This window comes from Rhizobium sp. NFR12 (assembly GCF_900108545.1).
GTDB classification, from domain to species: Bacteria; Pseudomonadota; Alphaproteobacteria; order Rhizobiales; family Rhizobiaceae; genus Neorhizobium; species Neorhizobium soli.
On record NZ_FNWM01000004.1, the window covers coordinates 113,523 to 226,112 of the forward strand.

At 60.9% G+C, this 112,590-nt stretch carries 112 protein-coding genes and 2 tRNA genes (2 of these 114 running past the window's edge); 46 read left to right on the top strand and 68 right to left on the bottom strand.

Annotation, left to right across the window (positions count from 1 at the left end):
- Positions 1-574, top strand: partial view of a DMT family transporter gene (locus BLW69_RS16880; protein WP_092664100.1) — the 3' portion only. 341 nt of this gene lie to the left of the window's left edge; only the last 574 of its 915 coding nucleotides appear in the window; its start codon lies off the left edge, out of view; its stop codon occupies positions 572-574.
- Here BLW69_RS16880 and phoB read toward each other — a convergent pair.
- From phoB to phoR, 7 genes are all read right to left on the bottom strand, one after another.
- On the bottom strand, positions 556-1,239 hold the full coding sequence (gene phoB, locus BLW69_RS16885) for a phosphate regulon transcriptional regulator PhoB (protein WP_062453930.1): 684 nt from the start codon (positions 1,237-1,239) through the stop codon (positions 556-558). The two genes, BLW69_RS16880 and phoB, sit on opposite strands and share 19 nt — an antisense overlap.
- 125 nt (positions 1,240-1,364) lie before the next feature.
- A complete protein-coding gene (phoU, locus tag BLW69_RS16890) occupies positions 1,365-2,078 on the bottom strand; it encodes a phosphate signaling complex protein PhoU (RefSeq protein WP_062453931.1) in 714 nt (237 codons plus the stop codon).
- Positions 2,079-2,129: 51 nt separating this feature from the next.
- Positions 2,130-2,945, bottom strand: a complete 816-nt coding sequence (pstB, locus tag BLW69_RS16895) for a phosphate ABC transporter ATP-binding protein PstB (RefSeq protein WP_092663656.1) — start codon at positions 2,943-2,945, stop codon at positions 2,130-2,132.
- A 15-nt stretch (positions 2,946-2,960) separates the two neighbouring features.
- Entirely contained in the window at positions 2,961-4,277 is a 1,317-nt protein-coding gene (gene pstA / locus BLW69_RS16900; RefSeq protein WP_092663658.1) for a phosphate ABC transporter permease PstA, read from the bottom strand.
- On the bottom strand, positions 4,274-5,758 hold the full coding sequence (gene pstC / locus BLW69_RS16905; RefSeq protein ID WP_062453934.1) for a phosphate ABC transporter permease subunit PstC: 1,485 nt from the start codon (positions 5,756-5,758) through the stop codon (positions 4,274-4,276). Before pstC ends, pstA begins: the two co-directional genes overlap by 4 nt.
- A 187-nt stretch (positions 5,759-5,945) precedes the next feature.
- Positions 5,946-6,980 carry a substrate-binding domain-containing protein gene (locus BLW69_RS16910; RefSeq protein WP_062453935.1) on the bottom strand — a complete coding sequence of 345 codons (1,035 nt, stop codon included), beginning with the start codon at positions 6,978-6,980 and terminating at the stop codon, positions 5,946-5,948.
- Between the two features lie 195 nt (positions 6,981-7,175).
- On the bottom strand, positions 7,176-8,441 hold the full coding sequence (phoR, locus tag BLW69_RS16915) for a phosphate regulon sensor histidine kinase PhoR (protein WP_244508874.1): 1,266 nt from the start codon (positions 8,439-8,441) through the stop codon (positions 7,176-7,178).
- 148 nt (positions 8,442-8,589) lie between these two features.
- Between phoR and ppk2 the strand changes: the two genes are divergently transcribed.
- Positions 8,590-9,468 carry a polyphosphate kinase 2 gene (gene ppk2 / locus BLW69_RS16920; protein ID WP_062453936.1) on the top strand — a complete coding sequence of 293 codons (879 nt, stop codon included), beginning with the start codon at positions 8,590-8,592 and terminating at the stop codon, positions 9,466-9,468.
- A 50-nt stretch (positions 9,469-9,518) separates the two neighbouring features.
- Here ppk2 and BLW69_RS16925 read toward each other — a convergent pair whose 3' ends face one another.
- Positions 9,519-10,790 carry a hypothetical protein gene (locus tag BLW69_RS16925; RefSeq protein WP_139283895.1) on the bottom strand — a complete coding sequence of 424 codons (1,272 nt, stop codon included), beginning with the start codon at positions 10,788-10,790 and terminating at the stop codon, positions 9,519-9,521.
- A gap of 295 nt (positions 10,791-11,085) precedes the next feature.
- On the opposite strand from BLW69_RS16925, the gene BLW69_RS16930 reads away from it, so the two are divergent.
- Together BLW69_RS16930 and BLW69_RS16935 are read left to right on the top strand one after the other, a co-directional pair.
- On the top strand, positions 11,086-12,042 hold the full coding sequence (locus tag BLW69_RS16930; RefSeq protein ID WP_092663666.1) for an NAD(P)H-dependent flavin oxidoreductase: 957 nt from the start codon (positions 11,086-11,088) through the stop codon (positions 12,040-12,042).
- Positions 12,043-12,158: 116 nt separating this feature from the next.
- Positions 12,159-12,234: transfer RNA gene (locus tag BLW69_RS16935), tRNA-Thr, on the top strand.
- A 32-nt stretch (positions 12,235-12,266) separates the two neighbouring features.
- On the opposite strand, the gene BLW69_RS16940 is transcribed toward BLW69_RS16935, so the two are convergent.
- Together BLW69_RS16940 and BLW69_RS16945 are read right to left on the bottom strand one after the other, a co-directional pair.
- On the bottom strand, positions 12,267-12,992 hold the full coding sequence (locus tag BLW69_RS16940) for a response regulator transcription factor (RefSeq protein ID WP_062580135.1): 726 nt from the start codon (positions 12,990-12,992) through the stop codon (positions 12,267-12,269).
- A 2-nt stretch (positions 12,993-12,994) separates the two neighbouring features.
- Entirely contained in the window at positions 12,995-14,227 is a 1,233-nt protein-coding gene (locus BLW69_RS16945) for a GAF domain-containing sensor histidine kinase (RefSeq protein WP_092663668.1), read from the bottom strand.
- Between the two features lie 239 nt (positions 14,228-14,466).
- Here BLW69_RS16945 and BLW69_RS16950 point away from each other — a divergent pair, with 239 nt between their 5' ends.
- The 5 genes from BLW69_RS16950 to BLW69_RS16970 all read left to right on the top strand — a co-directional run bounded on the left by BLW69_RS16950 (position 14,467) and on the right by BLW69_RS16970 (position 19,880).
- Positions 14,467-15,474 (top strand): substrate-binding domain-containing protein, encoded by a 1,008-nt coding sequence (locus BLW69_RS16950; RefSeq protein WP_092663670.1) that lies wholly within the window; start codon positions 14,467-14,469, stop codon positions 15,472-15,474.
- Positions 15,475-15,561: 87 nt separating this feature from the next.
- Entirely contained in the window at positions 15,562-17,040 is a 1,479-nt protein-coding gene (locus tag BLW69_RS16955) for an ATP-binding cassette domain-containing protein (RefSeq protein WP_092663672.1), read from the top strand.
- Positions 17,037-17,978, top strand: coding sequence for an ABC transporter permease (locus tag BLW69_RS16960; RefSeq protein ID WP_092663674.1), 942 nt, complete (start codon positions 17,037-17,039; stop codon positions 17,976-17,978). Before BLW69_RS16955 ends, BLW69_RS16960 begins: the two co-directional genes overlap by 4 nt.
- The gene (locus tag BLW69_RS16965; protein ID WP_092663676.1) at positions 17,975-18,922 is read left to right on the top strand and encodes an ABC transporter permease; all 948 of its coding nucleotides are present in this window, start codon (positions 17,975-17,977) and stop codon (positions 18,920-18,922) included. Before BLW69_RS16960 ends, BLW69_RS16965 begins: the two co-directional genes overlap by 4 nt.
- Positions 18,923-18,962: 40 nt before the next feature.
- The gene (locus BLW69_RS16970; RefSeq protein ID WP_092663678.1) at positions 18,963-19,880 is read left to right on the top strand and encodes an SMP-30/gluconolactonase/LRE family protein; all 918 of its coding nucleotides are present in this window, start codon (positions 18,963-18,965) and stop codon (positions 19,878-19,880) included.
- Positions 19,881-20,052: 172 nt separating this feature from the next.
- Here the strand turns inward: BLW69_RS16970 and BLW69_RS16975 are convergent, their stop codons facing one another.
- Entirely contained in the window at positions 20,053-20,307 is a 255-nt protein-coding gene (locus BLW69_RS16975) for a DUF6074 family protein (RefSeq protein WP_062453958.1), read from the bottom strand.
- A 115-nt stretch (positions 20,308-20,422) separates the two neighbouring features.
- The gene (locus BLW69_RS16980; protein ID WP_210184929.1) at positions 20,423-21,535 is read right to left on the bottom strand and encodes an NAD(P)/FAD-dependent oxidoreductase; all 1,113 of its coding nucleotides are present in this window, start codon (positions 21,533-21,535) and stop codon (positions 20,423-20,425) included.
- Between the two features lie 85 nt (positions 21,536-21,620).
- Between BLW69_RS16980 and BLW69_RS16985 the strand changes: the two genes are divergently transcribed.
- Together BLW69_RS16985 and BLW69_RS16990 are read left to right on the top strand one after the other, a co-directional pair.
- On the top strand, positions 21,621-22,571 hold the full coding sequence (locus BLW69_RS16985) for a D-2-hydroxyacid dehydrogenase (RefSeq protein WP_092664104.1): 951 nt from the start codon (positions 21,621-21,623) through the stop codon (positions 22,569-22,571).
- A 31-nt stretch (positions 22,572-22,602) separates the two neighbouring features.
- Positions 22,603-23,448, top strand: a complete 846-nt coding sequence (locus BLW69_RS16990; protein WP_092663680.1) for a GNAT family N-acetyltransferase — start codon at positions 22,603-22,605, stop codon at positions 23,446-23,448.
- Positions 23,449-23,512: 64 nt separating this feature from the next.
- Here BLW69_RS16990 and BLW69_RS16995 read toward each other — a convergent pair whose 3' ends face one another.
- Positions 23,513-23,905 carry a PRC-barrel domain-containing protein gene (locus BLW69_RS16995; protein WP_092663682.1) on the bottom strand — a complete coding sequence of 131 codons (393 nt, stop codon included), beginning with the start codon at positions 23,903-23,905 and terminating at the stop codon, positions 23,513-23,515.
- 256 nt (positions 23,906-24,161) lie between these two features.
- On the opposite strand from BLW69_RS16995, the gene BLW69_RS17000 reads away from it, so the two are divergent.
- From BLW69_RS17000 to BLW69_RS17015, 4 genes are all read left to right on the top strand, one after another.
- The gene (locus BLW69_RS17000; protein ID WP_092663684.1) at positions 24,162-25,859 is read left to right on the top strand and encodes a long-chain fatty acid--CoA ligase; all 1,698 of its coding nucleotides are present in this window, start codon (positions 24,162-24,164) and stop codon (positions 25,857-25,859) included.
- A gap of 135 nt (positions 25,860-25,994) precedes the next feature.
- Positions 25,995-27,248, top strand: a complete 1,254-nt coding sequence (locus BLW69_RS17005; protein WP_062578927.1) for an alpha/beta hydrolase — start codon at positions 25,995-25,997, stop codon at positions 27,246-27,248.
- 101 nt (positions 27,249-27,349) lie between these two features.
- A complete protein-coding gene (pgi, locus tag BLW69_RS17010) occupies positions 27,350-28,966 on the top strand; it encodes a glucose-6-phosphate isomerase (protein WP_092663688.1) in 1,617 nt (538 codons plus the stop codon).
- A gap of 176 nt (positions 28,967-29,142) precedes the next feature.
- On the top strand, positions 29,143-29,307 hold the full coding sequence (locus tag BLW69_RS17015; RefSeq protein ID WP_082471821.1) for a DUF3096 domain-containing protein: 165 nt from the start codon (positions 29,143-29,145) through the stop codon (positions 29,305-29,307).
- 63 nt (positions 29,308-29,370) lie between these two features.
- Here BLW69_RS17015 and BLW69_RS17020 read toward each other — a convergent pair whose 3' ends face one another.
- The 4 genes from BLW69_RS17020 to pyrC all read right to left on the bottom strand — a co-directional run bounded on the left by BLW69_RS17020 (position 29,371) and on the right by pyrC (position 33,577).
- Positions 29,371-30,297: a carbohydrate kinase family protein gene (locus BLW69_RS17020; protein WP_092663690.1), complete on the bottom strand. Its 927-nt coding sequence runs from the start codon at positions 30,295-30,297 to the stop codon at positions 29,371-29,373.
- Between the two features lie 91 nt (positions 30,298-30,388).
- Positions 30,389-31,084 carry an orotate phosphoribosyltransferase gene (locus BLW69_RS17025; protein WP_062453965.1) on the bottom strand — a complete coding sequence of 232 codons (696 nt, stop codon included), beginning with the start codon at positions 31,082-31,084 and terminating at the stop codon, positions 30,389-30,391.
- A 160-nt stretch (positions 31,085-31,244) separates the two neighbouring features.
- Positions 31,245-32,420, bottom strand: coding sequence for a GGDEF domain-containing protein (locus tag BLW69_RS17030; RefSeq protein ID WP_062578921.1), 1,176 nt, complete (start codon positions 32,418-32,420; stop codon positions 31,245-31,247).
- Positions 32,421-32,533: 113 nt separating this feature from the next.
- Positions 32,534-33,577 (bottom strand): dihydroorotase, encoded by a 1,044-nt coding sequence (gene pyrC / locus BLW69_RS17035; RefSeq protein ID WP_092663692.1) that lies wholly within the window; start codon positions 33,575-33,577, stop codon positions 32,534-32,536.
- 253 nt (positions 33,578-33,830) lie between these two features.
- Between pyrC and BLW69_RS17040 the strand changes: the two genes are divergently transcribed.
- Entirely contained in the window at positions 33,831-34,757 is a 927-nt protein-coding gene (locus BLW69_RS17040) for a tetratricopeptide repeat protein (RefSeq protein WP_092663694.1), read from the top strand.
- A gap of 39 nt (positions 34,758-34,796) precedes the next feature.
- On the opposite strand, the gene BLW69_RS17045 is transcribed toward BLW69_RS17040, so the two are convergent.
- The 5 genes from BLW69_RS17045 to BLW69_RS17065 all read right to left on the bottom strand — a co-directional run bounded on the left by BLW69_RS17045 (position 34,797) and on the right by BLW69_RS17065 (position 41,520).
- Complete coding sequence (locus BLW69_RS17045) at positions 34,797-35,834, bottom strand: 4-hydroxyproline epimerase (RefSeq protein ID WP_092663696.1); 1,038 nt, start codon at positions 35,832-35,834, stop codon at positions 34,797-34,799.
- Between the two features lie 66 nt (positions 35,835-35,900).
- Entirely contained in the window at positions 35,901-37,430 is a 1,530-nt protein-coding gene (locus BLW69_RS17050) for a glycosyltransferase family 39 protein (protein WP_244508875.1), read from the bottom strand.
- Positions 37,431-37,543: 113 nt separating this feature from the next.
- Positions 37,544-37,620: transfer RNA gene (locus BLW69_RS17055), tRNA-Arg, on the bottom strand.
- A 136-nt stretch (positions 37,621-37,756) separates the two neighbouring features.
- A complete protein-coding gene (locus tag BLW69_RS17060) occupies positions 37,757-39,187 on the bottom strand; it encodes a sensor histidine kinase (RefSeq protein ID WP_244474024.1) in 1,431 nt (476 codons plus the stop codon).
- Positions 39,188-39,483: 296 nt separating this feature from the next.
- A complete protein-coding gene (locus BLW69_RS17065) occupies positions 39,484-41,520 on the bottom strand; it encodes a methyl-accepting chemotaxis protein (protein WP_062453970.1) in 2,037 nt (678 codons plus the stop codon).
- Between the two features lie 484 nt (positions 41,521-42,004).
- Between BLW69_RS17065 and rpmH the strand changes: the two genes are divergently transcribed.
- The 5 genes from rpmH to yihA all read left to right on the top strand — a co-directional run bounded on the left by rpmH (position 42,005) and on the right by yihA (position 46,227).
- On the top strand, positions 42,005-42,139 hold the full coding sequence (rpmH, locus tag BLW69_RS17070) for a 50S ribosomal protein L34 (protein ID WP_062578914.1): 135 nt from the start codon (positions 42,005-42,007) through the stop codon (positions 42,137-42,139).
- A 25-nt stretch (positions 42,140-42,164) separates the two neighbouring features.
- Entirely contained in the window at positions 42,165-42,557 is a 393-nt protein-coding gene (gene rnpA / locus BLW69_RS17075) for a ribonuclease P protein component (RefSeq protein ID WP_062453971.1), read from the top strand.
- Entirely contained in the window at positions 42,557-44,365 is a 1,809-nt protein-coding gene (gene yidC, locus BLW69_RS17080) for a membrane protein insertase YidC (RefSeq protein ID WP_062453972.1), read from the top strand. The genes rnpA and yidC overlap by 1 nt, the downstream gene beginning before the upstream one ends.
- Before the next feature lie 193 nt (positions 44,366-44,558).
- A complete protein-coding gene (locus BLW69_RS17085) occupies positions 44,559-45,515 on the top strand; it encodes a DMT family transporter (RefSeq protein WP_082476190.1) in 957 nt (318 codons plus the stop codon).
- Between the two features lie 58 nt (positions 45,516-45,573).
- Positions 45,574-46,227, top strand: coding sequence for a ribosome biogenesis GTP-binding protein YihA/YsxC (gene yihA, locus BLW69_RS17090; protein ID WP_062453973.1), 654 nt, complete (start codon positions 45,574-45,576; stop codon positions 46,225-46,227).
- Between the two features lie 82 nt (positions 46,228-46,309).
- Here yihA and BLW69_RS17095 read toward each other — a convergent pair whose 3' ends face one another.
- From BLW69_RS17095 to BLW69_RS17105, 3 genes are all read right to left on the bottom strand, one after another.
- On the bottom strand, positions 46,310-46,867 hold the full coding sequence (locus BLW69_RS17095; RefSeq protein WP_062453974.1) for a fasciclin domain-containing protein: 558 nt from the start codon (positions 46,865-46,867) through the stop codon (positions 46,310-46,312).
- A 170-nt stretch (positions 46,868-47,037) separates the two neighbouring features.
- Complete coding sequence (locus tag BLW69_RS17100) at positions 47,038-47,778, bottom strand: anti-sigma factor (protein WP_092663698.1); 741 nt, start codon at positions 47,776-47,778, stop codon at positions 47,038-47,040.
- Positions 47,775-48,314, bottom strand: coding sequence for a sigma-70 family RNA polymerase sigma factor (locus BLW69_RS17105; RefSeq protein WP_062454914.1), 540 nt, complete (start codon positions 48,312-48,314; stop codon positions 47,775-47,777). The genes BLW69_RS17100 and BLW69_RS17105 overlap by 4 nt, the downstream gene beginning before the upstream one ends.
- A gap of 142 nt (positions 48,315-48,456) precedes the next feature.
- On the opposite strand from BLW69_RS17105, the gene argB reads away from it, so the two are divergent.
- Positions 48,457-49,344, top strand: coding sequence for an acetylglutamate kinase (gene argB / locus BLW69_RS17110; protein ID WP_062578904.1), 888 nt, complete (start codon positions 48,457-48,459; stop codon positions 49,342-49,344).
- A gap of 21 nt (positions 49,345-49,365) precedes the next feature.
- Here the strand turns inward: argB and BLW69_RS17115 are convergent, their stop codons facing one another.
- Positions 49,366-50,268, bottom strand: a complete 903-nt coding sequence (locus BLW69_RS17115) for a DMT family transporter (RefSeq protein WP_092663700.1) — start codon at positions 50,266-50,268, stop codon at positions 49,366-49,368.
- A 106-nt stretch (positions 50,269-50,374) separates the two neighbouring features.
- Here BLW69_RS17115 and BLW69_RS17120 point away from each other — a divergent pair, with 106 nt between their 5' ends.
- Positions 50,375-51,088, top strand: a complete 714-nt coding sequence (locus tag BLW69_RS17120; RefSeq protein WP_092663702.1) for a pyrimidine 5'-nucleotidase — start codon at positions 50,375-50,377, stop codon at positions 51,086-51,088.
- A 105-nt stretch (positions 51,089-51,193) separates the two neighbouring features.
- Positions 51,194-51,922: an EF-hand domain-containing protein gene (locus tag BLW69_RS17125; RefSeq protein ID WP_092663704.1), complete on the top strand. Its 729-nt coding sequence runs from the start codon at positions 51,194-51,196 to the stop codon at positions 51,920-51,922.
- Between the two features lie 94 nt (positions 51,923-52,016).
- Here the strand turns inward: BLW69_RS17125 and BLW69_RS17130 are convergent, their stop codons facing one another.
- Both BLW69_RS17130 and rmuC read right to left on the bottom strand, forming a co-directional pair.
- Positions 52,017-52,919, bottom strand: a complete 903-nt coding sequence (locus BLW69_RS17130) for a ribokinase (RefSeq protein ID WP_092663706.1) — start codon at positions 52,917-52,919, stop codon at positions 52,017-52,019.
- A gap of 48 nt (positions 52,920-52,967) precedes the next feature.
- Positions 52,968-54,134, bottom strand: coding sequence for a DNA recombination protein RmuC (gene rmuC, locus BLW69_RS17135; protein ID WP_092663708.1), 1,167 nt, complete (start codon positions 54,132-54,134; stop codon positions 52,968-52,970).
- Positions 54,135-54,297: 163 nt separating this feature from the next.
- On the opposite strand from rmuC, the gene def reads away from it, so the two are divergent.
- Genes def through truA form a run of 3 tightly spaced genes read left to right on the top strand, consistent with a single transcriptional unit; the run spans position 54,298 to position 56,571 of the window.
- Positions 54,298-54,813 carry a peptide deformylase gene (gene def, locus BLW69_RS17140; protein WP_092663710.1) on the top strand — a complete coding sequence of 172 codons (516 nt, stop codon included), beginning with the start codon at positions 54,298-54,300 and terminating at the stop codon, positions 54,811-54,813.
- A gap of 58 nt (positions 54,814-54,871) precedes the next feature.
- Entirely contained in the window at positions 54,872-55,807 is a 936-nt protein-coding gene (gene fmt, locus BLW69_RS17145; RefSeq protein ID WP_092663712.1) for a methionyl-tRNA formyltransferase, read from the top strand.
- A complete protein-coding gene (truA, locus tag BLW69_RS17150; RefSeq protein ID WP_092663714.1) occupies positions 55,807-56,571 on the top strand; it encodes a tRNA pseudouridine(38-40) synthase TruA in 765 nt (254 codons plus the stop codon). Before fmt ends, truA begins: the two co-directional genes overlap by 1 nt.
- Here the strand turns inward: truA and BLW69_RS17155 are convergent.
- Genes BLW69_RS17155 through dapD form a run of 4 tightly spaced genes read right to left on the bottom strand, consistent with a single transcriptional unit; the run spans position 56,559 to position 59,880 of the window.
- Positions 56,559-57,155 carry a hypothetical protein gene (locus tag BLW69_RS17155; RefSeq protein WP_092664108.1) on the bottom strand — a complete coding sequence of 199 codons (597 nt, stop codon included), beginning with the start codon at positions 57,153-57,155 and terminating at the stop codon, positions 56,559-56,561. The genes truA and BLW69_RS17155 overlap by 13 nt on opposite strands.
- A 48-nt stretch (positions 57,156-57,203) precedes the next feature.
- Positions 57,204-57,824, bottom strand: a complete 621-nt coding sequence (locus BLW69_RS17160) for a hypothetical protein (RefSeq protein ID WP_092663716.1) — start codon at positions 57,822-57,824, stop codon at positions 57,204-57,206.
- Entirely contained in the window at positions 57,808-59,004 is a 1,197-nt protein-coding gene (gene dapE, locus BLW69_RS17165; RefSeq protein WP_092663718.1) for a succinyl-diaminopimelate desuccinylase, read from the bottom strand. The genes BLW69_RS17160 and dapE overlap by 17 nt, the downstream gene beginning before the upstream one ends.
- A gap of 15 nt (positions 59,005-59,019) precedes the next feature.
- Positions 59,020-59,880, bottom strand: a complete 861-nt coding sequence (dapD, locus tag BLW69_RS17170; protein WP_092663720.1) for a 2,3,4,5-tetrahydropyridine-2,6-dicarboxylate N-succinyltransferase — start codon at positions 59,878-59,880, stop codon at positions 59,020-59,022.
- 164 nt (positions 59,881-60,044) lie between these two features.
- Between dapD and BLW69_RS17175 the strand changes: the two genes are divergently transcribed.
- Positions 60,045-60,905, top strand: a complete 861-nt coding sequence (locus tag BLW69_RS17175) for an LOG family protein (RefSeq protein WP_062578882.1) — start codon at positions 60,045-60,047, stop codon at positions 60,903-60,905.
- A gap of 102 nt (positions 60,906-61,007) precedes the next feature.
- On the opposite strand, the gene BLW69_RS17180 is transcribed toward BLW69_RS17175, so the two are convergent.
- Entirely contained in the window at positions 61,008-61,949 is a 942-nt protein-coding gene (locus BLW69_RS17180; RefSeq protein WP_092663722.1) for a nucleoside hydrolase, read from the bottom strand.
- Between the two features lie 160 nt (positions 61,950-62,109).
- On the opposite strand from BLW69_RS17180, the gene BLW69_RS17185 reads away from it, so the two are divergent.
- Both BLW69_RS17185 and BLW69_RS17190 read left to right on the top strand, forming a co-directional pair.
- Positions 62,110-62,553, top strand: a complete 444-nt coding sequence (locus BLW69_RS17185; RefSeq protein WP_062578879.1) for an Hsp20 family protein — start codon at positions 62,110-62,112, stop codon at positions 62,551-62,553.
- Positions 62,554-62,596: 43 nt separating this feature from the next.
- Positions 62,597-62,854 (top strand): BQ00720 family protein, encoded by a 258-nt coding sequence (locus BLW69_RS17190; RefSeq protein ID WP_062453991.1) that lies wholly within the window; start codon positions 62,597-62,599, stop codon positions 62,852-62,854.
- 12 nt (positions 62,855-62,866) lie between these two features.
- On the opposite strand, the gene BLW69_RS17195 is transcribed toward BLW69_RS17190, so the two are convergent.
- The 16 genes from BLW69_RS17195 to BLW69_RS17270 all read right to left on the bottom strand — a co-directional run bounded on the left by BLW69_RS17195 (position 62,867) and on the right by BLW69_RS17270 (position 77,038).
- The gene (locus BLW69_RS17195) at positions 62,867-63,568 is read right to left on the bottom strand and encodes a tRNA (guanine(46)-N(7))-methyltransferase TrmB (protein WP_092663724.1); all 702 of its coding nucleotides are present in this window, start codon (positions 63,566-63,568) and stop codon (positions 62,867-62,869) included.
- Positions 63,569-63,654: 86 nt separating this feature from the next.
- The gene (metK, locus tag BLW69_RS17200) at positions 63,655-64,914 is read right to left on the bottom strand and encodes a methionine adenosyltransferase (protein WP_062453993.1); all 1,260 of its coding nucleotides are present in this window, start codon (positions 64,912-64,914) and stop codon (positions 63,655-63,657) included.
- A 177-nt stretch (positions 64,915-65,091) separates the two neighbouring features.
- Positions 65,092-65,511 carry a helix-turn-helix domain-containing protein gene (locus BLW69_RS17205; RefSeq protein WP_062453994.1) on the bottom strand — a complete coding sequence of 140 codons (420 nt, stop codon included), beginning with the start codon at positions 65,509-65,511 and terminating at the stop codon, positions 65,092-65,094.
- Between the two features lie 149 nt (positions 65,512-65,660).
- The gene (lnt, locus tag BLW69_RS17210) at positions 65,661-67,262 is read right to left on the bottom strand and encodes an apolipoprotein N-acyltransferase (RefSeq protein ID WP_092663726.1); all 1,602 of its coding nucleotides are present in this window, start codon (positions 67,260-67,262) and stop codon (positions 65,661-65,663) included.
- Between the two features lie 90 nt (positions 67,263-67,352).
- Complete coding sequence (locus tag BLW69_RS17215) at positions 67,353-68,549, bottom strand: transporter associated domain-containing protein (protein WP_092663728.1); 1,197 nt, start codon at positions 68,547-68,549, stop codon at positions 67,353-67,355.
- A 9-nt stretch (positions 68,550-68,558) separates the two neighbouring features.
- Positions 68,559-69,068 (bottom strand): rRNA maturation RNase YbeY, encoded by a 510-nt coding sequence (ybeY, locus tag BLW69_RS17220; protein WP_092663730.1) that lies wholly within the window; start codon positions 69,066-69,068, stop codon positions 68,559-68,561.
- 17 nt (positions 69,069-69,085) lie between these two features.
- Positions 69,086-70,141: a PhoH family protein gene (locus BLW69_RS17225; RefSeq protein ID WP_062453998.1), complete on the bottom strand. Its 1,056-nt coding sequence runs from the start codon at positions 70,139-70,141 to the stop codon at positions 69,086-69,088.
- 24 nt (positions 70,142-70,165) lie between these two features.
- Positions 70,166-71,575: a tRNA (N6-isopentenyl adenosine(37)-C2)-methylthiotransferase MiaB gene (gene miaB / locus BLW69_RS17230; protein WP_092663732.1), complete on the bottom strand. Its 1,410-nt coding sequence runs from the start codon at positions 71,573-71,575 to the stop codon at positions 70,166-70,168.
- Positions 71,576-71,617: 42 nt separating this feature from the next.
- The gene (locus BLW69_RS17235) at positions 71,618-72,418 is read right to left on the bottom strand and encodes a lyso-ornithine lipid O-acyltransferase (RefSeq protein WP_162237981.1); all 801 of its coding nucleotides are present in this window, start codon (positions 72,416-72,418) and stop codon (positions 71,618-71,620) included.
- A 42-nt stretch (positions 72,419-72,460) separates the two neighbouring features.
- Complete coding sequence (locus tag BLW69_RS17240) at positions 72,461-72,886, bottom strand: Fur family transcriptional regulator (RefSeq protein WP_062454001.1); 426 nt, start codon at positions 72,884-72,886, stop codon at positions 72,461-72,463.
- A gap of 38 nt (positions 72,887-72,924) precedes the next feature.
- Positions 72,925-73,419 (bottom strand): GNAT family N-acetyltransferase, encoded by a 495-nt coding sequence (locus tag BLW69_RS17245; RefSeq protein ID WP_092663734.1) that lies wholly within the window; start codon positions 73,417-73,419, stop codon positions 72,925-72,927.
- 39 nt (positions 73,420-73,458) lie between these two features.
- Positions 73,459-74,112: a tRNA (adenosine(37)-N6)-threonylcarbamoyltransferase complex dimerization subunit type 1 TsaB gene (gene tsaB, locus BLW69_RS17250; protein WP_092663736.1), complete on the bottom strand. Its 654-nt coding sequence runs from the start codon at positions 74,110-74,112 to the stop codon at positions 73,459-73,461.
- 21 nt (positions 74,113-74,133) lie between these two features.
- Positions 74,134-74,700, bottom strand: coding sequence for a NifU family protein (locus tag BLW69_RS17255; protein WP_092663738.1), 567 nt, complete (start codon positions 74,698-74,700; stop codon positions 74,134-74,136).
- A gap of 121 nt (positions 74,701-74,821) precedes the next feature.
- Positions 74,822-75,313 carry a universal stress protein gene (locus BLW69_RS17260; protein WP_062454005.1) on the bottom strand — a complete coding sequence of 164 codons (492 nt, stop codon included), beginning with the start codon at positions 75,311-75,313 and terminating at the stop codon, positions 74,822-74,824.
- Positions 75,314-75,429: 116 nt separating this feature from the next.
- Complete coding sequence (gene trpS, locus BLW69_RS17265; RefSeq protein ID WP_092663740.1) at positions 75,430-76,494, bottom strand: tryptophan--tRNA ligase; 1,065 nt, start codon at positions 76,492-76,494, stop codon at positions 75,430-75,432.
- Between the two features lie 136 nt (positions 76,495-76,630).
- On the bottom strand, positions 76,631-77,038 hold the full coding sequence (locus tag BLW69_RS17270) for a VOC family protein (protein WP_092663742.1): 408 nt from the start codon (positions 77,036-77,038) through the stop codon (positions 76,631-76,633).
- A 225-nt stretch (positions 77,039-77,263) separates the two neighbouring features.
- On the opposite strand from BLW69_RS17270, the gene BLW69_RS17275 reads away from it, so the two are divergent.
- Positions 77,264-77,755: a YcbK family protein gene (locus BLW69_RS17275; RefSeq protein WP_092663744.1), complete on the top strand. Its 492-nt coding sequence runs from the start codon at positions 77,264-77,266 to the stop codon at positions 77,753-77,755.
- Positions 77,756-77,757: 2 nt separating this feature from the next.
- On the opposite strand, the gene murJ is transcribed toward BLW69_RS17275, so the two are convergent.
- The 3 genes from murJ to BLW69_RS17290 all read right to left on the bottom strand — a co-directional run bounded on the left by murJ (position 77,758) and on the right by BLW69_RS17290 (position 83,632).
- Positions 77,758-79,350 carry a murein biosynthesis integral membrane protein MurJ gene (gene murJ, locus BLW69_RS17280; protein ID WP_092663746.1) on the bottom strand — a complete coding sequence of 531 codons (1,593 nt, stop codon included), beginning with the start codon at positions 79,348-79,350 and terminating at the stop codon, positions 77,758-77,760.
- Positions 79,351-79,521: 171 nt separating this feature from the next.
- Complete coding sequence (locus BLW69_RS17285) at positions 79,522-82,392, bottom strand: [protein-PII] uridylyltransferase (RefSeq protein ID WP_092663748.1); 2,871 nt, start codon at positions 82,390-82,392, stop codon at positions 79,522-79,524.
- Positions 82,393-82,567: 175 nt separating this feature from the next.
- On the bottom strand, positions 82,568-83,632 hold the full coding sequence (locus BLW69_RS17290; RefSeq protein WP_162759430.1) for a helix-turn-helix domain-containing protein: 1,065 nt from the start codon (positions 83,630-83,632) through the stop codon (positions 82,568-82,570).
- Positions 83,633-83,758: 126 nt separating this feature from the next.
- Here BLW69_RS17290 and BLW69_RS17295 point away from each other — a divergent pair, with 126 nt between their 5' ends.
- On the top strand, positions 83,759-84,811 hold the full coding sequence (locus tag BLW69_RS17295) for an alpha/beta hydrolase family protein (protein ID WP_162759429.1): 1,053 nt from the start codon (positions 83,759-83,761) through the stop codon (positions 84,809-84,811).
- 4 nt (positions 84,812-84,815) lie between these two features.
- Here the strand turns inward: BLW69_RS17295 and BLW69_RS17300 are convergent, their stop codons facing one another.
- The 3 genes from BLW69_RS17300 to mutS form a co-directional block, all read right to left on the bottom strand.
- Positions 84,816-85,760 carry an MYG1 family protein gene (locus BLW69_RS17300; protein ID WP_092664109.1) on the bottom strand — a complete coding sequence of 315 codons (945 nt, stop codon included), beginning with the start codon at positions 85,758-85,760 and terminating at the stop codon, positions 84,816-84,818.
- A gap of 92 nt (positions 85,761-85,852) precedes the next feature.
- Positions 85,853-86,335 (bottom strand): transcription elongation factor GreA, encoded by a 483-nt coding sequence (gene greA / locus BLW69_RS17305; protein ID WP_092663754.1) that lies wholly within the window; start codon positions 86,333-86,335, stop codon positions 85,853-85,855.
- Between the two features lie 30 nt (positions 86,336-86,365).
- Entirely contained in the window at positions 86,366-89,014 is a 2,649-nt protein-coding gene (gene mutS / locus BLW69_RS17310) for a DNA mismatch repair protein MutS (protein ID WP_092664111.1), read from the bottom strand.
- A gap of 213 nt (positions 89,015-89,227) precedes the next feature.
- Between mutS and BLW69_RS17315 the strand changes: the two genes are divergently transcribed.
- Positions 89,228-91,525, top strand: coding sequence for an NADP-dependent malic enzyme (locus tag BLW69_RS17315; protein ID WP_062578848.1), 2,298 nt, complete (start codon positions 89,228-89,230; stop codon positions 91,523-91,525).
- 84 nt (positions 91,526-91,609) lie between these two features.
- Positions 91,610-91,873, top strand: coding sequence for a type II toxin-antitoxin system Phd/YefM family antitoxin (locus BLW69_RS17320; protein WP_092663756.1), 264 nt, complete (start codon positions 91,610-91,612; stop codon positions 91,871-91,873).
- Between the two features lie 122 nt (positions 91,874-91,995).
- On the opposite strand, the gene BLW69_RS17325 is transcribed toward BLW69_RS17320, so the two are convergent.
- The 5 genes from BLW69_RS17325 to BLW69_RS17345 all read right to left on the bottom strand — a co-directional run bounded on the left by BLW69_RS17325 (position 91,996) and on the right by BLW69_RS17345 (position 97,390).
- Positions 91,996-92,880 carry a l-ornithine N(alpha)-acyltransferase gene (locus BLW69_RS17325; protein ID WP_062454017.1) on the bottom strand — a complete coding sequence of 295 codons (885 nt, stop codon included), beginning with the start codon at positions 92,878-92,880 and terminating at the stop codon, positions 91,996-91,998.
- A gap of 112 nt (positions 92,881-92,992) precedes the next feature.
- Positions 92,993-94,726, bottom strand: a complete 1,734-nt coding sequence (locus BLW69_RS17330) for a hybrid sensor histidine kinase/response regulator (RefSeq protein WP_062578844.1) — start codon at positions 94,724-94,726, stop codon at positions 92,993-92,995.
- 95 nt (positions 94,727-94,821) lie between these two features.
- Positions 94,822-95,328, bottom strand: coding sequence for a signal peptidase II (gene lspA / locus BLW69_RS17335; RefSeq protein ID WP_092663758.1), 507 nt, complete (start codon positions 95,326-95,328; stop codon positions 94,822-94,824).
- Positions 95,328-96,185: a TrmH family RNA methyltransferase gene (locus tag BLW69_RS17340; RefSeq protein WP_092663760.1), complete on the bottom strand. Its 858-nt coding sequence runs from the start codon at positions 96,183-96,185 to the stop codon at positions 95,328-95,330. The genes lspA and BLW69_RS17340 overlap by 1 nt, the downstream gene beginning before the upstream one ends.
- On the bottom strand, positions 96,182-97,390 hold the full coding sequence (locus tag BLW69_RS17345) for a class I SAM-dependent methyltransferase (protein WP_092664113.1): 1,209 nt from the start codon (positions 97,388-97,390) through the stop codon (positions 96,182-96,184). The genes BLW69_RS17340 and BLW69_RS17345 overlap by 4 nt, the downstream gene beginning before the upstream one ends.
- 124 nt (positions 97,391-97,514) lie before the next feature.
- Between BLW69_RS17345 and BLW69_RS17350 the strand changes: the two genes are divergently transcribed.
- A complete protein-coding gene (locus BLW69_RS17350) occupies positions 97,515-97,985 on the top strand; it encodes an SRPBCC family protein (RefSeq protein WP_092663762.1) in 471 nt (156 codons plus the stop codon).
- A gap of 10 nt (positions 97,986-97,995) precedes the next feature.
- Here the strand turns inward: BLW69_RS17350 and BLW69_RS17355 are convergent, their stop codons facing one another.
- From BLW69_RS17355 to sppA, 3 genes are all read right to left on the bottom strand, one after another.
- On the bottom strand, positions 97,996-98,373 hold the full coding sequence (locus BLW69_RS17355) for a lipopolysaccharide assembly protein LapA domain-containing protein (protein ID WP_092663764.1): 378 nt from the start codon (positions 98,371-98,373) through the stop codon (positions 97,996-97,998).
- A gap of 117 nt (positions 98,374-98,490) precedes the next feature.
- Positions 98,491-98,790, bottom strand: a complete 300-nt coding sequence (locus BLW69_RS17360; RefSeq protein ID WP_062454023.1) for an integration host factor subunit beta — start codon at positions 98,788-98,790, stop codon at positions 98,491-98,493.
- Between the two features lie 47 nt (positions 98,791-98,837).
- Positions 98,838-99,794: a signal peptide peptidase SppA gene (gene sppA, locus BLW69_RS17365; RefSeq protein WP_092663766.1), complete on the bottom strand. Its 957-nt coding sequence runs from the start codon at positions 99,792-99,794 to the stop codon at positions 98,838-98,840.
- A 213-nt stretch (positions 99,795-100,007) separates the two neighbouring features.
- Between sppA and lptC the strand changes: the two genes are divergently transcribed.
- From lptC to BLW69_RS17400, 7 genes are all read left to right on the top strand, one after another.
- Positions 100,008-100,685 (top strand): LPS export ABC transporter periplasmic protein LptC, encoded by a 678-nt coding sequence (lptC, locus tag BLW69_RS17370; protein WP_062578831.1) that lies wholly within the window; start codon positions 100,008-100,010, stop codon positions 100,683-100,685.
- Between the two features lie 12 nt (positions 100,686-100,697).
- Positions 100,698-101,246 (top strand): LptA/OstA family protein, encoded by a 549-nt coding sequence (locus tag BLW69_RS17375; protein ID WP_062454026.1) that lies wholly within the window; start codon positions 100,698-100,700, stop codon positions 101,244-101,246.
- Between the two features lie 57 nt (positions 101,247-101,303).
- Complete coding sequence (lptB, locus tag BLW69_RS17380) at positions 101,304-102,065, top strand: LPS export ABC transporter ATP-binding protein (RefSeq protein ID WP_062454922.1); 762 nt, start codon at positions 101,304-101,306, stop codon at positions 102,063-102,065.
- Positions 102,066-102,232: 167 nt separating this feature from the next.
- Positions 102,233-103,816: an RNA polymerase factor sigma-54 gene (gene rpoN / locus BLW69_RS17385; protein WP_092663770.1), complete on the top strand. Its 1,584-nt coding sequence runs from the start codon at positions 102,233-102,235 to the stop codon at positions 103,814-103,816.
- Between the two features lie 228 nt (positions 103,817-104,044).
- Entirely contained in the window at positions 104,045-104,617 is a 573-nt protein-coding gene (raiA, locus tag BLW69_RS17390; protein ID WP_062454028.1) for a ribosome hibernation-promoting factor, HPF/YfiA family, read from the top strand.
- Positions 104,618-104,678: 61 nt separating this feature from the next.
- On the top strand, positions 104,679-105,143 hold the full coding sequence (gene ptsN / locus BLW69_RS17395) for a PTS IIA-like nitrogen regulatory protein PtsN (protein WP_062454029.1): 465 nt from the start codon (positions 104,679-104,681) through the stop codon (positions 105,141-105,143).
- Between the two features lie 139 nt (positions 105,144-105,282).
- On the top strand, positions 105,283-105,519 hold the full coding sequence (locus BLW69_RS17400) for a hypothetical protein (protein WP_062454030.1): 237 nt from the start codon (positions 105,283-105,285) through the stop codon (positions 105,517-105,519).
- Between the two features lie 72 nt (positions 105,520-105,591).
- Here the strand turns inward: BLW69_RS17400 and grpE are convergent, their stop codons facing one another.
- Together grpE and hrcA are read right to left on the bottom strand one after the other, a co-directional pair.
- Complete coding sequence (gene grpE, locus BLW69_RS17405) at positions 105,592-106,230, bottom strand: nucleotide exchange factor GrpE (protein WP_062454031.1); 639 nt, start codon at positions 106,228-106,230, stop codon at positions 105,592-105,594.
- An 89-nt stretch (positions 106,231-106,319) separates the two neighbouring features.
- Positions 106,320-107,399, bottom strand: coding sequence for a heat-inducible transcriptional repressor HrcA (gene hrcA, locus BLW69_RS17410; protein ID WP_062454032.1), 1,080 nt, complete (start codon positions 107,397-107,399; stop codon positions 106,320-106,322).
- Between the two features lie 133 nt (positions 107,400-107,532).
- Between hrcA and rph the strand changes: the two genes are divergently transcribed.
- From rph to hemW, 4 genes are all read left to right on the top strand, one after another.
- Positions 107,533-108,252, top strand: a complete 720-nt coding sequence (gene rph, locus BLW69_RS17415; RefSeq protein ID WP_092663772.1) for a ribonuclease PH — start codon at positions 107,533-107,535, stop codon at positions 108,250-108,252.
- Between the two features lie 123 nt (positions 108,253-108,375).
- Positions 108,376-108,780, top strand: coding sequence for a VOC family protein (locus BLW69_RS17420; protein WP_092663774.1), 405 nt, complete (start codon positions 108,376-108,378; stop codon positions 108,778-108,780).
- An 8-nt stretch (positions 108,781-108,788) separates the two neighbouring features.
- Complete coding sequence (gene rdgB / locus BLW69_RS17425; RefSeq protein ID WP_062578821.1) at positions 108,789-109,433, top strand: RdgB/HAM1 family non-canonical purine NTP pyrophosphatase; 645 nt, start codon at positions 108,789-108,791, stop codon at positions 109,431-109,433.
- A 36-nt stretch (positions 109,434-109,469) separates the two neighbouring features.
- A complete protein-coding gene (gene hemW / locus BLW69_RS17430; protein ID WP_062454924.1) occupies positions 109,470-110,633 on the top strand; it encodes a radical SAM family heme chaperone HemW in 1,164 nt (387 codons plus the stop codon).
- On the opposite strand, the gene BLW69_RS17435 is transcribed toward hemW, so the two are convergent.
- The 3 genes from BLW69_RS17435 to dnaA all read right to left on the bottom strand — a co-directional run.
- Positions 110,634-111,227, bottom strand: coding sequence for a class I SAM-dependent methyltransferase (locus BLW69_RS17435; protein WP_092663776.1), 594 nt, complete (start codon positions 111,225-111,227; stop codon positions 110,634-110,636).
- Between the two features lie 5 nt (positions 111,228-111,232).
- Positions 111,233-111,850 carry a LysE family translocator gene (locus tag BLW69_RS17440; protein ID WP_092664115.1) on the bottom strand — a complete coding sequence of 206 codons (618 nt, stop codon included), beginning with the start codon at positions 111,848-111,850 and terminating at the stop codon, positions 111,233-111,235.
- Positions 111,851-111,975: 125 nt separating this feature from the next.
- Positions 111,976-112,590: the 3' end of a chromosomal replication initiator protein DnaA gene (gene dnaA, locus BLW69_RS17445; RefSeq protein WP_062454037.1), read on the bottom strand. Its footprint extends 954 nt past the window's final position; 615 of the gene's 1,569 nt are visible here — the last part of the coding sequence; the start codon falls outside the window, past its right edge; its stop codon occupies positions 111,976-111,978.

Below are 112,590 nucleotides of genomic sequence, written 5' to 3' on the forward strand. Positions count from 1 at the left end.
GCTGACGGCGCTGATCACCCGCCATGAAAGCATTTCGGGACCTAAACTGTTTGGGGTTGCCGCAGGCATTGTCGGCATATGCCTGATCGTCGGCATGGAGGCGCTTGCCGGATCGGGTGAGAACCTCTGGGCGCAACTCGCCATCGTGGCGGCGACCATCTGCTATGCGGCGGCGGCCATCTTCGGCAAGAACTTTAGGGGACTGGACCCGATGATGCCCGCCGCGGGATCGCTGATCGCAGGCGCCGCCATCCTTATTCCCGTGAGCCTCGTGGTCGATCGGCCCTGGACGCTGACGCCCAGCGCCGATTCGATGCTCGCCCTGTTGGCGCTGGCGGTATTTTCGACGGCGCTCGCCTTCGTCATCTACTTCCGGCTGGTCCAGACGCTCGGCTCCGTCGGCACGACGGCGCAGGCCTATCTGCGGGTGCCGATCGGCGTTGCCATCGGCGTCGTGTTTCTCGGCGAAACGCTTGCCTCCACAGCCTGGCTCGGTCTCGCCTGCGTCGTCACTGGTGTCATTGCCATGACGCTGCCGGCTAGGAGACGCGGTGCTCAGGCTTCCATCGAGTAACCGGCACCGCGGACCGTGCGGATGACATCCTGCATGTTGGAAAAGTTGAGCGCCTTCCGGAGGCGCCCCACATGCACGTCGACGGTACGCTCATCAACATAGATGTCATGACCCCAGACGCCGTCGAGCAACTGCGAGCGCGAAAAGACGCGGCTGGGCGACGCCATCAGGAATTCCAGAAGTCTAAACTCTGTCGGCCCGAGGCGAACTTCGCGGCTCTTGCGGTGAACGCGGTGGGTTTCGCGGTCGAGTTCGATGTCGCCGCATTTGAGGACGCTCGACAGCACTTCGGGTCGGGCACGACGCAGCATCGCCTTGACGCGGGCCATCAGCTCCGGTGTCGAAAACGGCTTGACCACATAGTCGTCGGCGCCCGTGGCAAGCCCACGAACGCGCTCGCTTTCTTCGCCGCGCGCCGTCAGCATGATGATCGGCAGGCGTTCCGTCTCCGGCCGCATGCGCAGGCGACGGCACAGTTCGATGCCCGAAACGCCTGGCAGCATCCAGTCGAGAATGAGAAGATCCGGAACGCGCTCCTGAAGCCTGATTTCCGCTTCGTCACCGCGAAGCACGGTATCGACCTCGTAACCCTCGGCCTCCAGGTTATACCGAAGGAGGACGCTGAGGGCCTCTTCGTCTTCCACGACTGCGATCTTCGGCTGCATTCCGACTTGCTCCGTCACTCGTCCCGAACCGCACTTAGATCCGCCAGATCCGCTCGCGCTGCTTCAGGTCATTGGTTTTGGCAGTCATCGTCCCGAAACCGGCAGGCGATTTCGGGAGAGCTGCATCATGTCCCGGCGGAGCCGAGCATGTTGGACGTATCGTCCTTCGGACGTTCGCCCTCCGGCTGTGCACCGGTCGCGATGTAGTAGATGGTCTCGGCGATATTGGTCGCGTGGTCGCCGATGCGCTCGATGTTCTTGGCGCAGAACAGGAGATGGGTGCAGGTAGTGATGTTGCGCGGATCCTCCATCATGTAGGTGAGGAGTTCGCGGAACAGCGAGGTGTACATCGCGTCGATTTCTTCGTCGCGCTGGCGGATGATTTCGGCTTTTTCCGCGGAGCGGTTGGCGAAGACATCAAGAACGTCCTTGAGCTGCACCAGCGCCAGTTCGGAAAGATGCTCCAGACCACGGGCGAGCTTGCGCGGGACGCCTGTTCCCTGCACGGCGAGCACGCGCTTGGCGGTGTTCTTACCAAGGTCGCCGACGCGTTCCAGGTCAGCTGCAATGCGCAGCGTGCCGATGATTTCGCGAAGGTCGGCCGCCATCGGCTGGCGCTTGGCGATGGTGACGATCGCCTTGTCCTGGATATCGCGCTCGGCATGGTCGAGAATGACGTCGTCCGAGATGACCTTCTGGGCCAGCGCCGAGTCGGAGTTGACGAGCGCACGCACGGCGTCACCGCACATCTGCTCCGCCAGGCCGCCCATTTCGGAGATCCGGCGGTTCAGGTATTTCAGTTCCTCGTCATAGGCCGAGAGAATATGGGTCGAAACCATGTGTCTGATCCTTGATGTCTGCAGTTGCGGCTGACGGGCTCTGCGCCCGCATCAGCCGAAGCGGCCCATGATGTAATCCTGGGTGCGCTGGTCATCCGGATTGGTGAACATCTTGTCGGTATCGTTTTCCTCGACCAGATTGCCGAGATGGAACATCGCCGTGCGCTGCGAAACGCGGGCTGCCTGCTGCATCGAGTGGGTGACGATCACGATCGTGTAGTTGGCGCGCAGTTCGTGGATCAGTTCCTCGACCTTGGCCGTAGCAATCGGGTCGAGTGCCGAGCACGGCTCGTCCATCAGAATGACTTCAGGCGAAACGGCGATCGCACGGGCGATGCAAAGGCGCTGCTGCTGACCGCCGGAAAGGCCGGTACCGCCTTCATGCAGGCGATCCTTGACTTCTGCCCAGAGGCCGGCGCGCTGCAGGCTTGCCTCGACGATCGCGTCCATTTCCGTTTTGCCACGGGCAAGGCCGTGGATGCGGGGACCGTAGGCAATGTTCTCGTAGATCGACTTCGGGAACGGGTTCGGCTTCTGGAACACCATGCCGACCCGGGCACGCAGCTCCACGACGTCGATTTCCTTGTCGTAGATATCGTCGCCGTCGAGCGTGATCTTGCCGGTGACGCGGCAACCCTCGATCGTATCGTTCATGCGGTTCATCGTGCGCAGGAAGGTGGACTTGCCGCAGCCGGACGGACCGATCAAAGCAGTGACGGTATTTTGGCGGACATTCAGGTTCACGTCATAAAGAGCGCGCTTGTCACCGTAATAAACGGAGACATCCTTGCCGATCATCTTATATGCAACGTCGTTCATTTTCTTGTCCAGCGCCTTCTCAACTGCAGCTTCTGACATCATGTTCATTGCTTCCCCCTTCCTCTACCAACGCCGTTCGAAGCGGCGTCGCAAGAGAATTGCGCCAACATTCATCAAGATTAGGAACAGGAGCAGGATCATGATCGCTCCCGAGGTTCGTTCAACGAAGGCGCGTTCCGCCTCGTTAGCCCACATGTAGATCTGTACCGGCAGCGCTGTCGACGGATCCATCGGCGTGGTCGGATAGTTTGCCACGAAGGCGACCATGCCGATCAAAAGAAGCGGCGCGGTTTCGCCGAGGGCGTGCGCGAGGCCGATGATCGTACCGGTCAGGATACCGGGCATGGCAAGCGGCAGGACATGGTGGAAAATCGTCTGCATCTTCGAGGCACCGAGCCCGAGCGCTGCAGCACGGATCGACGGTGGTACTGCTTTCAGTGCCGCGCGGGTGGCGATGATAATGGTCGGCAGCGTCATCAGCGTCAGCACCAGGCCGCCGACGAGCGAGGCCGAGCGCGGCAGGCCCATGAAGTTGATGAAGACCGCGAGACCCAACAGACCGTAGACGATCGACGGGACCGCTGCGAGATTGTTGATGTTGACCTCGATCAGGTCCGTGAACCGGTTCTTCGGGGCAAACTCTTCAAGATAGATCGAGGCTGCGACGCCGATCGGCAGGGACAGGACGAGCACGATCAGCATCATATAGAAGGAGCCGATCAGAGCGACGCCGACGCCGGCTGCTTCCGGACGGCTGGACGCGCCGTTGAAGAAAATGCCGGTGTTGAATTCCTTGGCGAGCGCCCCGCTGTCGGCCAGCTGCTTCATCCATCCGACCTGCTGGTCGGACACCTTGCGGCTGGTTTCCGCCACGTCGAGATTGATCTGGCCTTTCACGGCGCTGTCGATATCGCCGGCTGCCAGAAGCGAAACCGTCTGGGTCGTGCCGATGATCTCAGGATCGGAAACGACCATATCGCGCAGCTGGCCACGAACGCCGTCCGAAATCATCTGGTTGACGGCACGCAGACCCTGGCGATCGTTTTCGGCGACGCCCAGAACCTTCGCCAGCGCATTGCGGGCGACGATCGGGTAGTTGGCCGTCATCAGCTTGGCCGGATCCGTAGCCCGCACATTATCCTTGTCGATTATCTGCTGCGAGAACTCCACAGGGATGGTGATCATCGTCTGCTGAAAGGCGGTATAGCCCTTCGAGACGACCGACCACAGAAGGAGCATCAGGAACAGGATGCCGAACGAGAGAGCAGCGATGCCATAGGCGCGGAAGCGGCGCTCGGCGGCGTAGCGGCGTTTGATACCGATATCGCGACGGGCAGGCTTGGCCAAGACGCCGGCGGTGGAGGAAACCACGTCGGTCATTCGTACTGCTCCCGGTATTTGCGCACGATGTAGAGCGCGTAGATGTTGAGGCAAAGCGTGATCGCAAACAGCGTGATGCCGAGTGCGAAGGCGACAAGCGTCTGCGGCGAGGTGAATTCAAGGTCGCCCGTCAGCTGGCTGACGATCTTGACGGTCACCGTCGTCATCGGCTCGAACGGGTTGAGCTGCATGCGGGCGGCGACGCCTGCTGCAAGCACCACGATCATGGTTTCGCCGATGGCGCGTGAGGCAGTCATCAGAAGTGCGCCGACGATGCCCGGCAGTGCTGCCGGCAGGACGACCTTCTTGATGGTTTCGGACTGGGTGGCACCGAGACCGAGCGAGCCGTCACGAAGCGTTCCCGGCACGGCGGTGATAATGTCGTCCGACAGCGACGAGACGTAAGGGATCAGCATGATGCCCATGACGAAGCCGGCGGTGAGAACGCTCTGCGCCTGGATAAAATTTGCATAATCGCCGGTTACGAGGCCATTCAGCTGCGAAGACAGGTCGCGCAGGAACGGGCCGACCGTTGTCAGGGCAAAGAAGCCGTAGACGATGGTGGGAATGCCGGCAAGAACTTCGAGCAGAGGCTTTGCCACGGAGCGGACACCGCGGGAGGCGTATTCCGACATGTAGATCGCGGAGAACAGGCCGCTCGGGACGGCGACGAGCATGGCGACGAAGCCGATATAGAGTGTGCCGAGAAGCAGCGGGATAAGGCCGAACTGACCAGCCGAGTCCGTGGCGCCGGCGGCCGCAAAGCGCGGATCCCACACGGTGCCGAAGAAGAACTCCCACGGCGGGATGCTGGTGAAGAAGTGCGTCGCTTCCGTCAGCATCGAGGCGACGATGCCGACCGTCGTCAGGATCGCGATCGAGGATGCGACGACGAGGCTGGCGAGGATCACCTTCTCGACACGGTTGCGGGCCCGAAACCGTGGCGCGATGCGCGTGTAGGAAAAGCCGGCGCCGATCAGGGCTGCCAGAAGGACTACCGCGGTCATAACCCAGTTGCTGATCTTGGTCATGACGTTGAGATCGCCAGCGGACTCGACCATGTATGGTTCGGGGTCGCCGGCAAGCGGGACGCCCTTAGCGCCAAGCGCTGCGCGCAGTTCGACGGGATTTCCGCCGATGCGCTCGATCTCGTCCAGGCTCAGTACGTTCATGCCGCGCGCAAGCGAGCTTACCATGCCGAAGGAGAGACCCTGTTCGGCCGGCGAACGCGCCTTTACGTCTTCAGGAAAGCCATCGAGGACAGTGGAGTTGATATAGAGGGGGCTGACGACCAGCCACGCGGCCAGGATGAGAACCGATGGCAGAACGGCGCAGAGTGCGACGAAGGTGCCGTAGTAGCCCGGACGTGAATGAAGCTTTGAGGAACGGCCGCCGGCGATTGCCAGGGCGTGCCTGGTTCCGACAACGTAACAAGCGATCGCAATTATCGCCAGAATCAATAAAATCAATGGTGTGCTCATTAAAATCCCCCGGCCTACCGCCATCGACGGCACCCATTACCGCACAAATCCCACCATCGGAATCAATATGTTTCGCCATCCAAAACGCAGCGACTGACGCCAGGCTTTGCTTCTGTCGCACGACGGACAAGTCGCCGCCTGGCACGAAAGAAGACCGGCGCCGCAAGAAGCGGCGCCGGAATTTTGATTACATGGTCTTGCCGGCTTCGAAGTCCTTGCGGACCTGTTCGCGCTGATCGTCCGGAGCAGCAACCAGGCCGTATTCGGCGAGCGGGCTGTCAGGGCCGATCATTTCGTCGGAGATGAAGAACTCAACATATTCCTTGAGGCCTGGAATAACGCCGAGGTGAGCCTTCTTGACGTAGAAGAACAGAGGGCGCGACACCGGGTACTTGCCCGAAGCAATGGTTTCGGTGGAAGCAACGACATCCGAAACGGTCGCGACCTTCAGCTTGTCCATGTTGTTTTCATAGAAGGCCAGGCCGAAAACGCCGAGGCCGGTCTTGTTGGCCGAGATGCGGGCCAGCGTTTCGGTGTAATCGCCGTCGATGTCGACAGCTGCGCCGTCCTTGCGAACTGCAACGCACTTGGCAGCAGCCTGCTTGGCATCGGTGATGGCAGCCTTGATGACGTCCGTCGCGCCGGCTTCCTTGCAGCCTTCAGCCATGATCTTCTCTTCGAAGACTTCGCGGGTGCCGTGCTTGGAGCCTGGGATGTAAGCTGCGATCGGGCCCTTAGGCAGGGTCGCATTGACTTCCGACCAGTTCTTGTAAGGGTTGGCAACGAGCTTGCCGTCGACGACGACTTCAGCGGCCAATGCCTTGTAGAGATCCTTCGGGGTTATCTTCATGTCGCCGTTCGACGAGTCGGCGGCGAATACGATACCGTCGTAACCGATGCGGATTTCCTGAACGTCCGTGACACCGGCAGCCTTGCAGGCTTCGGCTTCGCTCTTGTTGATCTTGCGCGAAGCATTGGCAACGTCGATCGTGCCTTCGCCGACGCCGGAGCAGAATGCCTTCAGACCGCCGCCCGTGCCGCCGGACTCAACAACCGGTGCCTTGAAGTTCGGGTTGGTCTCGGCAAAGGTCTCGGCAACGATCTTCGCATAGGGAAGAACGGTGGAGGAGCCGGCAACCTGAACCTGGTCGCGTGCGGATGCAACGCCGGCAAAGGCAACAGAGGCCACGAGGGCTGCTGCGGAAAGTTTGAACATGTTCATCGAAGTTCTCCCGGTATGGGTTTCCAGAAATCTTGTCATGCCGGCCTCTTAGACATTTGCCGGCTCTCGGCCCGCTGGTCATAGCCGCCCTTGGCCTTAGCTTTTATGTCACTTCGGTGAAACATTTGTGACAATTCAAACCGTTGAAAATGTTGACGTTCTGGAAGAGACTGGGAAAACTGGGTTGGTTTTATGTCAGAAACGGACGGTAAACTCCGTCCCCTTGCCGAGTTCCGACTTCACAAGCAGGCGGGCGCGGTGCCTGGTGAGGATATGCTTGACGATGGCAAGCCCCAATCCGGTGCCCTTCTTGGAGCGGCTGTCGGCGACGCTGACGCGATAGAAACGCTCGGTCAGGCGCGGAACGTGCTCCGCCGGTATGCCCGGCCCCTTGTCGATGACATTGACTTCGACCGGCAGCTTGCCGCCGCCTTTCAGGAAGACATCGACGAACTTGCCCTCCTGGCCATACTTGCAGGCATTCTCGATGAGGTTCTCGATCACTTCGATCAGTTCGTCTCGATCGCCCAGCACATCGACCCTGCCTTCGGGAAGATGCAGGCGGATTTCGACGCCCAGTTCCTCAGCCAAAGGCAAGAGCGCGTCGCTGACATGGATGATCAGCGGCTTCAGGTCCACGGTCTGGTCCGGAGCGATATGCGACTTTAGTTCCAGCCGCGACAGGGAGAGAAGGTCGTCCACCAGTCGGCTCATCCTGGTCGCCTGGTCGAGCATGATGCCGAGAAAGCGTTCCTGCGCCTTCGGATCGTCGCGAGCCGGGCCCTGGATTGTCTCGATGAAGCCTCTGAGCGAGGCAAGCGGCGTTCTCAGCTCATGGCTTGCATTGGCGACGAAATCGGATCGCATCCGGTCGATGCTGCGCAGTTCGGAGACATCGCGGAACGACAGGAGGTAATAGTTTCCCATGCCCGGCGCCAGGCCGCCGATATCGATCGGCGCCACGCGCAGGATGAAGACCCGTTCGGACGGAAGGCGCTCAGAATGTTCGATCTGGTTCGGCTGGCCGGTTGCGATAGTTTCGCGCAGCATGTCGAGAATGCCGGGCGACCGCAGCCGCGCTGTCAGATGGGTGCCGATCGGCAGATCGCCGAAGGCCCGCTCCGCTGCCTTGTTGCGGTAGAGAACGGTGATGTCTCCACCCAGCACCACGACCGGCATGTCCAGCGTGCCGAGAGTTGCAGAGATCAGCGGCAGCGGGTCGAAGACGGGTGGCTCCGGAACAGGCATTTCAACCGGTACGACAGGTATCTCCGGCAAGGGCCGGGACAGCACGGCGACGACGAGGGGAAGCCAGAGCGCGAAGACCAGAAGATCGTTCGCGCCGGCAACAAAAGCGATCACCGCGATCGTCGAGAGCAGCAGAAGCAGCAGCCACTCCCGCCGGAAGCGAAGTGCCAGCTCTTGCGCAAACCCGCGCTCTTCCTTCGGCAACGCTTCCACGCGCGAACCCCTTTTTGTTTGGTCGAACTTGCGGTCATATAACGCTTGCATGACAGATATGCATCGGTCCTGAGGGAAACCTCAAGCCCTGCAAACCGTTGAAGCAGTCGCAGCCGTTTCGGCCGCCGAAGGAAAAAGGACAGCAATCATGGCAGAGACAAGCAGCCGGTCAGCGGAACTGGAAATCGATGGCAAGCTGAGGCATTTCGACATTGACGATCCGAAACTGCCCGGCTGGGTGCATGATCACGCGCTGGAATCCGGCGGCTTTCCCTATGACCACAAGTTGGACAAGGAGAAATACGCCAAGCAGCTGGAGAAGCTGCAGATCGAGCTCGTGAAGGTGCAGTACTGGCTGCAGGATACCGGCAAGCGGATGATTGCGCTGTTCGAAGGCCGGGATGCTGCCGGCAAGGGCGGTACGATCATGTCCATCCGCTCCTATATCAATCCGCGATCTGCACGCGTGGTGGCGTTGAGCAAGCCTTCGCCCACCGAAGCGGGCCAGTGGTATTTCCAGCGTTACGTGTCGCACTTCCCGACGTCGGGCGAGATCGTGCTGTTCGACCGCTCCTGGTACAATCGCGCCGTGGTCGAGCCTGTCATGGGCTTCTGCAAGCCGGGCCAATACGAAGCCTTTATGAAGGACGTGCCGCAGTTCGAAGAGATGATCGTCGACGACGATATCCATCTGTTCAAGTTCTGGCTGGATATCGGCCAGGAAATGCAGCTGAAGCGGTTTCACGACCGGCGCCACGATCCGTTGAAGATCTGGAAGCTTTCGCCGATGGACATCGCGGCACTGAACAAATGGCCTGACTACACCGCAAAGCGCGACCAGATGCTGGAGCGAACACACAGCAAGCTTGCGCCATGGACGGTGGTGCTGGCAAACGACAAGCGGCGTGCGCATCTGAACGTCATCCGCCACATCCTTGGATCCCTCGATTACGAAGGGAAAGACAGGGACGCGATCGGCGAGATCGACGACAAGATCCTCGGATTTGGCAGCAAGTTCCTGAAATAGAGACAGACAGGTGAGCGAGCCGGACGACGTTGTCGTCCGGCGTTCAGGGTTCAGCCTGCGGGCAAAATGCGGACGGAGTAGAGCAGGACCGGTCTGTCGGAACCGTCGAGGCCGGTATTGATCAGGATGCGGCCCGGCGCGTTTGGCGCGATCGCCCGGTCGAAGCTGACCTTGAACAGGGCTTCCAGTCGCTCCTGGGTTGCTGTGAACCGATGTCTTGCGCAGCCCCCAAGGCTGCCGAAATCGCAGCGTATCGACATCTGGACACCTTGGTTGCCGCCAGCCTGGACGGTGACTGCGATGGTGGCCGGCCCGCCTGCCAGGCGCTGCAATACATCCGCCGGAACCGTGACGGCGATATCACCGCCGGTTTGCGGGGTTGCCGACAGGAGCCGAACGGCTGGACCTTCCGAACCGGTTGCAGCCTCTGCCTTTGCCTCGCGACCGACCTGCAGCGTATCGATCTGCTTCGGTTCGAAGACCTGCGCCCATTCATCGGAAAAGCCGCCGCGAGGATCAAAGCGCGCATTGGGACCCGCCTGCGATTGCGACGCCCGGTTGGCGGCCTGCAGGGCCTCGTCCATCACCGACTGGACCAGGCCCGAATTATAGAAATACCAGCAAGCGACGCCGACGACTGCAAGCGAGATGACCCATTTCAGCAGCCAGGAGATCAGCCGCTGACGACGGCTCTTGCGCGGCTTGGCTGCAGGGTTCGTCTCGGCGTCGAGAGATCCGCGCCGCTTCCTGCCGCGCTCGGGCTTGGCAACAGGCGGTTGGCCACGTTGCACGCGGTCCGGCTCGACCGAGGTCAGTCCGTCCATCTGCGGCACTTCGGATGAGGCCGGACGGAAATCCGGTCGCGCGGCGCCGAGACTTCCGAGATCCCCGGCCGACTGGACATCGTTGGGCTGCCTCTGGTCATTTGCCGGGGATGGTGCGCGTGTTGCGCCGCCGAGACCGGTATCCGGATCGGGGGCGGCTACCCTTTCATCCGCAACGATCGGGGCTGCGACATCTGGAGCTGCGGCTCTGGCCGTGGCGGCAGGTGCGACAACCGGGTCGATGACAGGGTGAGTGATCTCGTCAGGCTCGATAGCGGGACCGGCCAGCCGGTCCACTTCCTCCGTCTCGATCTCGCGGATCTTTTCTTCCAGCCGCTTTTGCTGCTGCATGACAATCAGCTTGTCGGTCACGCCCTGGCGCTGCAGACCTGCTTCCAGCGCCTGTCGCGCCGACTGATAAATCCGTGCCCGCGTGTCGCCATCGGTCCGATCGGAACGATCAAGGGCATTCCTGATGGCTGTTTCCAAACCGCTCACTGCGGATCCTTCCGGTTGTGCATACCCGACTGCCGGCCTTGCTGAAAAGACGGCGTTAATTTTCGGTAACCTCTCCGTCGCCGAACTGCAAGCCGGTGGTCAATGGCCTTCCTTCGCCAAGATTGGGGAGAAGATATGGTTAGGCGTGAGAATGCCGCGGAAACAGCCGCTTATCGAGCCGCCAGTGCGCATGGCACGCATACCTTCGCCAGACGGAGCCATCTTTCCCGAGCCGAGTGCATCTGCTAAAACCGATATTACGTGTGCGTAAACGTAAACCAAAAGGAGATTGCCGATGCTTCCGGACGTGCTGAGACAAGGACTGCGAATTCCCGTCGTGGCGTCGCCGCTGTTCATCATCTCGCATCCGGCACTGACCTTGGCGCAGTGCAAGGCCGGCGTTATCGGCGCCTTCCCTGCCCTCAATGCTCGACCGGAAAGCCAGCTGGACGAATGGCTTGCCATGATGACCGAGGATCTTGCCACCTATAATGCGGCCAATCCCGACAGGCCCGCCGCACCGTTCGCCGTCAACCAGATCGTTCATACGTCCAACAGGCGGCTGGAACACGATCTGACGATGTGCGTGAAATACAAGGTGCCGATCGTCATCTCCTCGCTCGGCGCGGTGCCGGAAGTGAATGCAGCGGTCCATTCCTATGGCGGCATCGTGCTGCATGACGTCATCAACAACCGGCATGCGAAGTCCGCGATCCGCAAGGGTGCCGATGGGCTGATTGCTGTCGCAACCGGTGCCGGCGGTCATGCGGGGACGCTGTCTCCCTTCGCGCTTATTCAGGAGATCCGCGAGTGGTTCGACGGCCCGCTCCTGCTCGCCGGCTCGATCGCCACCGGCGGCGGCATCTTGGCGGCGCAGGCGATGGGGGCCGACATGGCCTATATCGGCTCACCCTTCATCGCCACGCACGAGGCGCGCGCGGTTGACGGCTACAAGCAGATGATCGTCGAATCCTCCGCTTCCGATATCGTCTATTCCAACTATTTTACCGGCATCCACGGCAACTACCTGAAGGGCTCGGTGACGGCGATGGGGCTTGACCCGGACGCGCTTCCGAGCGCCGATCCGACCAAGATGGATTTCGACGCGGCTGTAAGCGGCCCGAAGGCCTGGAAGGACATCTGGGGTGCCGGCCAGGGCGTCGGCGCCGTCAAATCCGTGACATCAGTCGCAGATCTGGTCGGCCGGCTGGAGCGCGAATATGGCGAGGCCCGCAGCCGTCTTGCTCTCTGACAGCCCACGGACCGCAGTGATAAAATTTCACGCCAATCGAAAACCGGCTTGAAATCACGCCCCATTGCCTGTATCAGCGCCTTCACTCGCAGCAGGCAACACCTTGCGCTGCGTAGGCCGCTTTAGCTCAGGTGGTAGAGCACATCATTCGTAATGATGGGGTCAGAGGTTCGAGTCCTCTAAGCGGCACCATTTTTCCCAATACCTCTCATCTCACCACCCCCTCACATCCGCCCCGATGCCTGCAAATCGCGTTCGGCGCGTTCAAGTGCGCTGGTGTTGAGGACCTTGCGCTGGAGGGCGACCGCGACGGCGCGCATGCGGAGGTTGAACCAGCCTTCGCTGCCCTCGTGGTTGCGGCCGCATGATTCGTAGACATCGAGTTTTTCGTAGAGCTGCTGCAGACGGTTCTGGACGCTGCGGAGCGACAGGTGCTTGCGGTGGGCGATCGCCTTGTCGGTGAGGCCGAGCGCGACGTCGATGAGGATTTCGTATTCGACATCGCTGAGGCCGAGCGAATTGCCGAGGCTTTTCTGCTGGATGCCGCGCACTTCGCGGTCAATCACGCATTGGGATTCCATGAAGACGCTGCGCAGCGCCAGCTTCAACCGGTCTTCGGATGCGGATTTGAGCACATAGCCGTAGGTCGCGCCCTCGGGCACGATGCGCGAGACGCCCCGCACATAGGCCTCGTCGGAATAGTTCGACCAGAACAGGATTTTCGTATCGGGACGTTCGCGCCAGATGGTGCGCGCCGCTTCGATGCCGTTGCGCTCGCTCATCTGCAGGTCCATCACCACGTGCTCGATGCGCGAGGAGCGCGCCTGTGCTTCGCCGATGAGGCCGTTTTCGGCCTCCACAACGCTGCGGCACTCGGGAAGGGCCGCGCGCACCGCCTCGTGGAGATAGGAGCGGTGAAGCGCGTCGTCCTCGATGATCAGGACATCCATCATCATCCTATCTCCACCCCGGTCTTCGGCTGTATCGGAAGGGTCAGCCGCACAAGCGTGCCGCGATCTTTCGCGCTGGTGATCTCGAACCTTGCGGAGATCAGCCGCGCGCGGGTTTTCATGTTGTCGATGCCGTGGCCGGCGCGGTTTTCAGGCGCGCCGATGCCGGAGCCGTCGTCCTTCACCTCGATCGAAAGAGCCCTGCCCGACTGGGTCAGCGCCACGTCGATCCGGTCCGCCTGGCCGTGGCGGATGGCATTGTTGACCGCTTCCTGGACGATCCGGAACAGGGCGATCGCGACTGTCGGATCGAGATCGCGAAGCGTGCCGCCGGTCTCGTCGGTCATCTCCCAGGCGATCGTCTGGCCGCTTTCGCGCACCGACCGCTCCAGATGGTTCTCGATCGCCTCGGCGACGCCAAACAGTTGCAGCACGGTGGGCTTGGCTTCCTCGATGATCTCGCGGAGATCGTGCATGCATTGCTGCAGGGCGCGACAAAGCGGTTCGAGCGCATCGCCCGGCACGCTCGCAACCCCGGTCAGCTTCTCCATGCGGCGCGTCAGCCGGGTAAGGTCGGCGAGCGTCTGGTCGTGCAGATCCATGCCGATCCGCTGGCGTTCTGCCTCCAGAGCCTCGGTGAGTTTCAGGGCGCCGAGCCGCAAGCCCTCCTCGCGGGCACTGGCTTCCGTCTGGATCACGGCGGAGCGCTTGGCCTGTTCGGCAGCCCGCAGCGCGAAGAAATAGGGAGCGAGCAAGTCTGCCACGGCGCGGGCGTTCTCGACATCCTCCATCGTGTAGCAGTCGTATTGCCGGCTTGAACAGCTGAGCGCGCCGATCACGTCGCCCTGGGCTTTCAGCGGAACATGGAGACGGCTTTTGAGCGACAGCTCGATGATGGGGCTCGCAAAGGCGCCCTCGAAATGGAAACGCGGATCGGTCAGGGCATCGCCGGAAAGAAGATAATCCACCTCGCCGGCCAGCAGCGTGCGGATGGGGCTGCCGGTCAGGAGCGCCGGTGGTTCCTTGCTCCAGGCAGTATCGAGACCGCTCTCATAGGCGATATGGTATTTGCCATCCAGCATCTTGATGCAGACATCGAGATGGTCGTGCGGGATGATATGGCTGATCTCCTCGCCCACGGCCTTGATGATCGCATCGAAATCGAGCTGGCCGGCCAGCAATCTCGAGATGCCGAGATAGCGGTCGAACAGCGAGTTGCGCGCCGGATTGAGCATGATCAGGCCTCCTCCCAGGCCCTGGCGACATTAAGCGCCAGCTTTTCGGTTGCGTCCTGCGGGAACCCGCAGACTTTGCGCGAAAGCCCGCAGAAAGCGTGCTTGGATGCGCCTGTACAACATTAGAAAACTCCTCCATTCTCGATTTACTGAGCAAAAGGGGCTCAGGGCAATCATTATCTCCGGACACCCGTTGAGGAGCGGCACGGGGATATAGAGGGAGCTTTTGGGAGGAAATCATGAATATCAGAACGATGCTTGCGGCATCCGTTGCCGTCGCGTGCCTGTGTGGTCCGGCGCTTGCCGATACCGCATCCAAGAAGATCGCGCTTTCCAACAATTATGCCGGCAATTCCTGGCGACAGGCGATGCTGACGAGCTGGGACAAGATCACCAAGGAAGCTGTTTCCAAGGGCGTGGTCGCAGCTGCTGATCCGTTTACAACTGCCGAAAACCAGGCGACCGAACAGGCCGCCCAGATCCAAAACATGATCCTGCAGGGTTATGATGCGATCGTCATCAATGCCGCGTCTCCGACGGCGCTCAACGGCGCCGTCAAGGAAGCCTGCGACGCCGGCATCACCGTCGTGTCCTTCGACGGTATCGTCACCGAACCCTGCGCATGGCGCATCGCAGTCGATTTCAAGAAGATGGGCGAGAGCCAGGTCGACTATCTCGCGAAGAAGCTGCCGAAGGGCGGCAATCTTCTCGAAATCCGCGGCCTTGCCGGCGTTTCCGTCGATGACCAGATCCATGCCGGCATCCAGGCAGGCGTTGCCAAGAACAGCCAGTTCAAGGTGGTCGGCTCTGTTAACGGCGACTGGGCGCAAGACGTGGCCCAGCGTGCGGTTGCCGGCATCCTGCCGAGCCTTCCGGACGTGGTCGGCGTGGTGACGCAGGGCGGTGACGGGTATGGTGCGGCCCAGGCATTTGCCGCCGCCAAGCGCCCGACACCGACAATCGTGATGGGTAACCGCGAAGACGAACTCGTCTGGTGGAAGCAGCAGAAGGACAAGGACGGGTACGAGACCATGTCGGTCTCGATCGCGCCTGGCGTCTCGACGCTCGCCTTCTGGGTTGCTCAGCAGATCCTCGACGGCAAGGAGGTCAAGAAAGACCTCGTCGTGCCGTTCCTCAGCATCGACCAGGCCGGCCTCGAAGAAAGCCTGAAGACCACCCAGAAGGGTGGCGTGGCGAATGTCGAATATTCGCTGGCAGACGCCAAAAAGGTGATCGACGCCAAGTAGCGTCGCCTCCCGCGTGCCGGGCCGCGAGGGCTTCGACCTCTCGCGACCCGGCATGATTTCCCATTCAAAAAACAGACTGCGATCTGCATGAGCGAAACCTTGAACCGACAAGAGGTTGTGGCCGCGCGCGGCGTCCGTGTGACTTTCGGAGCCGTGAAGGCGCTTGATGGCGCCGACCTCGTGATCCACGCGGGCGAATGCGTCGGGCTGGTCGGCCATAACGGTGCCGGCAAATCCACCATCGTCAATGTCATCAATGGCGGCTTATCTCCCCATGAAGGCACGCTCAGCTACAGCGGCAACGATGTGCGCGGCATATCGGCTGCGCGTGCCAACGGCGTGCGCTGTGTGTTTCAGGAACTGTCGCTCTGCCCGAACCTGACGGTCGGCGAAAATGCCCGCATCATGCATGCGGAGCTGAAAGGCTGGAACTGGCGCGGCCGGGCGCTTGCGCTGGTGGAAGCCCAGCTGCAGGACATTTTTCCCGGCCATGCGATCGATTGCGACAGCACGGTCGACGACCTCTCGATCGCCGAACGGCAGATGGTGGAAATTGCCATCAGCTTTGCCGGCATCTCGGCCCCGCCAAAACTGGTCATTCTGGATGAGCCGACGTCATCGCTCGATGCCGGTCTTGCCGCACAACTGATGGCCTACATCCGCAAATTCGTCTCCGCCGGCGGGTCGGTGCTGCTGATTTCGCATATTCTCGGCGAAATTCTCACCACCTCCAACCGCATCGTTGTGATGAAGGATGGACGCGTGGTGGCAGACCGCGCCGCCTCCGAATTCAATAACCGCAGCCTTGTCGAGGCGATGGGCAATGTGGTGCGCGAACAGGAGCTTTCCCTCAAAGCGGTTGCGAAGTCGGGCGCACCGGTGCTTTCGATGCCGGCGCGACGTGGGCGCGGGCATGGACAGGGAAATGCCCTGCCGTTCGAAGCCTATCGCGGCGAGATGATCGGGCTTGCGGGGCTCGGCGGCCATGGCCAGACGCAGGCGCTGCTCGATCTATACCTTGCGCGCAACAGCAACTGGTTTCCGACAAAGAAGCGCGACATTGCCTTCGTTGCCGGCGACCGCAGCCTGAACGGCACGTTCCCGCTGTGGAGCATTCTCAAGAACCTGTCGATCGCTTCGCTCGACCAGCTTTCATCGAAGCGGATGATCGACGGCGAACGCGAAAATGCGCTCGGCGAAGGCTGGAAGAAGCGGATCGAGATCCGTACGCCCGATATGGGCAACCGCATCCTGTCGCTTTCCGGCGGCAACCAGCAGAAGGTTCTGTTTGCGCGGGCGCTCGCGACCACCGCAGACATCGTGCTGATGGACGATCCGATGCGCGGCGTCGATATCGGCACCAAGCAGGAAGTCTACGAGATCCTGCGCTCGGAGGCCGCCAACGGCCGGACATTCATCTGGTACTCGACCGAAATGGACGAAATCCGGCTCTGCGGCCGGGTCTATGTGTTTCGCGAAGGCGCGATCGTTGCCGAACTGGTGGGAGAGGATATCAGCGAGAAGAATGTGCTTTCTGCCTCGTTTGCGCAGGGAGAAGCGGCATGAAGATCTCGTCCGCGACCATTCGCCTGATCATTCCCGCCGCATCGCTGGTGCTGCTGCTGGCGGCCGTCTTCTACATGCAGCCGCGCGCCATGAGCTATAACGGCCTCAACCTTCTGTTCAATCTGGCGGTGCCGATCGCGCTTGCGACCATCGCCCAGATGCTGATCATGTCCGTCAACGACCTCGACCTGTCGATGGGCACGTTTGTGAGCTTCTGCGCCTGTGTCGCCGCAACGCTTTTGCAGACCTCGCCGGCACTCGGCATCCTGATCCTGCTCGGAGCGATCGCGACCTATGCCGTCATCGGCGTCGTCATCCATCTGCGCGAACTGCCGTCGATCGTCGTTACGCTCGGGATGAGTTTTGTCTGGGGCGGGCTTGCGGTGCTGATCCTCCCCTCGCCTGGCGGTACGGCACCGGGTTTTGCGCGATGGATCATGACCGCCAAGCCGCCGCTCGTGCCGATGGCGATCGTTGCCAGCATCCTCATCGCCGCCGTCACCCATTATATCGTGATGCGCTCGTCGTTCGGGGTTCTGATGCGCGGCGTCGGCGGCAACGACCGTTCGGTCGAACGGGCCGGCTGGTCCGTGATCGGCATCCGTGCCGGAACCTACGCGCTGGCCGGGCTGTTTGCCGTGCTTGCCGGTATCGCGCTGGTGGGGCTTACCACCTCTGCCGATGCCAATATCGCGCTGCGCTACACGCTGTTGTCGATCGCGGGCGTCATCCTTGGTGGCGGCGAGTTCGTCGGCGGCAAGGTGTCGCCGATCGGGGCCGTCATCGGGGCGCTGACGCTGACGCTTGCCGGGTCTTTCCTGTCCTTCATGCGGATTTCGCCGGACTGGCAGATCGGCGCGCAAGGGGCGATCCTGATCGTCGTGCTTGCCCTTCGCCTTGCCCTCAACCGTCTCGAAAAGCGGGAGAAGAGCCAATGACCATGCAACGTCTTCTCGTCGCCAAGCCGTGGATCTGGTCGTTTGCAGCGACTGCCGTCGTCTGGATCATCACCGTTCTCTTTACCGGCGGGGCAAGCTCGTTCGGCCTGTCGCAGGCAGCGCTGACCTTTGCCGCCTTTTCCGTCATCGTCGGCATCGGCCAGATGTTCGTGATTACGCTTGGGCCGGGCAATATCGATCTGTCCGTGCCGGCGACGATGACGCTGTCAGGCACGCTTGCCCTGAAGCTGATGGACGTACAGGACGGCATGATCGTCGTTGGACTGCTCGCCTCTGTTGGCATCGGTCTCGTCGTCGGGCTGGGCAATTACATCCTGATCAAGCTCTTGCGCATTCCGCCGATCATCGCGACGCTGTCGATGAGTTTCATCGTCCAGTCGGTGGCGATCTGGAGCAATCGCGGCCTGCGCATCAAGCCGCCGGAAACGCTGGCGGAATTTGCCACATCCGGCGTGTTCGGAATTCCCAACGTGGCGCTGGTGGCATTGATCCTGTCGGCCGTCGCCTGGGTGCTTCTGGAAAAGTCGATCTACGGACGCTGGATCTCGGCGATCGGGCAGAGCACGTTTGCGGCCCGCATGACCGGTATCCCGGTCGATGGCACGCGGCTTGTCACTTATATGCTGTGCGCGGTTCTCGCTTCCGTCTGCGGTTATCTGCTGGCGAGCTTCTCCGGAGGTGCTGCGCTCAACATGGGCTCGGAATACCTGCTGATGTCGATTGCCGTCGTGGTCATCGGCGGCACGGCGGTGGCCGGTGGAAATTCGAACATACCGGGCATCTGGGGCGCCTCGCTGTTCATGTTCCTGGTCGTGTCGATGCTCAACACCTACGGCTTCGGCGCCGGTGTGCGCCTGATCCTCACCGGTACGATCATCATCGCCGTCATTCTTCTCGCCGGCGGTCGGCAATCCGGCCGATAATCTTCAAACACTTCAGACAGTTTCAACCGGACGCAATGCCATGTCGCAGACATCTTCACCTTACGAAATCCACGACGACCGCTTCCGGCACCTGATCGTCCCGAGTTCAGGCCTGGAGGAACTCTATTCGGACTGCCGCTGGGCGGAGGGGCCTGTGTGGTTTTCCGATCTGCAATGCCTGATCTGGAGCGACATTCCCAACCAGCGGATGCTGCGCTGGGTGAAGGACGGCGGCGTTTCGGTGTTTCGCACGCCCTCCAATTTCGCCAACGGCAATACACGCGACCGGCAGGGGCGGCTTGTCTCCTGCGAGCATGGTGGTCGACGCGTCACCCGCACCGAGATCGACGGCTCGATCACCGTGCTTGCCGACAGCTACGAGGGCAAGCGGCTGAATTCGCCCAACGACGTGGTGGTACGCTCGGATGGCAGCGTCTGGTTCACCGACCCGACCTATGGCATCAAATCGGATTACGAGGGTTTTCGCGCCGAGCCTGAACAGGCGACCCGCAACGTCTATCGGCTGGATCCGCAAACCGGCGAGATCGATGCCGTGGTGACCGATTTCGGCCAGCCGAACGGGATTGCCTTCTCGCCGGACGAAACGATCCTCTATGTGGCCGACTCGTCCTCCAGCCATGACCCGTCCGCGCCGCGTCATATCCGTGCCTTCGATGTCGTGGACGGCAGGCAGCTTACAAACAGCCGGGTCTTCTGCGATATCGACAATGGCCTGGCAGACGGTTTCCGCGTCGATGTATCAGGAAATGTCTGGACGAGCGCCGGAGACGGGGTGCATTGCTTCGGTTCGGACGGCAAGCTTCTGGGAAAAATCCTGCTGCCGCAGACGGCGGCGAACCTCACGTTTGGCGGCCCGCGGCGCAACCAGTTGTTCATCACGGCAACGAAATCGCTCTATGCGATCTTCCTTGCAACAACGGGCGCCGGCGTTAGCTGAGCAAGTGTAAAATTAGCAAAACGCAATCCATGGTGAGGCAAGCTTCGGTTATTATTCAACAACCCGTCGCTCACCGCCAAGGAGCGTCATTCGGGAGGATTGGCTACCCGCCGTAGGCGGTCCTCCCGTCATTCACGCGTCACGCGATACCAGTCACGCGCTCCGCGAAAAATCAGCCAGCCGATACGTCCGCGTCCTGTTCTGCAAACATCATCTGCAGTTCCATCTGGACGGCATGCATGAACAGTGCGGCCTGCCTTGAGATTTCCTGGTCGTCAGCGCCGCGCTGGCGCATGGACCGTGCAAATTCCGCCATTTCCGTTCTCCAGAACTGGTTGGCGGCGTGGCCATGAAGATCACTCAGGGTTTCAGCACATCGTCTGACATCACCAGTGCGTCGATCGGCCGGGAACTGTAAGAGCGTCATTTCAACTCCGTAAATACCGGGCGAATCGCCCGTACTGAGCGAAACAATGAGCTTTACTCCTTCACAAAAGCTGAACGAGGCTCGCAGAGGTGCGTTCCCAAACCTCGCGAAATCGTTAATATATTAGTTTTTCTAGATATTCGGCGATTGCCATCGACGATGTCAGCCCGGGCGACTCTATTCCGTAGAGCGCCGCATACCCCGGGTGGCCCGTTTGCGTCGGTCCCTGAATGATGAAATCTCCCCCGCCGCCTCCCTTGGAACCGACGACCTTGGGGCGGATGCCGGAATAGGCGGGAACAAGCGTGCCATCGGCAAGGCCCGGCCAGTAACGGCGGATGGCGGAATAGAACTTCTGCGATCGATCGGGATCGACGTCATAGTCGATCGTCTCCACCCATTCGACGTCAGGGCCGAACCGTGCCTGACCGGCCATATCCAGCGTCAGATGTACGCCGAGCCCGCCGGGTTCTGGCACCGGATAAATCAGCCGTTGCGCGGGCGCGCGGGCCGAAAGCGAGAAATAGGATCCCTTGGCATAGTGGCGTTCGGGGATGGTCGCGGGATCGAGACCTTCGAGACCGGCGGAAATGCCCCACGCGCCAAGGCCTGCCGCGTTGACGACCAGCTTTGCATCGACATCGACAGGATCGGCCCCACCGACCGAGAGGCGTACCGAATCGTCCCGCAAGGTGCCGCCGAGAACCGGAGAGTTGAGGACGATGCTGCCGCCGTGGTTCTCGATATCGGCGATATAAGCTTCCATCAGCCGGTGGCTGTCGATGATGCCGGTCGAGGGTGAAAGCAGACCCTTGAAGCCGCGGATCTGCGGCTCCATGGCGGCCAGTTCCGCGCCGTCGACCAGCCGGCAATCCGCGACGCCATTGGCCCACGCCTGCTTCAGGAGCTTTTCGAGATAGGCGACCTCCGGCTCGCTTGCGGCAACGACGAGCTTGCCGCAGCGACGGTGGGGAATGCCGCGCTCATCGCAGTACTGGTAGAGACTGTGCTTGCCGGAGACCGATAGCGCAGCCTTAAGGCTGCCTGTCGCGTAATAGAGCCCGGCATGAATGACTTCGCTGTTGCGGGCGGAGGTAATGCTGCCAGTCAGCGCTTCGGCCTCGAGCACGATCACCTCGCGGCCAGAGAGTGCCAGGCGCCGCGCGATCGCCAGCCCCACCACGCCGCCGCCGATGACGACGCAATCGAGCTCCAATATTTCCGCCATGCCCACTCTCGCAGTTTCAAGCTTCCACGCAGCATGGCGGATGTTATACGAGAAATCCTGTGAGGCCAGAGGAGGAAAGCCAGTGCTGAAGATCGTATTCCTGGATCGCGACACGATCGGCCCTTCGGTAACGATCACCCGGCCGGGGTTTGCGCATGAGTGGGTGGAATACGGCAAGACGCCGGAAGATGAGGTCGCAGCGCGGATTGCCGATGCCGATATCGTCATCACCAACAAGGCGCCGGTGCGTGCCGCCTCGATCGCACAGGCCTCGCGGCTGAAGATGATCGCGGTCGCAGCCACCGGCTATGATGTGATCGATCTGGCAGCGGCCAAGGACCAAGGCATCGTCGTCTCCAACGTGCGTGGTTATGCGGTGAATACGGTGCCCGAGCATACATTCGCGCTGATCTTTGCGCTGCGCCGCTCGATCATCGGCTTCCGGCAGGACGTGATCGACGGCGAATGGCAGCGGGCGAACCAGTTCTGTTTCTTCAACCATCCGATCAAGGATCTTGCCGGCTCGACGCTCGGCATTTTCGGCGGCGGGACGCTGGGCAAATCCGTGGCGCTGATCGGCGAGGCGCTGGGAATGACGCCGCTGTTTGCTGCCCGCAAGGGTTCACCGGATGTTGCGCCCGGCTATACGGCGTTCGAGGAGGTGCTCGAGCGCGCCGATATCATCACCTTCCACATGCCGCTGACGCCCGAGACCCGCGACATGATCGGCATCGAAGAATTCCGCCGGATGAAACGCAAACCGCTGGTCATCAACACGGCGCGCGGCGGGCTGGTCAACGAGGCCGACCTGGTCACGGCACTGAATGAAGGGCTGATCGGTGGAGCCGGCTTCGACGTCTTGACGAAGGAGCCTCCGGCACCGGACAATCCGCTTCTTGCCGTTCTCGACCGGCCGAACGTGATCGTCACGCCCCATGTCGCCTGGGCAAGCGACGAGGCGATGCAATCGCTCTGGGCACAGGTCATCGACCATGTGGAGAATTTCGAAAGAGGCGCACCTTCCAACACTCTCTAGTCAGCGCGCCGGTGGGCGGAGGTCCTGATCAATGCAGAAAACAGAAGCCGTCACGCGTCGCAGTCTTGCGGATACCACGATGGAGGATGCAGCCGCCGGCTTCACCGAAGGCTTTCGCGGCTATGTCGTGAAGTTCACCATCTCCGCTGAAGCGTTTGCCCTGCGGATGGCGCGTGAAGATGTCGACCCTGAAGCCAGCGAGGTATTTTTTGACGGTGACAAGCCTGCCGGCGCATTGCTGATTGCGCGACGGGGGAAACGGTCCCGCGTCAGTGCGCTCGGCATTGGACCCACGATCCGCGGTCAGGGTCTTGGGACCCGCGTGATGACCGATGCGATCGGCTCCGCCAGGGCACGGGGCGACGAGGTGCTTCTCCTCGAAGTCATCGATTCCAATGTTCGCGCCCGCGATCTTTATCTGTCGCTCGGTTTCGAGACGTCCCGCAGGCAGGTCGGGTTTAGCCGCAGCCGGACACGGCCGGTGCCGGACGTGCAAGCAGCAGCCGAATGCGACCAGATGGAAGCGGCCGCGATGCTGTTCCGTTTTGCGGATGCACACCCGACATGGCAGACGGACCCTGCATGTTTCCGCCATCCCGGTTCGCCGATGAAGAGCTTTTCGATCGGGACAAAGGCGGTCGCATTGCTTGATGATACGAAGGACGACGTCCGGCTCTACGGGTTTGCGGTCGATCCTGCGGAACGGCGCAAGGGTCTCGGACGCGCCCTGGCCGACGGCCTCGCGGCCCGCTATCCCGGTCGCCGGCTTTATACGGCGGAGAATATCGCAGCTGGGTTGCTCGATCCCTTCATGCGACGCATAGGATGGCGGCGCAGCCGGCTGACGCAGTCGGAGATGGTGCTGAAACTGGATTGAGCGCAAACGCAAAAAGGCCCCGCACACGGCGAGGCCCTTCGATTAAAATTCGTTGCTGGAACGACTACATCCAGTATGGCGGGACGCCGTAGTAGTCGTAGACCGACTTGTCCTTGGCGCTGTAGAAGCTGTCGTCGTCGATATCCTTGTAGCGCGGGGCGCCGGAGATCTGATCCTTGGTGAGGTCGATCCGGTAACCGTCCAGCTCCTCGTCGTAGTGGAGCTTTTCCCACGGCAGCGGATAGTAGTCGTCGCCGATGCCGAGGAAGCCACCGAAGCTCAGGACTGCATATGCAACGCGGCCACCCATTTTCTCAAGCAAAATACGCGCAATCGAGCCGATCCGCTTGCCGTCGGCGCCGTAGACTGCGGTGCCTTCGACCTTGTCGCTGGCAATCAGCGAAACGGTGTCTTTGACATAAGGGTCCTGCCCCGCACGCGGTTCATTATGCATCATAACGCAACTCCTCTTGTCGTGTCGTTATGCTTGTAAAAACGGCCTGCACTTGAGGAGGTTCCGCAAATTGCCCGGAAAATCCCATTGGCTACACTTCGCGGTACGTTGACGCTTACGTCAAAGTTAGATAGCAATCACGATAGGTTGCGCTGGTCTGCATGGTCCGACGCATGGTAAAATCATCGACGAGGTTGGAGGAGGAGGAAGCCGCCAGCCAGCGCCTGGTGCGCGAAGATCGATAAGGGAGGAGACGCAGATGAGCGAATTGTCCAAGCAGCCCGTAGCGACCAGGGAAAAGATCTGGCTTGCCACCTACCCGCCCGGCGTACCGGCCGAAATCCCGCCCCTGTCACATCCGTCGCTCGGCGCCCTGTTTGAAGACAGCTGCGCCCGTTATGCCGATCGCCCCGCCTTTTCGAGCATGGGAAAGGCCATCACCTTCCGGGAGCTTGAGGCCGAGAGCCGCAAGATCGGCGCCTGGCTGCAATCGACGGGTCTGCAAAAGGGTGACCGGGTGGCGGTGATGCTGCCGAACATCCTGCAGAACCCCGTCGTCGTCTACGGCATCCTTCGGGCAGGCTATACGGTCGTCAATGTCAACCCGCTCTATACGCCGCGCGAACTCCAGTACCAGTTGAAGGATTCCGGCGCCAAGGCGCTGTTCGTGCTGGAAAACTTCGCCCATACGGTGGAACAGTCGCTGGCCGGCACCGATGTGACGCATGTGATCGTGGCAACGATGGGCGACATGTTGGGCCTCAAGGGCCATGTCGTCAATCTTGTCGTGCGACGGGTGAAGAAACTCGTTCCGAACTGGTCGCTGCCTTCGGCAATCACCTTCAAGCAGGTTCTGTCGGCCGGATCCGGCAAGACGCTAACGCCGCAGAATGTGGGACCGCAGGACATCGCGTTTCTGCAATATACGGGCGGCACGACGGGAGTTTCCAAGGGCGCGATCCTGACCCACGCCAATCTTCTGTCCAATGCATCCCAGATGGGCCTGTGGCTGGACACAGCCTTCCTGACCAAGCCGCGTCCGCCGCAGTTGCAGTTCCTCTGCGCGCTGCCGCTCTACCACATCTTCGCGCTGACGGTGAATTCGCTGATGGGGGTTGCGACCGGCAGCCACAATATCCTGATTGCCAATCCGCGCGATATCCCGGCCTTCGTCAAGGATCTGCAGAAATACAAGATCCACGTCTTCCCCGGGCTCAACACGCTGTTTAATGCGCTGATGAACAATGCCGATTTCCAGAAGCTGGACTTTTCGGCGCTGCTGCTTGTGTTCGGCGGTGGCATGTCGGTGCAGCGGCCGGTCGCCGAGCGCTGGCTTGAGATGACCGGTTGCCCGATTACCGAAGGCTACGGCCTGTCCGAGACGTCGCCGGTCGCCACCGCCAACCGGATGGATGTCCAGGGATTCACCGGCATGATTGGCTTGCCGATCTCGTCTACCGATATCTCGATCCGCGACGACGACGGGCTGGAGGTCGAACTCGGCGGCGTCGGCGAAATCTGCATCCACGGCCCGCAGGTGATGGCCGGATACTGGAACCGGCCGGACGAGACGGAGAAGGCGATGACCCCGGACGGATTCTTCCGCACCGGCGACATGGGCTACATGGACGCTGCCGGCTATATCAAGATCGTCGATCGCAAGAAGGACATGATCCTTGTCTCCGGCTTCAACGTCTATCCGAACGAGGTTGAGGAAGTCGTGGCGAGCCATCCGGGCGTGCTGGAATGCGCAGCAGTTGGCGTCAAGGACGAACATTCCGGCGAGGCGGTCAAGGTGTTCGTCGTGCGCCGGGATCCGGAACTGACCGAGGCCAATATCAAGGCGCACTGCATTGCCAACCTGACAAACTACAAGCGCCCTCGCTTTATCGAGTTCCGCGACGCGCTGCCGAAAACGAATGTCGGAAAAATTCTGAGGCGCGAGCTTCGGCAATAGCCATTCGTTGCGCGGCTGCGACAAGCGCTGCCCAACTGCCCCCGTCCGACGAGAGATCACCCGTTTGAGGTGGACCTTGGACGCCTGCTCCGTTAGCCGTTAAGGATAATTAACTTTTTGGCATGTGGAGTTCGCTTGGATAAAAGCGCTGGACCCTTTCGTTGCATCGTCATTGCTGCGCTCTTGGCAGCCGCCCTTTCGGGCTGCGCCGGGCGGCCTGAAGGCGTGCTCGTTCCAGCCGCGGCAGGGGCTGCGGAAACCAAGGGCATATCCAAGGTAGACGTTCTCGTCGCCACCACGCGCCGACCCTCCGAGACGCCGGGCGTGCTGTTTTCCGGAGAGCGCGACAAGACCCCGAGCGTGACCGAAATCAGCGTCTCGATACCCCCCGATTCAGTCCGCAAGATCGGCGAGGTCCAGTGGCCGAAAAAGATCGTGGCGGATCCGACCAAGGAATTTGCGACGCTTTCGGTCACGCCGCTCTCGCCGCAGCGTGCCAGTGAGTGGTTGCGCGGCAACCTGCCGAAAAGCCGACGGGTAATGGTGTTCGTGCACGGGTTCAACAACCGCTACGACGACGCCGTCTACCGGTTCGCCCAGATCGTCCACGACAGCGGAACCGATGTGGCACCGGTCCTCTTCACATGGCCTTCGCGCGGCAGCATCTTTGCCTATAACTACGACAAGGAAAGCACCAACTATTCCCGCGACGCGCTGGAAGACATGCTGAGCCGGCTTTCCAAGGATTCCCAAGTCAGCGAAGTGACGATCATGGCGCATTCGATGGGTTCATGGCTGACAGTCGAGGCGCTGCGCCAGATGGCGATCCGCGACGGTCGCGTGGCACCGAAGATCACCAACGTCATCCTTGCCTCGCCGGATCTCGATGTCGACGTGTTCACCAACCAGTTCTCGGCGCTTGGTCCCAAGCATCCGAAATTCACGTTGTTCGTTTCGCGCGATGACCGTGCGCTCAATCTGTCGCGACGGATTTCGGGCAATATCGATCGGCTCGGGCAGGTGGATCCGACCGTCGAACCCTATCGTACCGAATTCGAGAAGGCCGGTATTACCGTGCTCGATCTGACGGCGCTGAAGGGGAACGATCCGCTCAACCACGGCAAGTTCGCCTCAAGCCCAGATGTCGTGAAGCTGATCGGCAACCGGCTGATCGCCGGCCAGGAAGTGACCGACAGCGATGTCGGACTTGGCGAGCGCCTGGGTGCTGTGGCGCTCGGCACGGCACAGACGGTCGGCAGTGCGGCAAGCGTTGCCGTCTCGACGCCGATCTCGATCTTCGACCCGCGCACGCGGCGCAACTACGCCGAACAGGTGGATCGCTTCGGCCGCGCCATCGGCAACACGGCCGAAAGTGCCATCGTTCCGTAAGGCCAGAAGTCCAGGCACGCAGCGAACATCGCGCGCAGCGCTTGATTTGAACGCGAAAGCGAATAGGTTCCCACGCATCCATCCGAATGCGAGGAACGTCCATGCAGACCATCGTCAACGAGCTGAAATCCACTGCCGAGAAGACAAATGCCACGGATATCCGCGCGGCTTTTGCTGCTGATCCCGGCCGGTTCGGGAAATTCAGCGTCAGCTTCGACGACCTCACCATGGATTATTCCAAGACTGCGGTGAACGACGACATCCTCGCTTTGTTCGAGACGCTGGCCGAAGCTGCCGGTGTTGCGAAAAAGCGCGACGAGATGTTTTCGGGCGTCGCCATCAACTTCACGGAAGACCGTGCCGTTCTTCATACCGCCTTGCGCAACCGTTCCAACGCTCCGGTGATGGTCGATGGCAAGGACGTGATGCCTGATGTCAACGCCGTGCTTGCGGCGATGGGCAAATTCGCAGACGGCATCCGCTCCGGCAGCCTGAAGGGCGCAACGGGCAAGGCGATCACCGACGTCGTCAACATCGGCATCGGCGGCTCCGATCTCGGCCCGGTCATGGCTACGCTTGCACTTGCGCCTTTCCATGACGGCCCGCGCGCGCATTTCGTTTCCAATGTCGATGGCGCCCACATTGCCGACACGCTGAAGCATCTCGAGGCCGAAACGACGCTGTTTATCGTCGCCTCGAAAACCTTCACGACGATCGAGACGATGACCAATGCCGCCACGGCCCGCAAGTTCATCGCCGACAAGCTGGGTGACGATGCGGTGAAGCATCATTTCTGCGCGGTCTCGACGGCGCTCGACAAGGTTGCCGCCTTCGGCATCGACCAGGACCGGGTGTTCGGCTTCTGGGACTGGGTCGGCGGTCGCTATTCGATCTGGTCGGCGATCGGCCTGCCGCTGATGCTTGCCGTCGGTCCTGAGAATTTCGGCAAGTTTCTCGATGGCGCGCATGCGATGGATACCCATTTCCGCACGGCGCCGACCGCGCAGAACCTGCCGATGCTGCTTGGCCTGGTCGGCTTTTATCACCGCAACGTGCTGGATTACCCGACCCGCGCGATCCTTCCCTATGACCAGCGGCTGCTGCGCTTCCCGGCCTATCTGCAGCAGCTGGACATGGAATCGAACGGCAAGGGTGTGACGATCGATGGAACTCCGGTCGAAGGCAATTCCGGCCCGGTCGTCTGGGGCGAACCCGGCACCAACGGCCAGCATGCCTTCTACCAGCTGATCCACCAAGGCACGAGCGTCATTCCGGCCGAATTTATGATTGCAAAGACTGGCTTCGAGCCGGAGCTTCGCCATCAGCACGATCTGCTGATCGCCAATTGCCTGGCGCAGTCGGCGGCCCTGATGAAAGGCCGGACACTGGATGAGGCCAAGGCGCAGCTGGCAAAGGCCGGCATGGACGAGGCGAAGGCCAGCCACATCGCGCCGCATCGGGTCTTCACCGGCAACCGCCCGTCGATCACCTTCGTCTACGACAAGCTGACGCCGTTTGCGCTCGGCCGGCTGATCGCGCTCTACGAGCACCGGGTCTTTGTCGAAGGCGTGCTGTTCCGCATCAATTCCTTCGACCAGTGGGGCGTGGAGCTTGGCAAGGAACTGGCGACCGGTCTTTTGCCAGTCGTGCAGGGCAAGGCCGCCGCTGACGACCAGGACGGCTCGACGCAAGGTCTGGTGAAGGCATTGATTGGCTGAGACGCCTTAGGATGAGCCGGGTTCGCCCGGCTCATCCTTGATACCACGGAAGCGCATGCCGCACTCGTCGTGATTGGCGCTCCGAGCAACCAATAGCTCCTCACCGAGTTTGTGAAGGCGCGGACACTTCTGCCGTTGCTGGCGAAACGCCCATAGTCTGACCAGGAGCCAAGACAATGCAATCGATCGTCTTCATACAGCCGCTCGTCGCGCTCATCGCGGGGATTGTCATCCTTCTGATGCCGCGCATTCTGAATTACGTGGTGGCGCTCTATCTGATCTTCATCGGCGTTACTGGCCTTTGGCCCAATGTGATGCAAAACATCCCGATGCCAAATTAAGCCTGAAGTCCTGCCGCTGCTTCGTTCATCAACGAGGACAGTCGGCAGGCGACAAGGTCCTTCTCAGAGCCCGATCTCTTTCGCGAACGGCGGGTTTGCCCCTGCCCGCGAGACGGTGACTGCCGCAGCCTTGGCGCCGAGTGCCAGAAGGGCCGCGATCTGATCCTCCGACAGGCTTGCGATCTGCGGCTTGGTAAGGAGGTTCTGCATTTTCAGGGATGCCAGCACACCGGCGTCGAACGTATCACCGGCACCGACCGTATCGACCACCGTCACCTTCTCGCTCGGCACGGTCACCTTGTGATTGGCGGTGTAGCCGACTGCACCATCGGCGCCGCGGGTCACGACGACGAGCTTTGCGCCGTGATGCAGCCAGTGGCGGGCAAGCGTGTCCTCATCGCCTTCAAGGCCGAACCAAGCGAGGTCCTCGTCGGAGAACTTGACGATATCAGACATCGCCGCCATGCGGTTGATGCGGGCGAGATGCGAGGCCTTGTCCTTGATAAAGCCGGGACGGATGTTCGGATCGAGAGAGATGACGCGCTTGCCCTGCTCGCGGGCCATCAGTGCCTCGTAGGTCGAGCCGCACGGTTCCGGGATGAGGCTGATCGCGCCGAAATGCAGGGCTTCGCAATCGTCGCCGATCGCTGGCAGGTCGGCCTCGGTGATCATGCGGCCGGCCGTGCCCTCGTCATAGAAGGCGTAGGTGGCATGGCCATCGACCAGCTTGACGAAGGCAATGGTGGACGGGCGGGCGGTGATGGCACAGTAGCTGAAATCGACATTGCTGCCGCGCAGCGTGTCGCGCAGGACATCGCCCATCATGTCGTCGGCAAGGCCCGTGAAGAAGCCTGTGTCCACGCCGAGGCGCCCGAGCGCGATGGCCGTATTGAAAATGGCGCCACCGGCATAGGGCGCAAAGCCCTTCTCGCCAAGCGTGGTTTCACGCGGAAGCATGTCGATAAGAGCTTCGCCGCAGCACAGGATCATGGATTTCCTCCCAAGGAATTTGCCTGTTTTCGACAGGAATAAGCGAGCTTTTGTCCGTTGACCAGAGCAAAAGCTCGCGTTCCGCGAATGCTTAGCGGGGCAGTTCGCTGATGCCGCCGTTGCGGGCCGACCATGCCAGCGGGGCATCCAGAAATGCCTCGACTTCCGACAGCGTGTTCTCGTCGAACAGCTTCTGGTCGCGGGCGACCGAAAGCACGTTGCGCCATGTGGCAATGTGGTGGAACTGCACCTTGCCATCGGCAAACCGCAGCGCGCCTTCGTCGAAGATGCCGTAGTAGAACAGGGCCATGCCATGATCGACGACGCCGCCGGCAGCACGGATGGCATCGATGAACTTGAACATCGAACCGCCGGCCGTGGTCAGATCCTCGATCACGAGGACGCGTGAACCTTCGGGCAGGTTACCCTCGATCTGGGCGTTGCGGCCATGGCCCTTGGGCTGCTTGCGCACATAGATCATTGGCAGCGCCAGGCGGTCTGCCAGAAGGGCAGCGAACGGAATGCCGGCGGTCTCGCCGCCTGCGATGCAATCGAATTTTTCAAAGCCGGCGTCACGCAGAAGCGTCGACACGGCGAAATCCATGATGGTGGAGCGGATGCGCGGGTAGGACAGCAGCTTGCGGCAATCGATATAGACCGGGCTCATCATGCCTGAGGCAAACTTGTAGTGCTTTTCGGCATTGAAATGCACCGCACCGATTTCCCACAGCATCTTGGCCATGAGTTCGGCCATAACGCTACGGTCCGGAAATGTGGTCTGAATCATGCGCCCGCTCCTTTGCTCGATTCATCGTGTCGCAAGTCCCTGCGGAAAGGCCGCATGACATTCTCGTCGGAACTGCATCTAGAAACCACGCGCCGCAATATCAGCAAGCGGGAGACCGCGCCAGCGCAAGGCGGGTACGATTTACTGAATTCAGGCGTTTTCAGGCGCTTGTGCGATTTTCGCCCGACGACACTGACCGCAGGTAGCCTGAGACCTGGACGCGGTCACGCCCGGCCCGCTTTGCTTCGTAAAGTGCCGCATCGGCGAGACTGAGCACAGTTTCGAAAAGCACGCCCGATTGGGAACCCACCGCGATTCCGGCGCTGACCGTGCAGCGCACGCGGTCAACCCCGACCGTGATGTCACGGGCACCGAAACGATTGCGGATATCGTTGGCGATCCGCTCGGCGCGCCCCGGCAGAACATTGTCGAGAAGGACGGCGAATTCCTCGCCGCCCAGTCGCGCGGTGTTGGGGCCCGGCGTTTCCACCAGCAGATCCTCGGCAAAGATCTTCAGCACTTCATCGCCGACCGCATGACCGTACTGGTCGTTGATTGTCTTGAAACGGTCGATGTCGAACACGATGACCGCGGTGGAGGTGCCCAGCATCCGACCGCCGTTGCGCTCGAACATGGCGCGGCGGTTCATCAGTCCGGTCAGCGCATCGGTCATTGCCTCGCGCCGATGGAGCGCTGCCATGCGCCACTGGTGAAGCGCCAGCGAGAGCGCGCCGATGCCTGTCATGCCGGCGATGCAGATGCCGATATTGAGCGTCTCGGCCCAGTTGTTCGGGGCGTGACCCAGCACCCACTGCTGGTTGGCAATGAGGACGGATGCACACAGAACGAAGGAAAATCCGCTCATCGCATAAAGGATGGCCATGCCGGTCAGCGGACCGGGCGCTTCGCTGCGCGCCAGCCAGTATTGCCATGCCGTACCGCCAAGAAGCAGCGCTGCTGCAATGTTCATCAGGATGAAGCCCAGCCCGTCGAGACCGCCGATCATCAGCGGCAGCCCCGGGGCGATCGCCGCAAGCGCCAAAAGTGCGGCAAGCCGCCAGGGCTTTGCACCGGTGCGGAACTGGACGGAGGCACCGTAGATAACGCTGAGGCCGGAGATCATGAACACGTATGCGACGGATGCGGTCAGGGTACCGGCTTCGGCCGTGTAGAAGCCATAGGCGAAGATGCCGGTTACCGTCATGCTCAATGCGATGACCAGCGTCAGCAGGAAAGAATCGGTCCGCCTTGAAAACCAGGTGCCGAACAAGGTCACCATCAGGCACGCGGCAGAAACGCCGAGTGCAAGCAGAAGAGATTTATAGTCTAGCGTCATGCCGGCAAACTCTTCGGTGATCGAAGTCAGGTAACGGGCGGAAAACTATCTCCCGTTTGTCTCCAAATTATTACCAAGCAACCGTCAAGCTTAAATTTCCTGCCAAATGCCGCTTAGGTTTCAACGACTTCCCAGTGCAGCGGAAACATCGGATCAAACACGGTGATGAGGCCAGCCCCCGTGTCCCGTTTGTCCGGGAAAGCAACCGGATCAGCCTGGCGAACCATCGAGATGCGTTCTTCGTTGGGCGCCAGACCATACCAAGCCGGGCCGTTCAGCGAGGTGAAGGCTTCGAGCTTGTCGAGCGCGTTATCCTGTTCGAACACATGGGCAAGGCAGCTCATGGTGTTGAGCGAGGTATAGATGCCGGCGCAACCGCAACCGCATTCCTTCAGCGGATCCACATGCGGCGCCGAATCGGTGCCGAGGAAGAAGCGGGCATCGCCGGAAGTCGCCGCGGCTCTCAGTGCCAGGCGATGGTTTTCGCGCTTGGCGACCGGCAGGCAGTAATAATGCGGGCGGATACCGCCGACGAGAAGCGCGTTGCGGTTGATGATCAGGTGATGGGTGGTGATCGTTCCGGCCAGATTGGATTCGGCCGACTTGATATAGTCGATGCCGTCGGCCGTGGTCACATGCTCCATCGTCACCTTCAGTTCCGGCAGGCGCTTGCGCAGCGGATCGAGAACGGTCTCGATGAAGACGGCTTCGCGGTCGAAGATATCGACGTCCGGCGTCGTGACTTCGCCGTGTACGCAAAGCGGCAGGCCGATCTTTGCCATGCGCTCGAGCGCCGGCATCGCCTTGTCGAAATCGCGCACGCCACCATGCGAGTTGGTGGTGGCACCGGCGGGGTAGAGTTTGACTGCGGTGATCAGGCCGCTGTTCTTGCCGTCTTCGAGATCATTGGGATCGGTCTGTTCCGTCAGGTACAGCGTCATCAGCGGTTCGAACCGGTCGCCCTTGGGCAATGCCGCCATGATCCGTTCGCGGTACGCTCTTGCGTCTGCGGTCGTGACCACCGGCGGGACCAGATTGGGCATAATGATCGCGCGCGCGAAATGCCGGCTGGTATCGCCGATCACCCCTTCGAGAACCGCGCCGTCGCGCAAATGCAGATGCCAGTCGTCGGGGCGGCGGATACTGATGGTATTCATGGGGCCTCTGGGCGGTTGTTGGCGCTGGAAGAGTTCATCCCCCTTAGCATCAACATTCCGCTCAAAACAATCACCGCGACAACAAACTGACGCGGACGATAGTGTGGAACCCCATCACTACACGCCCCGATTACACGCAAATGTGCACAGGCTGGATACCATTTATCAATGAAAGCTTAAGATCGGCAGGAACCAGTCCGCATTTCCGGCGTTCGTCCACCAATCGAACAGTTCTACCAGCCGGAGCGAGAAGATGAAATCCCTTAATTCGAAAGTCAACAGGGGATTGGCAATTGCAGCAGGCGCTGCCGCAGCTTTCTGTGCATTGACGGTTTCCCTGAGTGCCCAGGAGCGTTCCAACCTCCTCGTGACTGTAGCTCTTCAGACCGAGTGCGACCAGCTTGCCGGCAGCCCGTTCGACGAGCAGCGCAATGGTTCATTTGCTCCGGTCGATATCGCAAACATCGACGTTAAGGCCGTTGATGCGTGCCGCACCGCTTACGAGGCGACCGGCAACCCGCGTTTCGCCTATCAGCTGGGCCGCGCACTCAACAATTCCGAACAGGCCGATCAGGCGATGACGGCTTATAATGTAGCTGCCGAAGCAAACTACCCTGCAGCCAAGGTTAACTTCGGCATGCTGATGGGCCGCCTGGGTGACGAGCAGCAGGAATTCCGTCTCTATACAGAAGCTGCAAACGGCGGTAACCGGCTCGCAGCCTACAATCTTGGCGTCGCCTATCGGGATGGCCTGGGAACTCAGGTCGACGTCACCAAGGCGCTCACTTGGTTTGAAAAGGCAGCTGCTGAAGGCGACGATACCGCTGCGTTCAACATCGGCGCGATTTATGACGAAGGCACGATGTTGCCGGCCGACGATCAGACGGCGATCGCCTGGTACGATCTGGCTGCACAGCGCGGCAATACCGATGCGATGATCAACCTCGGCCTGATGTACGAAAGCGGCGAGGGCATTACGGCCGATGCGCAGAAGGCGGTCGACCTCTATCGCAAGGCTGCCGAGAAGGGCGACCTGTTCGGCGCACAGAAGGTCATGGAATTCCAGGAACTCGGCATGATCCCAGCTCAGCCGAAGCAGGACATGAACGAGGTTATGAACACGCTGGTTCTGAAGCAGGGTGACATTGAAACTCCTGCCAAGAACGGCAGAGATATCTAAGACCGTCGAGACGACGCAAGGCTCGCCGACGGCCTCCGCTTAGATATCTCCGGCTGACGGACCCCAGACATCCGTCATCGCGAAACCATCGGCCAGTGGGTCGAACGGATCAAGCGCGATCTGGTGCAGACCAAATGTAAAACCGCGTCCCGCTATCGTCGGAATGATCGCAGTTTTACCGGCAACCTTCGTTTCGGCAGCCAATCCCACTTCGAACTGAGTGCCGATGATGGAGCGCGAGATGAAGCTGTCTCCGACCTTTGCCCTGCCGCGCGCGTGAAGCGTTGCGAGATTGGCCGAGTTGCCGGTGCCGCAGGGCGACCTGTCTGCCCGGCCCGGCCACATGGTCGTGCAGGTTCTGACCGTGCCATCCGCTTCCGTATCGCGAAACATCACATAAGCAACGCCGGAAATTTCGGGAATTTCAGGGTGTACGACCTCGACCTGCCGGTTGACCAGATCCTTCAGGATCATGCCGGCCTTGACCAGTTCCGCGGCATTGCCCTTCTCGATCTTAAGGCCGATCTGGTCGACATCAACCAATGCATAGAAGATGCCGCCGTATGACAGATCGAGCGTGATATCTCCCCATTGCGGTGTGCTGATCGTCACATCAAGCTGATGGACGAAGGACGGCACCATGGTGAGCTTCACCTTCTCGCATCGTCCGTCGCGGCAGGTAGCAACGGCCCTGACGAGGCCCGCAGCCGTTTCCAGCGTCACGACCGTCTCGGGCTCCTTCATCTCGACGATACCGGCTTCCAGAAGCGCGGTGGTGGCGCAGATGGAGTTGGACCCGGAACTGGCATGCGCCTGATCCGGCTGGAGAATCACAAAGGCTGCATCCGCATCCGGATGCTTCGCCGGCAGCAGCAGGTTGACGGAACCGATCGGGGCGCCACGCGGTTCCAGGCAGAGGAAGCGGCGCAGTTCGTGGCCCTTGGGATCGGAATTCAACCAGGCAAGCTGGGCTGCGACCGTATCGCCCGGGATCTTGGGGACGCCACCGATTGCGACCCGTCCGATCTCACCTTCGGCATGGACATCCAGCAACTGGATCGTGCGTTTCCATCTCATGTTTCGCCCCTGACGCGCTTGAACCTTTTGCCGGATCTCACCGGCCTGATCTCTTTGAAACCGGCCTCAGCGAAGCCAGAGGTACCGGAAGCCCATGTTTCGGTCCGGCGCGCGATGATACGGAACGAGCCTTGTCCGGAAATCGGTGGCGGAAAGACCAGTCGCGCTTTCCAGCATTGCCGCATCGAGTTTCGGCTCGACAACGGCACCGTCTCCATCCGCCTCGATCACGAGGACCGGCGGCGCGAGATCCCGCATCGCGCGCTTGCCCGATGCACTGTCGATGTCGAACACCGGTACATCGGGAAACTGCATGCGGATATTGCCGGAAAGATGCATCCCGAGCGCCAGAATGGTTGCCGGGCGATCCTCGGTGCGGATCTGCTTTGCCAGGTCAGCAAACGGCATATTGATACGGCCCGGAGGTCCAAGCAGGCCTGCCGTCAGAACCTTTGCCGGCCCCGGTACCAGCACGACCACCATGATCACCAGAAACACGGGGACCAGCCGTTTGAAACCCAAACCAAGGTCGGCCCCGGCGCGATCGAATTTCAGCAGCAGATACAACGGCAATGCCAGCAGATAAGGGTCGAGCCAGCGCTCGGTGATCCGTGTCGTTCCAGCCACGAGGACGACCGCAACCACGCCGATCAGTGAGAACAGCATGATGCGGCCAAACAGCGTGGTCCAGCGATCCCCTGCCCTGACCGCCCGCTTGACCGAAGACTTGAATGCAAGTGCCAGCACGACGACAGCCAGTGCGCCGAAGGCGAGGCAGGCGACGAGGAGCGATCCGAGCGCCTTGGTGACGCGGAAAATACCCTGCGGCGCATCCGACTCAACCATTTTGCCAAGCGTGCCACGCGTTGCGAGATCGAGATTGCCGAGAAGCCAAACCGCGTGCGGCAGGACGATGGCAATGCAGATGACGGCGGCGAGCAGCATGCGCGGATCAAGAAGACGCGCGCGCCAGTCCCGATCGAGCGCAACCGCCACGATCGTCGCGGCAGGAAGGATGACGAAATTGTACTTCGAGATCGTACCGATCCCGATCGCAATGCCGATGATCGCATATCCCTGCCAGTCAGGACGCACCAGCGTGCGGCAAAGACCGTAGAAAAACAGGGAGGTCGCCATCAGGAGCGCGATCGTGTGGGTAAGATCCTGCTGCGGCATGAAGGAAACCTGCGGCAGCAGCGTCAGGCTGAGCATGGCAAGGCCGGCAAAGCTGCGGCTGACCTGCAGTTCCCGCGCGGCAAGGCCCATGAACAGATAGACCAGGAACAGCATTCCGAACCGGGGCAGCGCCAGCGACAGCAGCGAGATGTCGAGTGCGCCAACGAACAGGTTCTGTACCCAGTTGTAGAAAGGCGGCTGCGGTCCGTAGCCGAGCAGCCAGAACTGCGAGTTGAGCGACTGCTCAGCCTCGTCGAGCGTCAACGAATTGGGAAGCGACACGCGAATGGCGATGCTGAGTATGAAGTAGATGCCGAACAACACCGCGACCGGCTTCACACCGCTGGAAAGAAAGCCGGAGATGCCCCCACTAGCGCCGGAGCCACCGTCTCTCGATGACAGCATGTTTGCGTTCTGCATGGTTCTCGCTCCGAATTGACGGAACAGCAGGTCGCATATCCCCTATCGACAAATCAACAAAAATGATTGCCGGCGGACCGAGAGTTGAGAGAACATTTTTGGGAAGAAGAGAATGGCGCACCCGAAGAGATTCGAACTCCTGACCCCCAGATTCGTAGTCTGGTGCTCTATCCAGCTGAGCTACGGGTGCGTCTGCAAGCAGTGTGTTTTGCTTGCGTGGCGATCCTCTAAATGCTGCGGCAAAGGATTGCAAGCGATTTTCGGTCAGCGACTGTCATTTTCATGTCAAATAGTTCGCAAGCCCCTGAATTTGCGTGATTTTGCGATCAGGCGCGGGCGCGGTAGTCGTCCAGCGATACGGGACGATCGGGAATTTCGATGCGGAACTGAGTACCCTCGGTCGGCTTTTCCACCAGCGCAATCGTGCCGCCATGGGCAAGGACAAGCTCGCGTGCGATCACCAAGCCAAGACCGGTGCCGCCGGACCGGGCCGAACCGCGGAAGGCCGAGAACAGGTTCTCGCGGGCCTTGCGGGGCATGCCGGGGCCGGTGTCGTCAATCATGATGCTGACGACGCTGCCGACCCTGTGGGCTGAGACCGTGATGCGGCGCGCAATCGACTTGTCGTCCGGCTCGAACGTCACCAGCGCCTGCAGCGCGTTGCGGCAGAGGTTGTGGATCACCCGGAAGATCTGTTCGCTGTCGCAATCGACCTCGAGATCGACGGCGATCTGATCGTGAAATTCGATGCCGGCATCAGGATCGATGGCCAGGATGTCGCGGACTTCCTGGAAAAGTTCGGCGAGAAGAATCCGGCGCCGCTTCGGCGCGGCTTCCGAGGCCTGCCCGTAAGCCAGCACTTCGGTCGTGTAGCCGACGGCGCGGTCGATCGTGCGCAACAGTTTTGGTGCGAAGCTGCGCACCATCGGATCTTCGACATCGGTCAGGCGGTCCGACATCAGCTGCGCTGACGCAAGGATGTTGCGCATGTCGTGGTTGATCTTGGAGACGGCGAGACCGAGATCGGCCAGGTTGCGCTGTTGTTTCAGCGTCCGCTGCAGCTCAGTCTGCATGGCCGACAAATGCCGGCCGGCGACGGCGAGCTCGCCACGAGACCGGTCGGCAGTAAACACACGCGCAGGATCTTCCGGCTGCTCGGAAAATTTCTGCATGCTTTTCGTCAGGCGCCGGATCGGCAGGATCATCATGCGGTTGATGGCGAGGAAGATAAGAACTGCCGTGATGATCGAAATCAGCAGCGACAGGAGAAACATCATCTTCGCGTATTTGAGCATATCCTTGCGCAGAGCATCGTCGGTCATGACCAGTTCGATGATCATGTCACTTTCTCCGATCGGGCCGTAGATGCGCATGACGCGTCCGCCGCCCAAAAACAGCGTGTCCAGCGCGTCGCGCATCGTCACCAGAAGCGGCGTATCGGTCAGATCATACTGCTCGTCGATCTGCGGCGGCACATCGACTGCTGCCAGCAGGCGCGAGGTCCCGTCCTTGCGCAGCGCAATCACCTTGGTTCCTGTGGCAAGAAGCGTGTCGTCCTGCACGGCGCGGGGCAGTTCCGCCGGTTGAAGTCCGTCGATGACGATTCCGGCCGCAGCGGCAGTATCCAGCCGGTCACGCAGCCAATTCATCCGCATGCCGGCAACAGACGGCATGAAGATCAGGATTTCGGCCAGCATCACGAAGACGATCGTCAGCCAGAGAAGACGACCGGAGAGCCCACGGAAAAGCTGCGGCATCTGCTCGGCAGACGCCCTGGAGGCTGCTCCGGTCTGCGCCGATTGCTCCTGCTTTGGAGTTTCGGCCGCATCATCCATGTGGCTCGTCATCGTTATCTCGCCTGTCCAGCCGTTCGGTGGTGGCTGCAATCATCTGCATATTCTAGCTTTCTGGCGCATTTTTTCCACCCCCCAACCGGAAGTCGGCCTTGGAGCGTTTCCTGGGCTAGATTGAAGCACGACAGAACCGACAAAAACAAAGGGCCCGGATGGACGATACCACCTGGGCCCCTGTTCGCTTGCACGGGTGGTTCGGCTCAGAATTCTTCCCAGTCCGCGCTTGCCGACGGCGCCGCTGCCGCAGCGGCGGATCCGCCGCCAAAGGCGCGGGCGATCGATTTGGTCATGGTCTTGACCGGGGACACGCGGGCCGCCGGTGTTCTTGCAGTGGCAGAACCGGAAGCGACCGCGACGGGCGCACGATGACCCGACGATTCGCCGTCGATCCGGAACTTGGATACGAGTGCGAAAAGATTGTCCGCTTCACCGGAAAGCCTCGAGGTCGCGGCGGATGTTTCTTCCACCATCGCGGCATTTTGCTGCGTCACCTGATCCATCTGGTTGATGGCGCTGTTGATCTCCGCCAAGCCGGTCGCCTGCTCGCGCGATGCAACGGCGATCGAGTTGATGTGATCGTTGATGCTGATGACGCGGGATTCAATGTCGGACAGGGCATGGCCGGTGTTCTGGACGAGCCGCACGCCGGCCGCCACTTCGTCACCGGACTTGCCGATCAGCGCCTTGATATCCTTGGCCGCACTGGCCGACCGCTGCGCCAGTTCGCGCACTTCCTGTGCGACGACGGCAAATCCCTTGCCGGCTTCGCCCGCACGAGCTGCCTCGACACCGGCGTTGAGCGCCAGGAGGTTGGTCTGGAAGGCGATCTCGTCGATGACGTTGGTAATCTGGGCAATCTCGCGCGATGCCTGCTCGATACGGCCCATGGCGTCGACGGCGCTGCGCACCACCTCACCGGACTGCACGGCACTGGTCTTGGCTTCGCTCACCATCACGGTCGCCTCGGTGGCCCGCTCGGTCGAGGTCTTCACCACGGCCGTGATCTCGTCGAGTGCCGCCGAGGTTTCTTCGAGAGCCGCTGCCTGCTGCTCGGTGCGCTTGGAGAGATCGTTGACGGCGGAGCTGAGTTCGGATGCCCCGTCGTTCATCGCGCCGGTTCCGGCACGGATGTTGCGCATGGTGCCACGCAGCGTGTCCATCGTCGCATTGACGTTCTGCTGCAGTTCGGCAAAGGCGCCCTTGAAATGGCCGGCCATGCTGTCGTCGAACTTGCCTTCCGCCAAGCTGCCGATGACACGGCGCGTTTCCGCCACGCCTGCATCGACACTTGAGACAAGCTGATCGACATTGCGTGCGAACCGGTCGAGGTTTTCATCGCCCCACTGCTTGTCGATGCGCCGCGAAAAATCACCTTCGACCGCTGCGCCGACGACGTTGGCCATGCGCGCCTGGAGATCGTCGTTCTTCGATCGCATCTCTGCTTCGGCACCGCTCATCCGCGCCACCTCGAGGCCGTTCTTCTTGAACACGCCGACAGCCTCCGCCATGTCTCCGATTTCGTCGGCACGACCGGCAAAGGGCACAGCTGCAGCGTAGTCGCCGGTGGCCAGTTGCTTCATCGAAGACGTAAGCTCGAGAATCGGCTGGCTTATCTGCTTGCGACCGAGCGAAATGCCGAATGCAAGACCACCCATCACACCCAGCAGGGTAGCACCGAGCACGCTGTAGAAGATCATGTCGCCAAAGCCGTCGATTTCGGCGCTGAGCTTGTCCATCGCCGCCTGGTCGATCTTGACGATTGCGTCGATCTGCTCCTGGTAAGCCTTGCGGTTGGCGCGATTGGCGTCGTTATTGCCCTGAACGTTGGCGGCCTGTGGCCCTTCGGCCTGGCCGAGACGCGCAGTCTCGGAGCGGAAGGCCTTAAATTCCTGGAAGCGCGCGACGAGTTTGTCGAAGATTTCCTTCTCCTCCGCCGGGACGGTCGGCCCCCAAGCGGCGATGAGCTTCTCGATTTCGGCAAGCGATTTCATGATACCATCGCCGAACGGCTTGGCGCTTGCTGCGTCCTTGGCTGCATAGACGCCCCGCGCATCCATAACAACGGCCGTCACCATGCGGTTAAGATGCTCACCCTGGTACACGCGCTGCGCAACAGCAGCATAGTCTCTAGTCTGTTGATTGTATTTCTGGACTGCGAAGAGCGATATGCCACCGATGACACAGGTTACAACGCTCATTACACCAACGAGCATGTTGATCTTGGCTCTTATCTTCACAATGCATTCCCCCGAAGCGACAAATTAAAAAATGCGGAGGGCCCTAAACCCCTACATCTTGATGGTGCGAGAAATAGCACTGAGAGATTAACATTTGTTGATGATCAAAAGCTCAATTAGTGAGCGCCTGCCTAGTCTAGCGCTGCCTCGCAACTGACTGAAGTCTCCCGAATCCACGAAAATACATGGGGTCTACTCCGGGAAAGCACGGTTTTCATCCGTCAGGCTTACAGGACATGGAAAGCCCGTGTGGACACAAGCCTTAACGCGACATCCAGAATCCAGCCAACTTCGTCAGACACTTGCCCGGAACCGAGCGCAATCGCGGTGCTGCGATTGACTTTTCGCGCCTCTTCCCCTTATAAGCCGCGCACGTTCACAAGGCTCCCAGTCGCACTGCGGCCGGCGCCCGAACGTTTCCTAAACGCTCTTGCTTTTAACGAAGCAAACTTCAAGAAGGGCCGCACACCGCGGTATTAAAAAAATGAAGCGTACCTACCAGCCGTCCAAGCTTGTTCGCAAGCGTCGTCACGGCTTCCGCGCCCGTATGGCAACCAAGGGTGGCCAGAAGGTTCTTGCCGCTCGCCGCTCACGTGGCCGCGCTCGTCTCTCGGCTTAACGCCGGGATGCCCGGATAGCGGGCGATGACGACCGAACCTACGAACAAGAAGACTGCCGGGCGGCTGAAAAGCCGGCCGCAGTTCCTTGCCGTGCGAAAGGGTGAAACCCGACGCGGCCGGACTTTCCTTCTGGAAGTCCTTGATCGACATCAGCCGGACGAAGCGCCGCGGGTCGGATTTACTGTTACCAAGAAGCATGGCAACGCGGTTGAACGAAACCGCATGCGCCGCCGCCTGAAAGAGGCGGTTCGGCACTCAGCCGCATTTGCAATGAAGAACGGACACGACTATGTCATTGTCGCGCGGAGGGAGGTCCTCAAGACCCCGTTTGCAGACATGACGGCACAGCTCATCGAGCGCATCGAAAGCCTGCCGAAATCGAAGCGGTCCGAGGAGACCCTTTCCAGGAAAGCATGATGGAAAAAAACCGCAATTACTTCATCGCGATCGCACTTTCTGTGATGATCGTCCTTGCCTGGCAGTTCCTCTATATGAACCCGAGGATGGAAGCTCAGCAGCGCGCCGACGAAGCACGGCTTGCGCAGCAGCAGCAGACCACCGAGCAGGCCGGACAGAACTTCACGCCGGAAAGCCCGGGCGCTGCAACCTCGACCGGCAACCTTCCTGGCGCAAACCAGGCGCAGGCGACGGCTACCCGCGAAGAGGCGCTTGCAAAGTCTCCGCGCGTTGCGATCGAGACCGCGGCCGTTTCCGGCTCCATCAACCTGGTCGGCGCTCGCTTCGACGATCTGAAGCTTCGCGAATATCATGAGACGGTCGACGACAAGAGCCCGATCATCACGCTATTCTCCCCGGCCGATACCAGAGACGGCTATTTCACCGAGCTTGGCTACATCGGCAGCGACACCAGCGGCACCGTACCCGGTTCCGGCACGCGGTGGACGCTTGCTGGCGGCGACCGGCTGACGCGCGAAACGCCGGTGACGCTGTCGTTCACGAACGACAAGGGCATCGTCTTCAACCGCACCATCGCGATCGACGAACACTACATGATCACGGTCAACGACAAGATCGACAACCCGACCCAAGAGCCGGTTTCGATCTCCTCCTATGGCCGCGTGACCCGTTACAACAAGCCGGCAACGCCGTCCGTCTGGGTCATCCACGAAGGCTTCATCGGCGTTCTCGGTGCAGACGGCAGCCTCAGCGAACATACCTATCACAATATCGAGGAAGAGGCTGTCGCCAACACGAAGGCGACCGGCGGCTGGCTCGGCATTACCGACAAATACTGGGCCTCGACGATCGTGCCGCCACAGGCGATGCCGTTCGAATCCCGCTTCACGCATTTCACCGACGGCCAGCCGCGTTACCAGGCGGATTACAAGGGCGACGCGCTTTCGATCGCTCCCGGCCAGTCGACAGAGCTGAAGAGCCTCGTGTTTGCCGGCGCCAAGGAAGTTCCGCTGATCGACCAGTATGTCGAGCAGCTCAAGATCCCGCATTTCGATCTGGTGATCGACTGGGGCTGGTTCTACTTCATCACCAAGCCGATGTTCAAACTGATGGACTTCTTCTTCCGTCACGTGGGCAATTTCGGCGTGGCAATCCTTTTGACAACCGTCGTCGTCAAGCTGCTCTTCTTCCCGCTGGCGAGCAAGCAGTATGCCTCCATGGCCAACATGAAGCGCATGCAGCCGCGGATGGAAGAGCTGAAGGCCAAGCACGGTGATGACCGCATGGCCCTTCAGCAGGCGATGATGGCGCTCTACAAGGAAGAAAAGATCAACCCGATCGCCGGTTGCTGGCCGGTGGTGCTGCAGATCCCTGTCTTCTTTGCGCTCTACAAGGTGATCTATACCACCATCGAAATGCGGCATGCGCCGTTCTTCGGCTGGATCCAGGACCTTTCCGCGCCGGACCCGACATCGCTGTTCAACCTGTTCGGTCTTCTGCCTTACGACGTCCCGCATTTCTTGATGATCGGCGTCTGGCCTATCATCATGGGCATCACGATGTTCATCCAGATGCGCATGAACCCGACGCCGCCGGATCCGACACAGGCGATGATCTTTACCTGGATGCCGCTGGTCTTCACCTACATGCTGGCGTCCTTCCCGGCCGGTCTCGTGATCTACTGGGCATGGAACAACACGCTTTCGGTGTCGCAGCAGGCCCTGATCATGAAGCGCCACGGCGCCAAGATCGAGCTGTTCGACAACATGAAGGGGCTGTTCAAACGAAAGCCCGCGGCGTCCAAATAGCTATTCTTCAGAAACCCCGGTTCGCCGGGGTTTTTCTTTGGCCGATTGAGAGCCTAGCGAGCGGAAAGCGACATTGGCTGACGTGGGTGGATCAGTCCCGCCTTTGGGCCGGCGCTAGGTTGCCCGAGGCAAGTTCCGCAAGCAGAGTAGAACATGCTGACGCTGGAATTGCTCCAGCAACCGGAACAGTCCTATGCCCGCGCCCTTCCCGCCGCCTACCCCACCGGGTCCACCCTTGGCCGGCACGATCCCCGCGAGCCTTCCCGGCTCGGAATACCGTATCGGCGCCCTGCTCGTCTTCGGCTCTGCTTTTGCCTGGAGTTTCGGCGGTGCGATCGCCCGCTTTCTCGATATCCCCGACAGCTGGACGATCGTGTTCTGGCGCAGCCTGTTCGGCACCCTGTTCCTGCTCGCCTTCATGCTGCTGCGCGACGGGCCGCGCGGCACGGTGGCGCTGTTTCGCAGCATGGGCTGGCCGGGCCTTTCGGTCGGCCTCTGCTTCATGGTGGCGTCCACCTGCTTTATCATATCGATCCAGTATACGACCGTCGCCAATGTGGTGCTGCTCGGTGCCGGTGTGCCGCTGTTTGCGGCGCTGATGGTCTGGCTGTTTTACGGCGAGCGCATATCGGGCGTTACCTGGCTTGCGATCGGCACCGTGATCGTCGGTGTCGGCATCATGGTATCGTCCTCGTTTACCGGAAAGGTCTCGCCGCTCGGAGACGGTCTGGCGCTGATCATTCCGCTGGTGTTTGCGCTGGCGACCGTCATCACCCGCCGTTACCCGCATGTGCGGATGACACCCGCCACCTGCTTCGGATGCTTTGCAGCCGGCATGATCGCGCTGACGATGTCTTCGAACCTCGCGGTCACCCCGGGCGAACTCGGTATTCTCTTCATCTTCGGTGCGCTCAATCTCGGGCTCGGCATGGCACTGTTCGTCACCGGTGCGCGGCTTATCCCCTCAGCGCTGGCTGCCCTGCTCGGCACTGGTGAAACCGTTCTCGGGCCCGTCTGGGTCGCCGTGATCCACGGCGAGATCCCGGCACCGCGCACGATCGCGGGCGGGGTGCTGATCCTTGCCGCGCTCATCACCCATCTGACCTTCGAGTTTCGTCGCCAGAAGAGACAGAACCGGTCGAACGCTTGACATATGGGGCTAAAACCCGGAAGCGATGTCCTTGAATTGAAGACAGGACGACGAGACCATGGCCGCAGACCATAATTCCGAGGAAAAGACGCTGTTCGGCCGCGCGTGGATCTTTATCCGCGGCGTGCCCTCGATGGAGTTTCTGCCGCCGGAAGGACCGCTTGAGATCGCGTTTGCCGGACGCTCGAATGTCGGCAAGTCCTCGCTGATCAATGCGCTCGTGGGCTACAAGGGGCTGGCGCGCACATCCAACACGCCGGGCCGCACACAGGAACTGAACTATTTCGTGCCCGACGGCTATTCCGGCCAGGCAGGCGACCTGCCGCCGATGGCGCTGGTTGACATGCCCGGCTACGGCTATGCGCAGGCGCCGAAAGAAAACGTCGATGCCTGGACGAAGCTCGTGTTCGATTACCTGCGTGGCCGTGCCACGCTGCAGCGCGTCTATGTGCTGATCGACAGCCGCCATGGCATCAAGAAGAACGACGAGGACGTGCTCGACCTCCTCGACAAGGCCGCCGTCTCCTATCAGATCGTCTTGACCAAGACAGACAAGATCAAGGATCCTGCGGTTCCGAGGCTGATTGCCGAGACGCTCGAAAAGATCCGCAAGCGGCCCGCTGCCTATCCGGAAGTGCTGTCGACATCGTCTGAGAAAGGCCGCGGCCTGGACGAGCTGCGCGCCGAGATCATGAAGACCATCGGCCGGTAAATCTCCCGAAACGAAAAAATCCGGCCGCCTGTGACGGGCGACCGGATCTTTATGCGACGCTTCGACCTGTTTGGGTCAGCCGTTACATCTTCGGCAGCAGAACCTTGTCGATGACGTGAATGACGCCGTTCGACTGCTTGACGTCGGCGATCGTCACAGTGGCCACACCACCGGTTTCGTCGGTGAGCGTGATCTTGCCCATGCTTTCCTTGGCCTTCAGAACGCAGCCGCCGACGGTCTTGACGTCATGCGTGCCCTTGTCGTCCTTGATCATCTTTTCGATCGCGGTCGACATGGCGTTCGCGGCCACCACGTGGCAGGTAAGGATCTTGGTCAGCTGCGCCTTGTTTTCCGGCTTCAGCAGGGTTTCGACAGTGCCCTTCGGCAGCGCAGCGAAGGCTTCGTTGGTGGGCGCGAACACGGTGAACGGACCTTTGCCCTGCAGGGTCTCGACGAGGCCCGCAGCCTTCACGGCGGCGACCAATGTCGTGTGATCCTTGGAGTTCATGGCATTCTCGACGATGTTCTTGTCTTCATACATGGCAGCGCCACCGACCTTCGGGTTTGCGGCGTAGGCGCCGGCAACGGAGGCGGACAGGATTGCGGCGCATGCGGCAAGGCGGATTGCGGATTTAAACATTGTTCTCTTCCTCTCTACAGCCTGAACGACCCCGGCGCTGAAGGCGCCTCCCAGGTCCGGCTTTCCCTCTGTGGGGACATGGCTAGAGACGAGAGGAAAGCGGGAAGAGTTTCAAAGGCTGGCGACGCGAAGACAGAAATCCGCTATGCCTTTGATTTAGCATCCCTTAATTAGAGATCCCGGATCTTTCCGACGGCGAGAACCGGCCCGGTCCGGTGACCGGTCGGCGAGCCGCCCAATGGTTCAAGGCTGACGGCGAAGGACGCGCCGTTCTCGACACGCTTGCGATGCCCGGCCGGCACTTCGATCGTGTCGCTGCCGCTTTCCGGCAGGATACCGAGCGAGATTGCTTCTTCACCGCTGCCGGGGACAAGCCACAGTTCGAGCGAGCGGCGTTCCGCCGTCGTTGCGGCAACAGGCGTCAGCTGCAAGCGACCGCTGGCACCGTCGTACCGCGCCCTCAGGCCGAACGCATTGCCCTCGCCGCTCATCTCGGCGACCAGTTGCTTGCCCGGCGCAGAGCCACCCACAGGTCCGCCGATCCAGCCCGTCGACAAGGACGCGTATGTCACCAAAAGGGCAATCGAGGCGAATGACAGGCCGCGCCACAAAAGCAGCGAGTTCCACCATCCACCGCGTGCCAGCTCGTTTCCGAAACCGTTCTGGGCGAAGACGCGCTTTTCGATCCTGGCGTAAACGCCTTTCGGCGGACGTTCCTCGCCGTATTCCGCATCGAGGTCGGAAGACAGGTTTTCCTGCCAGCGCATCACCATGGCCGCAAAGGCCGCATCACGGACGATGCGATCCTCGACGCGGCGGCGCTGGTCAAGCGGCAGGACGCCGAGCACATATTCGCCAGCCAGAAGCTGGTCGCGGGAGCGATCGTTTTCGCTTTGGTCTGGTGTCGTCATCGGTCCAGGCACTCCCTCAGCTTGAGAAGGCTGCGCCTCAGCCAGGTTCGCATCGTATTCAGCGGCACGCCATGGCGTTCCGCCAGTTCCTGATAGGTCAGGCCTTCGACATAGGCGCTTTTGACCGCCCCTGCGCGGTCAGGATCGAGCTCCTGCATGCAGCTGTCAATACGCCTTCCTTCACCGCGCATCACCGACGCCTCCTCCGGATCAGGACCGAGGTCGGCGATATCCGTCCTGTCTTCCAGAGCGTCCGTCACGGGCCTGCGGGCACGAAGGCGGTCGATCGAATGGTTTCGGGCGATTGCGACGAGCCAACCGGCTGCGCTTGTTCCCGAAGGGGCAAACCGATCGGCTCTCTGCCATATCCGCACGAAAATCTCCTGCAGGGCATCTTCTGATTCGGCCCTATCCTTCAGGATACGCAGGCAGACTGCGAATAGTTTCGGCGAAACGCCGGAATAAAGCTTTGTGAATGCCGTCCGGTCGCGCAGTCCTACGCGGCCGATCAATTCGGCAATCTCGCGATCACTCACCAAAACCAAAGCCTCCCCATGCGGCACAAGACGCAACGCATCGCCGCCACATACACGCCTGACCGTAATTTTGCTCATGAATTATTTGATCTGTCAAAAACATGCGTTAAAAGGCCCCACACATTTCCCCAGAGGTATTTCCATGACGGCTTCGGAAAGCGAACTTCAGGCACAACTTCTGGCACAGGCGCTGCCCTATATGCAGCGCTACGAGAACAAGACGATCGTCGTCAAATACGGCGGCCATGCAATGGGCGATATGGCTCTGGGCAAGGCGTTTGCGGCGGATATCGCCCTTCTCAAGCAGTCCGGCGTCAACCCGATCGTCGTTCATGGCGGCGGCCCGCAGATCGGCGCGATGCTGACCAAGATGGGCATCGAATCGAAATTTGAGGGCGGGCTTCGCGTCACCGACGCAAAGACGGTCGAGATCGTCGAGATGGTCCTGGCCGGATCGATCAACAAGGAAATCGTCGCGCTGATCAACCAGACCGGCGAATGGGCGATCGGGCTCTGCGGCAAGGACGGCAACATGGTGTTTGCCGAAAAGGCCAAGAAGACCATCATCGACCCTGATAGCCACATCGAGCGCGTGCTCGACCTCGGCTTCGTCGGCGAGGTTGTCGAAGTTGACCGGACGCTGCTCGACCTGCTTGCCAAATCCGAGATGATCCCGGTGATCGCCCCGGTCGCACCCGGCCGCGACGGCGCGACCTACAACATCAATGCCGACACGTTTGCGGGCGCCATCGCCGGCGCGCTGCATGCCACCCGCCTGCTGTTCCTCACGGACGTTCCGGGCGTGCTCGATCGCGACAAGAACCTGATCAAGGAACTGACCGTCGCGCAGGCGCAGGCGCTGATCAAGGATGGCACGATTTCCGGCGGTATGATCCCCAAGGTCGAAACCTGCATCGAGGCGATCCGCGCAGGCGTTCAGGGCGTCGTCATCCTGAACGGCAAGACCGCGCATTCGGTTCTGCTCGAGATCTTTACCGAACACGGTGCGGGCACGCTGATCGTTCCCTGAGCGGCAGCAAGAACTCGGCCTTCAGGACATCAGAAGGCCGAGAATGCCGCAGACGATCAGCAGGCATCCCGACAGTTCCATGCGGTTCAGCCGTTCGTGGAACAGGAAATAGGACGAGGCGAAGGTGAAGATCAGCTCGATCTGGCCGAGCGCCTTCACATAGGCCACCTGCTGCAGCGTCATGGCCGTGAACCAGCAGGCGGAGCCGACAACGCCAGCGAGCCCCACAAGCGCCGAGGAGCGCCAGGTGCGCGCGACCTGGACGATCTCTCGCTTGTCCTTCCACAACATCCAGATCAGCATGAAAACGGTCTGGAATATCGTGACGCATGTCAGCGTGACGGCGGCCTGCATGATCGAATTGGGTCCGTTGAGCGACAGCGACGCGGATCGGAAGGAAATCGAGGCGATGGCGAAGAGGCCGCCCGAGGCCATGCCGATCAGCGCGATCCTGCCGACCATGGCGGTGCCGAGATTGCGCCACGAGAGCGGTAGATTGGCCATCGAGATCAGCATCACCCCGATCACCCCGACGATGATCGCCACTATGCCGCCGGTGGTCAGTTTGTCGCCCAGAATGATAAAGCCGAAAATCGCCGCCTGCACCGGCTCGGTCTTCGAATAGGCGGTGCCGACCGCGAAATTCCTTAGCGAAAACAGATAGACCAGAAGCATGGTCGCGAATATCTGCGCTAGCCCGCCGAGCACGACCCAGAAGACGAACTCAAGATCCGGGCTGGGCAATGCATAGCCCACACCGAAATACAGAACGAGCACGTAGATGACGGCGAGCGGAAATCCGTAGCCGAAGCGCACGAAGCTTGCGCCGCGGGTGCCGAGCGAGCCTTGCAGATGCTTCTGAAGCGCTGACCGCAAATTCTGACAAAAAGCGGCAGCGATGGTGATGGGGATCCAAAGTTCCATCCCAAGGCGGTATCACGCAGGGTCACGACCGGCCAAGGTCGGTGCGGCGTGTAAATGTTCGTAGAGGCGGATTTTCTTCCCGTTCAAACGCTGGCATAACACGGCGATGGACAAGACGCCGAAGACTGCCCCCGACGCCGCCGATTTCGCAAATATCCGTGACTGGGTTTTCGATCTCGACAACACGCTCTACCCGCATCACGTCAATCTGTTCTCGCAGATCGACAAGAACATGACGGACTATGTGCAGGAATTGCTGCAGCTGGAGCATGACGAGGCCAAGCGACTGCAGAAGCAGTATTACCACGAGCATGGCACGACGCTGCAGGGGCTGATGCTGAACCACGGTATCGATCCGGACGGGTTTCTCGAACAGGCGCATGCGATCGACTACTCGGCGCTGTTGCCGCATCCGGAACTGGGCGCGGCAATCCGGGCGCTTCCCGGCCGCAAGTTCATCTTTACCAATGGCAGCGTGCCCCATGCGCAGGCGGCTGCCCGCGCTCTCGGCATTCTCGACGATTTCGACGACATCTTCGATATCGTCGCCGCCGGTTACCTGCCCAAGCCCGCTGGCGAGACCTACGACAAGTTCGCGGCCCTCCACACGGTCGATACGAAGAACGCTGTCATGTTCGAGGACCTGCCGCGCAATCTCATCGCGCCGAAAGCGCTCGGCATGCGCACAGTACTGCTGGTGCCGCGCAATCTCGATACTGTCGTCATCGAGCGTTGGGAAAAGTTTTCAGACGAGGACGATCACATCGATTACGTCACCGACGATCTAACCGCATTCCTGTCAGGCCTCAAATTCGCGTAGGCCGCGCCTTACCAAAAGTTCATCTACATTACAGATGTTTAAGTGGTTTTGACCAGTTGCCGATCCTATCTTCAGGCTATCGAAGCAACCGGAAAGGACCACTCGATGATCGCGAAGAAGATAGTTTTGGCAAGCCTGAGCGCTGCTCTCATCGCTGGCGCAGCCATCCCCGCCTTCGCTGCACCAGGCCCTGACGGACCACGCCACCATGAAGGTCGGCGCGGAGGCCCTGACGGCGGCCCGCATGGCGGTCCACGCGCTGCGATGATGCAGGATGTAATGTTCGTTCGCCTTCTCAAGCAGGCGGATACGAACAAGGACGGCAAGATTTCCAAGGAAGAGCTGACCGCTCGCCAGGAAGCGCTTTTCGCCGAGATCGACCTCAACAAGGACGGGTCCATCACTCGCGGTGAAATGGTTGATTTCCGTGACAACAAGATGGCCGAGTTCCGCAAGAACAACCCGCCGCCGACGCCTGAAGAGGCTGAGGACGAAGGCCCGGATGCAGACGGCCCGATGGCAGAAGGACCCGAGGGTGAAGGCCCTAAGGCTGAGGCCCCCAAGGCTGACGGACCACGTGCCGACCGCGAACAGGCCCGTGACCGCCACCACGACCGGCATGAGCGCCGGGAAGCTCGCCGCGATCGCGGTCCGAGGGGTGGACCTGGCGACGGTATGATGGGCCCCGGCATGTTCCGCATGATCGACGAGAACCGCGATCGCAAGATCAGCAAGGAAGAAGCCGCAGCGGCCACTGAAAAGCTGTTCGCCCGCATGGACACGAACAAGGACGGACAGATCACGATCGACGACCTGCCGGACCGCCCCCTCTAGTTCTACGCCCCCCTGAACTAGACCGGTAGTCGTCTGATGGACCCGCCTTCCCTTCCGGGAGGCGGGTCCAGTCGTTTCAACTGTCCGAAACTTTTCAGAGCCGCGCCTCGACGGCTGATACCTCAGGGATAGACGGCTGCGCGCCTCTTTCGAGGCAGGCAAGCGAGCCCGCAACGGCTGCCCGCCGCAAGGCATCCGCAAAGCCTATCCCCTGATCGAGACTTGCAGCCAGATAGCCGCAGAACGTATCGCCGGCGCCCACCGTGTCCACAGGCTCGATCTTCAGGCCCTTGGCCGACAGGATTTCACCATCAAGCATGGCAACGACACCTTCGCCACCGAGCGTGACCACGAACGTCTGGCCGGTCTCACTGTGAAGGCGGCGCAAAACCTCTTCGCGCGCTTGGGCGTCGATGATCGTGCAACCTGCAAGAAGTTCGAATTCGGTCTCGTTGGCGACGACGATATCGGCGAGCGCTGCCAGCCGCACGGCATGGGCCGTCAGCGGCGCGGTGTTGATCATCGTGCGTATGCCCTTCGCCTTTGCTGCACCGAGTGCGGCCTCGACGGCTGCCGGCGGGATTTCGAGCTGCAGCATCAATGTGTCGGATGCAGCCATGGCCTCCACTGCTTCCTGCGCCTGGGCCTCGCCGATCGTTCCGTTGGCGCCGGGCACCACCGCGATCATGTTCTCGCCGCTGTCATCGCCGACGAGGATCAGCGCTGTGCCGGTCGAAACATTCGTCCGTGTGACTGCTGAAAGATCGGTTCCGGATGCCTGGAGCAGGGCCAGTGCCGGTTCTGCAAAACCGTCGTCTCCGACCGCGCCGACCATGCGCACTTCGCTGCCTGCGCGGCGGGCGGCCAGTGCCTGGTTGGCACCCTTGCCGCCGGAGGCTGTCGCAAAGGTCGAACCCACAACCGTTTCGCCCGGCCCGGGCAACCGCTCCGTCGTTGCGATAAGATCCATGTTGATGGAGCCGAAGACGGTGATCATAGGTGCCTGCCTGTTTTGTGAAATGCGGGCTGACACTGCCCGAGAGGATCAGTCCTCGTCAACTACCCTCAGTCGCAGCGATCCGGTGCGGCTCTCGACTGCGCCGGATGCCGGAGCTGCGGGCGTTGGTCCAGCGTGGGGTATCGGGGCGGCCACTGGTGCTTCCAGTTCGAGCGCTTCGATCCGTGCGCCGCGCCGGCCGAGCTTCTCGGTTGACGTCACGATCTGCTCGACATCCTTCTGGGCTGCGAAAAAATGCGATTGCAGCTTGCGGGTCCGCTCGTCGAGGCGACCGAGATCCTCCATCAGCAAGGCCACCTCGCCCTGGATCAGATGCGCCTGTTCGCGCATGCGCTGGTCCTTCAGCACGGCCTGGATGACCTGGATCGACAGCATCAGCAGCGACGGTGAGACGATGACGATCCTCGCGCGCTGCGCCTTCTGAATCACGCCCTCGAAATGCTCGTGGATCTCGGCAAAAATCGATTCGGACGGCACGAAGAGAAAGGCGGTGTCCTGCGTTTCTCCGGCGATCAGGTATTTCTCCGAGACATCGCGGATATGGACTTCCATGTCGCGACGGAATTGCTGGGATGCGGCACGGCGTGCTTCGGGAGCAGCCGCTTCGCGAAACGCATTCCATGCCTCCAGCGGAAATTTCGCGTCGATGACGAGCGGTGGCAAGCTGTTCGGCATACGGATCACGCAGTCCGGTCTCGACCCGTTCGACAAAGTCTTCTGGAATTCGAAGGCACCCATCGGCAGGCCGTCGGAAACGATCGCTTCCATCCGGCCCTGACCAAAGGCGCCGCGCGTCTGCTTGTTGGAGAGGATGGCCTGCAGTCCCACGACATCCTTGGAAAGGCTCTGAATGTTGTTCTGGGCAGCATCGATGACGGCCAGACGCTCCTGCAACTGGCGCAGGTTGTCATGGGTGGATCTGGTCTGTTCGGTAATGGTTGCGCCGATCCGGTGGGTCATGCCATCGAGCCGCTGGCCGACGACCTGGCTGAGTTCGACCTGGCGCGCGGCAAGCGTTTCGCCCATCGCCGAAAGCCTGCCCTGCATCTCACCCTGCATCCGCATCAGTTCCCCCATGCGGGCCTCGGCGTCTTCCGCCTGACGGCCGCTGCCTCCGGAAAGGCGCATGAGAAACAGCATGAGAAACAGCATGAGAAGCATGCCGAAGACGCAGGAAGCGGCCATCAGCACCATCGGGTGCTGGCTCTCCAGAAAACGGGAAATCTCGGGGAACAGGTCATTCATGGCGGCAAGCTAGCAGAAAACCGCGGATTGGAAAGATCAAAACGGGAACATTGATCGAAAACGGCGATCCGGGGCTGTTCCATCGGCGAAAAAGATAGGTTATGGGATCGCCATGACGATCAAGCCGCTTATCATTCTTCCAGATCCGCTCCTGCGTCAGGTGTCCAAGCCTTTCGAACGGGTGGATGACGCACTTTTGAAGCTCGCGGACGACATGCTGGAAACCATGTACGACGCTCCGGGCATCGGCCTTGCCGGGATCCAGATCGGCGTTGCCCACCGCATTCTTGTGGTCGACGTGTCGCGCGAGGAGGACGAGAAGAACCCGATCGTCGTGATCAATCCGGAAATTATCCGCTCTTCGGACGAACGATCGGTGTATGAGGAAGGCTGCCTTTCCATCCCGGAATACTATGCCGAGGTGGAGCGCCCGGCGTCCGTGACGGTCAAGCATATCGGTCGCGACGGCAAGGAACACGTGATCGAGGCCGACGGCCTGCTCGCCACCTGCCTGCAGCACGAGATCGACCATCTGGACGGCGTGCTGTTCATCGACCATATATCGCGGCTGAAGCGCGAAATGGTGATCAAGAGGTTCACCAAGGCTGCCAAGGCGAAGGCGGTCTAGCCATCGCTTGCAGGCAATCTCGGTATGAAGGCGCGTTCCTTGCGGGCGCGAAAGGTCCATGTCTCTTCGCATCATCTTCATGGGCACGCCGGAATTTTCCGTGCCGACACTGCAGAACCTGAAGCAGGCCGGTCACGAGATCGTCGCGGTCTATAGCCAGCCGCCGCGTCCCGGCGGGCGCCGCGGGCTCGATCTCGTCAAGTCACCGGTGCATCAGGCGGCGGAACTGCTCGGCATTCCGGTCCTGACGCCGCTCAATTTCAAAAGCGAGGAAGACCGCGAGACCTTCAGGTCCTTCAAGGCGGATGTCGCCGTGGTCGTTGCCTATGGCCTGCTTCTGCCCGAAGCGATTCTGACCGGCACCCGGCTTGGATGCTACAACGGTCACGCTTCGCTGCTGCCGCGCTGGCGCGGTGCTGCCCCGATCCAGCGCGCCATCATGGCTGGCGATGCAAAGACCGGCATGATGGTGATGCAGATGGAAAAGGGCCTCGATACCGGCCCGGTCGCGCTTACCCGGGAAGTCGAGATCGGCGAGGCCATGACCGCAGGCGAGCTGCACGACCGCCTGATGCTGACGGGCGCCCGCGCCATGGTCGAGGCGATGGAGAAGCTGGAAGCCGGCGACCTGCCGCTGACACCGCAGTCTGCTGACGGCGTGCTCTACGCGTCGAAGATCGACAAGGGCGAGACGCGCATCGATTTCTCAAGGCCTGCGCGCGACGTTCACAACCATATCCGCGGGCTCTCTCCGTTTCCGGGCGCCTGGTTCGAGGCCGAGATCAACGGAAAGCCGGAACGGATCAAGGTTCTCTCGTCCGCAATGGGCTCCGGGCAGGGAGACGCCGGCACGGTGCTGGACGATCACCTGACGGTCGCCTGCGGCGACGGCGCGGTGTGCCTCACTCGGTTGCAGAAGGCCGGCGGCAAGCCGCTCGATGCCGCCGATTTCCTGCGTGGCACGGCGATGACGGCCGGAATGCGGGTCGCCTGATGCCGCGTTACAAGATGATCGTCGAATATGACGGCACGTCCTATGTGGGCTGGCAGATCCAGGACAACGGCCATTCCGTGCAGGCCGCGATGCAGAAGGCGATCCTGAAGCTGACCGGCGAGACCGTATCGGTCCGTGGCGCAGGGCGGACCGATTCCGGCGTGCATGCCTGGGGCCAGACGGTTCATACGGATCTTTCGCGCGAGTGGGTGCCGTACAAGCTGCGCAACGCCGTCAACGCCTACCTGATGACGGCATCGGAAAAGGTCTCGGTCATCGATGTCAGCCTCGTCGACGAGACCTTCGATGCAAGGTTCTCGGCCATCAAGCGGCATTACCTCTACCGCATCCTCAACCGCCCTTCTCCCCTGGCGCTCGAGGCGAACCGGGCCTGGTGGGTGGCAAAGCCTCTCGACCACGAGGCGATGCATGCCGCAGCCCAGATGCTGGTCGGGCATCACGACTTTACCACCTTCCGCTCCACGCACTGCCAGGCGCATAGCCCGGTCCGGACGCTCGACCGGCTGGACGTGACGCGGTCAGGCGATCTGATCGAAATCCGCGCCTCGGCCCAGAGCTTTCTGCACAACCAGATCCGCTCGTTTGCGGGAACGCTGAAGATCGCCGGACAAGGCAAGGTCACGCCTGAGGACGTTCGGGCAGCGCTCGAGGCGCGCGACCGAAAGCGCTGCGGCCCGGTGGCACCGCCGGATGGTCTTTATTTCATGAAGGTGGATTATCCTGACGACCGTCAGGACGGATAGACGCCGAGAAACCGCTGCAGCATCTCGGACAGAAGCATGTCCGGCACGATCAACACCATGACCAGTGCCGTCACCAGCAGCGGCTGCGGGCCGCAAAGCATGCGCATGACTCGCGTCAGCGCGACGACGACGGCGATCAGCAGCGAAAGATGCAGGACGGCGAGAAACCCGGTCATGCCGATCGGCAGGATGAAGGCTGCCGCCAGAACCGCATAAGCGTAGGCAAACGGCACGGACAGCCAGTTGATCACGATCACTATCGTCGGGAATTTCTGGCCGAGCCCGAACAGCGCGCAGACGATGCCCACCAGAATGAGCGGCAGGATCCAGTCGATCGCCTCCAGCATGCCGAGCCGGAAGAAGAACAGGCCACCGGTCTTCGTCCCCGGCGGCATCGCCTGCAGAAACATCATCCGCCACCAGGCCCAGGTGACGAACATCGCCGGCAGGCACCAGACAAAGGCCCAGAAGGAGCGCAGCAGGCCGCGATCGGTAAGATCGAGCTGTTTGAACCCTTGCTCATCGCCCTTGATCAGCAGCCAGATGCCGGACACGTAAAACCGGACTTCAGCGTAGCTGGGCATCGGCACCTCTTGGATTGGGAATGCGGGAAGAATGTCCGCGGTGGGCAATCATGCGACCGTTACTCCAAGGCTTGTCTCCAGCCAGGATACGACGACCAGTTCGGTCAACACGGTGAACCCGAGCAGCGAAGCCCGCAACCATGGGGAACCGCCGACAACCGTCGTCAGGAGCCGCCAGTAGAGAAGAACTGCACCGACGAGAACGGCGAGCATGACGCCGAGCACGCCATATCGGTAAACAAGGCCTGTTCCGAACAGGCTATCCAGCGCAAGGCTGACGGGGAACGCCGTCACGTAAGACGCATAGACCAGTGGCACCGTGAACCAGTTGCGCGTCACGATCAGCGTGCGCAGCAGTGGTCGCAGGCCGAAGGCGACAGCGACGAGGCAGATAGCGAGAACCGGAACGATCCACTGCGCGATCTCCACCAGAAACATCTTTCCGGCGAACGCGATGACACCGTCACCGCCCCTTGGATGCGCCTGCGCATATTCGGCACGCTTGAACATCCATCCCGCGACGATCGCGGGCAGGCACCACAGGATCGCAAGGAAGGACCGGGCAACGCCTTGGTCGGAAATGTCGAAGGCGCTGAGGCCGCGCGCATCGCCGCGGATCAGCAGCCAGAGGCCACTTAAGTGGTGCCTGACGTCATGAAACGGCAGCATCGCCGAACCAGCGGGAGAGGAAGGTTCCGTAGATCTGCGTCAGTGTTTCGAGGTCGGCGATCGCGACACGCTCATCCACCATGTGCATGGTCTGGCCGACGAGGCCGAACTCCACGACCGGGCAGTAATCCTTGATGAAACGCGCATCGGATGTGCCGCCGGTGGTCGACAGCGCCGGCACCCTGCCCGTCACCGCCTCGACAGCGCCGGACAGCGAACTGATCAGCGCGTTGTTGCGGGTGAGGAAGACATGGCTCGGTCGCTCGGCCCAGACGATCTCGTAGCGGACCTTGTCGCGACCGGGACGCAGCGTCTGATCGCCTGCCGCCGTATCGAGACGGCGCAGAATCTCGGCCTGCACGGTTTCGGAGGTCCAGGTGTCGTTGAAGCGGATGTTGAAGGCAAAACTCGCCTTGGCAGGCACGACATTGGTGGCCGGGTTACCGATATCGACCGTGGTGACTTCGAGGTTGGAGGCCGGGAATTCCGGTGTGCCTTCGTCGAATCGCGGATGCATCAGGGCATGCGCGAGCGGCAGAAGACCGCGGACCGCGTTATCGGCAAGATGCGGATAGGCGGCATGGCCCTGGACGCCGTGGACCGTGACCTTGCCGGAGACCGAGCCGCGGCGGCCGATCTTGATCATGTCGCCCAGCATGTCCGGGTTGGTCGGTTCGCCGACCAGGCAGGCATCCCAGCGCTCGCCCTTGTCGGCTGCCCATTTCAGCAGTTTCTCGGTACCGTTGACGGCCGGGCCTTCCTCGTCGCCGGTGATGAGGAAGGAGATCGAGCCCTGCGGTGCGCCGTGCTGTTCGATATGACGGGCAACGGCTGCGGCAAAGCAGGCAATGCCACCCTTCATATCGACGGCGCCGCGTCCGAACATCTCTCCACCTTCGATCTCGGCGGAAAACGGCGGATGGCTCCAAGATGCCTCGTCGCCGACCGGCACCACATCCGTGTGGCCGGCAAACATCAGATGCGGACCGGTCGTTCCAAGCCGCGCGTAGAGGTTCTCGATGTCGGGCATGCCGGGCTCGGTCGCCACCATCCGCTCGACGGTAAAGCCGAGCGGCGAAAGCATCGCCTCAAGCGCCGACAATGCGCCGCCTTCGGCGGGCGTGACGGACGGGCAGCGGATGAGGTCCCGCAGGTTTGCGATCGGATCGACAGCGGACATCGGGATTGCCTTCGGTTAGTCGCGCAGCAGTTCGTTGATACCGGTCTTGGAGCGGGTCTTTTCATCGACCGTCTTGACGATGACGGCGCAATAGAGATGCGGTGCGGCCAGGCCGTTCGGCATCGTGGCATTGCCTGACGGCATCGAGCCGGCGACGACGACCGAGTAAGGCGGCACTTCGCCGAACGAGACTTCACCGGTGGCGCGATTGACGATCTTGGTCGACTTGCCGATGTAGACGCCCATTCCGAGGACCGAGCCTTCGCGAATGATGCAGCCTTCGACGACTTCCGAACGGGCGCCGATAAAGCAGTTGTCCTCGATGATGGTCGGGCCGGCCTGCATCGGCTCCAGCACGCCGCCAATGCCGACGCCGCCGGACAGGTGCACGTTCTTGCCGATCTGTGCGCAGGAGCCGACGGTTGCCCAGGTATCGACCATCGTGCCTTCATCGACATAGGCGCCGAGATTGACGAAGGATGGCATCAGCACGACGTTCTTGCCGATATAGGCCGAGCGGCGCACGACAGCGTTCGGCACCGCGCGGAAACCGGCCGAACGGAACTGGTTCTCGCCCCAGCCTTCGAACTTCGAAGGAACCTTGTCCCACCAGGTGGAGGTGCCGGGGCCGCCCTTGACGACTTCCATGTCGTTGAGGCGGAAGGACAAGAGAACCGCCTTCTTCAGCCACTGATTGACGGTCCAGCTGCCATTCTCGCCGCGTACGGCCACACGCGCCTCGCCGGCATCGAGAAGGTTGAGCGACTGCTCGACGGCATCGCGGATCTCTCCCTTGGTCGAGATCGTCACGCTGTCGCGGTTGTCGAACGCGGTTTCGATCGTCTTTTCGAGGGAGGAGAGGTCTGCGCTGCTCATGGAAAATCCTTCGTCGTCGTCGATATCGTGATGGCCGCAAAGGCCCGGGACACAGCCGTGTGGCTGGCCAAATGGTGCCAATTGCTCTAAGCGACCGGCACTCAAGCGTCAATGCGAATTGGCGTCAACGCATATAAGCGAACGGCTCCGGAAGGGTTATTGCGATGGCACGGGTGAAGAATGACGGACCACGGCGGAAGGACGGGGTCTGGGATCCGCTGAAGGACAACAAGGCCGACAAAAGTGCCGCCGCAGTTCAGCCGAAAACACCGCAGACGCTGTCGCCGACCTATCGCCTTGCCTTTGCCGATGAGGATTTCCTGAGCCGCGAAGAATTGCGGCCGGTGCGGCTGCAGCTGGAACTCATGAAGGCCGAGATGATGCTCGCCGAGGCCGGGATCAAATCCACGGTCGTGCTGTTCGGCGGTGCCCGCATTCCGGCACCGGGCCAGGCGCCTTGGGCGGCTCACAACGAGACCCAGCGCAATAGCCTGATCGCAGCCTCGGTTTTCTACGAAGAGGCCCGCAAGTTCGCGACGCTCTGTGGTGTGCATTCGGCAGCCTACGACCATCAGGAATATGTGGTCGTGACCGGTGGCGGACCGGGCGTGATGGAGGCCGGCAACCTTGGCGCGTCGGAGGTTGGCGCACCGAGCATCGGGCTCAACATCATGCTGCCGCACGAACAGGCGCCCAATCCTTACGTGACGCCGGAGCTCTCATTCAACTTCCACTATTTCGCGATTCGCAAGATGCACTTCCTGATGCGCGCCAAGGCCGTTGCCGTCTTCCCGGGCGGCTTCGGCACGCTCGATGAGATGTTCGAGGCGCTGACGCTGATCCAGACCAAGCGCATGGAGCGAATCCCGCTCATCCTGTTTTCAGAAAAGTTCTGGCGCGGCATCGTCAACTTCGAAGCGCTTGCCGATTTCGGCACGATCTCGCCGAAGGATCTTGAGCTGATCAGCTTTGTGGAAACCGCAGATCAGGCGTGGAAGATCATCGCGGATTTCTACGGGCTTTGATGGTGGGACGGTGCAGGTTTCTTACCCTCTCCCCGTGCGCGGGGAGAGGGAACAGGCCCTAATCGGGCAATGACCATTCAGCTTGCCGGTTGAGCTTGAGCCCTAGAGACGGCCGACACGCTCCGTCAGCAATTCGAAGAAACCATCCGCGTCGACATGGCGCATGAAGGTCGCATTGGCCGTGCGGCCGGTAACGCCCCACCAGTCGGCGACCGTCATGCCGACGGTGAGCTCCGATTCGGTCTCGATCTCGACATTGCAGTGACGGCCGGTAAAGAGCTCCGGCTTCAAGAGATAGGCGATGACCGACGGGTCATGCAGCGGGCCGCCGTCGGAGCCGTATTTCTCGATGTCGAAGCGCTCGAAGAAGGCAAGCCATTCGACCAGGACCTGAGATGGCCGGTTGCCGAGTGCGGCGATCTTTTCGACCCGTGCCTTGGTGGTCAGCAACTGATGCGTGACATCGAGCGGCATCATGACGATCGGGATCCCGGCGCCGAACACGATCTTTGCCGCTTCCGGATCCACATAGATGTTGAATTCGGCGGCCGGCGTGATGTTGCCGCCTTCAAACAGGCCGCCACCCATCATCACCAGTTCCTGGACGCGCGATGCAATGTCCGGCGCCTTGGTGAGCGCCATGGCGATGTTGGTAAGCGGACCCAGCGTGCAGAGCGTCACGGTGCCCTCGGGCTCGCGGCGCAGGGTCTCGATGATGAAGTCGATGGCGTTCTGTTCCTGCGCGACCATGGTCGGCTCAGGCAGTTCCGCTCCGTCGAGACCAGTCTTGCCGTGGACGTGTTCGGCGGTCACCTGCGGCCGGTTCAATGGCTTCAATGCACCTTCATAGACCTTGGCATCGGGCCTGCCGCAGAGCTCGCAGACGATCCTCAGGTTGCGGCTGGTAAACGACAGCGGCACGTTGCCGGCAACGGCAGTCAAACCCAGCACATCCAGCTCGTCGGGGCTCGCAAAGGCCAGCATGATGGCCGCTGCGTCGTCCTGACCGGGATCGGTGTCGATGATGATCTTTCTGCGTTGCATGTCTCTTCCCCTTGAACTTTACGGGTTTTTGAGCCGGGTTGCGGATCGTGTCAAGCGCTCGCCGGCGTCTTGCGCTGACTGCCGCAAATTCCCATATATTGACCCGTCGGCGGGCCTTATGGACGCCGGCACAGTCGCTGGATAAAAGCTGGGACGACCGATGAGCCGTATGACACCTTTCGCAAGCCCTCTCCTCCTGGGCTTCGACGCGATGGAAAAGACACTCGAGCGATTGGGCAAGGGAAGCGACGGCTACCCGCCCTACAATATCGAGCGCGTCAAGAAGACAGCGGGTAACGAGCCGCCCGAAGACGAAGGCGACCTGCTGCGCATCACGCTTGCGGTTGCCGGTTTTTCGGAGGCCGAGCTTGAGGTCATGACCGAAGAAAACCAGCTTATCATTCGCGGCCGGCAGGCCGAGCAGAACGAGCGCGACTACCTCTACCGCGGTATTGCGGCCCGCCAATTCCAGCGGATCTTCGTGCTGGCGGACGGGATGCAGGTGTCCGGCGCATCGTTGAAAAATGGTCTTCTTTCGATCGATCTGATCCGCCCCGAGCCGGAGCGTGTAGTGCGAAAAATTAACATTTCCGTCTCACAGTAGATCAATCAGCAATCGCTGATGCGTCCCCACTGTGGAGGCAGAAATGCTTATGAAAGAAGCGAATCCGAGCCTGACGGAGTCCGAACTCGCGCATCTCGGAAACGGCGAAGTCGGTTACATTCGCAAGATGAAGTCGGACGATGTGTCCCGCTGTTTTCCCGAGGCTCCGGACATCGATCCCAGCCTTGACCTTTGGGCCCTGTTCGGTGCGGACGGTACGCCGATTCTGCTCACCGACAACCGCTCCAGCACCTTTTTCAAGGCTGCCGAAGACGAGCTGAAGACCGTCACCCTGCACTGATCGGAATGAGCGTCAGATCTTGACGAATGTCAGGTAGGCGGAGGACCGCCCTTCCCGGCGAGCCTTGTTCTCGTATCGCGTACCCGGCCAGCCGGCATAGGGCGTCAGCCAGTCCGAAGCCTGTTCCGCCTGCCAGGCGAAGCCGCCATGATCGCGGCAATGGAGCAGCGTCCAGTTCACATAGGTATCGATGTCTGAGGCGAAGCAGAATGTTGCGCCCGGCTTCAGCACGCGGTGGAACCGCTCCAGGTTGACCTGCGAAACGAAGCGGCGCTTCCAGTGCTTCCGCTTTGGCCAGGGATCCGCATAGAGAAGGTCGATCTGATCGATCGACGCATCCGGCAGCCAGTCCAGAACCTGGGTCGCATCGTCATCGTAAAGGCGGATGTTGCGCAGGCCCTGCTCTTCCACGCTGGTCAGAAGCTTTGCCATGGAATTGACGAAGGGTTCGACGCCGATAAAGCCGGTCGACGGATTTTCGGCGGCGCGGTGGATCAGGTGCTCGCCGCCACCGAAACCGATTTCCAGCCGCATCCGCTCGACAGAGAAGTCGTAGAGGCTCTCGATCGTCTCCGGTGCAGGGTTGGCTAGATCGAGCTTCAGTTGCGGCAAGAGCGTCGCCAGACCTTCCGCCTGCTTCTCGCGCAACGGCTTTCCCTTGCGGCGGCCGAAAAAGGCTTCCGTGGAACGGCTGGGATGCGGCTTGTCGGTCATGGATCGAATTCTCTCACGGTAAAAGCGGACGCCTTCGGCAGAAGGCACCCGCTTTACTGTTTTACACGCGTGCTCGTAAAGGGCGATCAGGCTGCTTCGAGCTGATCACCCTTGAGGGCGTCCTTCAAAGGCTTCACGAGATCGGTCTTTTCCCAGGAGAAGGAACCGTCGCGACCGGCCTTGCGACCGAAGTGGCCGTAGGCGGACGTCTTTGCATAGATCGGCTTGTTGAGATCAAGGTGACGGCGGATACCGGACGGCGAGAGGTCCATGGTCTTGCGGATTGCCGCTTCGATCTGGTCTTCCGTCACGTTCTTGCCGGTTCCGTGCAGGTCGACATAGATCGACAGCGGCTGGGAAATGCCGATCGCGTAGGAAATCTGCAACGTGCAGCGTTCGGCAAAGCCGGCGGCCACGACATTCTTGGCAAGGTAGCGGGCAGCGTAGGCTGCCGAGCGGTCAACCTTGGTCGTGTCCTTGCCGGAGAAAGCGCCGCCGCCGTGAGGCGCTGCACCACCGTAAGTGTCGACGATGATCTTGCGGCCGGTCAGGCCCGCATCGCCATCGGGACCGCCAATGACGAACTTGCCGGTGGGGTTGATGTACCACTTGCAGTCGGCTGCGATCGGGAGTTCGCCCAGCGCTTCGCGGATATAAGGTTCGACGACGGAGCGAACCTTCTTCGAGTCCCAGCTGGGATCAATATGCTGTGTCGAGAGGACGATCGAGTCTACGGCGGCCGGCTTGCCGTTTTCGTAACGGACGGTCACCTGGCTCTTGGCATCGGGGCCGAGCTTGGCGGCTTCGCCCTCGCCCTTCTTGCGGGCCGTGGCAAGCAGCTGAAGGATCTTGTGCGAATAGTAGATCGGCGCCGGCATCAGGTCCGGCGTTTCCTTGCAGGCGTAACCGAACATGATGCCCTGGTCGCCGGCACCTTCGTCGCCCTGACGGTCGCTTGCGTTATCGACGCCCTGCGCGATATCGGCGGACTGCGAATGGAGGAGGACGTCGATCTTGACCGTCTTCCAGTTGAAGCCATCCTGTTCGTAGCCGATGTCGCGGATTGCCCGGCGCGCGGCCGACTTGAACTTCGACGGGTTGATCACGTCGTTGCCGTTCTTGTCCTTCTTCATCAGGCTCGGCGGCAGACGGACTTCGCCCGCAATCACCACCCGGTTTGTCGTCGCCAGCGTTTCACAAGCGATGCGGACGCCCCAAGGATCAATCCCGGTCTTTGCGGCTTCGCGGTAGACGAGATCGACGATCTCATCGGAAATACGATCGCAGACCTTGTCCGGATGACCTTCTGCAACGGACTCACTCGTGAACAGATAACTGGCGCGCATAACGGGATTCCCCTCAAAGAACAGACATCGAATGTTTAGTAAGTTCATGCGCCGAAAACAAGCGTACAACGACATAAATATATCTTTATGCGTCCAAGCGATTACCAATTCCTTGAGGTCACGGCATAAAAAAAAGCGGCCCGGAGGCCGCCTTTCAAATAATGACCGGTCGACCGGTCATTCCGTCTCGGCATCGGCGGCAAGCGCCTTGACCAGATCCACCAAACGGCGGCGAACCTTGGGATCGGCGATCTTCACAAATGCGCGGTTCAACTGCAGCCCCTCAGAGGACGACAGGAAATCAACCACGTAGTTCGAGCTGGATGCTTCCGCCATACCGGACGCTCCACCCGCCTGATCGCCTGGCGCATCTTCGAAGAAGAAGGAGACCGGGACGTTCAAGATGGACGAAATGTTCTGCAGACGGCTGGCGCCAACGCGGTTCGTTCCCTTCTCGTATTTCTGAATCTGCTGGAATGTGATACCAAGGCTCTCCCCCAGCTTTTCCTGGCTCATGCCCAGCATTGTGCGGCGCAGACGAATCCGGCTCCCGACGTGAATATCAATCGGGTTCGGCTTCTTCTTGTTTTCAATCATAACGACGTCCTGACGAAGTTGCTGTCAATCTTCAACCCGGTCCGCGTGTGGGAGATACACTTTGGTGGCGCCGGTCACAACAAATCCGGCAAGCAAGGTGTATGGCGAGACGATAGGCCAAACCACTATGCAATTTTAGGGGTTTTGGGTCAATTCTTCCAAAATTTAAAACTTGTACGGGAAATAAGTGCAATCACAAACATGAGACATATCAGCAACCAGAAGTAAAAACGCCGTTCAGAAGCGTTCCAAAATGGGACTTCGATACTCGACATGGTTGAGTCAATCACACCCTTTTGATTGTAATCCAGGCCGCGTACGACCCTGCCAAAAGGATCGACGAAAGCCGAAATACCGGTGTTGGCACCGCGAATCAACGGCATGCCGTTTTCGACAGCCCGGACACGCGCCTGCTGGAAATGCTGGAAGGGTCCGGGCGTTTCACCGAACCATCCATCGTTGGTGACGTTCAAGAGCGCGCTCGAGCGTTCAATGCCGGCACCGATTTCATCCGGGAAGATCGCTTCGTAGCAGATCAGCGGATAGAAGGTTTGCCCGCCCGGCAGCGTCAGCATGGCGCGGCCCGGTGCTGCGGTAAAGCCGCCCGGCATGGCGATCGCATCGGGGATGCCGAGCGACCGCAGCATGTCCTCGTAAGGCACATACTCGCCGTAGGGGACCAGATGCACCTTGTCCGACGCCGACACGATCTGGCCGTTGCTGTCGATGACGTAGATCGAGTTGTAATAGCGGGTCGCAAAGCCCGGCCCGGCATTTTCAGCGCGGACGGCGCCGGTCACCAGAACCTGACCATCTTCCAGCACATCGGCAATGCGCGACAGGGCATCGGGGTTATCGGTCAAGATGAACGGAACCGAGGTTTCCGGCCAGACGATGATATCCGGACGCTTTGCACCATCCTTTGCGGGCAGCGCCGTCATCGCCAGATGTTCTTCAAAAATCGCCCCGCGCTCGGAATCGTCGAGTTTGCGCGACTGGTCGATCATCGGCTGGACGAGGCGCACCTCGACCGGATCCTTGGCAGTGGCTGAAAGCACCGCGTCGGCACCCGCAAGCCGCCAGGCGCCGAAGCCTAGATGGGCGCAGAGGAGAAGACCTGCGAGCGCGAGGCCAAGCCCCATGCCGCGTCGGGTCCCGATCAGTGCCGGTGCGGAGAACACGAAAACAGCCAGCACCGTCACACCCGTCACGCCGAGCGGGGCGGCCGACTGCATCATCAGCGGCATCGGCATGGCGCCGTAACCGATGGAGTTCCAAGGGAAGCCGGTCATCATGAAGCCCCGCAGCCATTCCGCAAGACCGAAGGCAAACGCCGCAGCCGCGATCCGGCCCAAGCCGTCGGACCAGAGGGCGCGCGCCACAAGCGCTGCAAAGCCCCAGAATATCGCCAGGACGGCGGGCAAGCCCAGCACTGCGAACGGTATCGCCCAAGCAAACTCATCCGCCTCGACCAGAAGCGCATTGCCGAGCCACCAGAGGCTGGCGACGAAGTAGCCGAAGCCGAAGACCCAGCCGAGGAAAAAGGCCGACCGCAGACGGCTGAGCCGCCCGCCATCCGGATTGCCGGTCGTGCCATCCATCAGCCAGATGAACAGCGTGAAAGACAGAAACAGAGCGGCAAAGAAACCGAAGGGCGGAAGGGCGAGTGCGCCGACAGCGCCTGCGAAAAAAGCAAGGAGGATACGCGGCCAGCCCCATAGAAGCATGACCCTGCCAGCCAGTCGCTCCATCGATGTCCCCTTCGCCCGAATCAGAAGCCGCAGTCTTTCATGAAAAACTGCGGCTTGTCCTGTTGCAGGCTGTTCAAAACACCTGGAAACTCAGGTCGATGGATGATCGTTGCTGCGGTCGGACGAGGGAGCCGCCAGAAGCACGGTCGGCGTCCCGTCGGTAATCGCCTTCTGCTTCGTGTCGGCCACGGGCTCGCCCTCGCCCTTCAGCTGTCTGCGGCGAACGAGCGCGCGCTTGCGCATGATCCGGACCCGCTTGATGCGGCGCGGATCGGCGTCGAGGATCTGGAATTCGAAGCCCGGCACCGCCTGCACGACTTCACCGCGCACCGGAATGCGACCGAGCGCTGAGAAGATCAATCCGCCCAGCGTATCGACATCGTCCAGCCGGTCCCGCACGTCGAAATCGGAGCCGATCGCCTTGGAGATTTCCATCAGCTCGATGCGGGCATCGGCGATGAAGATATCGTCGCCGGCACGCGAGAACATCACTTCCTCGTCGTCATGCTCGTCCTCGACATCGCCGATCACCATCTCGACGATATCCTCATGCGACACGAGACCATCGGTGCCGCCGTATTCGTCGATCACGAGCGCCATCTGGGTACGGGCGGCCTGCATGGTGCTCATCAGCTCGGATGCCAGCATCGAGGGAGGCACAAACAAAAGCTTGCGCACCAGGCCTGCCTCGGCAACGGTCTGATCGAGATTGACGCGGCTGAGATCGAAGGCCGCCTTGGCGGTACGGGCCGGCTTCTCGACCGCTCCACCGGCAACGACGGCTGCTGCTGCCGTTGCACGGGTACCGGTCCGACGCTTATTGCGGGCCTGCTTTGCCAGATAGGACAGAAGGTCGCGGATATGCACGAAGCCGCGGGCATCATCCAGATTGTCGCTGTAGACCGGCATGCGCGAGCGGCCGGTCTCCTCGAAATGGATCATCAGTTCGCCGATCGTCATGCTCATGTCGACGGCTTCGATATCGGCGCGCGGCACCATGATGTCCTCGACGCGAACCTCGCGGAAGCGGAGGATGTTGTGCAGCATGGCGCGCTCTTCCGGAGAAAAGGCGTTGCTGACATTGGTGTCGGTCATCAGCGCGTCGGCGAGATCCTCGCGGAGCTGTTCGCCCTGCGACGGCCGCAGCAGGCGCACCGCCCGAGACCAGAATGTATTATGGGATTTGGGGTGATGCTCGGATCGTCCCGAACTACTTCCCTCGTCCGACGAGGGTGAGTCCGAACTGTCCTTGCCCTCGCGGGCGACATTGCTCGAATAATCGTTCATTGTTCCAAACTACACTATCGGGTCCTGCCCCGCATAGGGGTCAGATAGGCCGAGACCGGCTAAAATGCGAGTCTCGAGTGTCTCCATTTCCTCCGCCTCGTCCTTTTCCATGTGGTCGTAACCGAACAGATGGAGAAAGCCGTGGACCAGAAGATGGGTCAGATGATCGTCGAAACTCTTGTCGAGATCAACTGCCTCGCGTTCGACAGTCTGCCTTGCGATGACGATATCGCCCAGCATCGGGCCCGGCATACCGCCGGGTTCGAGCGGAAAAGCGGGGAAAGACAAGACGTTGGTCGGCTTGTCCATGCCGCGCCATTCGGCGTTGATTGCCCGGATGGAATCATCGTCGGTAAAGACGAGAGAGACCTCGGGCGGTATTCTCGGAAACGGTTGATCTTCTTCGCGGACGAGATAATCGGCGGCCGCGGCGAAAACCTTTTGCGTCAACGCCAAAAGCGCCGGCTCTTCCCGCCAGCCTTCGTCGTCGATGCTGATCTGTATGTCGAGTTCGGGCATAGGGACTGGAAACCGGACTAGCGTCCGGCCTCCTCGCTTTCCTCGTGGACGGCATATTGCGCGTCATAGGCCCTGACGATGCGGCCAACCAGCGGGTGGCGCACGACGTCGGTATCCTTGAAGCGGATGACCGAGATGCCTTCGACCCCGTTGAGGATCTGCAGCGCCTCGACCAAACCGGATTTCACGCCGCGCGGCAAATCCACCTGGCTCGGATCGCCGGTGATGATCATGCGTGCGTTTTCACCAAGACGGGTGAGAAACATCTTCATCTGCATCGATGTCGTGTTCTGCGCCTCGTCGAGGATGATCGCGGCATTGGCAAGCGTGCGGCCGCGCATGAAGGCGAGCGGCGCGATTTCGATGACCCCGGCCGTGATTGCCCGTTCGACCTTGTCGGCTGGGATCATGTCGTAGAGCGCGTCATAGAGCGGCCGCAGATAGGGATCGACCTTCTCCTTCATGTCGCCAGGAAGGAAGCCCAGACGTTCGCCCGCCTCGACGGCCGGACGCGAAAGAATGATCTTGTCGACGGCACCGCGTTCCAGCAGCTGCGCGGCATGCGCCACGGCCAGATAGGTCTTGCCGGTACCGGCCGGACCGACGCCGAACACCATCTCTGCCCGATCGAGCGCCCGCATATAGGCGTCCTGCGTCGGGGTACGCGCGACAATCGTCTTTTTCTTGGTGGAGATCTGGCTCATCGAAAGCCTGGCCTTTTTCTCGAGCGTCGGCAGTTGCAGCTGGTCGTCCGCAGCCTGTGCCATGCGGATAGCTCCTTCGACATCGGATGTTTCGATGGTGCCGCCCTTCTGGATTCGCTCATAGAGGGTATCGAGAGCCCGACGGGCCTGATTGGTGGCTGGGACATCGCCTGAAATGGCCACGGAATTACCGCGGGGCCGCGCATCAATATTGAGGCGCTGTTCGAGAAGTTTCAGATTCTGGTCGAATTGACCGAACAGCTCGCTCGCGAAGCGATTGTTCTCGAACGTCAGGACAAAGTGGTTGGCGTCGGTCGCTGCTGATTTGGGGTGGCGCGCTGTCGAAGAAACCGATTCTCGTCCGCTCAAGTAAACAAGCTCCTCACTTGCTGGTCAGGCACCCATTAAACTCTCTGCCGGCTCGGCAAACAAGCTGTTCGGGCCGGTACCAATGATTCGTACACGGATAATCTCACCGATTTGCGATGTTTTTGCATCAACATTCACAGACTGGAGCCAGGGCGAACGGCCGATCACCTGCCCGGGCATACGTCCCGGCTTTTCCAGAAGCAGATCGATCGTCTTTCCAACACAGGATGTGGCGAAATCGGCCTGCTGTTTCAAGAGCAAAGCCTGCAATCGTTCGAGACGCTCGGCTTTTACCTCTTCAGCGACCTGATCGGTGAGATCCGCGCCGGGTGTTCCCGGCCGGGTCGAATATTTGAACGAGAAGGCGGAGGCGTAGTTGACGTCCTCGACGATCTTCAACGTGTCTTCGAAATCCTGATCGGTCTCGCCCGGGAAGCCGACGATGAAATCTCCCGACATGGCGATATCGGGACGGGCATTGCGGATGCGGTCGATCAGCGCCAGATATTCGGCGCCCGTATGGCGACGGTTCATCGCCTTCAGGATGCGGTCGGATCCCGACTGAACCGGCAGATGCAGATAGGGCATCAGGATGCGCAGGTCGCGATGCGCCTCGATCAGTCGGTCATCCATGTCGCGCGGATGGCTTGTCGTATAGCGCAGGCGGGCAAGGCCCGGGATTTCAGCAAGACGATAGAGAAGGTCGGCGAGACCCCAGTCGTTCCCGGTTGGACCTTCAGCGCTCCAGGCATTGACGTTCTGACCAAGCAGGGTGATTTCGCGCACGCCGCTTTCGACCAGCCGGATGGCTTCGTCGACAATCTGGCTGATGGGGCGCGACACTTCCGAACCGCGGGTATAGGGGACGACGCAGAAGGTGCAGAACTTGTCGCAGCCTTCCTGCACGGTAAGGAAAGCCGTGACGCCGCGGGCGCGGATAAGCTTGCGGTCGGTGGCCGGCAGATGGTCGAACTTGTCCTCGACCGCGTATTCCGTATCGACCACAGGCTTGCCGCCGCGGGCCTTGCGCAGTGCATCCGGCAGTCGGTGATAGGTCTGCGGGCCGATCACCACGTCGACCGATGGCGCGCGGCGGATGATTTCCTCGCCTTCCGCCTGGGCGACGCAGCCGGCAACGCCGATCATCAGTTCTCGGCCTTCGGCAGCACGCGCCTTCTTCATGTCGCGCAGACGGCCAAGCGCCGAATAGACCTTCTCGGCGGCCTTCTCGCGGATATGACAGGTGTTGAGGAGGATCAGATCCGCCTCGCCCATCTCTTCGGTCGCGACATAGCCTTCGCTCGCCAACGCGTCGCCCATGCGGGTCGAATCGTAGACGTTCATCTGACAGCCGTAGGTCTTGATGAAGACCTTGCGGGTGTTGGGGATGGTGACGGGCTCTTCTGCCGGCGAAAGGGTGACGTGTTCGTTCATGGCCGTCTCCTTACTCCAAGAAGGACCGGATTTGAAGCGGTTCTAATCGGCGTCGTACTCTCTTTGGCGAAGATGCCTGATCAGCATGCGGCGAAGCCGGGCGGTAATGGTCTGGCTGAGATGCTTGCGGTTGTCGCCCGTGCGGAAATCGACCGTCTCGCCGAACGCCACATCCACGTCGATCGCGCCTTCCTTCAGCACGCCCATCAGGTGCGGCATGAGCTCGATATCCCCCGGCCAGGCCGCAAGCGGGCGGTGGAAACGACCCATCGCCATGCCGTGCACCCGCGTATAGGCGATCGATACAGGCTGGACATACACGACGCCGTGGGGCGTGTGCGGCACGGCGGCAGCGGCTGCCCCGAACAGCGAGGACTTTACCTCGAGCAGGCGGTTGCCATCCGACGTCGTGCCTTCCGGGAAGAGCACGACGATCTCGCCCGCCGTCATGCGTGCGGCAATCTCGTTGATCTGGTCGCCGGTTCGGCGTTTTTCCTCGCGGACGACGAAGATCGTCTTTTGCAATTTCGCGAGCGTGCCGAAGATCGGCCATTTGGCGACTTCCGACTTAGCGATGAAGACGACATCCGCGATAGCACCAAGCACGAGGATATCCTTCCACGAGACGTGGTTGGAGGCGAGCATCAGGGGGCGCCGATGCTGCAGGTGACCGTGGACGTGGATGCGGATGCCGAGCAGGAAGCAGGCGGTGCGGTGCCAGAGGCGCGGAATATAACGGCGCATCTTCAGATCGAAGGCGAGGCCGATCAGCTGAAACGGCAACAGCACAGCCGTGACCACCAGCAGACAGACGACGATGAACCCGATGCGGATTGAGGTGATCACTGTCGATCCTTGGCTGTCGTCACGCCGTTCGTGTTCAGGCTATTCGTCTTTGTCGAGCGGGATGCCGTAGAGTTCCAGCCTGTGTCCGACCAGCCGGAAGCCGAGTTCGCGGGCAATGCGCTCCTGCAGCGCTTCGATCTCCGCAGATTGGAATTCGATCACCGTGCCGGCATTGAGATCGATCATGTGATCGTGATGTTCTTCCGGCACCGTCTCGTAGCGAGAGCGACCGTCACGGAAATCGTGGCGCTCGATAATGCCCTCGTCCTCGAACAGTTTCACGGTGCGATAGACGGTCGAGATCGAGATCCGTGGATCGACCTTGGAGGAGCGACGATACAGTTCCTCGACATCCGGATGGTCGTCGGAGTCCTGCAGGATACGCGCGATCACCCGGCGCTGATCCGTCATGCGCATGCCCTTCTCGGCACACAGTTCCTCCAGATTTTTGGAAAGATCCGTCATGACGTTTTGGCCTTCAAATGCTCTCGTTTCATCACGAACTAACGAAGAACGCGGCTCATGACAAGCGCCGAGGACCGTCGTCCATCGGCACCGGTATAATAGGCCGGGCGTTCGCCGACCTTTTTGAAACCCAGCCTGCCATAGAGCGTCACAGCGGCCTTGTTTTCGGCCTCGACCTCGAGAAACATTGTTTCGGCGCCGCGCGATGTCGCTTCGCGCAAGCCGGCCTGCATCAGCCTCCATCCGAGCCCAAGACGGCCAAACTTTTCGGGGACGGCGATCGTGAGAATTTCCGCCTCGCCGGCTGCTTCGCGCACCAGCACGAAGCCCCCGAAGGGTTTGGAAAAGAACGCGTTGGTCTGGCGTGCGACGAAACCGAACACGCCTTTCTGAAGAAGAAGATTCTGAAATTCGCCATCGTTCCAGCCGCGCGGAAAGCGCGCACCATGAAGCTCGGAGACTTCGACGCAGTCGGAGATCTCCATCGGGACGACTTCGAAAAACGGCTTCCAGCTGAGATAATCGTCAAACATCGGGCATTCGGTCGCGTGAAAGAATTGAACGACGCGGAGTTACGAGATCTGCCGCGCCAACGCAAAGCCTGTCTGCGGTTTTGCATCCGGTCCACGAAGATAAAGCGGTTTCGGCTTTTGCGAACCTTTCGGCTTTGAAGCCGCAAGTCTTGCAATGACGGCGATATCGAAATGGTCAGGCAGGACCGGCGCCTCGTGCGGGCGCCATGAGCCGGTGACATCAGCCGAAAGCTGGGCAATCAGGGCCGCCGCATCGTGCGGAGACAGCGCCGCGGGTTCGCTGAGCGCAACGCCTTCGGATGAGAATGCCTGGGCATAGACCTCGTCCCGCTTGGCATCCATGGCGGCAACAACGGGGCGTCCCGGATGCTTGGCAAGATGCGCTGCTGCGAGCGTTTCGAGCGTGGTGATGCCGACGCATTCCACATTGAGCGCCAGGGCCAGACCTCGGGCGGCGGCGACGCCCACCCGGATACCGGTGAACGAGCCCGGGCCGATGCCGACGGCAATGCGCTGGACGGATTGAAGTGGAAGGCCAGCGTCATCAAGCGCCTGGTCGATGATCGCCATCAGGCGCTCGGCATGACCCTTGCCGAGCGTTTCGGTGACGGCCGACAACAGCCTGCCCGACGCGCCATCATAGAGCGCGGCAGAACAATCAACCCCGGCAGTATCGATGGCCAGAACGAGCATGTGCGGAACTGTTTTTCGAAATCAGATGGCTTCGACTGCCTGCACTTCAGGCACGAAGTGCTTGAGCAGGTTTTGAACGCCATGTTTCAGGGTTGCCGTCGAAGACGGGCAACCGGCGCAGGCGCCCTTCATGTTGAGATAGACAGTGCCATCCCGGAAACCCTTGAAGGTGATATCGCCGCCATCCTGGGCAACGGCCGGACGAACGCGGGTTTCCAGCAGTTCCTTGATGGTCGCGACCAGGGTCTCGTCGTCGGCCTCGTAGAACTCGCCGTCTTCATCGGTATCTTCGGCAAGCGCAGACGTACCGCCCATGACCGGCTGGCCGGACATGAAATGCTCCATGATCGAGCCGAGGATCGCCGGCTTCAGATGCTGCCATTCGGCGCTATCCTTGGAGACGGTGATGAAGTCGTAGCCGAAATATACGCCGGTGACGCCGTCGATCCCGAACAGTCTGGCTGCCAGCGGAGAAGCATCGGCCTCGCCCGCATTGCGGAAATCGGCAGTGCCCTTTTCCATAACGATCTTGCCGGGCAGGAACTTCAGGGTTGCCGGATTGGGTGTGGCTTCCGTCTGAATGAACATGATATGTCTCCTTGACCCGTGCGCGCCAGCGGGCGCCGCAAACTTAGAACTCTTCCAAAGAAGATAGTCGCGATCAGCTTTTGGTTCAAGTGCGCCTTTCTTCCAATCTGGTCAAGAGAGGTCAGGCGAGCGCGTCGATTTCCTCGTCGGTCAGCGTATCCGGCAGAACGGTGACGGGAATGGGGAAAGCAGCACCCCTGCCGGCAACCGCTGAGACCAGCGGGCCCGGCCCTTCCTTGGTCGAACCGGCGGCAAGAACAAGAACGGCGATATCGCGGTCTTCCTCCACCAGCATGTTGATCTGCTCGGGCGCGCTTCCCTCGCGGATGACGATTTCGGGATCGATCCCGATCGTTTCGCGCACCCTCTGGGCGGCCTTCGCCATGATCGATTCCGCTTCTTCCATGGCTTCGGCGCGCATGATCTGCTCGACGCCGATCCATTGCTGGAAATCGCCATCGGGAATGACGAAGAGCAGCACCAGGCCGCCATTGGAATTCTTCGCGCGGCGGCCGGCATAGTGCACGGCAAGCTCGCATTCGGGGGTGCCATCGATGACCGCTATGAACTTGCGCCGATGTCCCTCAAGCCTGGAAAGCCGTTTCGAAACCATGCCGCCCCCTCAATTCCCGTCGGACGTTGTCGTTGTGGCGAAATTATACGAACCCGCGAAAATGAAAACCCGCCACGCGACCGTGACGGGTGCAAGATTTTCGCCGATGTTCCCGCTTAGCGCAGGAAGCCGACGATATCGAAGACTTCGCCCATGACCTTTTCGGCGCGGGCGCGGGCACGCTCGCCCCCATCACGCAGGATGGCATCGATATGGGTCGTGTCGTCCAGCAGGCGGCGCATCTCGAGCGAGATCGGCGCCAGAACGTGAACGGCCAAGTCGGCGAGCGCCGGCTTGAACACCGAGAACTGCTGGCCGCCGAATTCGGCAAGCACATCCGCCTTGGTGCGATCGGCGAGTGCCGCGTAGATGCCCACGAGATTGGCCGCTTCCGGGCGACCTTCGAGGCCTTCGAGTTCGCTCGGCAGTCCCTCGGGATCGGTCTTCGCCTTGCGGATCTTCTTCAGAATCTCATCGGCATCGTCCATCAGGTTGATGCGCGACAGATCCGACGGATCGGATTTCGACATTTTCTTGGTGCCGTCGCGCAAGCTCATGACGCGCGGGGCCGGACCATCGATCAGCGGCTCGACAAGCGGGAAATAGCCATGGATCGGTTCTTCGCCGACAACCATGTCGACGCCGGTGCCGGTTGCGCGGATCTTGTCCTGGAAATCGATATTGAACTTCTGGGCGATATCGCGGGCAAGTTCCAGGTGCTGCTTCTGGTCGTCGCCGACAGGCACGTGGGTGGCGCGGTAGACGAGAATGTCGGCCGCCATCAGGCTTGGATAGGCGAGCAGTCCAAGCGAAGCGTTCTCGCGGTCCTTGCCGGCCTTGTCCTTGAACTGGGTCATCCGGTTCATCCAGCCGATGCGGGCGACGCAGTTGAAGATCCAGGCAAGTTCGGCATGCTGCGGCACGGCGGACTGGTTGAAGACGATGTGCTTCTTCGGATCGATGCCGGACGCGATAAAGGCCGCTGCGATCGAGCGGATCTGGCCGCGCAGGTCATCATGCACGAGCTGTGCGGTGATCGCGTGCAGATCGACGACGCAATAGATGCAGTCGTTGTTTTCCTGCAGGGCGACAAACTTGCGGATGGCGCCGAGATAGTTGCCGAGATGGAGATTGCCGGTGGGCTGGACACCGGAAAAGACGAGCGGCTTGAAGCTGTTCATTCTAGATCCTCGATAGGCTGATGGAAGGCCTCAGGTCCTGGAATGCGCAACCTGACAAGTGTGCGTGCTTGCCGCTGCTGCGCCCCGCGGGCCATGTAGCTGATGGCCGGGCTTATGCACGCCCCGCCACGAGGGATCAAGAGGCTGCATCATCCGCGTGCTGAATGAGATCCCAAAGGTTACCGTAGCAATCTTCAAACACTGCGACCGTGCCATAGGGTTCGTGGCGCGGTTCTTCGATGAAGCGCAAGCCTTTTGCCGACAAACGGGAGTGATCCCCGGCAAAATCGTCGGTTTTCAAGAAAAAACTTACCCGACCCGCCGTCTGGTTGCCGATCGCGTCCGTTTGGACGTCGCTGTCGGCGCGTGCCAGCAGGAGCGCTGCCCCCTCTTTGCCCGGCGGGCGGACCACCACCCAGCGCTTGGTCGCCTCCAAAGGGGTATCGGAGACAAGCTCAAAGTCCATGATTCCGCAGTAAAAATCGAGCGCCCGATCGTAGTCGTCAACGACCAGCGTGACCAGAAAAAGGGAACGGATCGACATTGAAGCACACCTTGTTTTGACGTGGCGGGAACCTGTCTTCGACGCTTCCTGCCTGGCCTGTCAAGAACGCCGAAGCAACCGCAAGGTTAACGCAGCTTAACCCCTGAGGCAGACAAATCCCACTTTGGGGCAAATTCCTCCATACTGAGGTCACTTTTCGGAAAGAAATACTCCCCCACCAAGTCGACCCCAGTCGGTCGTGAGTATTTTCCGAGGTTTACCCGTATGCGCATCTTTTACCGCGTCGCGCTGTCCTGCTTCATGACGCTCTGCCTAACGCTGTCCGCGACCGCACAAGCCGCCGAAAAAGGCGAGAAACGCCGCAGCAGTTCTTTCAAACACGACTACTCTGCTTACTATACTGTCCAGCGCGTCAGCGTTCGGACCAACTGCTTTCCCGAGAAGCTGGGTGCCATCCTTGCCCATATCGCCAAGGAAACCGGCAAGAAGCCGATGGTGACCTCCGGCCACCGCCCGCGCTCTGGGACATCACAGCACAGCCACTGCTACGCCGCCGACATTCGCGTTCCCGGCGTTGCCGAAAAGAGGGTGCTTGCGGCAGCAGCGAGCGCCCCGGGCATCGGCGGCATCGGCCGCTACTGCAACGGCATCGTGCATGTGGATGTCGGCCCGCGGCGTGCCTGGGCGCATTGCGGCAAAGGTGGAAAAGTTGGCAAGGGCAGCCTTGCTAGCCTGAAGCGTCGCGGAAAGTCCTGAGTTCAGGACTCCGCCGGTGGTGGAACAGCAGACTTTGGCTTCCGCTTGATGTTTCGCCTGATCATGCCGAGATCGGCACCGCCGATCGCAAACGCGCAGGCGAAATAGACGACCATTGCAATCCCCAGAAGGCAGGCCAGAGCCAGCACCTGGGTCAACAGATGCGAGCCCGGTTGCAGCCATGGGCTGGCATAGGGAAGCGCATAAAACAGCGCCGCCGCCATGACCCCTGTCGCGACCAGCAAAAGTGCGGTACGCCGGGCAAGCGCCCATTCCCAGACGAGATCACCCCGCCAGACCAGCGTCGAGAACAGCAGTATCGTGTTGATCCAGCCCGCCGCGGCTTCTGCCGTCGCGATGCCGCGTTCGGCGATCATCGGAAACAGCGTGATGGCGAGGCCGGAGTTGATGACGACCGACACCATGGTAAAGCGCATCGGCGTTTTGGTATCCTCGCGGGCATAAAAGCCCGGCTGCAGCGCCTTGATCAGCACGAAACCCGGAAGACCGATGCCGTAGATCGCAAGGATCGAGGCGACGACGGCCGTGTTTTCCGCTGAAAACGCACCGCGCTCGTAAAGCACACGGATAATCGCATCCGACAGGATCCACAGACCGGCAGCAGCAGGAAGCGTCAGGAACAGCACGAATTCGATCGAGCGGTTCTGGATGTTGCCGGCTTCCTTGACGTGGCCGCCCTTCAGCGCCCGCGACAATTCTGGAAGAAGCACGACGCCGACGGCAACGCCGACGACACCGAGCGGCAGCTGGTAGATGCGGTCGGCATATTGCAGGGCAGCGATTGCGCCTTCCTTGCCCGACGCAATCGCCTGGCCGATGATCTGGTTGATTTGGGTAATGCCGCCGGTGATTGCGGCCGGAACCGCGAGCCAGAGCAGGCGCTTGACGTTGGGCGTCATCTTGGGCCGGCGAAAGCCGATATTGATGCCCGCATGACGCACGCCGGCATAGACGACGCCAAGCTGCAACACGCCCGCAACCAGCACGCTCCACGACAGATACCAGGCGATTTCACGCGGATCGGCGCCAACCCAGAGGCCGTAGAGAAGCGCTGCGATCATCACCACGTTCAAGAACACCGGCGCGATGGCGGCGGCAAAGAAATGATGCAGCGAGTTGAGCATGCCGCTCATCATCGCCGTCAGCGACATGCACATGAGATAGGGGAACATGACGACGGCCATGCGCACAGTCAGCGCCGTCTTTTCCGCGTCATCTGCAAAGCCTGGGGCAATGACCCACCGGACCAGCCAGGGCATGGCCAGCTGCATGGCGATGGTGATGATCAGTAGCGCGGAAAACAGGACGCCGAAGACCTCTTCGGAAAACCGCTTGGCTCCGTCGACGCCGTTCGCCTCGATTTCCTTGGAAAACAGCGGAACGAAAGCGGCGTTGAAGGCGCCTTCGGCAAACAGCCGGCGAAACAGGTTCGGAAACCGGAAGGCCGCGTAAAACACGTCTGCCATCGGCCCGGTGCCAAGGGCCGCCGCCATGAAGGTTTCACGGGCGAAACCGAAGATGCGGCTGCCGAGCGTCGCGCCGCCGACGGTTGCGAATTTTCTGGCAAGACTCATCGGTTTGGGCTCATCGGCTTGGTCTCATGCTGGGGAAGCTGGGATTGTTCATGTTCTGCCTGTGCGTTGGCATGCGTCGTTCGGCCGGCGCCCTGCCCCACAGTTTCTGCGGCGCAAAAGATCGGACCGAACGAAGCACCCGTTCAGCAGGGATAGCACCGGTGTCGTGTTTCAGACACCGACTTTCGACTTCCGCGGCAAGACATTTGCTCCGTCTGCGGCAGCCGGCTGGGGCGCGACGATACCATCCGGCATGGCTTCCTGAAGCTCGTCTTCCTGTTCCGCCATGACCGCCTTCAGCCGGGTGATGATATTGCCCTGGCGGTTCTCATTGGTCACCTTGTGACCGACGAGATCGGTGACGTAGAACGTATCGATCACCTTTTCACCAAACGTGGTGATCCGCGCCGACTGAATATCCAGCGAGAGATCGGCAAGGGCCGCGGTGATTTCCGCAAGCAGACCGGTCCGGTCGAGGCATTCGACCTCGACGACGGTGAATTTGTTGGAAAGCCCGTTCGAGATGATCGCGGACGGCGGGATATCGAAGGCCTTGTTCTTGTTCTTCTTGGCTTTCGCGCGGATGGCGATGACTTCCGGCAGGCGCTTCTTGCCGGCAAGCACATCCTCGATCATCCGTCCGATCGTGCCGCCACGGCGCATTTCGTCGTCATCGACCGCAAATTCCCGGTTGATGTGGATCGTATCGAGCGCACGGCCATCGGAGGTGGTGAAGATCTGCGCATCGGCGATATTGGCACCGGCTGCCGCACAGGCGCCTGCGATAATCGACAGAAGACGCGGATGGTCGGGGGCCAGAACCGTGATTTCGGTGATCGCCCGAAAACTGTCGGTGCGCACCATGGTGGCGAGCGGCTTGCCGGCCTTGTCGGTTTCGCGGATGAAGCCTGCGTGGCGAACCTGATCCTCGACGGGCACGGACAGGAGATATGGCTGGTAATGCAGCTTCACCAGCGCCTCGCGGTCCTGCTGGCTCCAGTCGGACAGGGCGTTGGCGAGATCTTCCTCCGCCACCTTGGCCCGCTCCTTGCCGGATGCTTCCGAGAAGCCGCCGGAGAGACGCAGTTCCGTTTCATAGTAGAGGGTGCGCAGAAGCTGACCCTTCCAGCCGTTCCAGACGCCCGGGCCGACGGCGCGGATATCGCAGATGGTCAGCACCAGCAGCAGCTTCAAGCGATCCAGCGACCGGACTTTTTCGGCAAAGTCGGCGATGGTCTTGCGATCATGCAGATCGCGGGTCTGCGCCGTCATCGACATGATCAGGTGTTGTTCCACCAGCCAGACGACGAGTTCGGTCTGTTTCGGGTTGAGGCCGAGACGCGGGCAGAGCTTTTTCGCGATCCGGGCGCCGGCGGTCGAATGATCCTCCTGGCGGCCCTTGGCGATATCGTGGATCAGCACTGCGACATAGAGCGCCGCGCGCTCCTCGATCGTCGGCATCAGCTTGTTGGCGAGCGGATGCATGTCCGCCGCTCGGCCGTGATCGATCTCCGACAGCGCATCGACCGAGCGGATCAGGTGCTCGTCGACCGTATAGTGGTGATACATGTTGAACTGCATCATCGCCACGACCTTGCCGAATTCGGGAATGAAGCGGCCGAGCACGCCGGCCTCGTTCATCCGCCGCAGCATCAGGCCGGGATCGCGCCTGGAGGTGAGGATGGAGAGGAAGAGACGGTTTGCCTCGTCGTCTTCGCGCAGGGCACTGTCGATAAGCGAAAGCGAACGGGTGATGCTTTTCAGCGCGTCGGGATGAAGTTCCAGCCCGGTCAGGTCCGCCACGTGGAAGAAGCGGATCAGGCTGACCGGATCGCGCTTGAAGACGCCGGGATCGGCCAGCGTGATACGACCGCGGTCTTCCACGAATTCGACGGAGCCGGCAATCTTGTGCAGCCGCTTGGTGAAGCGCGAGATGACGCGCTGGGTGAGGCCGGGTGCGGCCTTCGCCTGCTGGTCCTCCAGCGCTGCGCATAGAATGCGGGTGAGATCGCCGACGTTCTTGGCGACCAGGAAATAATGCTTCATGAAGCGTTCGACGGAGGAGAGGCCAGGCCGCGCATTGTAGCCGAGGCTTGCCGCGATATCGCGTTGGATATCGAACGACAGACGTTCCTCCGCCTTGCCCGTCAGAAAATGCATCTGGCAGCGCACCGCCCAGAGAAAGTCATCGGCCTTTTCGAAGGACCTTGCTTCCTCGCGCGAGAGGACGCCGAGCTTGACGAGTTCAGTCGTTTCGCGAACGCGGTAGTAGTATTTGGCAATCCAGAACAGCGTGTGCAGATCGCGCAGGCCACCCTTGCCCTCCTTGACGTTGGGCTCGACCAGATAGCGCGTATCGCCCGCCTTCTTGTGGCGCTGGTCGCGCTCGGCAAGTTTGGCGGCGACGAATTCCGGACCGGTGCCGGCAACGACTTCCAGATCGAAGCGCGACATCAGCTGATTGACCAGCGCGCCGCTGCCGCAGATCGGGCGGCATTCGAGAATGGCGGTGCGGATCGTCATGTCGGTTTTCGACAGGCGAATGCATTCCTCCACCGTGCGGGTGGCATGGCCGACCTTGAAGCCCATGTCCCACAGGAGATAGAGCAGGAATTCCACCGCCTTGCGCATGGCATCGGAATTCTTTTCGGGCAGCAGGAAAAGAAGATCGATATCGGACCCTGGCGCGAGCGTGCCGCGGCCGTAACCGCCGGTGGCGGCAACGGCGATCTCGCGGCCTTCCGGATAGAGGCTCTCGGTGATGGTTTCATTGAGGACGCAGATCAGCTGGTCCTGGATCCAGGATATGCGGCGGGCGCAGCGAAGACCGCTGCCATCCTGGCTCAGCAGTTCGCGTGCCTTTTCGCGACCGTCGACACTTGCCTGCCGCAGGATCGGCAGGAGAGCTGCCCGCGATTCCAGCAGCGGCCGATCCTTGGTTCCGAGCGCCTCGCGGCATTTCGTCTGCAGGCCGGCGACGTCCATCAGTTCGGAAAAATCGATATCGTGACGATGATCTTGTCTTGTTGCTTGCTTGGCCATGTCTTCCTGCCGGTGCCCGCCCTCTCCATTCCCGATGGAGACGACGACGGATTTCGGGCACCTCCCCTAAAGCGTTCCCAGGTCCCTGCGGCCCTGCCCCATACGCTTTAGCTCATTTTTGTTGCGCAGCCGTTACCGCAGAGCGCTCCGCATGTGAGCAGCGTGCTTACCACGGTTACGGCTTGACGGCGCCAAGTTGTTTGTTCGCGACCGGAACGTCAAGCCCGATATTGCCCGGGTCTGCGATAGACTTCGATCCGCTGCGCCACTGACGCGGGCTCATGCCAGTGATGCGGCGAAACTCGCGGTTGAAGTTCGACTTGGTCGAAAAACCGACATCGAACATGATGACCGTCGCCGGCCGGCTGGTTTCGCGCAGAAGCACGCATGCTTCCGCGATCCGGCGTCGGTTGACGAACTGCGAGATATTGAGGCCGGTTGCGCGGTTGATGGCAACCGACAGATCCCGCGCCGGCACGCCGGCCTTGCGGGCGAGTTTCGCTAGACTGAGGTTTTCGTCGCGGTAGAGACCGTCCCGATCCAAAGCCTCTGTCGCGCGTAAGACGAGACCCTCATCCTGTGGATTGGCCTCATTTGCCTTCCCGTTCGGCAGCGGGCCTTCTCCTGCTTCCGGCGCAAGATAGTAGATGCCGGTTACCACGAGAACGACGATGTTGATCGCCGTCAGGACAAGCGGAATGTCGTCCCTCCCGTTGAACGTTGTGTAGATCGAGAGGGCAGCATCGCTGACTGCGAAGAACAGCATCAGCGCGGCCGTCATTCTTGCGGCCCGCAGGGCGGGGTGCATTCGCTGAAGGCTGGCTTCGACCATGAGATCGGAACCTTCCGAACGGGTCAGCCGCCAGAGGGCGACGCCGTAAAAGAGAAAGATCACCAGCAGGAGCGGATCGACCAGGATCGGTGCGAAGACGACCGAAGTGCCGACGCAAAACGGTGCGGCGAGGTGGCGCCAGGGCGCAGAACGGCCGCCGCCGGAAAGCGACTGGAAGGCGAGAAACGCAAGCGGCGGCATGACGGAGGCCGTGACCGGCTGAACCGGTGCGAGCGCCGTTATGCCGTAGCCGAAATGAAGGCCGACGACCAAGCCCTGGGCCGCATAGAGAACGACAAATGCAATGAAGTAGCGACGGCTTCCCGGCACGTCGACGCCTTTGAGGCTGTGATAGAGCGCAAGGGCAAAGACGATACCGACCAGAAACGGCAAAGGGATAGAGAGCACTGCAGTGACCCCGGCGGTAAATGGCCTGAAACATGTTTGAGGTCCGACCATATCACGATCGAGGTCGAAAGGCAGGCAGATACAGGCGCAAGGGTGGTGCCGTTCACAACCCCGATGGAGATTTCCATGGCCCTGCCCCTACCCCGCCTTCGCCTTGCAACCCTTGCCCTGATCGGTTTCGGGTATTCCGCAACCGCCTTGCCGGCCTTCGCCTTCGAGGCGGGAACCCAGTGGATCCAGATCAATCCTTCGCATCGAACCCAACCCGAGAGAGTGCTGATCACCTATCCGGCAAAGGCCGACGGCGATCCCTATACGCTGGGTGCCGATGCTCTGTGGGTCGGCGTGCCTGCTCGCCGTAATGCCACGCCGGTGCAGGAGAAGTTTCCGCTGGTCATTTTGAGCCATGGCTCGGGCGGCAATGCAGCGGGGCTGGGCTGGCTTTCGACAGAACTCGCGCGCAACGGCTTCATCGTTGCGGCACCCAATCATATCCACTCGACCTCAGGCGATTCCATTCCGGTGGAAAGCTTCAAGATCTGGGAGCGGGCACAGGATGTTTCGGCCCTGATCGATACACTGACGACGAGCGCCACCTGGAGCGCGCTTGTCGACAAGGATCGGATCGGCGGCATCGGTTTTTCGCTTGGGGGCACCACGATGATGCTGACCGCCGGTGCCCGCGCGTCGCTTCAGACCTTTGTCACCCATTGCGCGGAGGCAGGCGGCAAGGATGCGGGCTGCAACTGGTTTCAGAAGGGCGGGGTGGATTTTTCCCAAGTCGATCGGGAGGCATTCGAAGGTGGTTATGGCGACAAGCGCGTTTCAGCGGTGATTGCGGTCGATCCGGGTTTTGCCATGGCTTACCAGAACGAAAGTCTTGCCGGCATCGATAGACCAATGCTTTTCATCAACCTCGGCGAAGGCGACCGCATCATGTCCGGCACCAACGCCCAGTCGCTGGCAGTCGATATTCCAGAGGCCAACTACGCGCTAGTTCCCGGCGCAAACCATTTCTCGTTCCTCAGCATCTGCAACGCGAATGGAGCAGAATTGCTGAAGCAGTATGAGGATGATCCGGTTTGCGATGAGGTGAGCGACATCCCACGCGAAAAGCTGCATCAGCAGATCTTCTTCAATATTGCCGTCTTTCTTCGCAGAACGCTGCTGGAACGCTGAGCGCTCAGCCAGCCGCAGGGAGGAGGCCTTTAGACAGGGCCTCCTTCACCGCGAGTTCCGCCATGGCGAGCGTTGCTTCGCGGGTTCTGGCGGCGGCGATAAAGCGGCCGTTGTGGCAGAACGTGGCGCCTTCGACGCCGGATGCGGCTTCCAGATCTGCATTGGTGAGGCCGGCCCATGCGGCGGGGAGATCGGCGCGCAGTTCGAAACCGTCATCGGCGCGGCGGATGCCGGTGACGCACCAGTCCTTGTCGCGCGGGTGGACGACGAAGAGAAGCTGATCGGCGCCGGCCTTCAGGATGGCGGGGCGGAACGGCATGCCCATCGGCAATTCGAGAATGCGCCCCTCGCCGGCCTTGGCAATGGCGTCCAGAACCAGCGTCTCTGCCCGCAGCTTTGCGGCGCGCTGGGAAATGCCGGCTTCGACAAAGGCGCGGGCGATGACGAGCGCTGCATGGAAGGCACGGTCATCGGCGCCTTCGTCCTTTTCGTCAAAGGCGGGCTTCAGGGTTTCGAGAAGCGACGGCAGTGTCAGGCCGGCCATCGGACCTGCGGCCGAGGGGCTGAGCGCGCCATTGTCCATGAGGTCGATCGGCAGCACGAACTTGGTGTCGAAGGCTGCGTGCACCGCCTCGACATGGGCTTCCGGTACGCCGAAGGCGAGCAGGTAATCGCGGCCGTAGTGCTTCCAGATCAGGCCGAAGGAACTGAACGGCGCGCCGTCATCTCGCAAGGGCGCACCGCGCTGGTGATGATCGAAAATCTGCGCCTGCGCGTCGAAGGAGCCGCCGACGTCGTAGATGATGCGGTCGCCACCCGGCGTGATCCATTCGGGAGCCCGGCTGCGGACGATGCGTGCATCGGGGAACAGCCGCGTCAGGATGACACTGGACAGGAGTTCGTCGGCATGGAAGCCACCGGAATGGGTGACGAGATAATCTGGAGTCATGCCGCGATCAGCCTTTTCTTTCAATGGAAAGAATCAGATAGCCGGAGCGGAGGGCCTTCTCAAGCGCTGAGGTGTGGTTTCAGGAGAATGCGTCAGGAAATTGCAGTAATTTCGAGTTCATGACCGTTTACGGTCACGACATCGCCGACCGACTTGCCCAGAAGCGCACTTGCAACGGGAGAAACGTAGGAGATCGAACCTTCCTTCGGATCGGCCTCATCCTCGCCAACGATGCGATAAGCCTGCTCGCGGCCGTCGTCACGGCTGAAGCGCACCGTGTTGCCGAAGGCGACGACTTCAGTCGAAACCGGTGCAGGCACTAGCTGAGCGCTGTGCAGCCTCTCGGCGAAGTAGCGGAGGTCGCGCGCGGGACCTGCGGCCTGGCGGCGGCGCTCGTTGACGTCCTCAACCGTGTTGGCCGCGTCAAAAGCCTCCTTTGCGGTACGAAGCTGCGCCTCTAGCGCCTTCAGGCCGGCCTCGGTGACGAGGTTGGGATGCGACGAGACAGGCCTGTCCGGCAGCTGGGTTTCCGCTGCGGTTTCGGCACTTTCTTCCTTCACGAAGGCGACGCTCACGTGCGTGTTCCTTTCAACTGAGATGCGGCCTTACTTGGCCGCAAGTTGCTTCTTCAACGCATATAGGGCGTCGAGCGCATCGCGCGGGCTCATTTCGTCCGGATTGATGGCTTTCAGCGTTTCCTCGACCTTTGACGGACCGCGCTTCATCTCATCTTTTCTCACCGCCACCTGGAATAGCGGCAGATCGTCGATGAGCTGGCTTGCGGGGTTCTTGCGATCGCTGTCCTCAAGCTTGGTCAGCACATCTCGGGCACGGGCGACAACGCTGTCGGGCAGGCCGGCAAGCCGTGCGACCTGGATACCGTAGGAGCGATCGGCAGCACCGGGTCCGACTTCATGCAGGAAGATGACCTCGCCGTCCCATTCCTTGACCTTCATCGTGGCATTGGAAAGGCGGTTGAGCTTTTCCGAGAGCACGGTGAGTTCGTGGAAATGGGTGGCGAACAGCCCACGGCAGCGGTTGCCTTCGTGCAGGTGCTCGACTGCGGCCCAGGCAATCGACAGGCCGTCGAAGGTTGCCGTGCCGCGGCCGATCTCATCAAGGATGACCAGCGAACGGTCCGTCGCCTGGTTGAGGATCGCTGCCGTCTCGACCATTTCGACCATGAAGGTGGAACGGCCGCGGGCAAGATCGTCGGAGGCTCCGACGCGGGAAAACAGGCGGTCGACGATGCCGATATGGGCGGACGCGGCAGGAACGAAGGACCCCATCTGAGCTAGGATGGCAATCAGCGCGTTCTGGCGCAGAAACGTCGATTTACCGCCCATGTTGGGACCGGTGAGGAGCCACAGGGCACCGAACTCGTCGGTCCCACCAGGCGAAAGGTCGCATTCGTTGGCGATGAACGGGCCTGATGACTGACGGCGCAGCGCCTGCTCGACCACCGGATGGCGACCGCCTTCGATCGCGAACATGCGCGACGCATCGACCGCCGGGCGGCGGTAGTCCCACTCCTCGGCAAGCATCGCAAGACCGGCAGCAACGTCCACAATGGCAAGCGCGCGGGCGCCGGCCTTGATCGCTTCGGCTTCGGCGGTCACGGCCTCGACCATCAGACGGAAGGCTTCGAGTTCGATCGTCAGCGCCCGGTCGGCGGCGTTGGCGATGCGGCTTTCCAGATCGGCCAGCTCGGTCGTGGTGAAGCGCATCGCATTCGCCATGGTCTGGCGGTGGATGAAGCGCGCCTTAGCCTCAGGCGTGTCGGTCATCGGGCCGGCATTGCCGGCGGTCACCTCGATGAAATAGCCGAGCACGTTGTTGTGCTTGATCTTCAGAGACTTGATGCCGGTCTCTTCGGCATATTGCAGCTGCAGCCCGGCGATGACCTTGCGCGACTGATCGCGCAGTGCGCGTACCTCGTCCAGTTCGGCACGTGCACCATCCGCAAGAAAGCCGCCATCGCGCTTGAGAAGCGGAAGGTCTTCCGCAAGTGTGGTGCCAAGCAGGGTTTCGAGTTCCCCCGGCAGCATCTTCAGATCATCGAGCGCTTCCGACAGTTCCTGCGGCAGCATGGCACCACTGAGGAAGCTTGCAACGCCACGCGCTGCTTCAAGGCCAGCAAGGATCGCGCCGAGATCACGCGGGCCGCCGCGATCGAGCGCCAGACGTGACAAAGCGCGCGGCATATCCGGCACGTGTTTCAGCGAGGAGCGCAGATCCGAACACAGGCCCGGCTCGTCCCCGAGGAAGGAGACGGAATCGAGCCTTCGGTTGATGCGGTCCGGATCGGTCAGCGGCGACATCAGCCGTTCGGCCAGAAGCCTTGCACCGCCGCCGGTGACGGTTCGGTCGATCGCTTTCAGGAGCGTGCCTTCGCGCTCGCCTGACAAGGTTTTCGTCAGTTCCAGATTGCCGCGGGTGGCTGGATCGATGAACAGCGTCGAGGCGCCGCTTTCGCGCTCCGGCCGGCCGAGCGGCGGGCGCTCCGCCATCTGGGTCTTTTCCACATAGGCGATGGCAGCTGCGGCCGCTGCCATTTCAGCGCGGGAAAACGTGCCGAAGCCATCTAGCGTGCCGACGCCGAAATAGCGCGCGATGCGGCCTTCCGAGGTGGCGCTGTCGAACAGGACCGAAGGCTGCGGCACAGCGACGCGGCCAAGCACGTCGAAGACCGGCTTCAGTTCCGCATCGTGAAACATCGTATCCGGCATGATCAGTTCGCGCGGCTCGATCCGCAGGATGTCGGCCAGCAGGCGCGACGGCTCGGTTTCCGCCAGCCGGAAGACGCCGGTGGAGATATCGATCCAGGCAAGCGCCATCAGCGGTTCGGCAGCGCCCTTGATGCGGGCAAGCGTCATCAGGTAGTTGGATTCCGAGGCGACGAGCAGCTTTTCCTCGGTGATTGTGCCGGGCGTGACGAGCCGCACGACATCGCGTTTGACCACCGATTTGGAGCCGCGCTTCTTCGCTTCCGCCGGATCTTCCACCTGTTCGCAGACGGCGACGCGGAAGCCGAGCATGATCAGCCGCTGCAAGTAGTCATCCGCTGCATGCACGGGTACGCCGCACATCGGAATGTCCTGCCCCATATGCTGGCCTCGCCTGGTCAGCGTAATGCCGAGCGCGCGCGAGGCATCGATCGCATCCTCGAAGAACAGCTCGTAAAAATCGCCCATCCGATAGAACAGCAGCGATCCGGGATTGTTGGCCTTGATCTCGATGAACTGTTCCATCATCGGCGTTGCCGACGCGCGGCTTTCCTCCGAAGCCAGCTGGTCGGTCGTCAGGGCATCGAGCGTAGGTCTTTGAAAATGGGTCACGGCACCAATGTTTGTTGCGCAGATTTATTGTTGCGTCTGGAAAGAGGCGACACTATCGGTGATGACCCTTGAATTACAACATCCCCCGCGACCTCGAGGGGCGCTGCCCACAAAAAGCTGGAGAGGCCAATGCCCGCAAACGACAAGACGCCGGAAAAGAACACGCGCAACAGAGCGTCGGTGACCGAGCAGGAAGCGCTTGATTTCCACTCGCAGGGCCGTCCCGGCAAGCTCGAGATCACCCCGACAAAGCCGATGGCGACGCAGCGCGACCTCTCGCTGGCCTATTCGCCGGGTGTCGCCGTGCCGGTTCTGGCGATCGCCGCCGACCCTTCCAAGGCCTACGACTACACGACGCGCGGCAACATGGTGGCCGTGATTTCCAACGGCACGGCAATCCTTGGTCTCGGCAATCTCGGTGCACTGGCATCCAAGCCGGTCATGGAAGGCAAGTCTGTCCTGTTCAAGCGGTTTGCCGATGTGGACAGTATCGATCTCGAGGTCGATACGGAAAACGTAGACGAATTCATCAACTGCGTGCGCTATCTCGGCCCGTCCTTCGGCGGCATCAACCTTGAGGACATCAAGGCGCCGGAATGCTTCATCATCGAGAGCCGTCTGCGCGAACTGATGGACATCCCGGTTTTCCATGACGACCAGCACGGTACGGCGATCATCGCCGCCGCCGGTCTCATCAACGCGCTGGAACTCACCGGCCGCGACCTCAAGACGACGAAGCTGGTGTGCAATGGCGCCGGTGCTGCCGCGATCGCCTGTATCGAGCTGATCAAGGCGATGGGCTTCAACCCTGCCAACATCATCCTCTGCGACACCAAGGGCGTGATCTACCAGGGTCGCACCGAGGGTATGAACCAGTGGAAGAGCGCCCACGCCGTCAAGTCCGACAGCCGGACGCTGGAAGAGGCCATGAAGGGTGCCGACGTGGTGTTCGGTCTTTCCCAGAAGGGTGCGTTTACCGAAGCGATGATCCGCTCGATGGCGGACAAGCCGATCATTTTCGCGATGGCCAATCCCGATCCGGAAATCACGCCGGAAGAAGTGGCGCGGATCCGCGACGACGCGATCATGGCGACCGGCCGCTCGGACTATCCGAACCAGGTCAACAACGTGCTGGGCTTTCCCTACATCTTCCGCGGTGCGCTCGATGTGCGAGCCCGCCAGATCAACGATGCGATGAAGATTGCCGCCGCGCAGGCGCTGGCCGATCTTGCCCGCGAGGACGTGCCTGATGACGTGGCTGCCGCCTACCAGGGCAACCGCCCGCGTTTCGGGCCGCAATACATCATTCCCGTGCCGTTCGATCCGCGGCTGATCTCGGCCATTCCCGTCGCCGTTGCCAGAGCTGCAATGGAAAGCGGAGCAGCGCGTCGCGACATCACCGACCTTGACGCCTATGGTCGCGAGCTTTCCGCCCGCCGCGACCCGATCGCTGCAACGACGCAAGGGATCTACGACAGGGTTCGCCGCTTCCCCAAGCGCGTGGTGTTTGCCGAAGCCGAAGAAGAGCAGGTCATGCGTGCCGCGATCTCCTTCTGCAGCCAGGGTCTCGGCACTGCCATCCTGCTCGGCCGCGACGATGTGATCCGCGAGACGGCGGAAAAGGCCGGTATCGACCTCGAACGTCCCGGCATCGAGATCATCAATGCGCGCATTTCCAAGCGCGTCGATACCTATATCGACTTCCTCTACGCCCGCCTGCAGCGCCAGGGACTGCTTCTGCGTGACGTGCAGCGGCTGATCCACCACGACCGCAACCATTTTGCCGCGACCATGGTGGCCGTGGGCGATGCGGATGCGATGGTAACCGGCACGACGCGCAATTATGCGACCGCTCTTTCCGACGTGCGCCGCTGCATCGACGACAAGCCCGGACACAGGGTGATCGGCGTGTCGATCGTGGTGGCCCGCGGCCGCACGATCTTTGTGGCGGATACCGCCGTCCACGACATGCCGACTGCCGAGCAGATCGCCGACATCGCCGTGGAAGCCGCGCGCGTCGCCAAGCGCATGGGCTACGAGCCCCGCGTGGCGCTGCTTGCCTATTCCACCTTCGGCCAGCCGATCGGCGAACGGTCGGAGCGGGTCCGCGAGGCGGTGAAGATCCTCGACGGACGCCGGGTGGATTTCGAGTATGACGGCGAGATGGGTGCCGACGTGGCGCTCAATGCCAGCCGCATGGAGCAGTATCCGTTCTGCCGCCTCTCCGGCACGGCCAACGTGCTTGTCATGCCGGCCATTCATTCGGCCTCGATCGCCACCCGCATGCTGCAGGAGATCGGCGCATCGACGCTGATCGGGCCGCTTCTGGTCGGTTTGGATAAATCGGTGCAGATCACCCAGATGGGCGCGAAGGACTCCGAAATCGTCAACATGGCGGCGATTGCGGCCTATAACGCGGGGTCCTGAGAGACCCCGCGCCGACGCTTTTGTTGAAAGCTTCAGCCGATCGGATTAGGGTGTTTCATCTGGTCCGATCGGAGTTCCCGTTTCATGAAGACCGTCAGCATTCAGGAAGCCGAAGAAAACCTGTCGCAGCTTGTCGATGAAGCCGCGAACGGGGAACCGTTCGTGATCGCCAGGGCGGGCAAGCCGCTGGTGACGGTGGTTGCTGTCGATGAGGCGGCCGCACCCGAGGTGACCGGGCCCAGGAAACGGCGGATCGGATTCCTTAAAGGTCAGTTCTTCATTCCGGAAGACATGGATAAGGCGCTGGACGAAGAGATCGAGGATCTGTTCTACGGCGCACGCGATTGAGGCTGTTGCCGGATTCCCATCTTCTGATCTGGCTTGTCGCCGCGTCCGAACGCTTGCCATCCTCGGTGCACGACATGGTGGGTCGCTACTGCGGACCGACCAGGCTCCAAATCTAGAGCGCTCTAGTTCGCGAAGCGACCGGCGTCGGCGCCGAAGTAGTTGATGTAGCGGCCGGAGATCGATGCGATCGGTAGCACGATCAGCACATCCGTGGTGTTGAAGGCCTGATCGACGACGGCTCCCATTCCGATCATAGCGCCGAGGCGAAGGTAGCCCTTGACCAGCGGTGGCATGGCGGAAAGCGCCTGGCGCGGATTGATCGCCTCGGCCGGCATCAGATCCATGTTGCGATTGAGATCAGGCAATGCGTGGACCATCCACTCGTCCTTCACCAGCGCATTGTGATGGAGGAAGGACAGCGCCAGCGCGTGTTCTTCCGGACGCACGCCGGGGAAAGAGGCGCAGCCGAACATGGCATTGACACCATGCTTCAGCGCATAGGCCCAGTTGCCCTGCCAGAGCAGTTCGACGGTGCGTTTGGTGCGGTATTCGGGCAGCACGCAGGAGCGGCCGAGTTCCATGAACTGCTTGTCGGGATGGCGGGCGAGAAGTGGCGCGATATCGAACTCGGACGTCGAATAAAACCCGCCATTCGCCTCAGCGACGCTCTGGCGCAGAAGCCGGTAGGTTCCGACGATCTGGTCTTCGATTTCACCGTCTATCGCGTTGTCGACGACAAGCAGATGGTCGCAGATCGCATCGTAGCTATCGATATCCCGTCGAAGCCGCATCGCCTCGGGCTCAATCGTGGCGCCCATCTCCTCGACGAAGACGCGGTAGCGCACGGCCTGGGCGGCATCGATTTCGCGCAGGTTGCGGGCAAGCCGCGTTTCCAGCGTGCCGATGCGGCCGAACACATCGCTACCAACGCGGCTATTTGCCGGATCAGCAGCCGGGGCCTGCTTTGTCTCAGAGGTCAATGTGCGGTTCAGGAGTTCGATAGCCATGGTGATTCTTCCCGTACCGGTTGGATCACCCGCGTTTAAACATGCATCTGCAACAAGAGCGTGACAGATATCGTCACAATAGGAAGTGGTGCAAGGCCCGTCAACGCGACTGTCAGGACGTGCTGGAAGCCTGCGCAAAAAGACGCAATTCCTCAATCAGAACAGCCGGATCGAGCGGCTTCTGAAGCACTTTGCAGGCGCCCTGATCGATGACTTTGCGCCGCGCCTCGCCGCGGCTTTCGGCTGTCAGCACCATGACGGGGACCGGCTGCAGCGCGGTTCTGGAGGCGGCAGAGATGAGATCCATGATGTTGCCGCCGGGCATATGCATGTCGCAGAGAACGACATCCGGGCGGTTTTCGCCAAGGGCTTCGATGAGACTTCCGAAATCCTCCACGGAACGAACCGTGTGCCCTGCCTTGCGCAGAACCGCGGCGACCAGAAGCGCACTGACGGGATCGTCTTCTCCGAGAAGAATATCGAGGGCCGGACCGGCTTCCCGCTTGCGATCGACCGAGTTTGAATTTTCAGGAGCCGGCACGTCCATTACCGGGCGGTCGCGGGCGCCAAAACCACGCATGCGGCCACTCAGGACATCGACCAGCGATTTTTCGCGCAGCGGCCGGATCAGCCAGGCATCGAAATATTCCTGGGGTTGCGACGCCCTTTCCTCCGGATTGACCAGCAGAATACGGTGCAGCGGCGCGTGCGACGGTTCCCACGCGTAGTCGGAGGCCAGTCGGTGATCGACGATGAGATCGGTATAGGGCGAGCCTGTCGCTTTGGCCCGATCGATCAATAGCTGCACCTGGGCGGGATCGGACACATGCCTCCCACGGCCGCCGAGTGTTTCGATGCTGGAAACGGTCGCAAAGGCGGCCGGACCATCTGGCGCGAGCAGAAGCACGCGAGAGCCAAACAGCGAGCGGTTGCGAACGGCAGCACCGGCCGGCGCATCCTCGGCAAGACGCATGGGATAGCGGATAGTGAAGACGCTGCCATTGCCCTTGCGGCTGGAGACCGACAGCGAGCCGCCGAATTCGGCCAGGATGCGCGAGGCGATGCCGAGGCCGAGACCTGTGCCGCCGCTGCGCGTTTCCGCTGATCCTGCCTGTTCGAACGCACCGAAGATTCGGGTCTGCTCTTCCTCGGTCATGCCCGGGCCGGTATCGGCAACAGAAATCGCCACGGTCTCGTTCTCGATGAAGGCTCGAACCAGCACGCCGCCTGTGGTCGTGAACTTGACGGCGTTGCCGATGACGTTGAACAGAACCTGGCGAATGCGGGCAGGATCGAAGTCGAGAAGCTCCGGCACGGCGGCGGATACGGTGGCGGCGATCTCGATCCGTTTGCCATGGGCGCGGGGAGCGAGCATTTCCACGACACCTTCGATCAGCTGGCGCAGATCCGCTGCACGGTTGTTGAGACGGAACCGGCCGGCCTCCATCGTGGAATGATCCAGCAGATCTTCGACCAGTTGAGCCAGGGCGTAGCCGGACTGGCGGATACCGCTCAAGTAATTCTGCTGCTCCGCCGTCAGCTTCGTCTGACCCAAGAGGTGGGTCATCCCAAGAATGCCGTTCAGTGGCGTTCGTAGCTCATGGACGACGTTGGCGATCTGCGGAGAGCCCGAGACGTCGGCAGCAATGGCCTGTGGGCGGCGCCATTTGAGGATTTTCGTGAAGAGTGCGCGAAGAGCGCCTGGATGTCTCTGGACGTTCGCCGCGACCGGCTGCTCCGGCGTGCGGGGCACTCCATTCCATGCGGCGTCGTCAGACCCGTCCTTCGGCGCGAGCGACGTGAAGGCCTGTGAGATACGGTTCTGTATTTCGGCGATGTCGCGCATACGGAAAGATTACCCGAGGTTTCCTTCCGAAGTCTTAGATCAATCCGGTAAAATTATGCCAATCGCTCGATTTCACAATTATCCGTCGAGCAAAATTACTTCTGCTCGTCTACGGATGCCGCCGCTTTGGGACCGAACAGCTCGTCGACAATGACGAGACCTGCACCGACGCTGATAAAACTGTCCGCGAGATTGAACACGGCAAACGACCAGGTGGCGGTGTGAAACAGGATGTAATCCACCACGTGCCCGTAAACGATGCCATCGATCAGATTGCCGATCGCACCGGCGATGATCATCGCATAGCCGAGATGGGCAAAGGGCCGGTCCTTGGGCGTGCGGCGCCAGAGCCACAGCACGAAGGCGACAATGACGAGACGCATGCCGATGATGAATTCTCGCTCCATGCCGGACAGAAGCGAGAAGGCTACGCCAAGATTATAGGTGCGGTAGAGCGCCAGAAACGGAATGACCGGCACCATCTGCTCGAGCGGCAGCGAATTTTCGACGGCGATCTTGATCGCCTGGTCGAGCAGCACGGCGATGATGATGAAGATGACCGCACTGATGGGTCGCGACAGGAGACCAACGCGAGCGGTCATTATTTATCCTCCAGCGTCAGCAGATGGCGGCGGGCTTCAAACAGCATGACGGCCGTCGCGACCGCGAGATTGAGCGAGTCCGCCCTGCCCTGTTGCGGAATTTTGACCGTGCGATCGGCCGCGCGCGCAAGGCTGTCCGGCAGGCCGGACTGCTCGTTGCCCATCAGGAGAACGACCGGTTTGCGGGTATAGTCCGCCGTCCGATAATCGACTGCGCCGGCCAGATGGGTGGCGACGACGCTGACGCCCGCTCCCTTTTGCCAGTTCAGGAATTCTTCCGCCGAGCAGCGGATGACGGGCATCGCGAAAATCGAGCCCATCGTGGCGCGCACGGTTTCCAGCGAGAACGGATCGGTGCTTTCACCGACCAGCAGCACGGCGGAGGCGCCGGCGGCATCGGCCGTGCGAATGATCGTGCCGAGATTGCCGGGATCACGGACGCGGTCGAGCGCGACAAATGTCTGCTCAGCCTGCGGCTTCAGATCGGCAAGCCGTGCCCAGCGCTGCTCGAAAATACCGACCACCATCTGCGGATTGTCGCGGCGCGTGATCGAGGACAGAACCTTTTCGCTGACCTCGAGCACCAAGCCGCCATCAGCAACGGTCTTTGCCGCGACCTGTTCGACCAGCGGCTTGGCCTTGGCAGCCTTGGCATAGACGAGCGTGCGGATTGTCCAGCCCAGTTCCAGCGCGTCGATGACCAGTTTCAGCCCCTCCGCCATGAAGGCACCGGCTTCTTCCCGGTGCTTCTTGTCGGTGAGAAGCTTGATGTCCTTGATGATGGGGTTGGCGAGCGAGGTGACTTCTTTCACCTGCCCGACGCGCCGAGGCCCGTTTCTGTGAAAATTATCGCTCATGCGGGTACCCAACGGCTGAAAAGAGAGGTGGAAAGCGCGCGGCCATGGACTTTGCCGTCGAGGCCCGCTTCCCGGATGACGAGTTCGCCCGATTCCACCACGCCATCTGCGCCGCGCATGGTTTCGCGCATCAGTTCATGGATGGAATAGAAGCTGGCACGGATCGAATAGGCGGTCAGCACCAGGCCGACGGCCTTGGGCGACAGGAGCTGCCGGCAGACATCGAGCATCAGCGGCAAATGATCGAACAGATGCCAGACCTCGCCATTCGGACCGCGGCCGAATTTCGGCGGATCGGTGAGAATGATATCGTAGGTGTTGCCGCGGCGTTCCTCGCGCAGGATGAACTTCATCGCGTCTTCGCAGATCCAGCGGATCGGTGCCTTTTCCAGACGCGACAAGGACTGGTTCTCGCGACCCCAGCCGATCGCCTTTTTCGACGCATCGACATGGGTGACCTCAGCGCCGGCTGCGGCCGCCACGAGCGACGCGACACCCGTATAGCCGAACAGGTTGAGGACTTTCAGGGTGCGTCCAGCCTTGGCGGCTTCCTCGACGCGATCCTTCATCCACTCCCAGTGGACGATCTGTTCCGGAAACACGCCGACATGGCGAAATGCGGTGAAGCGGCCGTGGAAATCGATACCGAGAAGGGCGAGCGGCCAGGTTTCTCCAAGCGTCTGCGCCGGAAAGCGCCAGCGGCCCATGCCGTCTTCATCCGTATCGCCGGTAAAGATCGCGTCGGCATTTTCCCAGATATCGTCGGCAAGCGTCGGCTGCCACAGGGCCTGGGCTTCCGGGCGCACGACGCGGTAATCGCCGTATTGCTCAAGCTTCAGGCCGCGGCCGGTGTCGATCAGGTGGAAATCGCCGGCGCCGGACGATTCCAGAATGATCGGCACGCGTTCGGCTGGCAGATCGCCGCTGCGGGCAAGAAGCGGACGCGTTTCGACCGGTACGTGCGGTTGTGCCTGTGGCCTGTCAGGACGGCGCGACTGGGTGGTTTGGGCTTCGGCCCGACCTTCCGAGCGCGCAGCCTGGGGGCCGGTCGACCTGGTACGGGTTGCGACAACGGCCGGACGGCTGCCCGCTTCGCTGCGGCGCTTGTCCGGGCTTTTGGCAGGCGACTTAGGCGCGCCCTTGGCTGCTGGCTTCTCCGGGCGCTTGCCGGTCGGCCGCCTTTCCTTGTTCTTCACTGCGATCATCCGCTCGGGTTCTTGTCTTTCGCAGCAGATAGCATCTGTGCCGCGTTCTTCAAAGCCGGCAATAGCGTCAGATCTGTTTTCGCGCGCTTCCATGCCTATCTTATCAGCGAAACGGGAGATCGAGATGGATATCGAAGGGCAGGAACGGATCGCGGCGCCGCGGGATATCGTGTGGCGCGCGCTGAACGATGCCGAAACCATCCGCCAGTGCATTCCCGGTTGCGAGCGTCTGGAGTGGATTTCGGACAACGAACTTGCCGCCAGCATCAAGGTTCGCTTCAGCCTGATCTCGCTCGGCCTTGCCGGCACGATCACGCTTTCGAACATTGAGGCGGGAGAAAGCTACACGCTCGCCGCCGAAGGTCAGGGAAGCATTGCCGGCTTTGCCAAGGGGGCGGCCGATGTGCGGCTTGAGGAAGACGGCACTGAGACCGTGCTGCATTACATCGCACGTGCGCAAACCGGAGGACGGATTTCCCAGCTCGGTTCCAAGCTCGTGCGGTCGACAACCGAAAAGCTGGCAGCGAAATTCTTTGCGGACTTCAACGCAACGGTGATGGCGAAGACGGCGGAGGCCAGAACCGAGGGGCTCTGACCGCGGGTCGTTATCTGGCGGGAAGCGCGGCGTTGTTGGTCGGCGCGGGAACAACGGCCTGGTTGGCCGGAACGACTGACGGCGACGGCTTGACCGCGGCAGTGTTCTCCTTTTGCAGACGGACGGCCTCGCGCGCTTCAATCCGGGCCTGTCTGCGATGCTTGCCCTGGCTCCACCAGGTCACGAATGAGCCAAGCGCCATGCCAAACAGGACGGCCAGGAACAGCAGCAGAAACAGCGGCGCCGTCAGCGACAGGAGGCTGTCTTCCGGACGGAAGGGATTGAGCGCGAGCGTGACGCTTTGACGGTTGGCGACGGCCAGCACGATCAAAACGATGCCGAGGGGCACAAAGATCACGAGGCTCACGATCCTCTTGAACTTGGTCATGGTTTTCTCCCGGCAAGTGACAATCAAACGATGGATCGCCGTCATCGCTGCCGGCGTCCTGTGCAGAATAGAGGGCGGCGTCATGCTTTCAAGTGTGACGCCCGACCTTCGAGGCGATCAATCATCCTCGTCGGCAAGATCCGGGTTGAGGCGCTCGCGCAATTCCTTGCCCGTTTTGAAGAAGGGCACCCACTTCTCCTCGACAAAGACGCTTTCGCCTGTGCGCGGATTGCGCCCGGAGCGCGACGGACGGTTCTTTACCGAAAAGGCGCCGAAGCCACGCAGCTCGACCCGGTTTCCGCCGGCGAGAGCATCAGTGATCTCGTCGAGGACCGCATTGACGATATTCTCGACGTCACGATGGTAGAGATGCGGATTGCGCGCTGCAACGATCTGCACCAGTTCAGATTTGATCACTTCTGCCCCCTGAAAAAAGTTAGGTGCCCCCTGAAAAAATTAGGCTTTCAGTCGCTTCCAACCTGCCAAACGGAAACCAGACCGTCAAGGAACAACTTGTCGGAGCCGAAGATCCGAAGCGCTGCCGGGGAAAGCTGGTCGCCCAGTCCGGTCATGCGGAAAAACTGCGACACGGCACTGGCGAACCAGAATGAGGACGAGGACTTGCCATCCTTCCATTCCACTTCGGGCAGGCTTTTGGCAACGCCGCGGGTCTCCAGATAGGCACGGACCTCGTCTTCGCCGCCGAGTTCATCGACCAGCTTGACGGCAAGCGCCTGACGGCCGGTGAAGATCGTGCCGTCAGCGAGTTTGAGAACCTCATCGCGCGGCATGTTGCGGCGATCGGCGACAAGGTCGACGAACCAGGCATAGCTGTCCATCACCATGTTGCGGATCATCGTCTTGGCTTCTTCGCTGGCAGGATGGAAGGGCGACGGTTCGGCCTTGAGCGGTGCGGACTTGATTTCCTCCAGCGACACGCCGATCTTTTTCAGGGCTTCATCGACCTGCGGATACTGGAAGATGACGCCGATCGAGCCGGTGATGGAGCTTTCGCCGGCGACGATATGATCGCCAGCAGACGCAATCATGTAGCCTGCGGATGCGGCAAGGGTGCGGACCTGCGAGACGACGGGCTTGGTTTGCGCGATATGGCGGATGGCCTTGAAGATGCGCTCGCCGCCATAGGTCGTTCCGCCCGGAGAATTGATCGAGACGATGAGCGCTTTTGCCTGGCTGCTTTCGGCGATCTTCTCCAATCGCTCCAGCAATTCCCTGTCGTCAAGGATCATGCCTGAGATATCGACGCGGGCGACGTGCGCGACCGCGGAGTTGCCACTGGCGCCGACCGTGACCCGATACAGCGCGAAACCGATGCCGACGAGAAACACAAGGGCCGCAACCCGCCAGAAACTCAGTTTCCGACGCAACTGGCGCCGTTCAGCAATCCCCATCTGATCCATTCTCAATCCTCATAGCGAGCCAACCCAAATAGGGTCCGGCTTTTTGTTTCAAGCGGGCATATCACGTTTTTATGTTGTCCATTATTGTTTGTTGAACGATAAAAACCATATTGAGGCCGCAGGTGAACAACTAGCGCCGCTTCCGTCGATCTCAACGCGGGCGGCCCAGTCATCTTTACGACAAATCTTGCCGGAAAGGACCGGACGAGCAGAATGCTGCAGCATATCCGCAACCCAGCCCTGGCCGGCGCTTCCCGTGCGATCGGGCAGTCGCCCGACGATATCTATCAGTCGGCACTTGCCCATTCCGCAAGGGTGCGCAAGCTCAAGATATTCCTGCCGATCAGTGCAGCCATCATCTCCGCCGCCTTTATCGGGGTGGCGATCGTGCGCGCCTATCTGCCGGAAAACCTGTCGATCGAAAGCGCGCGCATCGAAAATGGCAAGATCGTCATGGAACGGCCCGCGATTTCCGGCCGCAACAGCGACGGCATCAGCTATTCGATGATTGCCAACCGTGCATTGCAGGATATCCAGAACCCGAACATGATCAGCCTCGAAAACGTCAAGGCCGCCGTGCCGATCAATGACGAGGTCGTTGCGCGTGTCACGGCCGCCGGTGCCGATTTCGATCGTGGCGCCGACAAGCTGGATCTGACCAAACCATTCGACGTTAATTTATCCAACGGGATTACTGCGCGCTTCCAATCCGCCCGCCTCGATATACCGGGTGGATTGATGGATACGCCGGACCCGGTCAAAATCTCCATGGACGCGGGTTCCATTGTTGCGAACTCCCTGAAGATAACGGATAAGGGACACACAATCACCCTGATCGGCAAGGTTCAGGTCGACCTCGACCCTGCCCGCATCCGCAACCAAGGCAAATAGGGCACGGCCGCAATGACGAATCGACTCTTTCGTATCTCTTCCGCCGTGATGGCCACCGGACTCGTGTTCGGCCTTGCCTTCAGCGCGACCGCCCAGACCACCAGCAGCAAGATGGAAGGCTTGAAGCTTTCCAACGATGCGCCGATCCAGATCCAGAGCGACCAGCTGGAAATCAAGGATCAGGAAAAACGTGCCTTCTTCACCGGCAATGTGCAGGTGGTGCAGGGTACGACCACGATGAAGGCCGGCAAGATGACCGTGCTTTACAAAGGTGAAGGCGCTTCGGTGACCTCCGGTAGCACCGACATCGACAAGATCTTTCTCGACGACACCGTTTTCCTCACCTCGGGCACTCAGCAGGCGACCGCCGAAAAGGGCGAGTTCGACATGACCTCGCAGACCTTCGTGCTTTCCGGCAAGCAAGTCGTGCTTTCCGAAGGCGCCAACGTGTTTCGCGGCTGCAAGCTGACCGTGCAGATGGCGACCGGACAGGCGAAGCTCGATTCCTGCGGTGGCCGCGTGGAAATCATGCTCGACCCGAAGTCGCGACCTAAGCAATAGAAATCCAAGCCCTTGAAAATACCTTTCCTCTCCAACCGGTCCGCCGACCGGTCGCCCGTGACCGAACCTTTCATTGCACGCGACAAGGCGCGCTATGAGGGTACGCTGGTGGCGCATGGTCTTTCCAAGACCTATGACACGCGGCGCGTGGTGAACGGCGTATCGCTGGTCGTTCGCAAGGGCGAGGCTGTCGGCCTGCTCGGACCGAACGGCGCCGGCAAGACGACGTGTTTCTACATGATCACCGGGCTTGTGCCTGTCGATGAGGGCATGATTGCCATCAATGGCAACGAGGTGACGCATATGCCGATGTATCGGCGCGCGCGTCTCGGCGTCGGCTACCTGCCGCAGGAAGCCTCGATCTTTCGCGGACTGTCCGTCGAAGACAATATCCGGGCGGTTCTCGAAGTGCACGAACCGAACCGCGACAAGCGCGAAGCGAAGCTCGACGAGTTGCTGGAAGAATTCCACATCAGCCAGTTGCGCAAGTCCGCGGCTGTCGCGTTGTCGGGTGGCGAACGGCGTCGCCTCGAGATCGCCCGCGCGCTGGCGACCGACCCTGCCTTCATGCTGCTGGACGAGCCGTTTGCCGGTGTCGACCCGATTTCCGTTTCCGACATCCAGAACCTGGTTCGCCACTTGACGGCGCGCGGTATCGGGGTACTGATAACGGATCACAACGTCCGCGAAACGCTTGGTCTCATCGATCGCGCCTACATTATTCACGCAGGCGAAGTCCTGACGCATGGCAGGGCCGACGATATCGTCAACAATCCGGATGTTCGTCGTCTTTACCTTGGCGACAAGTTCAGCCTCTGAGGCCAGAAAGAATCTACTTTCCCGCTTCTTGCCGCTTGACCAAATCTATCAAAAAAGCAATTCTTGTGCCAGTTGAAGGATGGCACCGATAATCTCGGTGTCTTCCTCTCGACTATCGTGCGATGACCGCATGATTTTAAGGAGATCACGGGAGTTTCGCGTCCGCCATGGGGTTATCTGCCAGTCTTTTTCTGCGACAGAGCCAATCGCTGGTGATGACACCGCAGCTGATGCAGTCCATTCAGCTGCTGCAGATGACGCATTTTGAACTCAACCAGTTCATCGCCCAGGAAGTCGAGAAAAATCCGCTGCTCGAAATAGCGGCAGGCGACGGCGATGGTGATGCGGATTTAGGCGGGCTTGATCCCCGCGATCTGGAATTTTCCGGTTCGCGCGATGATGACGGACCGTTCGAAGGCCAATCGGCGGCGCAAGCCGATGTCGGCTCCCTCGACTGGTATGAGAGCGCAACCCGCAACGGCACGGCCAAGCTTGGCGATCACCTCGATGCCAGCCTTGAAAACGTGTTTCCCGACGACGCACCGGCACAGCGGCCGGACGCGCCCGAACTTCTCGGCCAGTGGAAATCGATGCCCGGCGGCGATGCCGGCGAGGACTACGACCTCGACGATTTCGTTGCGGGTCAGGTGACCCTGCGCGATCATCTCGGACAACAGCTGCCTTTCGTGGTGACCACCCCGGGCGACCGGTTGATCGCCCAGGACCTGCTCGACCAGTTGGACGATGCCGGCTATTTCCAGGGCGACATCGAAGAGGTCGCGGCCCGTCTGGGCAAGGCGCCGGAGGCGGTAGAGGCCGTTCTCATTCAGCTGCAAACCTTCGATCCACCCGGGGTATTTTGCCGTAGCCTGAGCGAATGCCTGGCGATCCAGCTGCGCCAGAACGACCGGCTGGACCCGGCCATGGCAGCGCTGATCGATCACCTCGATCTTCTCGCCAAGCGTGACTTTGCGTCTCTGCGCAAGATCTGCGGCGTGGACGACGAAGATCTGATCGACATGATGGCTGAAATCCGCAAGCTCAACCCGAAGCCGGGTGCGGGCTTCGAGGGCGGGTTCTCGCAGTCTATCTCACCTGATGTCGTGGTCCGGCCATCGCTTGATGGTGGATGGAACGTCGAACTCAATCCCGATACCCTGCCGCGCGTCCTGGTCAACCAGACCTATTTCAACACGGTCTCCAAACACTGCCCGAAGAACGGCGAAGATCACAATTTTCTGTCGGACTGCATGCAGACGGCGAACTGGCTCGCCCGCAGCCTCGACCAGCGCGCCAAGACGATCATGAAAGTGGCAAGCGAGATCGTACGCCAGCAGGATGCCTTCCTGCTGCACGGCGTCGATCACCTGCGACCGCTCAACCTGAAGACGGTGGCAGAGGCCATCAAGATGCACGAATCCACCGTCAGCCGCGTCACCTCCAACAAGTATGTGCTGACGCCACGCGGCCTGTTCGAACTGAAATACTTCTTCACAGTGTCGATCGGCTCGGCGGAAGAAGGTGGAGACACCCATTCGGCCGAATCGGTGCGGCATCGCATCCGGTTGTTGATTTCTCAGGAGCTGCCGAGTGCCGTCCTGTCGGATGACGACATTGTCATCAGCCTCAAACAGGGCGGTGTCGAACTTGCGCGCCGGACGGTGGCGAAATATCGCGAGGCGATGAACATTCCGTCATCGGTGCAACGCAGGCGGGAAAAGCGCGCCATCGCGAAACTGGCAGCGTTCTAGCCTCACATATCGAGGGCAGTCATAGGCGACCCGGTATTCGCCACACGTGCCGCACAGATTGACATTCCGTTAATGGCAGTTTAGAGACCCGCCGCAACCTGACCGGGCGACACGGGATCTAAACCAATTCCCAAACCAATTTGGCCCTGCCATTCGTGAACCGCTTGGATCAAGAGGCCGGTTGGCGTAGACTGGAACATGCAAGTCACGACAATAAGGAGTAACTCCATGAGTGTGCGTGTATCCGGTAAACATATGGAAATCGGCGACTCGTTTCGACAGAAGATCGAGGACCACATCGGCGGTGCAGTGACCAAATACTTCGACGGGGGGTATTCGGGTCAGGTGATCGTCGAGAAGTCCGGCTCGCGTTTTTCGGCAGATTGCAAGGTGCATCTCGATACCGGGATCGTCCTGCATGCGGCCGGAGAAGCGAATGATCCACAGGCAAGTTTCGATGCTGCAGCGGAGCGGATCGAAAAACGCCTTCGTCGCTACAAGCGTCGACTGAAGGACCATCACGCCGGCAATCACGCGAACGGTTTTTCCGAAGTGGCTTACACGGTCATGGACCGTGTACCGGATGAAGAAGACGACGTGCCAGACGATTTCGCACCGACCATCGTTGCGGAAAGCACGAAGCAGTTGATGACGATGTCCGTTGCGACCGCCGTGATGGCGCTCGACATGACGGACGAACCGGTCCTGTTGTTCCGCAGCCCTGGAAAGGAGCTGAACATCGTGTACCGGCGCAATGACGGAAATATCGGTTGGATCGATTCCACCGGTATGAAGAACTAAAAACTCTCGGGAGAGCGCCTTTGGCGCTCTCTTCGCCCTTCGCGGCAAAAGGATGATAAGAATGGCTTTGGCGGATTTGCTGCAGCAAGATGCGATTGTTCCTGCCCTTAAAGTGACCTCCAAGAAGCAGCTTCTTCAGGAACTTGCTGTGAAAGCGGCCAAGCTGACGGGTGTTCCCGAGCGGGAGATCTTCGACGTCATCCTGCAACGGGAGCGGCTGGGGTCGACGGGCGTTGGCCACGGCATTGCCATCCCACATGGCAAGCTCAGCAGCATATCGTCCATCAAGGGCGTGTTCGCCCGCCTGGAATCGCCGATCGACTTCGAAGCGCTTGATGACGAGCCGGTCGATCTTGTCTTCCTGCTGCTCGCCCCAGAGGGCGCCGGCGCCGACCACTTGAAGGCGCTTTCGCGTATTGCCCGCGTATTGCGCGATCAGGATCTCGTTGCCAAGCTTCGCAAGACCGATTCCGCGTCGGCAATCTACGCCTTTCTGAATGCAGAACAGGCAAACCACGCCGCCTGAGGCGGCTTTATACTCCTTTTCTATAGAGTAAAACCGCCCGCTCGCCCTCGAATGGAGCGGCTAATCTTGTTTTCGAGCCCTCTTTAGAATTGCCTTTTGTCAAATACGCCACATGTCTTTCCCGTTGAAGGAGATAGACATGAATGACGACATACGTGCCAGGATCGCTGCGAATGACAGACTGCTCAAGGCGGTTATCATCCTGCTGGCGATCAAGGATCCCCATCTTCTCGATGAGCTCGATGCAATCTTCAAAATTGCCGATGGTCAGGAGGGACTGATCGGCGATGCGGACAAGAAGACCCGAGCCCATCTCAATTCGGAACTGGCCCTGATCCGTTCCCTGGCGCATGTTTCGCTGGATACGACGCACTGATCCTTACCCGCGGTCGCCAAACGCAAATGGGCGCCCGAGGCGCCCATTTTTCTTGGAAAGGCTCTGAGGAGCTCAGTCCTTCTTGTCTTCAGCCGCCGCTGCTTCAACCTTCGGGCCGCCCTTGGCGACGCCGACCATGGCCGGGCGCAAGACGCGTTCGCCAATAATGAAGCCGGCCTGGACGACCTGCATGACAGTGTTGTTGGGTACGTCCGCATTCGGGATCTCGAACATGGCCTGATGGAAGTTCGGATCGAACTTCTCGCCTTCGGCATCGATCTTCTTGACGCCGTGCCGCTCGAGTGTCGACAGCATGCCACGCTCGGTCATTTCGACGCCTTCAAGCAGGCTCGTCAGCGTCGCATCGGCTCCGGCACGCTTGTCTGCCGGAACAGTGTCGAGCGCGCGGCGCAGATTGTCCGAGACGGCCAGCATATCGCGGGCAAAGCCCGAGACGGCGTAGGACTTGGCATCCTTTACTTCACGTTCGGTGCGGCGGCGAAGGTTGTCCATTTCAGCGGCAAGCCGCATGAAGCGATCGCGCAGATCGGAATTTTCAGCCTTGAGCACATCGATCGGATCGGGCTCCTGCGCGAAGAAGGCTTCCCCTGCGCTCTGATCGGCGGCGTCTTCGAGAGCGGATGCCACGGCTTCCGCCGTGTTTTCGACAGCAGCTGCGTCAGGTCCGTTCTTCTTGGTTTCGTCGGTCATGACGGTCTCCGGTGCGTATTGGAATCTGGAAGGGTGGTTGCGCCCGATATCGAGGTTCGGGGCGAAAAAATCAAGGGCTTGGGAACATCCTAGCGGGATAGCCTTGCAAGCAGCTGCGCCGTGTAATCCACCATGGGCACAATGCGCGAGTAATTCAGCCGGGTTGGGCCGATCACGCCGACCGCGCCGACGATGCGTTCCTCGCCATCACGATAGGGCGCAACGATGAGCGAGGAGCCGGATAGAGAGAACAGTTTGTTTTCCGAACCGATGAAGATCCGCACGCCCGGCCCCTTTTCGGCAAGGTCGAGGATCTCGATCAGGCTGTCCTTCTTTTCGAGATCGTCAAACAGCAGACGCAGCCGATCGAGATCGCTGACGTCAGCCAGACCTTCCAAGAGGTTTGCCCGGCCGCGGACGATAAGCTGGCCCGGCTTTCCGTCCTCCTGATCGCCCGACCAGAAGGCGAGGCCTCGCTCCACCAGATCATGCGACAGCGTGTGAAGCTCGCTTGCGACCTGTTCCTTCAGCATTTTCATCTGGCCGCGAAATTCCGGCAGCGTCTGGCCGGCGAGATGCGCGTTGAGGAAATTTGCGGCCTCGCCGAGCTGCGACGAGGTTACGCCGGCCGGCAGGTCGATGATCCGGTTCTCCACCTGATTATGATCGCCAACAAGGACGGCCAGCGCCTTGGTGGGCTCCAGGCGGATGAACTCGACATGTTTGAGGACGGGATCGTTCTTGGCGGTGATGACGATGCCGGCGCCGCGCGAGACGCCAGACAGCATCAGGCTTGCATCGGCCATCAGGTTTTCGAGCGTCTGATCGCGATCCGGCGGACGGATCTGCCGGTCAATGCTGGCGCGGTCTTCTTCCGACAGATTGCCCACCTGCATGAAGGCATCGACGAAGAAGCGCAGGCCCGTCTGGGTGGGCATGCGGCCTGCACTGATATGCGGCGAGTAGATCAAGCCGAGCTCTTCGAGATCGCTCATGACATTGCGCACAGAGGCTGGCGACAGCGACATGGGCAGAAGTCGCGACAGATTGCGCGAACCGACCGGCTCGCCGGATTCCAGATAGCTTTCCACGATGCGGCGAAAGATTTCCCGCGAACGATCATCAAGCACGGAGCCGTTGTCGCGACCCGTCAGTCCCGGAAATACCATTGGCCCCTTTACCATCCTGCTGATCTCATCTCCCAGATATAGTCGCTCACTTGCGCATCCGCAAAAGGGAAATTCTTTGCAAATGACGGCTCCGAGCCTTAGAAGGCGGAAACAATAATTTAGGGAGTGACGGATGCGGCCTTCAGGCAGACAGACAAATCAGATGCGCAAGATTTCGTTCGAGCGCAATTTCTCCAAACATGCCGAGGGCTCCTGTCTCGTCAAGTTCGGCGATACCCATGTTCTGTGCACCGCAAGCCTTGAAGAAAAGACGCCGCCGTGGCTGCGCAATTCCGGCAAGGGCTGGGTCACCGCCGAATACGGAATGCTGCCGCGCGCCACCGGCGACCGGATGAAGCGCGAGGCTGCGACCGGCAAGCAGGGTGGCCGTACCCAGGAAATCCAGCGCCTGATCGGCCGTTCGCTGCGCGCCGTGGTCGACCTTTCCGCGCTTGGCGAAAAGCAGATCACCATCGACTGCGACGTGATCCAGGCCGATGGCGGCACCCGTACGGCGGCCATTACCGGCGGCTGGCTGGCGCTGTATGATTGCCTGAAGTGGATGGACACCCGCTCGATGATCAAGCTCGACAAGGTTCTGAAAGACCATGTCGCGGCGATTTCGTGCGGCATCTTTGCAAGCCAGCCGGTCATCGATCTCGACTATCTCGAAGATTCGGCCGCCGAGACAGACGCGAATTTCGTCATGACCGGTAGCGGCGGCATCGTCGAGATCCAGGGCACGGCCGAGGGTGCTCCCTTCAGCCAGGAGGAATTCCTCAACCTGCTGTCGCTGGCACAGGACGGCACCCGGGAACTGGTAGCTCTGCAGAAGCAGGCGATCGGCGGCTGATTTCAACGCTGGCTGATCCAAGAGTTGCGAGGGGCAGTCTTCCTTTCCGGAGAGACTACCTCTCGATCGAACCTCCTCCCCCGCCTTCATGGCGGGGCAGCATCAGACAAGGGAGCCACTGTTTTGATCGACGGCATTCTCGAAACAGCGCTCTATGTCGATGATCTCGATGCGGCGGAAGCCTTTTACGGTGAACTGCTCGGGCTTGAGCGGGTGCTGCGGGCCGGCGATCGCCACGTGTTTTACCGATGCGGACCCGGCATCCTGTTGATCTTCAATCGCGCCGAGACGCTGAAGTCGCCGCCTGATGATGCGCTGCCGGTTCCGCCGCATGGCACGACAGGACCGGGGCATGTGTGCTTTCGTATGGACGGCCCGGCGATTGACAGAATGGTCGAAAAGCTCAACAAGGCGGGCATCGTGATGGAAAGCGATTTTCGCTGGCCAACCGGCGCCCGATCCCTCTATTTCCGCGACCCGGCCGGCAACAGTCTGGAATGCGCAGAGCCGAGGCTCTGGAATCTATAGGAACCTTCATGCGCAAGCTTGAGACGAAAACGATCGTCGTTGCCAGCCACAATGCCGGCAAGATCCGTGAGATTGCCGAATTGATCGGTCCGTTCGGCTTTTCGGCAAAGTCCGCAGCCGAACTGAAGTTCGAGGAACCGGACGAGACCGGCACGACATTCGAGGAAAATGCGGCGATCAAGGCGCTTGCGTCTGCCAAGGCGTCCGGCCTGCCCGCCCTTTCCGACGATAGCGGCATCGTCATCGATGCGCTGGACGGTGCTCCCGGTGTCTATACCGCCAACTGGGCCGAGCGCGAGGATGGCAGCCGTGATTTCGCGATGGCGATGCAGAAGGTGGAAGACGCGCTGCAGGAAAAGGGTGCGACCACGCCCGACAAGCGCAGCTGCCGTTTTGTGAGCGTTCTCTGCCTTGCCTGGCCGGATGGCCACACCGAACTCTTCCGCGGCGATGTCGAGGGCGTTGTCGCCTGGCCGCCGCGGGGTGATGCCGGGTTCGGTTACGACCCGATCTTCCAGCCGGAAGGCCATAAGACCACGTTTGGTGAAATGACCAGCGAGGAAAAGCACGGCTGGAAGCCCGGCGATGAAGATGCGCTTTCGCACCGGGCGCGTGCCTTCAAGCTGTTCGTTGAAACCTGCCTGGAGGCCTGATCCCCATTGAACGCCGTCGCTCCCCTTTTTCCCGGCATGCTGCTACCCGACACGGGTGAGCCGGGCTTCGGCGTTTACGTGCACTGGCCGTTTTGCGCGGCCAAATGCCCCTATTGCGATTTCAACAGCCATGTCCGCCACCAGCCCGTGGATCAGCTCCGCTACACCGCCGCGTTTCTGAAAGAGATGGAAACGATGCGGAAGATGAGCGGGCCGAAGACGGTCACGAGCATCTTTCTGGGCGGCGGTACGCCTTCGCTGATGGATCCTTCAACCGTCGGGGCGATCCTCAACGGGATCGCGCAGCACTGGCATGTGCCTGACGGGATCGAGATCACGATGGAAGCCAACCCTTCCAGCGTCGAGGCGGAACGCTTTCGCGGCTACCGGGCTGCCGGCATCAACCGGGTCTCGATGGGCGTGCAGGCGCTCAACGATACGGATCTCAAATTCCTCGGCCGCCTGCATGACGTGGCAGACGCGCTGAAGGCGATCAAGCTGGCACGCGAGATCTTTCCGCGCATGTCGTTCGACCTGATCTACGCCCGTCCCAAGCAGACGGTGGAGGCCTGGGAAGCGGAGCTGAAGCAGGCCATTTCCTATGCCGTCGATCACCTTTCCCTCTATCAGCTGACGATCGAGGAAGGCACGCCGTTCTACGGCCTGCACAAGGCCGGCAAGCTGATCGTTCCAGATGATGAGCAGTCGGCGCTGCTCTACGAGGCGACGCAGGAGATCACGGCCGCGCATGGCATGCCGGCCTACGAGGTTTCCAACCACGCCAAGCCGGGTGCTGAAAGCCGGCACAACCTGACCTACTGGCGCTATGGCGACTATGCCGGCATCGGCCCTGGTGCGCATGGTCGCCTGACGCGGGGACGCGACAAGATCGCCACCGCCACCGAGCGACGTCCGGAAACCTGGCTGGACCAGGTCGAGACACAAGGCCACGGCATGGTCGACCAGGAACTGCTAGGCTTCGACGAGCAGGCGGACGAGTTGCTTCTGATGGGACTGCGCCTGACCGAAGGCGTCGACCTGGCGCGCTGGCAGGAGCTTTCCGGCCGCGATCCGGACCCGGTCCGCGAGGAGCGGCTTCTGGAACACGGCTTTATCGAGCGGCTGGGAAATTCCAGGCTGCGCTGCACGCCGTCCGGCATGCTGATCCTCGATGCTGTCGTTGCCGACCTCGCCTGCTGACTAGGCCTTCACCGCCGTCACATGCAGCCATTCGGTCGGCCGGTCATCATAGCCGCTGCCGTCGTTCGTGCTTATCTCGAGCGATGACCACGTGACGGTCCTGTAGGCCTGTTCGAGCCAGGGCCGCGACGGGTTGTTGTAATAGCGACCGATCGCATCCGTCATCTCTTCGCCTCCGGTCTTGTAGCTTGCGTAGAAAATGCCGCCAGGGCGCAGCGCCCGATGGATGCGGGCAAGGATATCGGCAAGATCGTTTATCGGCGTGTGGAGAAGGCAGGCATTGGCCCAGACGCCGTCATAGGCCGCCACGCTGTCGATATCCCCGAAGCGCAGTATCGCAACCGTGCGCCCCAAGCGGCGCGAGGCTTGCTCTGCCATTTCCGCAACGCCATCCGTCGGGGTGACGTCGAAGCCGCGTTCAATCATGAAACCGCTGTCGCGGCCATTGCCGCAGCCGAATTCCAGAATGCGGGCGCCCTGCGAGAGACGGGAGAGAAATGCCTCCAGCCTGACGTCATTGGCCTTCTCCCGATAACCGGCATAGGTTTCGGCATTGTCGGCGTAGAAGCGGAGGGTCTGATCGTGCTCCGCCATGGCTTTTACTTTTGTGACAGGAGAAGCTTGGTGCCGAAGCCGACGAAGACGGTGGCAACGCCGAGGTCGATCTTCTGCTTGGCCTTGAGATAGGCGCTCGCTACCCGCGGATGGGTGATCAGGCCGACCAGAAACGTATAGTAACAGGCCGAAACCGCGACCATGACAGCGATTGCCGCTAGCCCGTAGAGAAACGGCGTGCCCGCCGGCATGGTAGCGGCAAACAGCGAGGCAACGAAGAGAGCCGATTTCGGGTTGGCGAGGTTGGTCGCAAGCCCCAGTCGGTAAGCCTTCCTCAGCGGTATCTCGCGTTCTGTGGGGGCAAATTCGGGTGTTGTCCGGGCCTTCCGGACATCCATGAAGACGCGCAGGCCGAGCCATACGAGATAAAGACCGCCGACGATCTTCAGCGCGACATAGGCGAAGGGAGCTGCCTGAAACAGGGCATTGATCCCGAGCCAGCCCGCAAAGCCCCACAGGCATGTTCCGGTAATCGTTCCCATGGCTGCCGTAAGGGCAACCTTGCGCGGTGCTGTGAGGCAATAGCGGATCACCAGCAGCGTATTTGGCCCGGGGGTAATGCAGGCGACAGCCCAGATGGTCGCCACGGATAAAAGAAACACGACACGCTCCTCGCACACCAGAAAGATTGGTGTGCGCCAGAAGCCAAATCCCGTCAACGCCCGGACAAACAAAAACCGGCTCTCATCCGATGGGTAAGAGCCGGCTTCGGTCGGTCAGTCGATGATCACAGATTGTTTTCGTTGATCAGGCGCTTCAGAAGCTCGACCTCGTGGCTGAGCTTGCTGTCGCCCGAGATCAGGTCCTCGATCTTGCGAACCGCATGCAGCACGGTCGTATGGTCGCGGCCACCAAACCGACGGCCGATTTCCGGGAAGGAGCGCGGCGTCATGGTTTTCGAGAGGTACATGGCGACCTGGCGCGGCTTGACGATGACGCGGGTGCGGCGGTTGGAGACCAGTTCCTGCCGCGAGACGTTGTAATGGCGTGCCACGACGCGCTGGATATCCTCGATCCGGACGCGCCTTGCTTCCCCGGCGCCGACCAGATGGGCGAGAAGCTCGTCGACGCGCTCGATCGAGAGGTTCGGCTCAAACGAGCGACGGAACAGCAGCTGGTTGAACGCGCCTTCCAGTTCGCGACCGGTGCTGACGACGCTGCGTGCGACGTGATCGAGAATTTCGTGCGGGATATCGAGCGATGGATCATCCTGCTGGGCAGCCGCGAGACGACCTTTGAGCATTTCCATGCGCATATCGTAGTCCGGCGTCTCGACCTCGATGGCCACGCCGCCCTGCAGACGCGAGCGAACCCGCGGATCGAGCGATTCCAGCTCCCAGGG

What these genes read in the sequence shown, in the direction of transcription:
- phoB (WP_062453930.1), bottom strand. Translation starts at nt 1,239, where the DNA reads ATGCAGCCGAAGATCGCAGTCGTGGAAGACGAAGAGGCCCTCAGCGTC.
- phoU (WP_062453931.1), bottom strand. Translation starts at nt 2,078, where the DNA reads ATGGTTTCGACCCATATTCTCTCGGCCTATGACGAGGAACTGAAATAC.
- pstB (WP_092663656.1), bottom strand. Translation starts at nt 2,945, where the DNA reads ATGAACATGATGTCAGAAGCTGCAGTTGAGAAGGCGCTGGACAAGAAA.
- pstA (WP_092663658.1), bottom strand. Translation starts at nt 4,277, where the DNA reads ATGACCGACGTGGTTTCCTCCACCGCCGGCGTCTTGGCCAAGCCTGCC.
- pstC (WP_062453934.1), bottom strand. Translation starts at nt 5,758, where the DNA reads ATGAGCACACCATTGATTTTATTGATTCTGGCGATAATTGCGATCGCT.
- BLW69_RS16910 (WP_062453935.1), bottom strand. Translation starts at nt 6,980, where the DNA reads ATGAACATGTTCAAACTTTCCGCAGCAGCCCTCGTGGCCTCTGTTGCC.
- ppk2 (WP_062453936.1), top strand. Translation starts at nt 8,590, where the DNA reads ATGGCAGAGACAAGCAGCCGGTCAGCGGAACTGGAAATCGATGGCAAG.
- BLW69_RS16930 (WP_092663666.1), top strand. Translation starts at nt 11,086, where the DNA reads ATGCTTCCGGACGTGCTGAGACAAGGACTGCGAATTCCCGTCGTGGCG.
- BLW69_RS16940 (WP_062580135.1), bottom strand. Translation starts at nt 12,992, where the DNA reads ATGGATGTCCTGATCATCGAGGACGACGCGCTTCACCGCTCCTATCTC.
- BLW69_RS16945 (WP_092663668.1), bottom strand. Translation starts at nt 14,227, where the DNA reads ATGCTCAATCCGGCGCGCAACTCGCTGTTCGACCGCTATCTCGGCATC.
- BLW69_RS16950 (WP_092663670.1), top strand. Translation starts at nt 14,467, where the DNA reads ATGAATATCAGAACGATGCTTGCGGCATCCGTTGCCGTCGCGTGCCTG.
- BLW69_RS16955 (WP_092663672.1), top strand. Translation starts at nt 15,562, where the DNA reads ATGAGCGAAACCTTGAACCGACAAGAGGTTGTGGCCGCGCGCGGCGTC.
- BLW69_RS16960 (WP_092663674.1), top strand. Translation starts at nt 17,037, where the DNA reads ATGAAGATCTCGTCCGCGACCATTCGCCTGATCATTCCCGCCGCATCG.
- BLW69_RS16965 (WP_092663676.1), top strand. Translation starts at nt 17,975, where the DNA reads ATGACCATGCAACGTCTTCTCGTCGCCAAGCCGTGGATCTGGTCGTTT.
- BLW69_RS16970 (WP_092663678.1), top strand. Translation starts at nt 18,963, where the DNA reads ATGTCGCAGACATCTTCACCTTACGAAATCCACGACGACCGCTTCCGG.
- BLW69_RS16975 (WP_062453958.1), bottom strand. Translation starts at nt 20,307, where the DNA reads ATGACGCTCTTACAGTTCCCGGCCGATCGACGCACTGGTGATGTCAGA.
- BLW69_RS16980 (WP_210184929.1), bottom strand. Translation starts at nt 21,535, where the DNA reads ATGGCGGAAATATTGGAGCTCGATTGCGTCGTCATCGGCGGCGGCGTG.
- BLW69_RS16990 (WP_092663680.1), top strand. Translation starts at nt 22,603, where the DNA reads ATGCAGAAAACAGAAGCCGTCACGCGTCGCAGTCTTGCGGATACCACG.
- BLW69_RS16995 (WP_092663682.1), bottom strand. Translation starts at nt 23,905, where the DNA reads ATGATGCATAATGAACCGCGTGCGGGGCAGGACCCTTATGTCAAAGAC.
- BLW69_RS17000 (WP_092663684.1), top strand. Translation starts at nt 24,162, where the DNA reads ATGAGCGAATTGTCCAAGCAGCCCGTAGCGACCAGGGAAAAGATCTGG.
- pgi (WP_092663688.1), top strand. Translation starts at nt 27,350, where the DNA reads ATGCAGACCATCGTCAACGAGCTGAAATCCACTGCCGAGAAGACAAAT.
- BLW69_RS17015 (WP_082471821.1), top strand. Translation starts at nt 29,143, where the DNA reads ATGCAATCGATCGTCTTCATACAGCCGCTCGTCGCGCTCATCGCGGGG.
- BLW69_RS17020 (WP_092663690.1), bottom strand. Translation starts at nt 30,297, where the DNA reads ATGATCCTGTGCTGCGGCGAAGCTCTTATCGACATGCTTCCGCGTGAA.
- BLW69_RS17025 (WP_062453965.1), bottom strand. Translation starts at nt 31,084, where the DNA reads ATGATTCAGACCACATTTCCGGACCGTAGCGTTATGGCCGAACTCATG.
- BLW69_RS17030 (WP_062578921.1), bottom strand. Translation starts at nt 32,420, where the DNA reads ATGACGCTAGACTATAAATCTCTTCTGCTTGCACTCGGCGTTTCTGCC.
- pyrC (WP_092663692.1), bottom strand. Translation starts at nt 33,577, where the DNA reads ATGAATACCATCAGTATCCGCCGCCCCGACGACTGGCATCTGCATTTG.
- BLW69_RS17040 (WP_092663694.1), top strand. Translation starts at nt 33,831, where the DNA reads ATGAAATCCCTTAATTCGAAAGTCAACAGGGGATTGGCAATTGCAGCA.
- BLW69_RS17045 (WP_092663696.1), bottom strand. Translation starts at nt 35,834, where the DNA reads ATGAGATGGAAACGCACGATCCAGTTGCTGGATGTCCATGCCGAAGGT.
- BLW69_RS17050 (WP_244508875.1), bottom strand. Translation starts at nt 37,430, where the DNA reads ATGCAGAACGCAAACATGCTGTCATCGAGAGACGGTGGCTCCGGCGCT.
- BLW69_RS17060 (WP_244474024.1), bottom strand. Translation starts at nt 39,187, where the DNA reads ATGCCGCAGCTTTTCCGTGGGCTCTCCGGTCGTCTTCTCTGGCTGACG.
- rpmH (WP_062578914.1), top strand. Translation starts at nt 42,005, where the DNA reads ATGAAGCGTACCTACCAGCCGTCCAAGCTTGTTCGCAAGCGTCGTCAC.
- rnpA (WP_062453971.1), top strand. Translation starts at nt 42,165, where the DNA reads ATGACGACCGAACCTACGAACAAGAAGACTGCCGGGCGGCTGAAAAGC.
- yidC (WP_062453972.1), top strand. Translation starts at nt 42,557, where the DNA reads ATGGAAAAAAACCGCAATTACTTCATCGCGATCGCACTTTCTGTGATG.
- BLW69_RS17085 (WP_082476190.1), top strand. Translation starts at nt 44,559, where the DNA reads ATGCCCGCGCCCTTCCCGCCGCCTACCCCACCGGGTCCACCCTTGGCC.
- yihA (WP_062453973.1), top strand. Translation starts at nt 45,574, where the DNA reads ATGGCCGCAGACCATAATTCCGAGGAAAAGACGCTGTTCGGCCGCGCG.
- BLW69_RS17095 (WP_062453974.1), bottom strand. Translation starts at nt 46,867, where the DNA reads ATGTTTAAATCCGCAATCCGCCTTGCCGCATGCGCCGCAATCCTGTCC.
- BLW69_RS17100 (WP_092663698.1), bottom strand. Translation starts at nt 47,778, where the DNA reads ATGACGACACCAGACCAAAGCGAAAACGATCGCTCCCGCGACCAGCTT.
- argB (WP_062578904.1), top strand. Translation starts at nt 48,457, where the DNA reads ATGACGGCTTCGGAAAGCGAACTTCAGGCACAACTTCTGGCACAGGCG.
- BLW69_RS17115 (WP_092663700.1), bottom strand. Translation starts at nt 50,268, where the DNA reads ATGGAACTTTGGATCCCCATCACCATCGCTGCCGCTTTTTGTCAGAAT.
- BLW69_RS17120 (WP_092663702.1), top strand. Translation starts at nt 50,375, where the DNA reads ATGGACAAGACGCCGAAGACTGCCCCCGACGCCGCCGATTTCGCAAAT.
- BLW69_RS17125 (WP_092663704.1), top strand. Translation starts at nt 51,194, where the DNA reads ATGATCGCGAAGAAGATAGTTTTGGCAAGCCTGAGCGCTGCTCTCATC.
- BLW69_RS17130 (WP_092663706.1), bottom strand. Translation starts at nt 52,919, where the DNA reads ATGATCACCGTCTTCGGCTCCATCAACATGGATCTTATCGCAACGACG.
- rmuC (WP_092663708.1), bottom strand. Translation starts at nt 54,134, where the DNA reads ATGGTGCTGATGGCCGCTTCCTGCGTCTTCGGCATGCTTCTCATGCTG.
- def (WP_092663710.1), top strand. Translation starts at nt 54,298, where the DNA reads ATGACGATCAAGCCGCTTATCATTCTTCCAGATCCGCTCCTGCGTCAG.
- fmt (WP_092663712.1), top strand. Translation starts at nt 54,872, where the DNA reads ATGTCTCTTCGCATCATCTTCATGGGCACGCCGGAATTTTCCGTGCCG.
- truA (WP_092663714.1), top strand. Translation starts at nt 55,807, where the DNA reads ATGCCGCGTTACAAGATGATCGTCGAATATGACGGCACGTCCTATGTG.
- BLW69_RS17155 (WP_092664108.1), bottom strand. Translation starts at nt 57,155, where the DNA reads ATGCCCAGCTACGCTGAAGTCCGGTTTTACGTGTCCGGCATCTGGCTG.
- BLW69_RS17160 (WP_092663716.1), bottom strand. Translation starts at nt 57,824, where the DNA reads ATGCTGCCGTTTCATGACGTCAGGCACCACTTAAGTGGCCTCTGGCTG.
- dapE (WP_092663718.1), bottom strand. Translation starts at nt 59,004, where the DNA reads ATGTCCGCTGTCGATCCGATCGCAAACCTGCGGGACCTCATCCGCTGC.
- dapD (WP_092663720.1), bottom strand. Translation starts at nt 59,880, where the DNA reads ATGAGCAGCGCAGACCTCTCCTCCCTCGAAAAGACGATCGAAACCGCG.
- BLW69_RS17175 (WP_062578882.1), top strand. Translation starts at nt 60,045, where the DNA reads ATGGCACGGGTGAAGAATGACGGACCACGGCGGAAGGACGGGGTCTGG.
- BLW69_RS17180 (WP_092663722.1), bottom strand. Translation starts at nt 61,949, where the DNA reads ATGCAACGCAGAAAGATCATCATCGACACCGATCCCGGTCAGGACGAC.
- BLW69_RS17185 (WP_062578879.1), top strand. Translation starts at nt 62,110, where the DNA reads ATGAGCCGTATGACACCTTTCGCAAGCCCTCTCCTCCTGGGCTTCGAC.
- BLW69_RS17190 (WP_062453991.1), top strand. Translation starts at nt 62,597, where the DNA reads ATGCTTATGAAAGAAGCGAATCCGAGCCTGACGGAGTCCGAACTCGCG.
- BLW69_RS17195 (WP_092663724.1), bottom strand. Translation starts at nt 63,568, where the DNA reads ATGACCGACAAGCCGCATCCCAGCCGTTCCACGGAAGCCTTTTTCGGC.
- metK (WP_062453993.1), bottom strand. Translation starts at nt 64,914, where the DNA reads ATGCGCGCCAGTTATCTGTTCACGAGTGAGTCCGTTGCAGAAGGTCAT.
- BLW69_RS17205 (WP_062453994.1), bottom strand. Translation starts at nt 65,511, where the DNA reads ATGATTGAAAACAAGAAGAAGCCGAACCCGATTGATATTCACGTCGGG.
- lnt (WP_092663726.1), bottom strand. Translation starts at nt 67,262, where the DNA reads ATGGAGCGACTGGCTGGCAGGGTCATGCTTCTATGGGGCTGGCCGCGT.
- BLW69_RS17215 (WP_092663728.1), bottom strand. Translation starts at nt 68,549, where the DNA reads ATGAACGATTATTCGAGCAATGTCGCCCGCGAGGGCAAGGACAGTTCG.
- ybeY (WP_092663730.1), bottom strand. Translation starts at nt 69,068, where the DNA reads ATGCCCGAACTCGACATACAGATCAGCATCGACGACGAAGGCTGGCGG.
- miaB (WP_092663732.1), bottom strand. Translation starts at nt 71,575, where the DNA reads ATGAACGAACACGTCACCCTTTCGCCGGCAGAAGAGCCCGTCACCATC.
- BLW69_RS17240 (WP_062454001.1), bottom strand. Translation starts at nt 72,886, where the DNA reads ATGACGGATCTTTCCAAAAATCTGGAGGAACTGTGTGCCGAGAAGGGC.
- BLW69_RS17245 (WP_092663734.1), bottom strand. Translation starts at nt 73,419, where the DNA reads ATGTTTGACGATTATCTCAGCTGGAAGCCGTTTTTCGAAGTCGTCCCG.
- tsaB (WP_092663736.1), bottom strand. Translation starts at nt 74,112, where the DNA reads ATGCTCGTTCTGGCCATCGATACTGCCGGGGTTGATTGTTCTGCCGCG.
- BLW69_RS17255 (WP_092663738.1), bottom strand. Translation starts at nt 74,700, where the DNA reads ATGTTCATTCAGACGGAAGCCACACCCAATCCGGCAACCCTGAAGTTC.
- BLW69_RS17260 (WP_062454005.1), bottom strand. Translation starts at nt 75,313, where the DNA reads ATGGTTTCGAAACGGCTTTCCAGGCTTGAGGGACATCGGCGCAAGTTC.
- trpS (WP_092663740.1), bottom strand. Translation starts at nt 76,494, where the DNA reads ATGAACAGCTTCAAGCCGCTCGTCTTTTCCGGTGTCCAGCCCACCGGC.
- BLW69_RS17270 (WP_092663742.1), bottom strand. Translation starts at nt 77,038, where the DNA reads ATGTCGATCCGTTCCCTTTTTCTGGTCACGCTGGTCGTTGACGACTAC.
- BLW69_RS17275 (WP_092663744.1), top strand. Translation starts at nt 77,264, where the DNA reads ATGCGCATCTTTTACCGCGTCGCGCTGTCCTGCTTCATGACGCTCTGC.
- murJ (WP_092663746.1), bottom strand. Translation starts at nt 79,350, where the DNA reads ATGAGTCTTGCCAGAAAATTCGCAACCGTCGGCGGCGCGACGCTCGGC.
- BLW69_RS17285 (WP_092663748.1), bottom strand. Translation starts at nt 82,392, where the DNA reads ATGGCCAAGCAAGCAACAAGACAAGATCATCGTCACGATATCGATTTT.
- BLW69_RS17295 (WP_162759429.1), top strand. Translation starts at nt 83,759, where the DNA reads ATGGCCCTGCCCCTACCCCGCCTTCGCCTTGCAACCCTTGCCCTGATC.
- BLW69_RS17300 (WP_092664109.1), bottom strand. Translation starts at nt 85,760, where the DNA reads ATGACTCCAGATTATCTCGTCACCCATTCCGGTGGCTTCCATGCCGAC.
- mutS (WP_092664111.1), bottom strand. Translation starts at nt 89,014, where the DNA reads ATGATGGAACAGTTCATCGAGATCAAGGCCAACAATCCCGGATCGCTG.
- BLW69_RS17315 (WP_062578848.1), top strand. Translation starts at nt 89,228, where the DNA reads ATGCCCGCAAACGACAAGACGCCGGAAAAGAACACGCGCAACAGAGCG.
- BLW69_RS17320 (WP_092663756.1), top strand. Translation starts at nt 91,610, where the DNA reads ATGAAGACCGTCAGCATTCAGGAAGCCGAAGAAAACCTGTCGCAGCTT.
- BLW69_RS17325 (WP_062454017.1), bottom strand. Translation starts at nt 92,880, where the DNA reads ATGGCTATCGAACTCCTGAACCGCACATTGACCTCTGAGACAAAGCAG.
- BLW69_RS17330 (WP_062578844.1), bottom strand. Translation starts at nt 94,726, where the DNA reads ATGCGCGACATCGCCGAAATACAGAACCGTATCTCACAGGCCTTCACG.
- lspA (WP_092663758.1), bottom strand. Translation starts at nt 95,328, where the DNA reads ATGACCGCTCGCGTTGGTCTCCTGTCGCGACCCATCAGTGCGGTCATC.
- BLW69_RS17340 (WP_092663760.1), bottom strand. Translation starts at nt 96,185, where the DNA reads ATGAGCGATAATTTTCACAGAAACGGGCCTCGGCGCGTCGGGCAGGTG.
- BLW69_RS17345 (WP_092664113.1), bottom strand. Translation starts at nt 97,390, where the DNA reads ATGATCGCAGTGAAGAACAAGGAAAGGCGGCCGACCGGCAAGCGCCCG.
- BLW69_RS17350 (WP_092663762.1), top strand. Translation starts at nt 97,515, where the DNA reads ATGGATATCGAAGGGCAGGAACGGATCGCGGCGCCGCGGGATATCGTG.
- BLW69_RS17355 (WP_092663764.1), bottom strand. Translation starts at nt 98,373, where the DNA reads ATGACCAAGTTCAAGAGGATCGTGAGCCTCGTGATCTTTGTGCCCCTC.
- sppA (WP_092663766.1), bottom strand. Translation starts at nt 99,794, where the DNA reads ATGGATCAGATGGGGATTGCTGAACGGCGCCAGTTGCGTCGGAAACTG.
- lptC (WP_062578831.1), top strand. Translation starts at nt 100,008, where the DNA reads ATGCTGCAGCATATCCGCAACCCAGCCCTGGCCGGCGCTTCCCGTGCG.
- BLW69_RS17375 (WP_062454026.1), top strand. Translation starts at nt 100,698, where the DNA reads ATGACGAATCGACTCTTTCGTATCTCTTCCGCCGTGATGGCCACCGGA.
- rpoN (WP_092663770.1), top strand. Translation starts at nt 102,233, where the DNA reads ATGGGGTTATCTGCCAGTCTTTTTCTGCGACAGAGCCAATCGCTGGTG.
- raiA (WP_062454028.1), top strand. Translation starts at nt 104,045, where the DNA reads ATGAGTGTGCGTGTATCCGGTAAACATATGGAAATCGGCGACTCGTTT.
- ptsN (WP_062454029.1), top strand. Translation starts at nt 104,679, where the DNA reads ATGGCTTTGGCGGATTTGCTGCAGCAAGATGCGATTGTTCCTGCCCTT.
- BLW69_RS17400 (WP_062454030.1), top strand. Translation starts at nt 105,283, where the DNA reads ATGAATGACGACATACGTGCCAGGATCGCTGCGAATGACAGACTGCTC.
- grpE (WP_062454031.1), bottom strand. Translation starts at nt 106,230, where the DNA reads ATGACCGACGAAACCAAGAAGAACGGACCTGACGCAGCTGCTGTCGAA.
- hrcA (WP_062454032.1), bottom strand. Translation starts at nt 107,399, where the DNA reads ATGGTATTTCCGGGACTGACGGGTCGCGACAACGGCTCCGTGCTTGAT.
- rph (WP_092663772.1), top strand. Translation starts at nt 107,533, where the DNA reads ATGCGGCCTTCAGGCAGACAGACAAATCAGATGCGCAAGATTTCGTTC.
- rdgB (WP_062578821.1), top strand. Translation starts at nt 108,789, where the DNA reads ATGCGCAAGCTTGAGACGAAAACGATCGTCGTTGCCAGCCACAATGCC.
- hemW (WP_062454924.1), top strand. Translation starts at nt 109,470, where the DNA reads ATGCTGCTACCCGACACGGGTGAGCCGGGCTTCGGCGTTTACGTGCAC.
- BLW69_RS17435 (WP_092663776.1), bottom strand. Translation starts at nt 111,227, where the DNA reads ATGGCGGAGCACGATCAGACCCTCCGCTTCTACGCCGACAATGCCGAA.